General features: G+C 62.1%; 111 protein-coding genes and 2 pseudogenes. 48 read left to right on the top strand and 65 right to left on the bottom strand.

The genetic code is table 11. The annotated features are described in order from the left end of the window. Positions 1-177 precede the first annotated feature (177 nt). Together AC20117_RS23100 and AC20117_RS23095 are read left to right on the top strand one after the other, a co-directional pair. Positions 178-648, top strand: coding sequence for a MarR family winged helix-turn-helix transcriptional regulator (locus AC20117_RS23100; RefSeq protein WP_074703543.1), 471 nt, complete (start codon positions 178-180; stop codon positions 646-648). Between the two features lie 209 nt (positions 649-857). Then, a complete protein-coding gene (locus AC20117_RS23095; protein ID WP_074703542.1) occupies positions 858-1,901 on the top strand; it encodes a LacI family DNA-binding transcriptional regulator in 1,044 nt (347 codons plus the stop codon). A 692-nt stretch (positions 1,902-2,593) separates the two neighbouring features. Here AC20117_RS23095 and AC20117_RS23090 read toward each other — a convergent pair. The 7 genes and pseudogenes from AC20117_RS23090 to AC20117_RS23070 form a co-directional block, all read right to left on the bottom strand. After that, a complete protein-coding gene (locus AC20117_RS23090) occupies positions 2,594-5,506 on the bottom strand; it encodes a DEAD/DEAH box helicase (protein ID WP_074703541.1) in 2,913 nt (970 codons plus the stop codon). A gap of 4 nt (positions 5,507-5,510) precedes the next feature. Then, positions 5,511-6,923, bottom strand: a complete 1,413-nt coding sequence (locus tag AC20117_RS23085; RefSeq protein WP_074703540.1) for an ATP-binding protein — start codon at positions 6,921-6,923, stop codon at positions 5,511-5,513. Continuing rightward, on the bottom strand, positions 6,920-9,991 hold the full coding sequence (locus AC20117_RS23080; RefSeq protein ID WP_236777658.1) for a tellurite resistance TerB family protein: 3,072 nt from the start codon (positions 9,989-9,991) through the stop codon (positions 6,920-6,922). The genes AC20117_RS23085 and AC20117_RS23080 overlap by 4 nt, the downstream gene beginning before the upstream one ends. Positions 9,992-10,156: 165 nt before the next feature. Beyond that, positions 10,157-10,300: pseudogene (locus AC20117_RS24410) on the bottom strand (DUF4236 domain-containing protein); the annotation flags it as partial. Between the two features lie 515 nt (positions 10,301-10,815). Beyond that, a complete protein-coding gene (locus AC20117_RS23500; protein WP_139186848.1) occupies positions 10,816-11,610 on the bottom strand; it encodes a tetratricopeptide repeat protein in 795 nt (264 codons plus the stop codon). A 46-nt stretch (positions 11,611-11,656) separates the two neighbouring features. Beyond that, positions 11,657-12,801 (bottom strand): IS3 family transposase gene (locus AC20117_RS23075; RefSeq protein ID WP_101632781.1). Its coding sequence is split into 2 segments (ribosomal slippage): positions 11,657-12,528 and positions 12,528-12,801, totalling 1,146 coding nucleotides; the frame shifts between segments, so codons are not numbered across the junction. A 177-nt stretch (positions 12,802-12,978) separates the two neighbouring features. Then, complete coding sequence (locus AC20117_RS23070) at positions 12,979-13,551, bottom strand: recombinase family protein (RefSeq protein WP_074703538.1); 573 nt, start codon at positions 13,549-13,551, stop codon at positions 12,979-12,981. A gap of 213 nt (positions 13,552-13,764) precedes the next feature. On the opposite strand from AC20117_RS23070, the gene AC20117_RS23065 reads away from it, so the two are divergent. After that, complete coding sequence (locus AC20117_RS23065; RefSeq protein ID WP_139186847.1) at positions 13,765-14,373, top strand: DUF1345 domain-containing protein; 609 nt, start codon at positions 13,765-13,767, stop codon at positions 14,371-14,373. A gap of 759 nt (positions 14,374-15,132) precedes the next feature. On the opposite strand, the gene AC20117_RS23055 is transcribed toward AC20117_RS23065, so the two are convergent. From AC20117_RS23055 to AC20117_RS23030, 6 genes are all read right to left on the bottom strand, one after another. Further along, on the bottom strand, positions 15,133-15,330 hold the full coding sequence (locus tag AC20117_RS23055; RefSeq protein ID WP_101632780.1) for a hypothetical protein: 198 nt from the start codon (positions 15,328-15,330) through the stop codon (positions 15,133-15,135). A gap of 110 nt (positions 15,331-15,440) precedes the next feature. Next, positions 15,441-17,132, bottom strand: a complete 1,692-nt coding sequence (locus tag AC20117_RS23050; protein ID WP_074703535.1) for an amidohydrolase — start codon at positions 17,130-17,132, stop codon at positions 15,441-15,443. Further along, positions 17,129-17,431, bottom strand: a complete 303-nt coding sequence (locus AC20117_RS23045; RefSeq protein WP_074703534.1) for an EthD family reductase — start codon at positions 17,429-17,431, stop codon at positions 17,129-17,131. Before AC20117_RS23045 ends, AC20117_RS23050 begins: the two co-directional genes overlap by 4 nt. 30 nt (positions 17,432-17,461) lie before the next feature. Continuing rightward, positions 17,462-18,898, bottom strand: a complete 1,437-nt coding sequence (locus tag AC20117_RS23040) for a cytosine permease (protein ID WP_074703533.1) — start codon at positions 18,896-18,898, stop codon at positions 17,462-17,464. Beyond that, the gene (locus tag AC20117_RS23035) at positions 18,895-19,104 is read right to left on the bottom strand and encodes a hypothetical protein (RefSeq protein ID WP_074703532.1); all 210 of its coding nucleotides are present in this window, start codon (positions 19,102-19,104) and stop codon (positions 18,895-18,897) included. Before AC20117_RS23035 ends, AC20117_RS23040 begins: the two co-directional genes overlap by 4 nt. Next, positions 19,101-20,177, bottom strand: coding sequence for an LLM class flavin-dependent oxidoreductase (locus AC20117_RS23030; protein WP_074703531.1), 1,077 nt, complete (start codon positions 20,175-20,177; stop codon positions 19,101-19,103). Before AC20117_RS23030 ends, AC20117_RS23035 begins: the two co-directional genes overlap by 4 nt. A 105-nt stretch (positions 20,178-20,282) precedes the next feature. Here AC20117_RS23030 and AC20117_RS23025 point away from each other — a divergent pair, with 105 nt between their 5' ends. After that, positions 20,283-21,362 carry an Lrp/AsnC family transcriptional regulator gene (locus AC20117_RS23025; RefSeq protein ID WP_083340043.1) on the top strand — a complete coding sequence of 360 codons (1,080 nt, stop codon included), beginning with the start codon at positions 20,283-20,285 and terminating at the stop codon, positions 21,360-21,362. On the opposite strand, the gene AC20117_RS23020 is transcribed toward AC20117_RS23025, so the two are convergent. Continuing rightward, a complete protein-coding gene (locus AC20117_RS23020) occupies positions 21,335-22,819 on the bottom strand; it encodes an aldehyde dehydrogenase family protein (RefSeq protein WP_211482356.1) in 1,485 nt (494 codons plus the stop codon). The genes AC20117_RS23025 and AC20117_RS23020 overlap by 28 nt on opposite strands. 115 nt (positions 22,820-22,934) lie before the next feature. Further along, positions 22,935-23,447, bottom strand: a complete 513-nt coding sequence (locus AC20117_RS23015) for a flavin reductase family protein (RefSeq protein ID WP_083340042.1) — start codon at positions 23,445-23,447, stop codon at positions 22,935-22,937. A gap of 174 nt (positions 23,448-23,621) precedes the next feature. Here AC20117_RS23015 and AC20117_RS23010 point away from each other — a divergent pair, with 174 nt between their 5' ends. Further along, on the top strand, positions 23,622-23,927 hold the full coding sequence (locus tag AC20117_RS23010) for a hypothetical protein (RefSeq protein WP_074703529.1): 306 nt from the start codon (positions 23,622-23,624) through the stop codon (positions 23,925-23,927). 400 nt (positions 23,928-24,327) lie between these two features. Here AC20117_RS23010 and AC20117_RS23005 read toward each other — a convergent pair whose 3' ends face one another. Together AC20117_RS23005 and AC20117_RS23000 are read right to left on the bottom strand one after the other, a co-directional pair. Beyond that, positions 24,328-24,537: a hypothetical protein gene (locus AC20117_RS23005; RefSeq protein WP_074703528.1), complete on the bottom strand. Its 210-nt coding sequence runs from the start codon at positions 24,535-24,537 to the stop codon at positions 24,328-24,330. A gap of 424 nt (positions 24,538-24,961) precedes the next feature. Further along, positions 24,962-26,632, bottom strand: coding sequence for a BCCT family transporter (locus AC20117_RS23000; RefSeq protein ID WP_074703527.1), 1,671 nt, complete (start codon positions 26,630-26,632; stop codon positions 24,962-24,964). 251 nt (positions 26,633-26,883) lie between these two features. Between AC20117_RS23000 and AC20117_RS22995 the strand changes: the two genes are divergently transcribed. The 10 genes and pseudogenes from AC20117_RS22995 to AC20117_RS22950 all read left to right on the top strand — a co-directional run bounded on the left by AC20117_RS22995 (position 26,884) and on the right by AC20117_RS22950 (position 37,725). Beyond that, positions 26,884-28,479: a PucR family transcriptional regulator gene (locus tag AC20117_RS22995; RefSeq protein WP_074703526.1), complete on the top strand. Its 1,596-nt coding sequence runs from the start codon at positions 26,884-26,886 to the stop codon at positions 28,477-28,479. Positions 28,480-28,670: 191 nt separating this feature from the next. After that, on the top strand, positions 28,671-29,717 hold the full coding sequence (locus AC20117_RS22990; protein ID WP_074703525.1) for an LLM class flavin-dependent oxidoreductase: 1,047 nt from the start codon (positions 28,671-28,673) through the stop codon (positions 29,715-29,717). A gap of 56 nt (positions 29,718-29,773) precedes the next feature. Continuing rightward, the gene (locus AC20117_RS22985) at positions 29,774-30,178 is read left to right on the top strand and encodes a carboxymuconolactone decarboxylase family protein (RefSeq protein WP_074703524.1); all 405 of its coding nucleotides are present in this window, start codon (positions 29,774-29,776) and stop codon (positions 30,176-30,178) included. Then, complete coding sequence (locus AC20117_RS22980) at positions 30,175-30,750, top strand: hypothetical protein (protein WP_074703523.1); 576 nt, start codon at positions 30,175-30,177, stop codon at positions 30,748-30,750. Before AC20117_RS22985 ends, AC20117_RS22980 begins: the two co-directional genes overlap by 4 nt. 81 nt (positions 30,751-30,831) lie before the next feature. After that, positions 30,832-31,344, top strand: a complete 513-nt coding sequence (locus tag AC20117_RS22975; RefSeq protein WP_074703522.1) for a flavin reductase family protein — start codon at positions 30,832-30,834, stop codon at positions 31,342-31,344. A 33-nt stretch (positions 31,345-31,377) separates the two neighbouring features. Beyond that, positions 31,378-32,862: an aldehyde dehydrogenase family protein gene (locus tag AC20117_RS22970; RefSeq protein WP_074703521.1), complete on the top strand. Its 1,485-nt coding sequence runs from the start codon at positions 31,378-31,380 to the stop codon at positions 32,860-32,862. Positions 32,863-32,945: 83 nt separating this feature from the next. Further along, complete coding sequence (locus AC20117_RS22965; RefSeq protein ID WP_074703520.1) at positions 32,946-33,248, top strand: EthD family reductase; 303 nt, start codon at positions 32,946-32,948, stop codon at positions 33,246-33,248. Continuing rightward, positions 33,245-34,954 (top strand): amidohydrolase, encoded by a 1,710-nt coding sequence (locus AC20117_RS22960; protein WP_074703519.1) that lies wholly within the window; start codon positions 33,245-33,247, stop codon positions 34,952-34,954. The genes AC20117_RS22965 and AC20117_RS22960 overlap by 4 nt, the downstream gene beginning before the upstream one ends. 920 nt (positions 34,955-35,874) lie before the next feature. Next, positions 35,875-36,387: pseudogene (locus AC20117_RS22955) on the top strand (DDE-type integrase/transposase/recombinase); the annotation flags it as partial. A gap of 87 nt (positions 36,388-36,474) precedes the next feature. Continuing rightward, positions 36,475-37,725 (top strand): IS256 family transposase, encoded by a 1,251-nt coding sequence (locus AC20117_RS22950; RefSeq protein WP_418202253.1) that lies wholly within the window; start codon positions 36,475-36,477, stop codon positions 37,723-37,725. Between the two features lie 97 nt (positions 37,726-37,822). Here AC20117_RS22950 and AC20117_RS22945 read toward each other — a convergent pair whose 3' ends face one another. The 15 genes from AC20117_RS22945 to AC20117_RS22875 form a co-directional block, all read right to left on the bottom strand. Next, complete coding sequence (locus AC20117_RS22945; protein WP_074703518.1) at positions 37,823-39,004, bottom strand: XdhC family protein; 1,182 nt, start codon at positions 39,002-39,004, stop codon at positions 37,823-37,825. Positions 39,005-39,060: 56 nt separating this feature from the next. Beyond that, on the bottom strand, positions 39,061-40,050 hold the full coding sequence (locus AC20117_RS22940; RefSeq protein WP_074703652.1) for an NADPH:quinone oxidoreductase family protein: 990 nt from the start codon (positions 40,048-40,050) through the stop codon (positions 39,061-39,063). An 8-nt stretch (positions 40,051-40,058) separates the two neighbouring features. Beyond that, positions 40,059-41,702 carry a class I adenylate-forming enzyme family protein gene (locus AC20117_RS22935; protein WP_158300516.1) on the bottom strand — a complete coding sequence of 548 codons (1,644 nt, stop codon included), beginning with the start codon at positions 41,700-41,702 and terminating at the stop codon, positions 40,059-40,061. 46 nt (positions 41,703-41,748) lie between these two features. Further along, on the bottom strand, positions 41,749-42,339 hold the full coding sequence (locus tag AC20117_RS22930; protein ID WP_074703516.1) for an SRPBCC family protein: 591 nt from the start codon (positions 42,337-42,339) through the stop codon (positions 41,749-41,751). A gap of 51 nt (positions 42,340-42,390) precedes the next feature. Continuing rightward, positions 42,391-43,386, bottom strand: a complete 996-nt coding sequence (locus AC20117_RS22925) for an asparaginase (protein ID WP_074703515.1) — start codon at positions 43,384-43,386, stop codon at positions 42,391-42,393. Further along, on the bottom strand, positions 43,383-44,312 hold the full coding sequence (locus tag AC20117_RS22920) for a polysaccharide deacetylase family protein (protein ID WP_074703514.1): 930 nt from the start codon (positions 44,310-44,312) through the stop codon (positions 43,383-43,385). The genes AC20117_RS22925 and AC20117_RS22920 overlap by 4 nt, the downstream gene beginning before the upstream one ends. Then, positions 44,309-45,247 (bottom strand): polysaccharide deacetylase family protein, encoded by a 939-nt coding sequence (locus tag AC20117_RS22915; protein WP_074703513.1) that lies wholly within the window; start codon positions 45,245-45,247, stop codon positions 44,309-44,311. The genes AC20117_RS22920 and AC20117_RS22915 overlap by 4 nt, the downstream gene beginning before the upstream one ends. Before the next feature lie 19 nt (positions 45,248-45,266). Beyond that, complete coding sequence (locus AC20117_RS22910; protein ID WP_074703512.1) at positions 45,267-45,785, bottom strand: (2Fe-2S)-binding protein; 519 nt, start codon at positions 45,783-45,785, stop codon at positions 45,267-45,269. Continuing rightward, positions 45,782-48,115, bottom strand: coding sequence for a xanthine dehydrogenase family protein molybdopterin-binding subunit (locus tag AC20117_RS22905; protein WP_074703511.1), 2,334 nt, complete (start codon positions 48,113-48,115; stop codon positions 45,782-45,784). The genes AC20117_RS22910 and AC20117_RS22905 overlap by 4 nt, the downstream gene beginning before the upstream one ends. Next, positions 48,112-48,984: an FAD binding domain-containing protein gene (locus tag AC20117_RS22900; RefSeq protein WP_074703510.1), complete on the bottom strand. Its 873-nt coding sequence runs from the start codon at positions 48,982-48,984 to the stop codon at positions 48,112-48,114. The genes AC20117_RS22905 and AC20117_RS22900 overlap by 4 nt, the downstream gene beginning before the upstream one ends. Positions 48,985-49,024: 40 nt before the next feature. Beyond that, positions 49,025-49,999, bottom strand: coding sequence for an ABC transporter substrate-binding protein (locus tag AC20117_RS22895; protein WP_074703509.1), 975 nt, complete (start codon positions 49,997-49,999; stop codon positions 49,025-49,027). 51 nt (positions 50,000-50,050) lie between these two features. Continuing rightward, entirely contained in the window at positions 50,051-50,854 is an 804-nt protein-coding gene (locus AC20117_RS22890) for an ABC transporter ATP-binding protein (protein WP_074703508.1), read from the bottom strand. After that, positions 50,851-51,630, bottom strand: a complete 780-nt coding sequence (locus AC20117_RS22885) for an ABC transporter permease (RefSeq protein WP_074703507.1) — start codon at positions 51,628-51,630, stop codon at positions 50,851-50,853. The genes AC20117_RS22890 and AC20117_RS22885 overlap by 4 nt, the downstream gene beginning before the upstream one ends. Next, complete coding sequence (locus AC20117_RS22880; RefSeq protein WP_074703506.1) at positions 51,627-52,427, bottom strand: ABC transporter permease; 801 nt, start codon at positions 52,425-52,427, stop codon at positions 51,627-51,629. Before AC20117_RS22880 ends, AC20117_RS22885 begins: the two co-directional genes overlap by 4 nt. 99 nt (positions 52,428-52,526) lie before the next feature. Then, a complete protein-coding gene (locus AC20117_RS22875) occupies positions 52,527-52,934 on the bottom strand; it encodes a PaaI family thioesterase (RefSeq protein WP_074703505.1) in 408 nt (135 codons plus the stop codon). A gap of 147 nt (positions 52,935-53,081) precedes the next feature. On the opposite strand from AC20117_RS22875, the gene AC20117_RS22870 reads away from it, so the two are divergent. Next, positions 53,082-53,771, top strand: coding sequence for a GntR family transcriptional regulator (locus tag AC20117_RS22870; RefSeq protein WP_083340035.1), 690 nt, complete (start codon positions 53,082-53,084; stop codon positions 53,769-53,771). Between the two features lie 231 nt (positions 53,772-54,002). Next, positions 54,003-54,593, top strand: a complete 591-nt coding sequence (locus tag AC20117_RS22865; protein WP_083340034.1) for a nucleotidyltransferase family protein — start codon at positions 54,003-54,005, stop codon at positions 54,591-54,593. Positions 54,594-54,616: 23 nt separating this feature from the next. On the opposite strand, the gene AC20117_RS22860 is transcribed toward AC20117_RS22865, so the two are convergent. Continuing rightward, positions 54,617-54,883, bottom strand: coding sequence for a MoaD/ThiS family protein (locus AC20117_RS22860; RefSeq protein WP_074703649.1), 267 nt, complete (start codon positions 54,881-54,883; stop codon positions 54,617-54,619). Between the two features lie 46 nt (positions 54,884-54,929). Next, positions 54,930-56,051, bottom strand: a complete 1,122-nt coding sequence (moaA, locus tag AC20117_RS22855) for a GTP 3',8-cyclase MoaA (protein ID WP_083340033.1) — start codon at positions 56,049-56,051, stop codon at positions 54,930-54,932. Positions 56,052-56,183: 132 nt separating this feature from the next. Here moaA and AC20117_RS22850 point away from each other — a divergent pair, with 132 nt between their 5' ends. After that, positions 56,184-56,615 (top strand): molybdenum cofactor biosynthesis protein MoaE, encoded by a 432-nt coding sequence (locus AC20117_RS22850; protein WP_074703504.1) that lies wholly within the window; start codon positions 56,184-56,186, stop codon positions 56,613-56,615. Between the two features lie 568 nt (positions 56,616-57,183). Here AC20117_RS22850 and AC20117_RS22845 read toward each other — a convergent pair. Further along, positions 57,184-57,426, bottom strand: a complete 243-nt coding sequence (locus tag AC20117_RS22845; RefSeq protein WP_074703503.1) for a hypothetical protein — start codon at positions 57,424-57,426, stop codon at positions 57,184-57,186. Positions 57,427-57,574: 148 nt separating this feature from the next. Then, positions 57,575-59,053: an FAD-dependent tricarballylate dehydrogenase TcuA gene (gene tcuA, locus AC20117_RS22840; protein WP_074703502.1), complete on the bottom strand. Its 1,479-nt coding sequence runs from the start codon at positions 59,051-59,053 to the stop codon at positions 57,575-57,577. A 51-nt stretch (positions 59,054-59,104) separates the two neighbouring features. On the opposite strand from tcuA, the gene AC20117_RS22835 reads away from it, so the two are divergent. Next, the gene (locus AC20117_RS22835; protein WP_074703501.1) at positions 59,105-59,449 is read left to right on the top strand and encodes a hypothetical protein; all 345 of its coding nucleotides are present in this window, start codon (positions 59,105-59,107) and stop codon (positions 59,447-59,449) included. Between the two features lie 764 nt (positions 59,450-60,213). Here AC20117_RS22835 and AC20117_RS22830 read toward each other — a convergent pair. Further along, entirely contained in the window at positions 60,214-61,455 is a 1,242-nt protein-coding gene (locus tag AC20117_RS22830) for an IS110 family RNA-guided transposase (protein ID WP_472323097.1), read from the bottom strand. A gap of 490 nt (positions 61,456-61,945) precedes the next feature. Here AC20117_RS22830 and AC20117_RS22825 point away from each other — a divergent pair, with 490 nt between their 5' ends. Then, positions 61,946-63,151, top strand: a complete 1,206-nt coding sequence (locus tag AC20117_RS22825; protein WP_139186845.1) for an IS110 family RNA-guided transposase — start codon at positions 61,946-61,948, stop codon at positions 63,149-63,151. Between the two features lie 715 nt (positions 63,152-63,866). Beyond that, a complete protein-coding gene (locus tag AC20117_RS22820) occupies positions 63,867-64,295 on the top strand; it encodes a hypothetical protein (RefSeq protein WP_074703499.1) in 429 nt (142 codons plus the stop codon). 259 nt (positions 64,296-64,554) lie between these two features. Here AC20117_RS22820 and AC20117_RS22815 read toward each other — a convergent pair whose 3' ends face one another. After that, a complete protein-coding gene (locus AC20117_RS22815; RefSeq protein ID WP_019481129.1) occupies positions 64,555-65,430 on the bottom strand; it encodes a DUF6671 family protein in 876 nt (291 codons plus the stop codon). A 259-nt stretch (positions 65,431-65,689) separates the two neighbouring features. Between AC20117_RS22815 and AC20117_RS22810 the strand changes: the two genes are divergently transcribed. Both AC20117_RS22810 and AC20117_RS22805 read left to right on the top strand, forming a co-directional pair. Then, a complete protein-coding gene (locus AC20117_RS22810) occupies positions 65,690-66,634 on the top strand; it encodes a sodium-dependent bicarbonate transport family permease (RefSeq protein ID WP_019481130.1) in 945 nt (314 codons plus the stop codon). Positions 66,635-66,638: 4 nt separating this feature from the next. Further along, complete coding sequence (locus tag AC20117_RS22805) at positions 66,639-66,941, top strand: P-II family nitrogen regulator (RefSeq protein ID WP_019481131.1); 303 nt, start codon at positions 66,639-66,641, stop codon at positions 66,939-66,941. On the opposite strand, the gene AC20117_RS22800 is transcribed toward AC20117_RS22805, so the two are convergent. Both AC20117_RS22800 and AC20117_RS22795 read right to left on the bottom strand, forming a co-directional pair. Beyond that, positions 66,938-67,291, bottom strand: coding sequence for a helix-turn-helix transcriptional regulator (locus AC20117_RS22800; RefSeq protein ID WP_024475961.1), 354 nt, complete (start codon positions 67,289-67,291; stop codon positions 66,938-66,940). The two genes, AC20117_RS22805 and AC20117_RS22800, sit on opposite strands and share 4 nt — an antisense overlap. Positions 67,292-67,424: 133 nt before the next feature. Beyond that, positions 67,425-68,627, bottom strand: a complete 1,203-nt coding sequence (locus AC20117_RS22795; protein ID WP_170838002.1) for an IS110 family RNA-guided transposase — start codon at positions 68,625-68,627, stop codon at positions 67,425-67,427. 373 nt (positions 68,628-69,000) lie between these two features. On the opposite strand from AC20117_RS22795, the gene AC20117_RS22790 reads away from it, so the two are divergent. Continuing rightward, positions 69,001-70,053, top strand: coding sequence for a DUF4192 domain-containing protein (locus AC20117_RS22790; RefSeq protein ID WP_074703498.1), 1,053 nt, complete (start codon positions 69,001-69,003; stop codon positions 70,051-70,053). Between the two features lie 188 nt (positions 70,054-70,241). Further along, the gene (locus AC20117_RS23495; RefSeq protein ID WP_158300515.1) at positions 70,242-70,403 is read left to right on the top strand and encodes a hypothetical protein; all 162 of its coding nucleotides are present in this window, start codon (positions 70,242-70,244) and stop codon (positions 70,401-70,403) included. Positions 70,404-70,655: 252 nt separating this feature from the next. Here AC20117_RS23495 and AC20117_RS22785 read toward each other — a convergent pair whose 3' ends face one another. Both AC20117_RS22785 and AC20117_RS22780 read right to left on the bottom strand, forming a co-directional pair. Then, a complete protein-coding gene (locus AC20117_RS22785; protein ID WP_074703497.1) occupies positions 70,656-70,961 on the bottom strand; it encodes a hypothetical protein in 306 nt (101 codons plus the stop codon). A 10-nt stretch (positions 70,962-70,971) separates the two neighbouring features. After that, positions 70,972-71,223, bottom strand: coding sequence for a helix-turn-helix transcriptional regulator (locus AC20117_RS22780; protein WP_074703496.1), 252 nt, complete (start codon positions 71,221-71,223; stop codon positions 70,972-70,974). A 458-nt stretch (positions 71,224-71,681) separates the two neighbouring features. On the opposite strand from AC20117_RS22780, the gene AC20117_RS22775 reads away from it, so the two are divergent. The 10 genes from AC20117_RS22775 to AC20117_RS24405 all read left to right on the top strand — a co-directional run bounded on the left by AC20117_RS22775 (position 71,682) and on the right by AC20117_RS24405 (position 81,868). Continuing rightward, on the top strand, positions 71,682-72,071 hold the full coding sequence (locus tag AC20117_RS22775) for a plasmid mobilization protein (protein ID WP_236777656.1): 390 nt from the start codon (positions 71,682-71,684) through the stop codon (positions 72,069-72,071). A gap of 4 nt (positions 72,072-72,075) precedes the next feature. Further along, positions 72,076-73,716, top strand: a complete 1,641-nt coding sequence (locus AC20117_RS22770) for a relaxase/mobilization nuclease domain-containing protein (RefSeq protein ID WP_074703495.1) — start codon at positions 72,076-72,078, stop codon at positions 73,714-73,716. 30 nt (positions 73,717-73,746) lie between these two features. Beyond that, complete coding sequence (locus tag AC20117_RS22765) at positions 73,747-74,979, top strand: hypothetical protein (protein WP_101632779.1); 1,233 nt, start codon at positions 73,747-73,749, stop codon at positions 74,977-74,979. A gap of 201 nt (positions 74,980-75,180) precedes the next feature. Beyond that, positions 75,181-75,387, top strand: a complete 207-nt coding sequence (locus AC20117_RS22760; protein ID WP_074703494.1) for a hypothetical protein — start codon at positions 75,181-75,183, stop codon at positions 75,385-75,387. A 163-nt stretch (positions 75,388-75,550) separates the two neighbouring features. Further along, positions 75,551-76,618, top strand: a complete 1,068-nt coding sequence (locus AC20117_RS22755; protein ID WP_074703493.1) for a PDDEXK nuclease domain-containing protein — start codon at positions 75,551-75,553, stop codon at positions 76,616-76,618. 852 nt (positions 76,619-77,470) lie between these two features. Further along, positions 77,471-78,559, top strand: a complete 1,089-nt coding sequence (locus AC20117_RS22750) for a tyrosine-type recombinase/integrase (RefSeq protein WP_074698509.1) — start codon at positions 77,471-77,473, stop codon at positions 78,557-78,559. Beyond that, on the top strand, positions 78,552-78,905 hold the full coding sequence (locus tag AC20117_RS22745) for a helix-turn-helix domain-containing protein (protein ID WP_074698507.1): 354 nt from the start codon (positions 78,552-78,554) through the stop codon (positions 78,903-78,905). Before AC20117_RS22750 ends, AC20117_RS22745 begins: the two co-directional genes overlap by 8 nt. Further along, on the top strand, positions 78,898-80,376 hold the full coding sequence (locus tag AC20117_RS22740) for a site-specific integrase (RefSeq protein ID WP_074698505.1): 1,479 nt from the start codon (positions 78,898-78,900) through the stop codon (positions 80,374-80,376). Before AC20117_RS22745 ends, AC20117_RS22740 begins: the two co-directional genes overlap by 8 nt. A gap of 732 nt (positions 80,377-81,108) precedes the next feature. Beyond that, positions 81,109-81,282, top strand: a complete 174-nt coding sequence (locus AC20117_RS23490; protein ID WP_158300514.1) for a hypothetical protein — start codon at positions 81,109-81,111, stop codon at positions 81,280-81,282. A 385-nt stretch (positions 81,283-81,667) separates the two neighbouring features. Continuing rightward, on the top strand, positions 81,668-81,868 hold the full coding sequence (locus tag AC20117_RS24405; protein ID WP_101632778.1) for an ImmA/IrrE family metallo-endopeptidase: 201 nt from the start codon (positions 81,668-81,670) through the stop codon (positions 81,866-81,868). A gap of 124 nt (positions 81,869-81,992) precedes the next feature. Here AC20117_RS24405 and AC20117_RS22730 read toward each other — a convergent pair whose 3' ends face one another. The 17 genes from AC20117_RS22730 to AC20117_RS22650 all read right to left on the bottom strand — a co-directional run bounded on the left by AC20117_RS22730 (position 81,993) and on the right by AC20117_RS22650 (position 98,572). Then, positions 81,993-82,202, bottom strand: a complete 210-nt coding sequence (locus tag AC20117_RS22730) for a hypothetical protein (protein WP_074703492.1) — start codon at positions 82,200-82,202, stop codon at positions 81,993-81,995. Positions 82,203-82,505: 303 nt separating this feature from the next. Next, positions 82,506-83,297, bottom strand: a complete 792-nt coding sequence (locus AC20117_RS22725) for an IclR family transcriptional regulator (RefSeq protein ID WP_101632777.1) — start codon at positions 83,295-83,297, stop codon at positions 82,506-82,508. Between the two features lie 65 nt (positions 83,298-83,362). Further along, on the bottom strand, positions 83,363-84,103 hold the full coding sequence (phtC, locus tag AC20117_RS22720) for a 3,4-dihydroxyphthalate decarboxylase (protein ID WP_074703491.1): 741 nt from the start codon (positions 84,101-84,103) through the stop codon (positions 83,363-83,365). After that, positions 84,100-85,326, bottom strand: a complete 1,227-nt coding sequence (locus AC20117_RS22715) for an NAD(P)/FAD-dependent oxidoreductase (protein WP_074703490.1) — start codon at positions 85,324-85,326, stop codon at positions 84,100-84,102. The genes phtC and AC20117_RS22715 overlap by 4 nt, the downstream gene beginning before the upstream one ends. After that, the gene (locus AC20117_RS22710; RefSeq protein WP_074703489.1) at positions 85,323-85,520 is read right to left on the bottom strand and encodes a ferredoxin; all 198 of its coding nucleotides are present in this window, start codon (positions 85,518-85,520) and stop codon (positions 85,323-85,325) included. The genes AC20117_RS22715 and AC20117_RS22710 overlap by 4 nt, the downstream gene beginning before the upstream one ends. Next, entirely contained in the window at positions 85,507-85,872 is a 366-nt protein-coding gene (locus tag AC20117_RS22705; RefSeq protein WP_074703488.1) for a hypothetical protein, read from the bottom strand. Before AC20117_RS22705 ends, AC20117_RS22710 begins: the two co-directional genes overlap by 14 nt. Beyond that, positions 85,869-86,474, bottom strand: a complete 606-nt coding sequence (locus AC20117_RS22700; RefSeq protein WP_074703487.1) for a 3-phenylpropionate/cinnamic acid dioxygenase subunit beta — start codon at positions 86,472-86,474, stop codon at positions 85,869-85,871. Before AC20117_RS22700 ends, AC20117_RS22705 begins: the two co-directional genes overlap by 4 nt. Positions 86,475-86,478: 4 nt before the next feature. Next, positions 86,479-87,939, bottom strand: a complete 1,461-nt coding sequence (locus AC20117_RS22695) for an aromatic ring-hydroxylating dioxygenase subunit alpha (RefSeq protein ID WP_074703486.1) — start codon at positions 87,937-87,939, stop codon at positions 86,479-86,481. A 142-nt stretch (positions 87,940-88,081) separates the two neighbouring features. Further along, positions 88,082-88,948 (bottom strand): aldo/keto reductase, encoded by an 867-nt coding sequence (locus tag AC20117_RS22690; RefSeq protein ID WP_074703485.1) that lies wholly within the window; start codon positions 88,946-88,948, stop codon positions 88,082-88,084. 25 nt (positions 88,949-88,973) lie between these two features. Beyond that, positions 88,974-90,185, bottom strand: a complete 1,212-nt coding sequence (locus AC20117_RS22685; protein ID WP_083340032.1) for an MFS transporter — start codon at positions 90,183-90,185, stop codon at positions 88,974-88,976. Between the two features lie 68 nt (positions 90,186-90,253). Beyond that, positions 90,254-90,913 carry an N-carbamoylsarcosine amidohydrolase gene (locus AC20117_RS22680; protein WP_074703483.1) on the bottom strand — a complete coding sequence of 220 codons (660 nt, stop codon included), beginning with the start codon at positions 90,911-90,913 and terminating at the stop codon, positions 90,254-90,256. Between the two features lie 54 nt (positions 90,914-90,967). Continuing rightward, positions 90,968-91,768: an ABC transporter permease gene (locus AC20117_RS22675; protein WP_074703482.1), complete on the bottom strand. Its 801-nt coding sequence runs from the start codon at positions 91,766-91,768 to the stop codon at positions 90,968-90,970. Further along, positions 91,765-92,574, bottom strand: coding sequence for an ABC transporter permease (locus AC20117_RS22670; RefSeq protein ID WP_236777653.1), 810 nt, complete (start codon positions 92,572-92,574; stop codon positions 91,765-91,767). Before AC20117_RS22670 ends, AC20117_RS22675 begins: the two co-directional genes overlap by 4 nt. Further along, complete coding sequence (locus AC20117_RS22665) at positions 92,571-93,398, bottom strand: ABC transporter ATP-binding protein (RefSeq protein ID WP_083340030.1); 828 nt, start codon at positions 93,396-93,398, stop codon at positions 92,571-92,573. Before AC20117_RS22665 ends, AC20117_RS22670 begins: the two co-directional genes overlap by 4 nt. After that, positions 93,395-94,402 carry an ABC transporter substrate-binding protein gene (locus AC20117_RS22660; protein ID WP_139186844.1) on the bottom strand — a complete coding sequence of 336 codons (1,008 nt, stop codon included), beginning with the start codon at positions 94,400-94,402 and terminating at the stop codon, positions 93,395-93,397. The genes AC20117_RS22665 and AC20117_RS22660 overlap by 4 nt, the downstream gene beginning before the upstream one ends. Before the next feature lie 1,170 nt (positions 94,403-95,572). Beyond that, positions 95,573-96,835: an MFS transporter gene (locus AC20117_RS22655; protein ID WP_083340029.1), complete on the bottom strand. Its 1,263-nt coding sequence runs from the start codon at positions 96,833-96,835 to the stop codon at positions 95,573-95,575. Between the two features lie 141 nt (positions 96,836-96,976). After that, entirely contained in the window at positions 96,977-98,572 is a 1,596-nt protein-coding gene (locus AC20117_RS22650) for an IclR family transcriptional regulator domain-containing protein (RefSeq protein ID WP_158300513.1), read from the bottom strand. A 165-nt stretch (positions 98,573-98,737) separates the two neighbouring features. Here AC20117_RS22650 and AC20117_RS22645 point away from each other — a divergent pair, with 165 nt between their 5' ends. The 5 genes from AC20117_RS22645 to AC20117_RS22625 all read left to right on the top strand — a co-directional run bounded on the left by AC20117_RS22645 (position 98,738) and on the right by AC20117_RS22625 (position 103,077). Continuing rightward, positions 98,738-100,021, top strand: coding sequence for a Rieske 2Fe-2S domain-containing protein (locus tag AC20117_RS22645; protein WP_074703480.1), 1,284 nt, complete (start codon positions 98,738-98,740; stop codon positions 100,019-100,021). 24 nt (positions 100,022-100,045) lie between these two features. Then, positions 100,046-101,215, top strand: a complete 1,170-nt coding sequence (locus tag AC20117_RS22640) for a zinc-dependent alcohol dehydrogenase (RefSeq protein ID WP_074703479.1) — start codon at positions 100,046-100,048, stop codon at positions 101,213-101,215. 30 nt (positions 101,216-101,245) lie between these two features. Beyond that, a complete protein-coding gene (locus AC20117_RS22635) occupies positions 101,246-101,758 on the top strand; it encodes a hypothetical protein (RefSeq protein WP_074703478.1) in 513 nt (170 codons plus the stop codon). 2 nt (positions 101,759-101,760) lie between these two features. Next, a complete protein-coding gene (locus AC20117_RS22630) occupies positions 101,761-102,738 on the top strand; it encodes a PDR/VanB family oxidoreductase (protein ID WP_074703477.1) in 978 nt (325 codons plus the stop codon). Between the two features lie 108 nt (positions 102,739-102,846). Beyond that, a complete protein-coding gene (locus AC20117_RS22625; protein ID WP_074703476.1) occupies positions 102,847-103,077 on the top strand; it encodes a hypothetical protein in 231 nt (76 codons plus the stop codon). 339 nt (positions 103,078-103,416) lie between these two features. Here AC20117_RS22625 and AC20117_RS24050 read toward each other — a convergent pair whose 3' ends face one another. The 4 genes from AC20117_RS24050 to AC20117_RS22610 form a co-directional block, all read right to left on the bottom strand. Next, positions 103,417-103,983: a DUF8462 domain-containing protein gene (locus AC20117_RS24050; protein ID WP_236777652.1), complete on the bottom strand. Its 567-nt coding sequence runs from the start codon at positions 103,981-103,983 to the stop codon at positions 103,417-103,419. After that, positions 103,931-104,248 (bottom strand): hypothetical protein, encoded by a 318-nt coding sequence (locus AC20117_RS24045; protein ID WP_236777651.1) that lies wholly within the window; start codon positions 104,246-104,248, stop codon positions 103,931-103,933. The genes AC20117_RS24050 and AC20117_RS24045 overlap by 53 nt, the downstream gene beginning before the upstream one ends. Before the next feature lie 824 nt (positions 104,249-105,072). Beyond that, entirely contained in the window at positions 105,073-105,309 is a 237-nt protein-coding gene (locus AC20117_RS22615) for a hypothetical protein (protein WP_074703475.1), read from the bottom strand. A gap of 522 nt (positions 105,310-105,831) precedes the next feature. Beyond that, entirely contained in the window at positions 105,832-106,590 is a 759-nt protein-coding gene (locus tag AC20117_RS22610) for a GntR family transcriptional regulator (RefSeq protein WP_074703474.1), read from the bottom strand. 273 nt (positions 106,591-106,863) lie between these two features. Here AC20117_RS22610 and AC20117_RS22605 point away from each other — a divergent pair, with 273 nt between their 5' ends. Genes AC20117_RS22605 through AC20117_RS22570 form a run of 8 tightly spaced genes read left to right on the top strand, consistent with a single transcriptional unit; the run spans position 106,864 to position 114,152 of the window. Further along, entirely contained in the window at positions 106,864-107,781 is a 918-nt protein-coding gene (locus AC20117_RS22605; protein WP_158300512.1) for an ABC transporter substrate-binding protein, read from the top strand. Positions 107,782-107,820: 39 nt separating this feature from the next. Beyond that, positions 107,821-108,597, top strand: coding sequence for an ABC transporter ATP-binding protein (locus AC20117_RS22600; protein ID WP_074703471.1), 777 nt, complete (start codon positions 107,821-107,823; stop codon positions 108,595-108,597). Continuing rightward, entirely contained in the window at positions 108,594-109,355 is a 762-nt protein-coding gene (locus AC20117_RS22595; RefSeq protein ID WP_074703470.1) for an ABC transporter permease, read from the top strand. Before AC20117_RS22600 ends, AC20117_RS22595 begins: the two co-directional genes overlap by 4 nt. After that, complete coding sequence (locus AC20117_RS22590; protein ID WP_074703469.1) at positions 109,355-110,176, top strand: ABC transporter permease; 822 nt, start codon at positions 109,355-109,357, stop codon at positions 110,174-110,176. The genes AC20117_RS22595 and AC20117_RS22590 overlap by 1 nt, the downstream gene beginning before the upstream one ends. A gap of 2 nt (positions 110,177-110,178) precedes the next feature. Then, a complete protein-coding gene (gene leuB / locus AC20117_RS22585; RefSeq protein WP_074703468.1) occupies positions 110,179-111,315 on the top strand; it encodes a 3-isopropylmalate dehydrogenase in 1,137 nt (378 codons plus the stop codon). A gap of 18 nt (positions 111,316-111,333) precedes the next feature. Continuing rightward, on the top strand, positions 111,334-112,719 hold the full coding sequence (gene leuC / locus AC20117_RS22580; protein WP_074703467.1) for a 3-isopropylmalate dehydratase large subunit: 1,386 nt from the start codon (positions 111,334-111,336) through the stop codon (positions 112,717-112,719). Then, the gene (leuD, locus tag AC20117_RS22575; RefSeq protein ID WP_074703631.1) at positions 112,720-113,322 is read left to right on the top strand and encodes a 3-isopropylmalate dehydratase small subunit; all 603 of its coding nucleotides are present in this window, start codon (positions 112,720-112,722) and stop codon (positions 113,320-113,322) included. Further along, positions 113,319-114,152, top strand: coding sequence for an isocitrate lyase/PEP mutase family protein (locus AC20117_RS22570; RefSeq protein ID WP_074703630.1), 834 nt, complete (start codon positions 113,319-113,321; stop codon positions 114,150-114,152). Before leuD ends, AC20117_RS22570 begins: the two co-directional genes overlap by 4 nt. Positions 114,153-114,556: 404 nt before the next feature. Here AC20117_RS22570 and AC20117_RS22565 read toward each other — a convergent pair whose 3' ends face one another. Both AC20117_RS22565 and AC20117_RS22560 read right to left on the bottom strand, forming a co-directional pair. Beyond that, positions 114,557-114,766, bottom strand: coding sequence for a hypothetical protein (locus AC20117_RS22565; protein ID WP_074703629.1), 210 nt, complete (start codon positions 114,764-114,766; stop codon positions 114,557-114,559). Between the two features lie 280 nt (positions 114,767-115,046). Beyond that, positions 115,047-115,277, bottom strand: a complete 231-nt coding sequence (locus AC20117_RS22560; protein ID WP_074703628.1) for a hypothetical protein — start codon at positions 115,275-115,277, stop codon at positions 115,047-115,049. Between the last annotated feature and the right edge of the window lie 66 nt (positions 115,278-115,343).

Here is a 115,343-nt window from a genome sequence, read left to right as displayed (position 1 = left end):
GCATAGTGGGTCGGGTGTGGCCGCCTGCCGACGGCAGCCGCAACAGCAGGTTGAGCAACCGCGGGAACACTACACCGCGGAGGCCATGTGCCGGCCGGCGGTACGGTAACCGCATGCCTGCCGCGGGTTCGAAGGCCAGTGCCGCGGCGTACTGCCTGAGTTCTGTGGAACTATATCGTGGCTGACCTCCACAACCAGTCCACCGCGAGACTGTTATCGACCGCGGCGCGCCTGACCGAATACAGATTCAATGAAGAACTCAATGATCTCGGGCTCTCCCATACTGTGCTGACGGTGCTGGCTGAACTGTACCGCTTCGGTCCGGCGAGCCAGAATGACCTGGCCCGGAATCTACGCATTCAGCCCCAGACACTAGGAGCGACCCTGCGGCGGATGGAATCCAACGGTCTACTCCTAAGAAATCCGCGCGCCAACGACCGGCGGGTCATGGATGTTCTCCTCAGCCCTGGCGGTGCCCGGCTGCTGCACAAAGCCAGAGAAGCTGAAAACCGCCTCACAAACGAGATTTTGCCCGATCAGCACAGGCTGAGAATCTCGCTCCTGGAACTGATCGACAGCCTCAGCGTCAAACGCTGGCCCGGACAGAAAGCTCCAGCGGCCGGCCGTGGAACAGCAGCCAACCCATAGCGGAAAAGATGATACCGCTATTCCGTCCACCAGCATCAGAATCATTGCGTCCAGTCATTTCGGGATCACGCGGTCGGCATCAACGCGTTGAACATGATGTCGTATTCGGGGGGAACCGCTGGCGGGGACGCCCGCGGCTGACCATCATCGAGTCCGCGCCCGTCACGCGATCCGGGCCTATTACCTGAAAAAGAGAAAGCAGACTACCCATGGGAAGACTATCGAAGCCGACCATCCGCGACGTCGCGAACATGGCCGGTGTATCGCCGGCGACAGTGTCATATGTGCTGGCCGGGCGCAGCGGCGGTTCGACTACCCGGATCAGCGAACCTACCAAGGAACGAGTTCTCCTCGCAGCCAAAGAGCTCGGCTACGTGGCCAGCATTGCGGCGCGCGGGATGCGGCGCGGCAAGACCGACACGGTAGCGGTGGCCATCGAGAACATGGATGCGCCGTGGGACCGGGCGCTAGCGCAGACCGCGAACCGCATGCTGCCCGCGCACGGCTACCGGGTGGTCATCCTGCTGGGTCAGGAGGCATGGCGGAATTTCATGCTTTCCGGTGGGGCGGACGGCGCCATTTTGGGGTTCAGTACCAAAACCGAGGACGAGAAACGCACCATTCTGGACCTCGCCAAGCGCGGGGTGGCCCAGGTCGTCGTTTCGCAGTTCATGGAACCGGAGGGCTTCGATGTCCTGTCAGTGGATCCCGCGCCGGGCATTGCCGACGCCGCGGCGTATCTGGCGGGCCGGCACAAACGGATCGCGGTGATCCATGACGCAATCTCTTCCCCGGGGAAGCCCGGAACCATGCTTGACCTTTTCCGTGCCGGTCTGGAACAGACCGGCACGACGCTGGACGAGACACTAGTCCGCGCCTCGGCCGGGTCCTGGCGGAGGGCCTGCCACGAGGCGCTGGAGCTGCTCGCACTGCCGGACCCGCCCACAGCATTCTTTGCAACGGCCGATCTGGAGGCACGGTGCGTCTCGGGTGCCGCGATGCTCAAGGGCATCGCCGTGCCGGAGCATTTGGAAATCATCGCGGTGGAGAACCCGCAGCTTGGACAGAACACGGAACTCCCGCTGGCGACCGTCGTCCCGGGCCCCACAGAACATCTGGCGGTGGACCTGCTGCTCGCAAGGCTGAAGGGCGAGGCACCCGAAGCCGGTCTCCGGATCCCGGTACCGTGGACCCTGCATCATCGCCGCGGCGTTCATGAAGCCCTCCAGTCCCCGATATCGGCGGGGGTGTAGCGGATGTTTCGGCAACCTGCAGCCGTTGACGTCCTCCGAACGCTTCGCCTCCGTCCGCGACGCGTCAACCGCCGGCTCACTCATCCCTACGCGGGATAAGATGCCGGTCATCTGATCGAACAGTTCTCCGGCGGCGGCAGCATCGCGACCCACTTCAACGGGTAAGAGCAGCCGGCCGGCAGGGCTTTTGCCAGCTGCTGGGGGTAAATCAGCGCGTTGTTCCGCTGATTCCGCACAGGGAAACCCATTTGCTAAGCATGCTGCCTATTGTGGAAGGAAGCCTGACTTTTACCAATTGGCCGACGCCCCGGTTGCTCTCGACCGCCGCGCGGTTGGCCGATCATGCCTGGGACGAACAGCTGGCATCGCTGCGCTCTGCTTCGTCGACCGTAGTGGCCGTAATCTTCTTTTGCGCTCTCGTCGTACTCATGGAATCCAACCTTTCCCTCTTCCTCGGGCCGGCTCACCCGGCAGGGTATGGCATAAGCCGATTATCTTGACCCCGGTGCCCACCCTAATCTCTTCTCCGGCCGTTCAAACCCAGATAAACGAACCCCACGGCAACCCCCGTCATATGCGCCGTTATCGGCGTTAGGCATCCACTCGACTCGCAGAACGGCGGATGTGCAGAGTCGATGTTGATGACGTCGTTGCACGTTCGGGTTCTGGCGCAGGCGATGTAATACGCGGGCTTAGCGTTGTCCGCTTCGCTGCTTGGTTTTGGGGCGTGTCCGGTCCGAAGCTTCTAAAGGAATCCAGGGCGGGGCAACTGGAAAAGGAAGGGCAGGTAATAGGTCCGGATCTGCCGTTTCGTTGCTTCTCTTCAAGTAGGCCATTAACACCTGTGCCGCTGCTGTCGCATCGGCCAGTGCGGTATGTGCCTCTCCTGCTTCTATGTTGTGTCTCCTGCAGATGTCGGCGAGCGTCGCGGGCTGGCCTGGGTGGAATTGCTGGCTTAGCTGCATGGTGCACAGCGTGGGCCAGGGCGGGGCCTGCACTCCGGCGCGTTCGAATTCGCTGGTTAGGAAGCTGATGTCGAAAGCAGCGTTATGGGCTACGACTACGGCTCCAGCTAACTGGTGTGCGACTTCGTCCAGCACATCGGCAAACCGAGGAGCGGAAACAACATCGTCAGGGCGGATTCCATGGATATGGACTGGTCCGGTCGGCTGATCCGGATTGACCAATGTTGACCAGGTGCTGTCGATGACCCCTGCCGCGTCGAGCCGGACGATCGCGATCTCCACGATCCGATTTTTTTGTGCGGAGAAACCTGTTGTCTCGACATCCACGACGGCGAAAGGCACCGGCCCGTGTTCAGCCCGGGGATCGTAACGAGGGAAGTACATACTCTCCGGGACAGGAACTGCTGAACTCTCAGGGTGGGTGCCGGACGCTTCAGCGAGGCGTCGAAGTACCGGCCAGGTCGTGTCGACGTCGAGGGAACTTGCCGCGTAGGACAGGGTGAGCAGGTCATCGTCCAAATACATGTCATGCTTGTCCCTGCTTTTCACAGCGACGTTTTTTGCCAGTGCGGATGGTTCGGGTGTTTCCGACGCTGCGAGCTGCCTTAGCAGGCTGCCCAATTGTTGAGGTGATGTCTTCCGGAGATTCAAAGCCACGCCATCGAGACTTACGTCGAGATCAGATGCCGTGAGCAGTACATGCAGGGTGTTCATGATCCGGTCACCGGCCCAGGGGAAGAGAATCGTGTCCTCGCCCCATGTAATTAGCGGTTGCTTTGCCAGATTCATTCTCTTGTATGCGGCCCTTCCCTCGGACAGCAGGGTCTGTGCGCTGTGGTCGAGGTAGGCGGGAACATCGTCTTCTTCATATAGACGACGCATCCGCTGGCGTATGCCGTCGGCGATCACAGCGCCACCGCCGGAAAAGGCCGGAGGTCTTCCGCCACGGGCTTGGGCGAGGTCAATTACTTTGTTGGCTGCGTCCACGTGCAGGACGCGCCAGCGCCGCCCGGCGAAAATCAGAAGATTTCCTTCGATAACGGGGTGGTCGATAGGAATGGATCCAAGGGTTCGCCCGGAGGTGATGAGGCGGTACTCCTCAGCGGATTGGAAGGCGCTGTAGAAGCTGTAGTGATTGATGAGCCGCTCGCCAACGCTCCCTGGAAGTAGTGTTCCATCCGAGGCCTGCATGATGAGGTCTTCCTCGCCCAGTCTCCGAAGCAGTCTGACGAACATGGGCCGGTCGACGTGGTTGAAAGGTCCCGCCTCGCAAAGGGCGCTGTAAATTTCAGCCGCAGTTGCGCCTCCGTGCTGGGCTATCACGGACAACACTTGTTGGATCAGCGTTGAGAGGTGTAGCCCACTGGTGTTCGGCGGTTCGTACCATCTTTCAAGCAGCAACTCTACGGTCGCCACGACCTCGAACGTCTGGGCACGGAGCTGGTCCACGGGAGGTGTCCGGTGATCCACGGTATCCTCCGAAATATATAGCCGGAGCGTGGCGGCGCCTCCCCGCCGTCCTGAGCGGCCGAGGCGTTGCCGCAGCGCCGAAACGCTGCCGGGGGCCCCTATCTGGGCGACCGTGTCGGCCGTTCCGATGTCAATGCCCATTTCAAGTGTCGACGTGCAGACCGCGGTGGCGGGCGTTCCCGGCGCGCGGAGCCGGGACTCAACGTCCTCGCGGAATTCCTTGGACAGATTCCCATGGTGGGGGAAGAATTCATTGGCTACGCGGTTGCGTTCGCTGATTTGTTTGAGGAGGTCAGCGTAGGTCTCTACGTTGGCGCGTGAATTTGCGAAGACCAGATTGTCCTGACCTCGAAGATTCCGGAAGAGGTGTTCCGCGATGGCCTTTTTGTCAACACCAGCATCAAATTCTTCCTCAGCGGCGGCATGGGCCGGGTCGGGGCTGGAGCCGATGTAGCCGCGCAGCTGCATGCGCAATTCTGCTTTGTCATCGCTGTCTTCACCGATCAGGTGAACAGAGGCTCCCTGTTTTGGGCGCAGGAACTCCGCCGCGACGGACAGGTCGGCCAACGTGGCTGAGAGTCCGATGCGCGGGATTCTACGCCGGAGGGCGAGTTCAACCCGGTGCAGCAGGGATTGGAGTTGTGCTCCCCGTTCGGTTCCGATGAAGGAGTGCAACTCGTCGATCACAATGTACTGAAGCCCGTTCAGTATCCCCGGAAGGCGGGTTCCTTGGGTGATGAACATGGCTTCGAGGGACTCCGGCGTAATAAGCAGCAGACCGTCTGGTGTTTCCCGCAGGGCCCTGCGGGCGCCCCCGGTAACGTCGCCATGGCGGCGGTGTACCGGGATGTTGATGCTTTCGGCCAGACTTCCAAGCCGCTCGTATTGGTCGTTGATCAAGGCTTTCAGCGGTGAGAGGTAAAGTGCCTTGACGCCGGACGGCAGCGGGCCGTTGTCCTGTTGCTGGGCTAACGCGGACAGGATCGGTAGCCACGCCGCTTCGGTTTTGCCGCTGGCGGTGGCGGCGCTGATGATGACGTCGGTGTCCCCCCGCAGGATGGGATCCACTGCTTCCGCCTGGGTTGAGCGCAGCTGTTGCCACTTCTGGGCCCAGATCCAAGCCTGGATGTGCTTGTGCAGGCGTGCGAACGCAGTTGCAGGAGCGTTCACTTCGTCAGAGTTTGAAAACCGAAAGATCATCGTCGCCGGCATCGTTCGGGGGATTCGGAATCTGGGTCTGGACGCCGGCGGATCCGGTTGCGGGTGGCACTGCGACGTTCCGAGCTGCCGATTCACCGCCGTGGTCAGGGAGCTCCAGCGGTGCGAGATCCGGGTTCGATTCTCGCTCGAGCGTGACGCCGGAAAGCAGGTCCTGCCACCTTTGTTCGGGGTTCTGCTCCAGCACTGCCAGAAGGTCCAGGAAGCCCTTGATCGTGTTGCGGGGCGTCCGGAAATAAGCGTCTCCAATGCGTTCGGCACAGTGGTTCATATACTCGGCGATGCCTTCGTCGCTGATGAGATATGCTGATTCGTCCCCGGCAGCCTGCACATGTCTTAGCTTGGTGAGCAAGACATAGAAGTCTTCCGGCGTCAGGCTGGCCAGGCGCAGCACGGGTCCCGAGTAGTCCACGAGTCCATCGACCGCGTAGCTGTTCTCTTCCAAGCGTGATTGCAGAGCAGCGTATGAATAGAGTCCGCGGCGCGGATCGAGGAGGAAATCGGGGGTCCCGCCAAATATGAACCCCAGCCCCGAAGCTGATCCCTGGGTCGAGTCATTTAGGATCCTCAGGATCTGCTCGTAGTTCGAATTGCGGGCCTGGCTGTTTGCCAGTTTGTAAAGGTTCACCATCTCGTCCAAGCAAATGAGGATCCCGCCGAAGCCGGCAAGACGGACGAACCGTGCCAGGAGCTTGAGCTGGTCGTAGAAATTGGCGTCGTCCACGATGGTTCGCACGCCCAGAGCGATGCGCGCGTCGGTTCGGGTGGTAAATTCTCCGCGCAGCCATCGGACGGCGTCCGACTTGAGCTGTTCGTTACCGCTGTCGTGTCCCTGCCAGTACTTGGTTATGACTTCTGCGAAGTCATAACCGCCGGTGAGTTCGGAGAGCTCGTTCAGGTTCCGGCGGATGATATCTTCTACGGCCTCGCCGGAGGTGCGGGATTCGGTCAGTGCCTGGGTGACGAAGCGCTCGACAACGCTGGACATTGCTCCGCCGTCGGGTTTGGCCCGGGTGGACATGTTCCGCATCAGTTCTGCATACAGGCTCCGGGCCTGCCCGCCGGTGGCGTGCAGACGTCGATCGGGGGACAAATCGGCATGGATCGTGACGAGCTTTTGTTGGAGGGCGATGGAGCGGACAACGTGCAGGAAGAAGGTTTTGCCTGATCCGTAGTCGCCGATGATGAAGCGGCTTCCGGAGCCACCGTCATTGATACGGCTGATATCTGAGAGTAGAGCCTGGACTTCGTTGGCCCGTCCTACCTGGACATGCTGCTGGCCCAGCCGTGGGACCACGCCGGCGCGCAGGGACTGTAGGAGTGAGTCGCGTTCACGGGGCCGGATGGTGGCGAGCGAAGACGTGGTCATGAAAGAAGCTCCTGTAGGGCATAGGCGTTGACTGTCAAGGTTTCCTCGCCTTCGATGAGGGGCTCGTCGGAGGCTTCAAATGCTGCTTCATTCAGGGTGTCCAAGGCGCCCTCAGGAAGGAGGCCGTGCAGGGCGGCCAGATCCTGAAATTCATTCCAGCCGAGTTGTTCCATCCCTACCAAGGCATGGACGACCTTCGAATGTGCCGGGTCGAGACCGGCAACCGCGTTGGCCGGCGAGAACTGCTCTTGCGAAACTTCAGGTTCGGATTCTTCCGGCGCTTCTATGTGAGCTGTGGGCTCTTGCTTTTGTAGGTCTTCGTCGAAGATCTGTATCAGTAGATGAGATACCGCAGCGGTCTCTGCCATTTTTGCCTGGATGACCGTGGGGTCCAGGGCGAACCCCCTCCCGGTCTGGGCCGGGGAGGCGGCGAAACCTGCCGGGCTCTGAGGTATCGGGTAGCCGGCATCCGCCTCTCCTGCCGGGCGAACCGTCACGGGCTGCGTCTCTGGGCTTGATCCAGCAGCCATCACGGCATGTATTTTGCTTGAAACCGTTGAGCTATCCAGGCCGAGCAACTTATAGATCTTCTGCAAAGTGGTGACCTCAGCAGGCGCAATATGTCCGTCGGCAGCAGCCAAGGTGACAAGCATGTCCGCCAGCGATGCCCTTTGTACATCCGTGAGACCGGTGAGGCGCTTGGTCAGGCCCGAGAGTTTCACCTCTGTCGCCCCAAGCCACTGCAGATGTGCTTGCAGACGGGTTCGTTCAGGAACTGTCAGCTGCAGGGATGATTCCAGATGGGCCGTAAGATGATCCAGCTCCGCGGGAGCGACATGTCCGTCCGCGGCGGTTACAGCCGCTGCCAAATGCACCATCGTTAATGCGGTGCTGTAGGCCGGCGTCGGTGAGTGCGGGCTGCCGGGCTGACTGCGGAACAGGACAACAGGAGCCTCGGCCGCAATCGTGGGGCCCCCGAACCGGACATCAGGCTCCATACCTGCACCAAGGCTGGCCAATAGTGTGGCCAGGTTTACCGTGTCCGGTTTGCTGAGCTTGTCGGCACTCCCGGAAGGCCAGTGGTCAAAGAGCTCCGCCCCGGAAAGCAGCGCAGTATCGGATGCCGCAAGTTTTCCCGACACCCAGTCCCGGAAATCACGGACAGCTCCCGTGTCGTCGGCGATCAGGTCCGGCGGTAGTAGTGCAGCGGCTGCCAGGGTTCCACCCCTGTTCGGGTTACGTCCCAGCCACCGGCTGTAAGAGTCCAGTTCTGCCGTAACTTCCTCAAACAGTGCGGAGAGTTTCTTGACCGGTGCCTGCTGCGCAAACACATCCGGTATGTGACTCATGGTCAGGTCCACCGAACCAATTTGGGAGCTCGCCGTCCGGTAGTTGAGTTTCATGCGGGATTTTCCGGGCCTGACGGTAAAACCTTCCGCGTATTTCTGTCTGTATCTGATGTGGAACAAGCGCGTAAATTCCCGCGGGCAGCGGGTGACCGGAGTTTTCACCGATATCTCAGGATGGAACCACGCCCATGCAAGCGCCCACTCTGCCGGGATCGGCGTACCATCGGCGGCCAGGTTGCCCAGCTGGACCTTAAGACCGATGGGAACGAGCCATCGAGACTCCGTCAAGGTCGGAGGTGGGGCCTGAGGTGCAGCCGGCGCCTGCAGCATAAGGAAGTCGATAGCATCAAGGAACTGGGACCCATAGCTGGAGAACGAGCCGCTGCTATCGCCGTATAAGCGGAGCAGGTCAACCATCTCGGCGCGGATCTGTACCAGTTCTCCTGCCAGCTCCGGCTGGGCCGCGATATCGACAAGGACGCGCCGCTCGAGCCCGTACATAAACAAGAAGACATAGCCGATCGGGATGTCCGGGATCCTTCGCCCCTGGGCGAGCCAGCCGAGGTAGGCGGCTCTTCCCGCTGCGGTAATTTCCGCGTAAGACGGCCAATAGCCCAGGCACTGCCCGGACCAGTCGGGGTTTTGCAAGTCGAGCCGAAGCGAAGGATTGATGAGTGAAGGCTCGGTGCCGCCGCGAGGCGACGAGAGCGTTCTGCCGGCATAGACCATCCCAGCCACCTGGAGCCCACGGCCAACCTGAACCGACTCGTTTGGCCCGTACCACCGCGCCTTGTCCAAGGAACCAGCTTTGGGTCGCGGTGCGCCACCTGCAGGTGTGATGCCCTTAACGTCTTCTTGCCTGCCAGACACCGTGGAATCCAGCGGCATCGATTGAGATCCGGGATGCAGAGCAGACGGCGGCGTTACTGGCACGGAGCCCCCGCCGCCACGGCCTCGTTCCGGGAGGGCTGAGCGGCCCCGCAATTGAGCAGCTAAATGCTTGGCCGAATCCGTCTGCGACAGTTGAAGAATCCAGCGGAAACCCGAGGACGTCGTCAGCAGAACGTCCGTATATCTCATGACGGGCAGAACGGGATTGTTCTTGAAACGGCGATCCGGCCCGCCTTTCTTGTTCACGTACTGCCAGGTCGTGCCAACCTGCATGCCATCCGAAGGAACAGCCCCGGGAGACTCAATAAATTCGATGTCCCGCTCAAGAACCTGCAAGGCGTCGTAGCCGAAGTCAGTGAACATTCCCTTTTCGGCGACGAGAATGCGGTCAGGTAGAAAGTAGATCGAGGAGTGGCCTGAGGTTACCCCTGGCACCGCGATGTTAGTGACTAGCTCCTTGGGGCCTTGATCGGAGAACGAGGCGCCAGCCCTCCGAACCAGTGATCCGGCACCCGCGTTAACCTTCTGCTGGTGGCCCTCGTTGAGAGACCCTGATTCATTAACCCGCCAAAGCCCCTTCGACTGTGCCGCATACTGCCCGGCATCAACGAGAGACTGAAAGCGTTGCGCATATTCGTCGTCGACGTCATAAAAAACGACTGCCGAATTCCGTGCCCGGTCTGACAGGACAGCCCACCACACCAGCGGTACTCCTAGAAGGAATACAAAGAAACCGAAGGGCATCGTCGCCAACCCCAGCAGAAGAATTGCAAGTACGACCCAACGGGTCAGCGGCTTCCGCCTCGAGGCGCCATTAAGCTGTGACACGAGGTCATCCGAGGACGTTGGCAGGAGCGTCTGGATGCTGGCCCCTGTCTGATCTTCAAAAATGACGTCGGACGATGTTGAAGCCGGTGGGGCAAGGTGTGCGGAATCGTATCGGTCAGATGGCGGAGACTGCCCTTTGCCGAGACTGGCCTGATAGTAGACGCCGCCGGCACCCATACGAACAAGGTTCCCGCGGGGACCCGATCCGATGCGGAAGCCGGGAACCCCGGCGCTCACGCCTACCCCTGACCCGCTCAAATTGAATCTAAACGGGCCAGCCTTCAGGCTCTTCCGAACATAAAACCCCACTATTGCCCCCCAGTGTAGATAGCACTGGTACGACCTCCCGATCGAACCGAGGTGCCATATTGTCGACGCCAGCTGAGACTCTTCTTCAACTGGGTACGCGATCGGACAGGCGGGCGAAGAAGAGGAAGCAGTCGCAGTTGTAGGCAGACGATGAAACCTTTTCCCAGCATACGATCTTTCCCTTCGAATCGGGCCGACAGCCGACTGCCCATACGGTCGGTGGTCAATGCGCGATGAGGTTCAGGCGTCTCAGCTAGGGGCCACTCTTGAGGCAAGGTGTTCGTCGCAGGAAAGGATCGTTTATCAGGACCGATCGACAGTCCGCTTCCCCCGGCTGCCGGAGGTGGCTGCGGAGCTTGACGATAAATGGCGGCGTTCTCTGTGATCGCTTGGTAGCGCTCAGCCGACGGCAATCGACCATACCGGGAGAAATCCCCGAACCATGCTTAATTGCGAAGAGCCGTTAATCGGCTATCGACAGCCTCGGAAGATGAATGCGACGTAGTTGCGTTCTATTAGAGATCCTCAGTCGTTAGTCCATTGGGTGTATTGCCACAACTTTTCTGAATATGTGCTTCGAGGTCAGTCAGGTAGCTAGTTACATCCTTGACAGAGATCATCTGTAACGGCCTGCCGTCTGCAACATGCCTCCAAAGGAAGCTTGGGTGGTTGGCGGCAATACGTGGATAGGCCAGCCGATAAGCCTGGCTGGTTTCCAATGCCTCAGAGTCACGACCCGTTAGATGTAGAGCAAGAACCTGGTTCGCGACGTTTGGAGGTGTTGGCGGGCGCAGAAGCGCCGCGCCGCGCTTCAGCGAATCAGTCGCCTTGGCCGGGTCGGTAGGCAGTTGACAGAACCCTAAGTTGTTCCAGGCCTCTCCGTCAGTTGGCCGGAGCTCCACAAGCCCGGAAAAAATGTTTTCTGCCGCGCGATGATTCCCTTCGCGGAGACGCTCTACAGCTGTTCTCACGAACTGCATCGGCTGAAGTCCACGCGGTGGAACCACTCTGCCCTTGGTCATGGCGGTTCGTTCCAAGGCAAGCCTTGCCACAGCCTCCGAAGGAATGGATCGTTCAGCAAGGAGTCTGGCTGGGGCAATCCCGAATTGCTCTCCACCAGCGAATCTATATTCGAGAAGGAGGGAGGATGTTGACCAGTCGTTCAAATCGGTTTCAGTAAAGCGATCCCAGATCCACAGTCCTACTTCGTCGCGACTTCTAGGGAAAACGGGGAGGGCGCGGAAAACAGATTCAGGGGGAGCAGAGCCCCTAAGGAAGCCTTCGAGGTCTTCTTCCAGAAGCCGGAACAACCACGGGACTGCCCCGGGTTTTGTTGACTGTCGGGGTTGATGGTTTTCAGGCGGCTTGAAGGTCGGTTTCGATTGTCTCAAACTCGATCGGCGTCAGCCTGCCAAGGGCGCGCTGGCGGCGCCGGCGGTGGTAGGTTTTCTCGATCCAGGTCACGATGGCCAGGCGCAGTTCCTGCCGGGTGGACCAGCGCCGCCGATCCAGGACGTTCTTTTGCAGCAGGGCGAAGAATGATTCCATGGCGGCATTGTCGCCGCACGCGCCGACCCGTCCCATTGAACCGGTCAGGCCGTTGCTCTTGAGTGCCCTTACAAACACGGTGGAGCGGAACTGGGAGCCGCGATCGCTGTGGACCACGGTTCCCCGTGGCGACCTCAAAGCGACTGCGTTGCGCAGCGCAGAAACGGCCAGCGAGGCCTTCATCCGTTCGTCGATGGAGTAGCCGACGATTCGGTTGGAGTAGACGTCCTTGATCGCGCAGAGATACAACTTGCCCTCGTCGGTTCGGTGTTCGGTGATGTCGGTCAGCCACAGCTCGTTCAGTGCCGTGGCCGTGAAGTCCCGGTCCACGAGGTCCTCGTGGACCGGTGGGCCGGCCTTGCGGCTGAGACCGCGCTTCTTGGCGAAGACGGACCAGATCCGCTGGCTGCTGCACAGCCGCTGGACCCGGTTCTCGCCGGCGCTGATGCCCAGGGCCGGCAGTTCGTCGGCGATGAACCGGTACCCGAACGCCGGATCGTCCAGATGGACGTCCAGGGCGGCATTGATCAGGTGCGCGTCCGCCCGGTCCCGGTCGGAGACGGGATTGGCCTTCCATTTGTAGAAGGCCTGCTTGGAGAAGCCCAGCACCCGGCAGGCCACCGCCACGGGGATTCCGTCGGCGGCAAGGTCAAGGACCAGCGGGTACGTCATTTTGGGGGCAGCTCGCGGGCGAAGAACGCCGCGGCCCGGCGCAGGATCTCGTTCTCCTGCTCCAGCAGGCGAATCCGTTTCTTGGCCTCCCGCAGTTCCGCGGCTTCCTTCTCGGTCACGCCGGGGCTGCTGCCGTCCTCGATGTCGGCTTTCTTCAGCCAGTTATGCAGGGTCGCTTCGGAGATCCCGAAGTCCTTGGCGATCTGCGCCAGCGGGGCTTCATGCTTCCGGGCGACGGCAACAACATCGCGGCGGAACTCGGCGGGGTAGGGCTTGGGCACAGGAACATCCTTCCTGCAAGGAATGAATCCTCACAAGTCAGGAGTCAACTGAACCGGGGGCAGTCCCGTTCCACCTCGGAATTTGTGGGGTCGGGGGCCTATCCAGCGCTTCTGAAGGTCGTGCTCATACAGGGGCTGCTTCATCCGGGGGTCCTTCCCTCGCTGCGCAGCATCAGGTCATATCGTCCGCTTCACGATGCGGTACACGGTGCTCCGGGCGACTTTGAAAATATCGGCAATCTCGGTTGTGGTGTGTTGTCCTCCCTTATATAGGGAGACGAGGTGGGCTTCCTGGCTTTTGGAGAGTTTGGGTTGCTTGCCGCGGAGCCGGCCTTTGGCTTTGGCGACCTGCATGCCTTCGCGGGTGCGGGCGCGGATGAGGTCGGATTCGAATTCGGCGACCATGGCCAGGACATTGAAGAGCAGCCGCCCGACGGGATCCGTGGGGTCGTGAACGGACCCGCCGATGCTCAGCTTCACTTTCTTTTTCGTCAGCTCTTCAACAATGTCGCGGGCATCGGGAAGGGAGCGGGCGAGCCGGTCGAGTTTGGTAATGACCAGGGTATCGCCGGCCCGTACTGCGGCGAGGGCTTCACGCAGCCCGGGCCGGTCCCTGTTCCTGCCGGTCAGTCCGTGGTCAACGTAAATCATGTCTTCGGGGACGCCGAGGACGGCGAGCCCGTTCCGTTGCGCGGTGAGGTCCTGCTCATTGGTCGAGACACGGGCGTAACCGACGATGTGTGCTGGCATGGGCTTTACTGTAGCGGATGAGCTACCCCAGCGGGACATTTTTGCGGGCGGGGTATACGCGAATCGAAGAAGCCAGCAATTGCATATGATTTCTCGTGGCGGGGGAGCGGTGATCGAGTGTCGCGATGGAGGACCGGCTAGTGGGACGGCGTGTAAGAGACCCCTATCGCCCAAATCTCTAGTCCTTGAGATGTCTGAGTGCAGTCTGGGACTTTGGCCTCGAAGCGTCAGAAATTGCTGGATTTGAATTCCACCCTGAATCTTTCAGCTATGCGCCCCTGGTCGGATGGTGCACTGCTGGCGTCACCGCTCTGGCATGGGTGTGGCGGATCTGCTGGCGGCAGGACCGCGCAGGGACTGAACGCGTCGCATCGCGAGGAGTCCGCCTCCCGCGTGACCAACAATGCGATCATCACGGCTTGCATCGCGAGCATTGCGGCCGTGGTGGTCGCATTGATCCAGTCCAGCGGCCAGGGCGGAGACCCGACCTCGGTGGCATTGGTCATCCTGGGCGTCCTCGGCACGATCGTAGCCTGGGCGCTCGTCAACACGGTCTATGCCTTGAAGTACGCCCGCATGTACTTCCTCGATCACCCTGGCGACGGGTTCGACGTCAAGCAGGAGCCGCAACCTGCCTACAGCGACTTCGCTTACTTCGCATTCACCGCAGGCATGTCCTACGCTGCGCCTGAAACCGAGCCGGTCAATAGTGACATCCGACGCAAAGCACTTCTTCACGCTCTTCTGTCGTATTTCTTCGGGACAGTCCTGATCGCGGTCGCCATCAATTTGGTCTGGGGCAAGGGTGATGTGCGGGTGTAACCAGCATTTGCGTTGCTGGCCCGAACCCTTCTCCGCCTGGGTGAACCCCGCAAAAGCGCCTAACGCGATGCGAAGGCACGTCAGACAGGTAGTGATTCCAGTCTTGCTCACGGGCCTCCAGCTACCCCACCGCCTGCCGCTGGTCCTCGAACTGGGTGACCGTGGACAATCCAACCATGACCGGCTGTCCGCGGGAGGCTGGGACGACGCTGAAGTGCGGCTCGCCGACATCATCCGGCAGGTACCAAGAGGCGTTGCATTGCGACGTCCAGTTCCCGAAGGTCGCACTGACCTAGTGCAGGAGTACGCCGCCGCTAGCCAGCCGTTGGTCAGCTCTGCCAGTGCGCAGGGGGCGATGGCGGCGAAGAGAGGGATCTTATCCGGGTAGATGAACTCGTTCCTGGCGTGGGCGCCGTCGCCCCCGTCTCCCACTGAGCTCACGCCTCACAGGACGGGGATGCCGAGGGCCGACACGAATTTGGCGTCGCTGCCACCGCTTGGGGCAGTAAGTGGCCCAGCTCGGCGGCTGCCTCTGCGACCAGGTCGAAGGCGGCGGCTGGGGCCGGTCAGGTGCATGAATGGCCCGATTCCAGTAGTGGTCGATCTCGATGCGGACGCGTTCGCCACTGACTGCGATCGCGCCGAGTGAAGCGTCGACACGTTTCTTCTCGGCTTCTGTTTGGAGGCGGATGTCGATGACATTAGTAGAAAGCCGTGTGCCGGGCCGATGTAAGGAGTGAGGGCGACCGCTGGTAGGGCTTAAGCGACAGCCTCCAATGTCAGTCCGTAGGGTACATTTTCGCTGAGTTCGACAATGAACTGTCCTGGGCCCGTCCTAGTGACCAGGATACCGCGGCTGCCTTCCTGACTTGCAAGGTGCTGTAGTTCTTCGACAGCGATGTTGATGAGCTGATGTGCCTCTGCCGTGCTGAGTGCGGTGATATTTTTTGAGGTCATGGCTTGATCTTTCTAGGCGAGGTCGGAACATCCGGCTTCGCCCGCTTTGATGCTGGCTTTATCGAGCTGCTCGGGAAGATCCGTTTGGGGGAGTATCAGTCCGGGCTGGTTTACATTCTGTTGTCGACAGTCCGGGCGGCAGCACCGCCGCGGCTGTAGACGTGTTTGCCGCCGAGAAAGACTTCCTCGACTCTGATGCCAGTCAGATTTTCAGGTGCGGTCGTGAGCGGGTTCCGGTCCAGGACGATGAGGTCTGCGAGCTTGCCGGGTTCCAGCGATCCGCGGGTATGTTCTTCACCGAGTGCGTGGGCGCCGCCGAGGGTGTGCATGCGCAGTGCCTCATATGTGGTGACGGACTGTTCCGGGTTGAGGGCATCGCCATGGAAGGTCCGCCGGGCGACGGCGCTGGCGATGCTGAGGAAAGGGTTGGTCTGCCCGGTCTCCGAGCCGACCCATACGTCGGAGCTACCCGAAATCGGCCAGCCATCATCGATCATGCGGCGGAAGGGGAACTGCCGGTCCCGGGCGTAGGCACCTACGTAGGCCGGGATGAACTCGCCGAAATTGTAGATGAACACAGGCTGCGGAACCGGCACGATCCCGGCGTTGGCCCACGCCGTGCTGAGCCGTTCGTAGTCCGGGACGAAGTTCCCGGCGTGTTCGATCCTGATCCGCGGTCCGTCCGGGTGTTCGTGCGCCACCTGGGCTAGCGCTTCGCAGACTTCCAGCTGGGCGCGGTCGCCGTTGGCGTGCACCGCCAACTGCAGCCCGGCCGCTTGCGTGCGGCGGGCCAGTTCGATGATCTGGTCGGTGGAGAGGGCCAGTTCGCCGCATTCGTGGCCTTCCAAGGCATAAGGCCGGGTCAGGGCGGCCCGGGCAGCTGAATATCCCCCGTCGGAGAACGCCTTGACTCCTTGGATCTTGAGCAGTGAATCGTCCGACCGGAAATTTGTCCAGGACCGGTGTGTACAGGCTTCATCCAGGCTGACCGTGCCCGGAGTCCATAGGTAGACGTGGATCCGGGCTGCCATTCGGCCCTCGGCCAAGGCATCGTCGTAGATCTTCAGGCCCTCGCGGGACTCGGAGATCTCGCCGATGGTAGTGACGCCGTGGGCGGTGAATAGCTCCCGGACGCCTAATTCGATGGCTTCACAGGACTGCGCGGCGGAAAGAGCCGGAAAAGGTAACAGCTTGTCCATCTCGCTGACGATGCCTGTGGCGCGCCCGTCCGCGTCACGTTGCACGGAAGGTTTTCCGGTGATGCTGTAGTCCACGGCCTCGTAGGATTCGTCGATGCCGCTCAGCTCCAGGGCCCGGCTGTTAAGTATGCTCAGGTGCCCGCCAGCCCGGACTGCAATCGCGATGTCTGTGCTGACGCTGTCCAGCTCATCACGGGTAGGAAAGCGCCGGTCGGCCAGTTTTTGGTCGAAGAACAGGTTTGCTTGGGCCACCAACCACCCGTCCCTTGCCTGGGGCACACTGTCCCGAAGCGTCTGCAGGACGGCGGCGATGTTCGAACAGCCCGGGGCCCGGACGTCGACCATCTGGTAGCTGGCCTTAGCTGCGACCTCCGCATGGGCATGCGGGTCCACGAAACCGGGCATCAGCGTGCGCCCGGGCAGGTCGATGATGATGGTCTCCGGCCCGATCCAAGCCCCGGCCTCGGCTGCCGGGACGACTGCCTGGATGAAACCGTCACGGATGCAGACCGCGGCCTGTCCGTCCGGGTCGCCAGGGGCGAGCGTGATGACGTGGCCGGCCCGGATAATGGTATCGGCGGGGCCCTCGATGGCGGGCGTCATTCCTGTCGCTCCCGCGGCACGTTTAACACGGTTGCTCCGGCTTGGGCGAAGTTCTCCAGGTCCTGCACCGAGGCCCTGCCCGCCACCGAGGCCAGGGAGTTATCCGCATCGGCCTTGGAAGCATAGGTCAGCCTCGCCACTAGATAATGGGCATCCGGTGCATCAGCGGCCACCTTGCCCCAGGTGAAATCCTGCAGCAGAGGCAGTTGCCGGACGAGCGGGATGTGCTTGGAGGTGTAGTGCCGGTCGAAGCTCTCCCGGTCCTGGGGTTGGTTGTAGAGGACATACAGGTCATGCATTGAAAGGCTCCTAATGATTTTTTCGCCGAATCATTTCCGGAGGTCGGCGGCGTAGCCACCCTTGCTCAGCGGGCGGAGGATGAAGCGGGCGCCGAGCCAGTAGATCAAGCCGGAGATGATGACGGTGGGAATGGTCGCTGTCGTGAACTGGAACGGTGCACGAGATATATAGGTGACCGGGTCTAGCAGGTAGAGGTACGTGGCGACCCCTGCAGCGAATGCTGCAAAGCCGACAGGGTTGATCCCGCCCCAGTAGTAGTAATGTGAGGACGCCGTGGTGTTGAACAGTGATCCGACGTCGTAGCGTTGGCGGCGCAGGAAAAAATAGTCAGCGATCTGGATACCGCAGATCGGAGCGAAGCCGATGCCAAGGAAGGCCAGGAAAGTGCCGAAGCTGTTGAAAACAGTGTCGGCGAAGAACCCGGCAAGGACCAGGGCAGGAAGTGCGCTCACTCCCGTGGAGAACACCCACGAGCTGTTACGCATGGCAGGCAGCTGCCGTACCGCAATAGTTGCTGCGTAGACTCCGACAACAGCCGTGCCGATGTTGGCCAGCACGATGAATGCCAGTGCAATGATTCCAAAGACCGGTCCGCCGATTTCGACCAGGAACTGGGTGGGATCTCCGCCTGAGTCGGGAACCAGCAGTCCGCCGTACAGGCCCGTCAGCGAGCCGACACCGACGGCCAGGCCAAGACCCAGCACTACCGGCCAGAGGGACTTCCTTGCACTCGGCGAGTTGCGAACAATCGCCCCGGTGTAGGCCCACCAGGACAGGTTGGAGGCGGTCAGTACCTCCATGGCACTGGCCCAGTTGATCTTGGTGTCTTCCGCTGGTGCGATCGCAGGGGCGGTTAGCAGGGTGTCTAGGCCGGCACTGTTGATCAGCAGGAACATGATGACAAACGCCAGAATCAGTACGGCGATGGCAATGAACTGGCTGAAGTTACGCACTGCCGCGGACCCCTTGCGCAGCAGAACCAAGACCACCAGGACGGCAAAGGCGCCGGCAGCACCGACAGACCAGTCTGGCAGCTGCAGGCCGAAGGCACCGCCTATGGACACCGTCGCACGTCCGAGTAGCACGAAGAGGTACACATTCCAGCCCAAGGTGGCCAGGAAGATCAATACGACGGCCAGAAGGGAACCCCTGGTGCCCAGTTGCGGTACCGACCCGCTGACGGCATCGATCCCGTATTTGGCGCTGAGCGGCAGGCAGGCCAAGACGATGAACAGGATGCCGATCAGGGAACCGGCCAGTACTGCCAGCGTGCCTTGGGCCGCGGGCAGGTAGTAGGCCGCGAAGCCGCCGATGATGAAACACCAGGTGGCAATCGCGGTAGACACCGAGGTAGAGAACACAGCAAAGGGGCCCCAGATGCGCTGGGACTTCAGTTGCGGCCAGCCGTTTTCGACTGCGCTGGAATCGTCAGCGGGCGGGAGGCTGGTGACGTTCTTCAGGCTCATAGCAGGCCTCCGATGAGGATTAGGGCGAGGGGCAAGGCAACTGTGGCCAGCAGTAGCAGGACGTAGTCCCGCGTCTTCAGCGGTTCGCCTTGGTTTCCGGGTTGTTCGATGGCATCAATGAGTTCCGCCAACTGAAGTTCGGGAGCTTCATCCGGGTGCCCGGCAACCGGTTGGGCCTGCTTTTGCCCGGGCCAAGCGGCCGTCACCGGATATCCGCCTGCCGGGTACGGTCAACCTGCGGGATGACCTCGCTGCCGATCAGTTCCAAGGACTTCATGATGTTTTCGTGTCCCATGCCATCGATGCGTAGCAGGACCTCGTCCACGCCCATGGATTCGAGGCGTTGGACGCGCTCAATGAAGTCCTGCGGGGTCCCGATCATGACCGACGGAGTGAAGTCGCACAGCCAGTCCAGGTCCTCTTCGTGCGCGATCAGCTGTTCCAGCGTGTCCAAGTACTGGTAGGCCGGGTTTTTGGACAGGGGGATGTAGAGGTCCAGGATGAATTTGAAATACTTCAACGCTATCTCCCGGGCAACGCCGCGTGCTTCCTCACGGGTTTCGGCGCAGTACGCTGTTGCCACATACAGCCCGCGGTAATCGTTGGGAGCCTTGACCGAGGAGTGATCTGCCGTGTCAAAGGCAGTGTTGTAGGCATCCAGACATTCCTGCAGGTAGTCGAACCCAAAGTAGTTCTCGAACGAAATGGCCCCGATGCCCATCCGGCCGGCATTGGTGTGGGTTTGGACGCTGGATGCTGCTACCGACATTGGCGGGTGGGGGCTGGTGACGGGTTTGGGCACGACCTCGACCGGTGGAATCTGCCAGACCGGGCCGTTGTGTTCCAATTTGTCTTCGGTCATGGCCTTGATGAGCACTTCCATGGAATCTTCCCATTGGGCACGGGTGTCCTTCGGATCTACGCCGAATGCGCCGAGTGTGGTGAGGTTGTTAGAGCGTGCTGTGCAGATTTCCGCACGTCCCCGCGAGACGATATCCAAGGTGGCCAGGCGCTCGGCCACCAGGATGGGGTGGTTCCATCTAAGCATCACCGATGCCATGGTGCGCAGCTTGATATTTTTAGTGCGCATTGCGATGGCGGAGTACAGCACTTCCGGTGCCGCCACGGAGAAATTAGGCGGGCTGAAATGCTGTTCGGAAGTGCCCCAGGTTGAAAAGCCGAGACGGTCCGCCAAGGACACCTCCTCGATCAGCTGGTGATACCGCTCCGAGGCGGTTGTGCCGGTGAGGTCACCTTCCTGCAATAGGCCGATGCGCATGATTCCTCCTGTATAGGGATGGGTATTTGGAAAATTTGAACGGAAAGCGGTGACGGTCGGCCGGGTATGGCCGGCTGATTAGGGCTGTCTTGTAATGTGGCTCTTATGCAACCGCCTGCCGACCCTGCCAGTGCCGCGGTGCCTGTTGAATCCGGACATATCGGGCCGGAGTCTGCGGAAGCGCCCCGGATTCTGCGATCGGATCAGGAAGCCGGTGAACTGACAAAACTGGATCTGGACCTGATCGAGCAGCTCCAGCTGGATGGCCGGGTCCCCTATGCCGTGCTGGCCCGCCGCGTTGGTGTCACTGAGAAGACCGTCCGGCGTCGGGTGTCGCATCTGTTGGCCGAGAATTACATCCAGATCTCGGCTGTGACGGATCCTGCCCTGCTCGGTTTCAGTGCCATGGCGATCGTGTTGTTGACAGTGGATGGCACCCGTAGCCCGGCGGAACTGGCCGACGAGCTGGCGCTGCTTCCGGAGGTTGACTATGTCACGGTGACCACCGGTCCGTTTGCCTTGCAGGCGGAAGTCATCTGTGTAGACGGCAAGGAACTGCATGACGTTGTCTCGGGCAAAATCCGCCGGATGTCCGGCGTCCGCGAGGTCGAGATCCTTCCCTACCTGAGGCTTCACTACCAGGAAGCCCGATTTGCCGGGATCCGCGTCGACGACGGCCGGACCGGGGTCCGGCCCCGGGCGCTGGACGACAAGGACCGGATAATCATCGCCCGACTGGCCGCGAACGGCCGCGCCTCCTTCCGGGAGTTGTCCACGGAACTGGATGTTTCGGAAACCATGGTCCGACAGCGTTTCTCCCGGCTGGTGGATTCCGCTGCCGTCCGTGTCATGTGCATCGTCAATCCGCTTCGGCTCGGCTTCCGGTCCACCTGCTGGGTCGGCTTGAAAGTTGGCCAAGGCGCCAAGGCGGCGGAAGTGGCTGAATCGCTCACGCAACTGTCCGTCGTCTCCTATGTGGCGATCACGGCCGGCCGTTTCGACGTTCTCGCTGAAATGGTTACTGTCGACGGGGAGGCCTTGCTCAAGGTCCTGGACGAGCAGGTCCGGTCTCTGCCCGGTGTAAGCGTGGTTGATACGTGGCTGTACCTGGACCTGCACTACAAGGCGTTGCAGCCGCGGCAGGGACCGGTTTTCACTCATGCCAGGGACATCCAAACGGTCTGAGTATCCAGGAACTTGTCCAGTCCCGCGGGACCACAGTCCTTGCCGAAGCCGGAATTTTTGAAGCCGCCGAAGGGTGCCGCGGCGTTGTAGTCCGCGTAGGTGTTGACCCATACCGTGCCGGCCTGTAGCTGCCGGGCCACGGTGTGGGCCTTGCGTACGTCACTGGTCCAGACTCCGGCGGTGAGTCCGTACTGGCCGGAATTAGCCCGCGGGACAAGTTCCTCGATGGAGTCGAAGGGCTGGATGACCAGCACGGGGCCGAAGATTTCCTCGGCTACCACAGGGTCCGTGTCTGCAGGACCGACTATTGCTGTCGGCTCCAGGAAGTATCCGGATTCCTTCGTGCGGGAACCACCGAATGCAACGGTCGCGCCGGTGCCCGATACCGTGTTCAGATAGCGTTCGACTTTCTCCCGGTGCGTAGCCGAGGACAGCGGTCCCATCGTGGAGGACCGGTCGAGCCCGTGACCAAGCACTAAGGCATCAGCGTGTTCCTCGACCGCGGAGAGCACCTCGTCCAGGACAGCGCGTTCAACCATGAGCCGGGAACCGCTGAAACAGACCTGGCCGGAATAGAAGTAGGCCGTGGTGGCTGCATAGGCTGCCGCCTTGGCGATGTCCGCATCGGCAAAGACGATATGCGGGTTCTTTCCGCCCAACTCCAGGGAGATGTGCTTCAAAGAGCGACCTGCTTCGGCACCCAGGTGACGGCCGGTGGCCTCGGAGCCGGTGAAGGAGATCTTGGCGACCTTTGGGTGCGAGACCAACGCCTGTCCCGTTCCGGCGCCAGTGCCCGTGACAACGTTAACGGTTCCGGCCGGCAGGCCGGCTTCGATTGCGAGATGGGCCAGGCGAAGCGAGGACAGGGAGGTGAGTTCGGAGGGTTTGAGCACCACGGTGTTGCCGGCGGCCAACGCGGGGGCGAGTTTAATGGCTGCTTGGCAGAGCGGGAAGTTCCACGGTGTGATAGCGGCAACCACACCCAGTGGGATCCGGCGGGTGTAGACGTGGGTGTCAGAGGTCGACACGGGTACCGTCGCCCCTTGGATCTTGGTGGGCCAGCCTGCATAGTAGCGGAATTGCTCCACGGCCAGCGGCAGGTCCACGCTCTCCACGTGGGAGATGGGCTTGCCGCCCTCAAGTGCGTCATACTGTGCCAGTTCGGCGGCGTTTTCTTCGATTAGGTCGGCAAAACGATGCAACAGTTCCTCGCGGCGGGCAGGCAGTATAGTGCCCCACTCGCCTTCGAACGCCTTGGCCGCGGATTCAACGGCACGGTCGACGGTTTCATTATCGGTTTCGGCGATCGTGGTGATAACCCTGCAGGTGGCCGGATCCAAAGTGTCGATCGTTGACCCACCCGTGGCGGTCTCGGTTCCGTCTATGAACGCGCCGTGCTCAGCGGAAGTGAACTTGAAGGTCTGGGGCAGCATCAGGGATTCGGTTGTAGCAGTCACGAAGCATGGCTCCTTCCGGAAAATTCCGGGATTGGGACGGATAGTCTGTAGCGGCCGGCGCAGGCGGGCACACGGAGGGTGGGGGATAGCAAAGAAATCGGTTGGTAGAACCGGTTCAGGCCGCTGGCGAAGCGAGCATTCGGCGGCGGTGATAAATGATTGGACGACGTTTCTCGAAGTGCTCTATGCCGTTGATGTGACCGATGACAATGGTGTGGTCGCCGCCCGGCAGCAGGTCCGAGACCACGCAGTCCAAGACCATGCTGGAATCTGCGAGCCGGGGCTGGCCCGAGTCGCTAAATGTCCAGTGCGTGTTTTTGAACTTCTCCGGCCCCTTCTTGGCGAAAGCAAGAGCGGTCTCCTGCTGCCCATCGGCGGTGACGTGGATCAGAAAGCTTCGTCCCACGGTGAGTGCAGCAAGCGTGTCCGAGGCGGCATCCAGGCAAACCAAGACCAAGGGCGGGGTCATGGACAGCGAACTGACAGCTGAGACGGTGGCGCCATGCGGGGTCCCGTCCTCGGCAACCGTGGTCACGATTGATACTGCTGCGGGGAGGTCGGCCATCGCCGCACGGAAAGCGCCCGGGTCCAGGTTTCTCTTGTGAGTCGTATCACTAACTAAGGTCATGGCGAGTACAGTATCGGTACTTTTGCCCTTGTGCAAGACCGTATTTAAAACATTTTAGGTGCTTTATGACCGGAAAACGCTTTTCTGATGCTGGTTCCTAACGGTTCCGCAGCCTTATGAAAGCTAGTTCGGCTACTGCTCGCGGCGGGAAGCACTATCTGATGAGGCGGTCGTGTGAAATCAAAAAACCGCGTCACCGGCAACGACAGCAACCGGCTCAAAGACCAAGGTCTCAGGCAATGGAAGCACGTCACGTCGGGCGCCGATTACGGTCCAGCAGAGCCCAAGGAAGCTTTCGCCGCATCCTCGCAACAAAGGGCCAACGAAACCCGGATCCGTGGACGCGCCGCCGCAGAAAGCATCGAAGGCACACATCCCAGCACGGCCGTCACCACAAGCGACGGCGCAACCAAAGCCAAAAAGACCTGCACAGGGGCAGCCATGCGTGCCGAGCGGGCCAAGGGCTGTCCTACGCGATAAATCCATACATACGAATGGGGAAACCGCCTGTAGAACGCGATTCTCAGTCCAACTTTCCGGGGAGCAGTTCAAAATGCAGGCCCTTCACTTCCTAAACAGGGTGAAAACCCGCCTCCGGGCAGATCCGTGATGCTTGTCCGGCTACATAGACTGGAAAGCCTCCGCATGTTCAGGGATCGAGACCTATCCCCGGGCGAAGGCTGACACATGCTGTGGCAGGGGCACCGAACGCATCACTGTGAAGCTTCCGGCGGCTTCAAGCCGTTGAAACACCGGCACATCGAGGGGTAGCGCCGGACACGATCGTCGATTGGAACGCACGCCTGCCACGCCTGGTGTCGTAAACGCGGGCGCGGGCCCCGGGTGGACGGCGCTGGGTTCGGGGCGGTGGGTGGCAGGATTAGGTTTCGCGCCGGAGGATGCGGCATTCGTTGGTGAAGAGCATTTTGCGTTCCCCGGTCCGCTGTTCCCGGACCCATGCGATGTTGAATTGCGGCAAGGTGTCCTCCACGTATGCGTTGTAGTGGAGATGTTCGTTTCCCAGGATCTCGACGTGGTCGCCGGGCCGAAGGGCGTCGGAGTCGAGGTCGGTGTTGGTGTTGTCCGTCATGGTGCCATGGCCTTTCTCGGGGTTGCCGGGTGGGCTCGGGTGAAGGGTGCATGATGGGATCTGCAGAGAGGGCCTGCCAGAAAACAAAGTGTCCGGGGAGGCTCCGGTTCCGGATCCGGCGCGGTTCCCGGTCGTTACCCGAACGGATGCCCGGGCAGCGCCGGCAGGGGGGCCGGTGCTGCCCGTGGCGGGAGGCATCCGTCTCCGGTGGCGCCGTGGGGTCGCCGCCGGGTCTCAGGAAGGTACGGGGGGTGAGGCGCGGTGGGTGTTCCTTACGGGGTTCCCGGGTCGTCCCGCTCATGCTGCAAGCTCACTGCCGGGCTGGTGGAACTACGTAGGGGAAGACCGATCCTGTCGTGTCTGTCTTCCCCTACGATTGACGAGTCCCTTATGAAGGGTGATTCGCCCGGGCGTGGCTTGTCTCCTATTTTTCCGGCCGGCTGGAAACGAGACGGAGGGGGTCATCGTGGGCGGACGAGTTGTTGCCGAAATCTGCATCTCGGTGAGTTGGCTGCTTGTCGTCAGGTGCTTGTAGCTGGCGTACTTGGTTGAGTTGCTTGGGAACACTCCACATCGCTCCTGCCAGCAGGAATGCGATCGGTGGTGCCGTAACGATTGCCGCTGCTTGGAAGGTCGACACTCCTCCGACTTGCAGCAGAACTGCTGCAGTGCCACCAATTACCAGACCCCATATGATCCGGATGGAGTTCGGTGGATTCTCGACGCCGGTCGAAACGATCGCAGCCGAAAGCGTGATGGAATCTGCAGTTGTGATCAGGAAGAGCAGCAGCACTACGAGGAAGCCGGGGATCAGGATTTCGGAGAGCGGAAGCTCGTTGAGGATCGAAAGGAGTGCGGATTCCATGCCGTCTGCATCCAAGGTCTTCGTAATGGCACCGCCGCTGGAGATGTCAACGCTCATCCCGGTTCCACCTAGAATCCCGAACCAAAGTGCCAGGGCAATACTTGAGGTAGACACAGCACCGAGGAGGATCTGCCGTACCGTGCGCCCCCTCGAGATGCGTGCCAGGAACAGGCCGACGACCGGACCCCACCCCAGCCACCAGGCCCAGTAGTACTCCGTCCAGAACGAAAGCCATCCCGACTGGTCGACGGAATCCGTAAAAAGGCTCATTTTGGTGAAGTCCTGGATGTACCCGCCGAAGCCCTCGACGGTGATGTTCAGGATAAACATCGTCGGGCCCACGATCAGCAATGCGATACCGAGTACCAGTGCAAGTCCTACGTTTATGCGGCTCAACCGCGCGATTCCACGTTCGACGCCGAGCACGACGGACAACATGAATACGCCAACACAGGAGGCCAGGATCGAGAACTGCACAACCATGTTATTCGGAACACCGTACTGCACGTTCAGCATGTAGCTCAGCTGGATGACTAACAGACCGATGGATGACATGACTCCACCGACGACGGCGAGCACGCTGATGATGTCGATTACCTTGCCCCACCATCCCCGTACACGCTTTTCTCCCAGCAGGAGATAGAAGCCGGAGCTGGGGCGGAGGGGCAGTCCGCGGTGATAAGCGGCCACCATGATGGCAATGGCAAAGGTGCCGTAAATGGCCCAGGCACTGATGCCCCAGTGCAGGAAGGAATACTGCATCGCGACAACGGCCGCCCCACCGCTACGGGCCTCCACGGACTGGCTGTACAGAGGAGGTACGTCACTGAAATGTGTGAGGGGTTCCCCAGGGCCGAAGAAGACGGCACCCGCAGCAATCGCCGAGCAGAACATCACCGATACCCAAGTGGCAAATCCCATCTCCGGCTTGTCGCCGCCCAGCCGGACTGATCCGTAGCGGGAAATGACCAAGTAGCCAATGAGCAATACGTTGGCGAACACAAGCAAGGAGAAAAATGGGCCAAAGACCATCGAAACCCATTGCAGGGCCGCATTCAAACCTGCACCAACACTATCGATATCTATTAAGGCAGCGATGATGAAGGCGAGAAAGAAGGCGATGCATATCCAAAAGGGGCCACGATCTATGTGTGCACGGCTCCCGGGATTGAGGACCGGTTCCTTTTCTCCTTTCCTTCCACGACCCGAAAAAGCCTGGAGTTTCTTCATATTTATCCTTCGAGGTGCTTGGGGTGGAACCGGGCGGGCAAAATGCCGTCGCGCCCCATTCGCTTGTCAGTACGAGGAAATGATGCCAGTGACCGTCATCACGGTCTTTGGCCTGTTGGCTAAAGACCATGAGGAAAGCTTGGCCAAAACCAGAAGAGCGTCCGTTTTTGGCAGGATGCCAGGGAAGACGGAGGCGACGCAACGCCAGAGTACACGCCGGGCGCCCAGGGAATTTGGGGAATCTCCTGCCGGTGTATAACGAGATCAGACAATTTGCCAAACACAATGAAATGAAGGCGGTTCTCTTGGCACTCTGGCTTGACACCCTGATGGCAGAATCATCTTTAGGCCTTACCTGGATCGTTGCGAGGGATAAATCCCGGGTCAGGGGACCGATTCAGTGGGTCCACATCAGCGATCTGCCCGATCCCACGCCTTGGCTGGCAGGTGGAGAATTACTGTTGACCACTGGCCTCGGTGTCCGCGGCGATGAAGCGCTTCAAGAGGATTTCATTCGACGTGTTGCAGAATACGGATGTGTTGGGGTCGGCTATAGCCTGGGCGAGGATGGGTTGGTACCACCTGCCCTGATCAGCGCGGCTGAAAATATTGACCTGCCACTCTTTACTATTCCCCATCAGGTGCCCTTGATCGCTATCACTAAGGCGGTCTCCCTTGGCATCCTTGAGGAACAGCACGGCGTTTTGAACCAAGCCGTAAAAATGCACAGGGGCGTGCTGCGAGTGATACTCCAAAACGGAGGACTGGACGGGCTGCTTCGAGTCGCCGCCAACTTCACTCCCGGCTATGACTACCGGCTCTACGATTGTTTTGGAAGCCTTCTTGCCAATTCGTCCGGATTGGAAGGCCCGGAGACGCACATCCCGTTCGCCGAAGTCACCGAGCTGATGGGTGAGTCGGAGCGGTGCCGGGCACGGATACGCGACGTGCATATCGAGGCGTCCGCTGTACGCCTCGCCGGCGATGTCCAGGCTTTGCTAGTGGCAGCCGGCGCCCGTCCCATGCGGGAGACCGAACTGCTCTACTTTGAGCAGGCCCTGACGGGCATCACCTTGGAACTGGCGCGGCGATTGTCATTCCGGGAGCAAAGGCGCGTCCGGGTAAAAGAACTCCTCGAAGACTTGTGGTCGCAGTCGGTACCAGCGGCAACCATATCGAGGCGGATGCAGCGCCTGGGCATCGATCCCGATGCCAAGGTGCGGGTCCTCTGTATCCGCTTTGCCGCCGACCTGCCCGAGCCGCTGCTCGCTTCGTTTTTGGAAGACATCGTAGGAGCAGTACCGGGCCTAGTAGGCCTGCACGATGGCCGTTTTTATTGCCTCCTCCAGGATCCACAGGAGGCTGTTGCCCACGAGATCGTCTCCGGCGCCAAGGCCCGCGGCTGGCTGCTTCAGGTAGGGCAGAGCACGACCCGCGTCGGCTCCACGGACATGCTTGTCATGCTGCAGGAAGCCCGGCTTGTCGCCGGCACCGCCGACCAAGGCTACCTGTCAGTCCAGAATGTCTCAGATTTCGGCATGGCTGGCCTTGTCGCAACCTTGTATGAAAGTCCCGGCGCCAGTACGTTCATCGAGAGGACCTTGGGCCAGCTGATTGAGCATGACGAACGGGAAAGCGCGTTCCTCGTTGACACGCTACGGAAGTACCTGCAAAACGGAAGCCGTCCGGGTCCCGCCGCGCGGGAACTTTACATACACCGCCACACCCTGACTTACAGGCTCGAGCGGATCCACCAAATAACCGGCCGGGATCCCCGCAGCGGTGAGGACCTGCTGGCCTTCGGCCTTGCGTTAAAACTGCTCGAGCAGCGTGAGGATAAGGGCTAGGCACTGGGTCGCACCTGCGCCAAAAACCCTGGCTGCCTACTTTGGTGGACACATGGCCAAGAGCCTGTTCGTGAACGCGCCGTTTGGCTAGGGACACAAGACGGAGCTGCCGCCTAAGTTGGACACGAATTCTTTGAACACCGGATACGGCTCGTTCAGACGCGTGGATAATGAAAGGCTGCTGCCAGACAATGAAATTCGATGTTTTCCTGTCCTACCACCGCATTCATGAGCCGGAAAGGTATACCCGCTCCGTTGTCGAGGAGCGCTTGGCTGAGGCCAAACTGGCGGATTCCTTGGGGTTCGACTGCATTTGGGTACCCGAACACCATCTAATCCATTTCATGCAGGCCCCCAGCAGTTCTCTGCTTTCCGTTCAAGTGGGGCTCAACGTCTCCTGCCAGGTCGGCCAGATGGTCAACCTTCTGAATTACCGGCATCCTTTGATCGCCGCCGGTGAGATCGCCCTTGCCGATCACATCCTGGGCGGGCGCCTCCAGGTCGGGGTGGGCAAGGGAGCATACGCGTATGAATTTGAGCGCTTGGGCTTGTCCTTTGCGGATGCACAAAGCCGTTTCCTCGAAGCGCTCACTATTCTTGAACAAGTCTGGGAAAGCGACCAGAAAGGCATCTCGTTCAACGGCCAGCACTTTGACATCGATGACGCCTATGTTTGGCCCCGTCCCCTTCAGCAACCACACCCGCCGCTGTGGTATGCAGCAATGTCTACGGGATCAATCCAGACTGCTGCCGGGCGTGGTTACAATGTCGCAAATTGGCCGTTCCTTCGCCCAATGTCAGCCGTAAAAGCTACTGCCGAAGCCTTCCATGAAGGGCGGGAACGGCATGGAGGTGAACGGGGCGTACAGCAGCTGGCTATTATGCGCGGGGCCTTCGCGGCAGAGACCCAGGCTGAGGCCCGCAAGCATGTGGCCGAGGCCGCCATGAACAACCGCATCAGCCAGCGGCTCCATCATTTCTCCCAGAACAGCGACGCAAGAGGCGTTGTCAGGGCCGAACCCCTTGAAAACGAGCCCAGCGAACGGGAAATCTACGACAACATGATCATGGGGACTCCCGAGGAATGCCTGGCCAAGGTTGAAGAGTACGAGGAATTGGGCGTAGACCGCCTCCTCCTTCACTTCGACTTCGGCCCAGATCACGAGCGCGTGATGGAGTCAATGAGGATCTTCGCCGAGGGCGTCATCGCCCCGTTCCGCGAAACCAGGAACCTCTAACCCCTCCGAGATGCGCTTTGCACGGAATCCAACAACCTGATCCAAGGAGAAATCCCATGACCGCTACCCCTGCCCTCACCGGACCGGAAATGAGGCGGCAACTATTCGGGCCGAACAGCGACGCAAGTTTGGCCAAAGGCGCAGCTGCGGAACTGGTCCCCGACTTCAATGAATTCGTCGATGAGCATGTCTTCGGAGGTGTCTGGACAGACCAGCGCCTGGAGCTGCGGTACAGGAGCCTGGTGACCATCTCCGCTCTGGTCGTCCTAGGCCGCGAGGCCCAGCTGCGCGGGCACATCGCAGCAGGACTAAGGGCAGGCTTGACCCGCGAGGAAATTCTCGGTGCCGTGACGCACCTGGCCTTCTACGCCGGCCTCCCCGCGACATACAGCGCCCTCGAAACGGTTCGCCAGGCATTCGGGGATATCGACGCATTTGGAGGAGACGGCGGCCTACAGTGACGGCTTTGGCACTCATAGAGTCGATTGGTGCTTTGGCGATCGAAAATGCAACAGCCACAGCTTTGAAAGTCCAGAGGTGGAGGTCGGAAGAAACCAGGATCATGACCCTTCAAGGACCTTGGACCGACCTTCAACACGCTGTCCGCGAACTGGACTTCACCGAGAAGCCCGCCCGTGACGGCACTGGGCGGGACCTCAGTTGGCAAATCGGCGACCTGTCATCGGAAGCCGGGGCCGCGGGATGGCCGTTGGACAAGTGGCTTTTCACTGTGATCTCGACCATTCCTGCTGATGATCAAGAAGAGTTCGAGGAATGGTTCGACACCGAACACATCCCCCTCCTCCTATCAATCCCCGGCTGGCGTATAAGCCGCCGATATCAGGTCATGGCGTCCTCGGACGGCTCCACGCATCTGACCCTCCACCTGCTTGATGGACCACATGTGCTGCACGCCCCGGAGCGCGCTGCGGCGGCAAATACCGGCTGGGCCTCATCGCTCGCAAACCGTTCCTGGTTCGCGCTGAACCGTCGCACGGTTTATGCGCCGCTTTCCGGAACGCGACCTGCATAAGAGTTACAAGCGAGCTGCCGCAAACAGCCCAGCCGCCCCATTTTGAATTTCAAAACTGCCAAACCAATGGAGGACGTTGCCATGACACAACTCTTCGAAACTCGACCGCCGGAAACAGTAAATCCGCACGCCTTCCGGGCCGCTATGGCCGATTTGCCGGCCGCGGTCTCGATCGTGACGACGATGGCCGCGGACGGGACGCCGCGCGGGGCGACGGTCTCAGCCGTCAGCTCGCTGTCAATGACCCCGCCACTGGTCCTGGTCTGTCTGGACGCGGCCTCGGAAACCCTGGCAGCGATGGCCCCGGGGCGCGGGTTCGTGATCCACATCACCGCCGATGGCCAGCAACAGACAGTGTTGGCCTTCGCCCAGAAGGGCCCGGAGAAGTTCGAACAGGTGGCGTGGAGGCTCAGCACCTCGGGCCAGCCCCGACTGCCCGGTGCCGCCTTGGCGCTGGACTGCATGGTCTCGGACCTGCTGCCGGGCGGGGACCACACCATCGTCGTAGGCCGCGTCGTCGAAATCGACCACGACCAGGACCGCCAGCCGATCGTCTACCACCGCCGCCAGATGCTCGCCTCCCCGGCGCGCTGACCAGGTCCTCCCGGACCGGAAGGAGCCGTCACAATGACCGCCGCACTTGAATCCCTGATGCTTCCCAAAGCCCACACCTTCGCCGTCGCCGAACACGGCGCTTTTATTGACGGGGCCGAAACCGGCGTCAATGAACACGCCATCGATACCTTGGACCCGGCCACCGGGCAGGTAATCACCCGGGTCGCCGACACGGATGCCACCGCCGTCGACCGGGCCGTGCAATCCGCCGGCAAGGCTTTCGAGGGCGAATGGGGCAGCATGCTGCCGGCCCGGCGCGAGGCCCTGCTGCACCGTCTGGCCGACCTGATAGAGGAAAACGCCGCCGAATTGGCCCAGTACGACGCGCTTGAGGGCGGCAAGCCGCTCTCCTACGTTGAGAGCGTGGACCTGCCCCTGGCCGTGGAACAGTTCCGCTACTACGCCGGCTGGCCCACCAAGATCCAGGGCGCGACGGTGCCGGTCTCGACCCCAGACACGCACGTCTATACGCGCAAGGTGCCCCTCGGCGTGGTCGCGGCCATCACGCCGTGGAACTTCCCGCTGTGCCAGGCGGCGATCAAGCTCGCACCCGCCTTAGCCGCCGGCAATACCGTGGTGCTCAAGCCGTCCGAACTGACCTCCCTGTCCTCGCTGCGCTTGGCCCAGCTCGCGATCGAGGCAGGCTTGCCGGCCGGGACCGTTAACGTTGTCACCGGCGCCGGCGCCGGTACCGGTCAGGCTCTGGTCTCCCACCCGCAGGTCGCCAAGATCTCCTTCACCGGCTCCGAGGCCACCGGCCGTCACCTGGGCGCCTCGGCGGGCCGGTCCTTGAAGCACATCTCCCTGGAACTGGGCGGGAAGAACCCGCACGTGATCTTCGCCGACGCGGACATCGCAAAGGCCGCCGCCTATGCCGCCACCACCGCCTATTTCTACTCCGGGCAGGTCTGCTTCAGTGGTTCCCGGCTCATGGTCGAGCGCTCCGCCGTGGATGAGGTGCTCGCCGCCGTCAGGGAACACGCCGACGCCCTGGTGCTCGGCCACGGCCTGGACCGCGCCACGACCATGGGCCCGCTCTCCTCGGCCGCACACCGGGACAAGGTCGAACGCTACCTGGAAACCGTGGCCGGCACCGGGGGCACGGTGGCCTTTGGCGGCAACCGCACCGGCGAGTCGGGCTACTTCCTGGAGCCTACCGCCGTTCTGAACCCGTCTGATGCGGACCCGGTGGTCGCCGAAGAAATCTTCGGTCCTGTGCTGGTCATCCAACCCTTCGACTCGGCCGAGGAACTCGTTCCGAGGGCCAACTCCGGCAAGTATGGATTGACCGCTGGCGTCTGGACCAATGATGTGCGCAAAGCCCACACCGTGGCCCGGCAGCTGCAGGCCGGCACCGTCTGGGTCAACACCTACGCCGACTACAACGCCGCGGCCCCCTTTGGCGGATTCAAGGCCTCCGGCTTCGGCAAAGACTGCGGTCCCGAAGGACTGGAGAAGTACTTGGAGACTCAGACCGTGTGGATGTCGCTGGCATGAGCGGGCACCGGCCGAGGAGTAGGGCGGCCACGCCGCCTACTACCAAGTAATGCTGCGAGAACATTTAGAAAGGAACGCCTTCAATGCATGATATTTTCGTTCTTTACAACCGGCCAAAGGACCCGGAGGCCTTTGATCGCCACTATATTTCCACGCATGTGCCGCTGGTGCGGGAGCTGCCTCTGCTGCAGGATTTCACCTGGGGCAAGGTGGCCGCTGATGCACCGGATGCCCATTATCTAGTGGCGAGGCTGAGCTATGCTTCCAAGGCCGATGCGGATAACTCCCTGGCCTCGGTGGCGGGCAGGGCCTCGGTGCAGGACCTGGAGAACTTCGCCCAAGCCGGAGCCATGGTGTTAAACGTGCCACGGGAGCGACAGGAATGACGCCCGCCATCGAGGGCCCCGCCGAGACCATTATCCGGGCCGGGCGCGTGATCACGCTCGCCACCAGGGAGCCTGACGGTCCCGCCGTGGTCTGCATCAGCGGCGGCATGATCCAGGCAGTCGTCCCGGCAGCCGACGCCGGGGCTTGGATCGGGCCGGAGACCATCATCATCGACCTGCCCGGGCGCACGCTGATGCCCGGTTTCGTGGATCCACATGCCCATGCGGAGGTCGCAGCTAAGGCCAGCTACCAGATGGTCGATGTCCGGGCTCCAGGCTGTGCGGACATCGCCGCGGTGTTGCAGCGGCTGCAGTCGAACCTGTCCAACGCCCGCAACGGCTGGCTGGTAGGGCAGGCAAACTTGTTCTTCGACCAGAAACTGGCAGACAAGCGCTTTCCCACCCGCGCCGAGCTGGATAGCGTGAGTACGGAGACCGCCATCGCCATCCGGGCTGGCGGACACCTGAGCATCCTGAACAGCCGGGCCCTGGAATTGGCCGGGATCGACGGTTCGTACGAGGCCGTGGAGTACTCCGTCACCGGAAAGCCCTCGGTCCAGCGGGACGCGGCCGGCCAGCCCACCGGGGTGGTCTCAGAAATGGACAAGCTGCTGCCCTTACCTGCCCTCTCCGCCGCCGAGTCCCGCGAGGCCCTCGAGGCAGGCATCTTCGAGCTGTTCACCGCCCATGGTGTGACCACGATCGGGGAAATTTCCGAGTCCCGCGAGGGATTGCGGGCTTTTGACGACGCCCTCGCCGAAGGCCGGATGGCCGCTCGCCTGCACGTTTACCTGTGGACCCCGGGCACGGTCAGCCTGGACGAGGCGTGCGCGCACCGGGACTGGACCGGCTTCCGTTCCCCGGAGACGCTGTTGAGGATCCAAGGCGTCAAAGCGTTTTCCGACGGCGGTTATTCGGCCGCCCGGGCCGCCCTGTCCCGGCCCTATGCCCTGGGCGACAGCCACAACTGCGGGGAACTGGCACTGTCCGCGGACCAGATTGTGGAGCTGGCCCGAAGGACCCAGGCCGCCGGGCTGCAGCTGGCCGTACACGCCAATGGGGACCGCGCCCAGTTGGAAGTCTGCGAAGCGCTGGCCCAGGTGGTGCACGAACACCCGGACGGACCGCGGATCAGGATCGAACACGCCGGGAACTTCGTCCCGGACTACGAACGGCTCAGTGCGGCGTGGGCCGACGCCGGGATCGTGCCGGTTCCGCAGCCCGTTTTCATCTACAATTTCGGCGAGTTCATCCCGGCCTACGTAGGCGCCTACGCCCGGGATCGGCAGTTCCCCTTCCGCCGCATGATCGACGATGGCTGGACGATCTCGGGCAGCTCCGATGTCTGGGTCGGATCGGAGGCCGGGCAGACAAACCCGTTTCTAAGCATCGCCAGCACAGTCGCCCGGCGCACCTTCCACGACCAGGTCCTGACCCCGGATCAAGGTGTGACCACTTACGAGGCCCTGCGCATGCACACCCTCGGCGGCGCCTACGCTCTCGGGGAGGAACACACCCGCGGATCGCTGGAACCGGGTAAGTATGCGGACCTGATCGCCCTGGACCAGGACCCGCTGGGCACCGCACCCGAAAACCTGACCGGGATCAGCGTCGAAGAGGTCTTTCTAGGCGGCACCCACATTTACAGCCGCGGTGGCGAAGCCGCCCCGTCCAACCGCCCAGCAGCAGGACCCCGCCCGGCTTGACTCGGCATCACAGCAGCCGTGGTGCCCTCGGCACCCGTTCACCAACGGGGAAGCACACGCCGTACCTCACCGCCCCGCCTGCACCCTCGCACCCGGGAACGGAAAGGACCAACACATCAATGGGAAGAGTCTTGCCGAAACGGGATCCCCTGTCCGGCAGCAACGCCGAGCCGCTGTGGATTAACCAGATCCTGGCGCAGGGGAACTCGCCGGCGCGTCCTGCTAGTAGCCCGCGGCCGTGCCGGCCCGATTCTGGCGAGTTCACTATTGTCCGCAGATTACTTCACCGTCCGGACTTCGCCGGCGACTAGGAGCCGTGACTCTGAGAGGAACGGGCTGCTGACGGTTTTCTTTTCCTGATCGGTCTGGAACTCAAGCGTGAATTCGTAACCTGGATCTCTGTGATCCACATAAAGCTATCGTCTCGGGAATCGCAGTCGCGGGCGCGGATGCCGGAGGTTCATCGCTCGGCGGCGCTCCCTCATCGTGCCCGCTGGCAAGCGCTCCTTGCTGCAGCACGCTTTTGATTAGGCGTTTGTTTCGCCGACAAGGTACCTTCCGTCAAGCTAGGAGGCAAAGTGCGGGAGAGCGGTCTATTCGCTTTTCCAGGTGAGGCCTAGAATTTGAAAGGCGTGAGTGACTGCATCACTGTGGTGGTTGAGGTCTTCTGACTTGTTGTGCTGAAGCTTTGGGCCGTCCGTAAAGGAGTCCAACGGGACTGCCCCCGGTTCAGTTGGCTCCTGACTTGTGAGGATTCATTCTTGCAGGAAGGATGTTCCTGTGCCCAAGCCCTATCCCGCCGAGTTCCGCCGCGATGTTGTTGCCGTCGCCCGGAAGCATGAAGCGCCGTTGGCGCAGATCGCCAAGGACTTCGGGATCTTCGAAGCGACCCTGCATAACTGGCTGAAGAAAGCCGCCTGGGCATCAGCGCCGGCGAGAACCGGGTCCAGCGGCTGTGCAGCAGCCAGCGGATCTGGTCCGTCTTCGCCAAGAAGCGCGGTCTCAGCCGCAAGGCCGGCCCACCGGTCCACGAGGACCTCGTGGACCGGGACTTCACGGCCACGGTACCGAACGAGCTGTGGCTGACCGACATCACCGAACACCGAACCGACGAGGGCAAATTGTATCTCTTCGCGATCAAGGACGTCTACCAACCGAATCGTCGGCTACTCCATCGGCGAACGGATGAAGGCCTCGCTGGCCGTCTCCGCGCTGCGCAACGCAGTCGCTTTGAGATCACCATGGGGAACTGTGGTGCATTCCGACCGCGGGTCTGACGACCGGTTGAATCCGTCCAGTTCCGCTCCACAGCGTTCGTCAGGGCACTCAATAGCAGCGGGCTGACCGGATCGATGGGACGGGCCGGTGCGTGCGGCGACAATGCCGTCGTGGAATCATTCTTCGCCCTGCTGCAAAAGAACGTCCTGGATCGGGACTGTAAGAAGAACGGTGTGTGATGGCCCGGCCTAATCCGAAAGGAGACGGGCGTGTCAGAGTTCACGACCGAGATGACAGAGGCGATGATCGATCCCGTGACGGGAGAGATCATCGATCAGAAGGAGCTCGCCGAGCAGTTGCTCGCGCAGGCCAAGGAACAGGGCGTGAGCCTGGTGGGCCCCGGCGGTCTGCTGAACCAGCTCACGAAAAACGTGCTCGAGACTGCGCTGGAAGCGGAACTGACCGAGCACCTCGGCCACGAGCACGGCGAGACTCCGATCGCGGCCAACATGCGCAATGGCACCCGATCCAAGACCGTATTGACCGAGATCGGGCCGGTGGAGATCGAGGTGCCGCGGGACCGTGAGGGATCCTTCGAGCCGGTGATCGTGCCCAAGCGGAAACGGCGCTTGGACGGAATCGATCAGATCGTGCTCTCCCTGAGCGCCCGGGGTTTGACGACCGGGGAGATCGCTGCGCACTTCGAGGAGGTTTACGGGGCCAAGGTCTCCAAGGACACCATCAGCCGGATTACGGAGAAGGTCGCCGGTGAGCTGGCTGAGTGGTCCGCCCGCCCGCTGGATCCGATCTACCCGGTGATCTTCGTCGATGCGATCGTGGTCAAGGTCCGCGACGGCCAGGTACGCAACACCCCGTTCTACGTCGTCATGGGCGTGACCACCAATGGGGAGCGGGAAATCCTGGGCATCTGGGCCGGCGACGGCGCCGAAGGCGCCCGGTTCTGGCTGCAGGTCTTCTCCGAGCTGAAGAACCGGGGTGTGGAAGACGTGCTCATCGCCGTCTGCGACGGGCTCAAAGGGCTGCCGGAGGCGATCACGACCACCTGGGAGCGAACGGTGGTGCAGCAGTGCATTGTGCACCTGATCCGCAACAGCTTCCGCTACGCCGGCCGGCAGCACCGCGACGGGATCGTCAAGGCGCTCAAGCCGGTCTACACCGCACCCAGTGAGCAGGCCGCGAAGGACAGGTTCGACGAATTCAAAGCCGAGTGGGGCCAACGGTATCCAGCCATCGTGCAGCTCTGGGAATCCGCATGGGCGGAGTTTGTGCCGTTCCTGGAGTACGACGTGGAGATCCGGCGGGTGATCTGCACGACGAACGCGATCGAGTCGATCAATGCCCGCTACCGGCGGGCGGTGAGGGCGCGCGGGCACTTCCCCAACGAGGCCGCTGCTCTGAAATGCCTCTACCTGGTCACCAGGTCTCTTGACCCTACCGGCGGAGGCCGGGCACGCTGGGTGATGAGGTGGAAGCCTGCGCTCAACGCGTTCGCGATCACCTTCGCGGGTCGGTTCGAGAGAACCTCCAACTAATGAATACCGCCGGACCCCACACACCGTCTATCGGACAGTCCCCTGACGGCCGTATGAAACTTGCGGTACCGGAGTGTACCGCCGCATTTTTTATTGACTATAGAGGGCAGGAATTTAGCTCCTGTGTATTGAAGTCCCGGGTGGGCGGCCCGCTGCTGGGAGCGACGGGCGGCTTGGGGTGTGACGCCAATGGTTTGTGGTGGATCGGTGCCGTTGTGTTCGCCAGTGGAAGGCCGCTGCCGCCTTGGAAAGTGGATATGATCTCAGCCGCGATTGATATGGCCGTCTCCTCGGGGGTTCTGGCGCCCAGGTCGAGTCCAATCGGGGAACGGAGTCGGCTGAGCTCTTCTTCCGTCGTTCCGCTATCACGCAGTTGGGCGAGCCGGATGTCATGGGTGCGTCGGCTTCCCATGGCGCCGATGTAGCCTGCAGGCGTGCGCAAGGCCAACTGAAGGAGCGGTACATCGAATTTCGCATCATGGGTCAGGACGCACAGGACTGTCCTTTCATCCACTTCGACCTCCGCAAGATATTTGTGGGGCCAAGCGACGACCACCTCGTCGGCTTCCCGGAATCGTTCCTTTGTGGCGAAGACCCGCCGGGCGTCGCAGACGGTTACGTGATAGCCCAGGAACTTGCCGATGCGGGCCACAGCCGCTGCAAAATCAATAGCGCCGAATACAATCATGCGCGGCGGAGGAGCCATGGATTCGACAAAGACAGCTACCTCGCCCCCTTGCCGGTCATTGTGTGGCAGTACGCCATCGGTTCCGTGCCGAAGCATCCGGCGCGCTTTTTCGGCCAACGATTGCTCGGACTGGTCGAGATCGGGATTGCCGTACGTGCCCGAGGGCGTGAGCAGAAACCGTCGGCTGAGGGGCAGAGGCCCCTCAATCACGGTGCAGATGGCGATCGCCTGGCGCCGGGCGACGGATTCGACAACGTGTTCGAACTCAGGGAATGTATCCGCGTCGATCAGCTGTACAAACAATTCCAGCGTGCCTCCGCAGGTGAGGCCTATGGCAAAGGCACTGTCATCCGAGACGCCGTACCTGACCAGTTGGGGGGCGCCGGTCTTGAGGACATCTTGGGCAACCTCGTACACGGCGCCCTCCACGCACCCGCCCGAGACACTGCCAATGACTTCACCCGTGTCCGAGACGGCCATGGACGCGCCGACGGGACGTGGGGAGGAGCGCCACGTGCGGACCACTGTTGCTAGGGCGAAGGGTTTTCCTGCCTGGTACCACGGAAGGATGTCTTGGAGAATGTCGCGCACGCTGCGCCTCCTACTGATCTTCTCGATCTAACTAATGGCAAAAATCCCGACGGGGTTCAGGGCGTCAGAATGAGGCGGGAGCGCGTGGATCGGCTGTTCAGCAGTTCGAGCGCTTCCCGCCAGTCCTCAAGGGCGAAGAGCTTGGCGCCGGGCGCTGTCAGGCGTCCCTGCGAGTACAGATCGAAAATGCTTTGGAAACACTTTGCCATCATGTCCGGCGCGCGTTTGCGGTAGTCGCTGATCTGGATCCCCGACACTTCGATGTTCTTGAGCATCGGGTAGTTCATTTTCAGCGTCGGGATGCGTCCCGCGGCGAAACCCACAATGACGAGGCGGCCGCGCCAGGCCACCGCCCGGACTGCCCCGTCGAAGGCGTCGCCACCGATGGCGTCAATGACAACGTCGACACCGCGTCCGGAAGTCAGCTCAAGTACACGGTCCCGGAGGCTGTTGCGCAGGTCCGGTCCCGACTGTACGACGAAATCGTCGGCACCGAGCGGTGTCAGCTCCGCAAACTGGGAGGGTTTTGAAATTCCGGCCAGTACAGTGCTGGCTCCGAGTGCCTTGGCGAGCTGCAGCGCTGCTCCTCCTACCGCGCCGGTGGCGCCGAGCACGAGCACCGAATCGCCCGGTGCTAGTCGGCCGCGGTCCACCAGGCTCATCCACGCCGTGTCGAACGCGAGCGACATTGTGGCCGCCTCGTGGAAACCGACAGCGTCCGGCAGCAGGTAGGCCTGGTCGCCGCGGACCACGCATTTCTCGGCGTAGCCGCCGTATTCAGCCATGCCGAGTACTCTGTCGCCGACTTTGAGGTGGTGGACATCGGCCCCGACGGCGCTGACATGTCCGGCCGGGCCCTTGCCGGGGGTGTAGGGCAGGGTCGGACGGAACTGGTAGGCACCGCGCATGGTGACGAGGTCAACGTAGTTGACCGGCGCGGCGGCTACGTCTATCACGACCTCGTTCTCAGCAGGGAGCGGCACGTCCACCGATTCGAGACCGGCCGTGTCGAGGTCGCCGAATGAGTGGATCTGGACTGCGCGCATGCGGGCGCTCACCGGGCTGCCGCCGTGAACCGGATCGGGTTGGGTGTTATTTCGCCGGCTTCGAGTTGCGCGCTCAGCCGGCGCTTGTCGAGCTTGCCGGAGGGCAGGAGCGGAATGGACTCGACGATCTGCAGGTATTCGGGCATGTCGTATTTGGATAATCCCTGCTGGTCGAGAAACTCCAACAGGGCGTCGGGGGCGGGATCGGACTGCCCGGCGCGGGTGACCACGAGGCAGACACGTTCGCCGAGCCGCTTGTCGGGTATCGGGATGGCCGCGGCCCTGCCGACCGCCTCAAACCGTGAGGCCAGGTTTTCAATCTTGGCCGGGAAGATATTGTGTCCTCCCCGGATGATGACGTCTTTCTTGCGTCCGGTGATATGAATGTTGCCCTGCTCGTCGGCCCAACCCAAATCGCCGGTCAGGAACCAGCCGTCGGATGTGAACGCGGACTCGGTCGAGAGCTGATCGTCAAAGTAGCCGAGCATGACGCTCGGTCCCCGCCCGGCGATCTGTCCGACTGTGCCCGCGGGGAGTTCGACCGAGGCGTCGTCGCCGGAGATTATCCGGGCTTCGTGCCCGCGATAGGGCCGTCCTGAGCTGGCGACGATGAGGGCGGGGTCGTCCTCGGGGAGGGTGTAGTGGTGGGAGCCGGCTTCGGTCATGCCGTAGCCGCTTTGCGGGACGACTCCGACGGCGATGAGGCGTTCGGCGACATCGGTTGGGATAGCGGCGCCGGAAATCCGGAATCCCTTGAGCTTTGGCAGTGAGACGACATCGCCGCGTTCCAGCTCGGTCAGCAGATCGATGGCATGGGTCGGCACGCCGAAGACAAACGTGGCGCCGGTCTCGGCGATGCGCCGGGCCACGCTTTGCCCGCGCGCCAGATCGTGAGCCACCAATGTGCCTCCCCCGGTCAGGGCCAGCAGCATAGCGCCGAACCCCAGGTTGTGGCTCAGGGGTGAGAGGGAGTAGATCACCATGTCGTCGTCGAGGTTCCAGTCACGGGCCAGGGCGCGCACCGGTGCCAGCAGCGTGTTGCTGGAGTGCATGACGCCCTTGGGCCGGCCTGTGGTGCCGGAGGTGAAAGCCAGATAGACGATTGCTTCGGGATCGTGGTGGGGCGCGCCGTCGGGTGCGTCCGCTGGAATATCAGGGAAAAGGGTGCCGTTTGAGCCGGCGGGTTCAAGGCGAATGTGCATCCGGAGGGTTTCGACCTCGTTCAGGCGGGAGAAGATGTCGGCGCGGTCGCTGTCGGCGCCGTAGTTGGGCTGACCGATGAAGGCCTTGGCACCCATCCGCTGGGCCAGCGCAACAATGTCTCCCACAGTGTGGTCGCGGTGCAGTGACGGGCAGGCAATGTATCCGTTGCGTGAGCAGGCCAGCAGTGCTGCGGCCACTTCGGCCCGGCTGGGCAGCCAGATGGCGACGCGGTCGCCGCTTTGCAGGCCGGCGTCGGCGAGATGACCGGCGAGCCGGTCTGCAGCGTCCAGCAGGCAACGGTAGCTGGTGGTGCGCGAGCGTTCCAGCACCGCCACCTTGTCGGGGTTGCAGGATGCCGCAACCCGCGCGCGGGCATAAATTGTCTGGTCCTGCCAGTAGCCGGCGTCGTAATATTCACGCGCCTGAGGCATGTCAAGGCGTGTCAGCATTCGATTGATCATCGTCGTCCTGTCCTTTGGTCCCCTGAAGTCGCGGTCAGCTTTTGTCACGGCCGAATACGCTGCGGCCGGCAGAGCGGGTGAGCGCCCCGACCATCAAACCAATGCCGCCGATGGCTTGGGCGGGGGCGGCAGCTGTTGCCGGTGCATCGCCGCCTGGTTGGCCGCCGGGTGCGGATTCAGCGGATATGCGTGCCTCAAGGTTGCGGGCGAATTCCTCGGCAAGGCGTTGCGACACATCCTTCATCACGCCGCGCCCGAACTGGGCGATCTTGCCGCTGACGCGCAGGTCGGACACGATGGAAACCCGGGTGGAGCCTTCGGAGGCCGGATGGACCCGGGCCGTGACGGAGGCATCCGTAGCGCCGCGGCCCCGACGGTCCTTGGCCTTGCCCGAGATGACGAGCACTTTCTGCTCGTGGTCGCGCTCGTTGATCGTGGCAATGCCTTCCAAGCTCAGTGCGAGAGGTCCCAGCTTGATGGTGACATGGCCCCGGTACTCGTCGTCCGAGATCTTCTCATCGATTTGGGCGCCCGGGATGCACTCCACGACTTCCTCGGTGCGCAGCAGGTAGCCCCATACCAGGTCGTGGGATGCGGCAATGGTGAATTCTGTTTCGATTTGCATAGCGCTCCTGACAATTTGTATACAACGGTATTAACCAGCATATCTATGTATTCAGAGGGCGTCCAGAGTGATTTGGATCGCCTCGCTGTCCGTGGTGTGTTGGACCGCTAGGGCCAGGGCTATCCGCGCCTGCCAGGGAGCCATGGCGGGGGCAACCACCCGGCCTGCGGCTTTCATGGCAGGAGAGCGCGAGACGCGTCCGGACGCCACGCGGGTGCCCTGGCATACTACGACGCCTCCGGCCGCTGCTTCGTTCAATGCGGCACTCTCGGCAGGCGTGGGACGTCCCGCGCCCGTGCCGGCGCTGACGATGGCGCGCGCCCCGGCGGCAACCGCAGCCTTGATCAGGACTCCGTCGGCGCCGACGTATGAGACAACGACGTCAACCCTGGGCATCCGGGCGATGTCCTCGATGGCGAAGGCCGGGACGGCGTTGGTGGCATGCCGGCGGGTGAGCCGGATTTCGCCGTCGGCATCCACATGGCCCAGCGGTCCGAGCCCGGGTGCCGCGAACGCGTTAACCCGGAAGGTCGCGGACTTGGTGACGTCGCGGGCCGCGAAGACTGTGTCGTTGATCAGCACCAGGACCCCTTGCCCCCGGGCAGGTTTCGAAGCGGCAAGACGCACTGCTTGTAACAGGTTGATCATGCCGTCGCTGCCCAGGCCGTTCGCCGGGCGCATGGCTCCGACCAGTACGATCGGGATGGTGGTGCTGAGCGTTAGGCTCAGCAGAAAGGCGGTTTCCTCGAGGGTGTTCGTTCCGTGGGTGACTACAATGCCGTCGAACGTGCCGCTGGCTGCGAGTTGCTGGACCGTTGTCGCGAGCAGCGACCAGTCCTCCGTGGACAATGCGTAGCTTGGCATGCGCGCAAAGGGTACCTGGATGACATCGGCAACCGTTTTAAGTTCTGGCAGCGCGGCCACGAGGGCTCCGTCTGGCAGCCTGTTCTTCGTTTCCGTGTACCAGGCCAGGTCGAGGCGGGATGCCCCGAGCGCGTCTATCGTCCCGCCGGTGGAGAGCAGCGCGACGCGGGGTAGCTTGCTCATTGCGCCCCGCTCCGGCCGTGCTCGACGATGGCCGAGGGGGTTGTCCACCAGATGTCGTCCCGGGCCGCAAGCTGCACCAGGAGTCCGCGGACGGCGCGTGCCCGGAAGGGCTCTCCGCTCAGCCAGGGGTGCAGGTGCAGGCACAGCATCCGGGGCAAGCTTTGGCTTTCTGCGGCTAGGACGTCGACGGCTTCGAGGACGGCGCCGGTGTAGGATCCTGGTCCGAGGCCCCGCATGAACATCGCGGACAGGTCGCTGAGCTCCCAGGACACCGGCAGGCTCCACAGGTCACCTGCACCCGTAACGGCGTACGGCTGTTCGTCATTGGCCCAGTCGGCGACGTAGGCGACACCGTTGCGCCCCAGCAGCCCGGGCGTGCGGAAGGACTGTGATCCCTGCGGGCTCATCCAGCCGCGCGGCCTTGAGCCGGTTACACGCTCGAGCCGGTTGAGGGTCTGGGCGATATAGTCGTTCTCCTCTGCCTCTGACATCAGGCTGCTGATAGCCCTGCTGGAACTCAAACCGCCTGACAGAATCTCGGCAGCCTGTTCCTGTAGCAGCGAGAGCACCCGCGGATAGCGCTCGGCGGTGAGGACGTCGAGGGCAGCAGCCCACGGAATCCCGGCCTCTCCGCAGATGGACGCCAGCCGGAACAGCCCGACACGATGCCCGAACTCAAGGTGGGACATGCGGGGAAAATCCGGGTAGGGCGCGGGTCCGCGGCCGCCTGGCACTCCGACGGCTGGTGCAGGGTCCTCCCACTCCGCCGCACGTACATCCAAGATGATGCTCAACGCCAGCCCTGAACCGTTCGGCCAATGGTTCAGGCGCCTGGTTGGGAGCGGAGTGTAGGGGAACCAGCCATGGTCGTAGCCAGGCTCGGCTGCCAGCGGCGGCCGGACAACGTTGAGTCCGTGCGCGTTCATGCACATACCGCCTCGGTCGCACGTTGCAGGTCGTGTGCGTAGGAGGTCCGGAGGTAGTGGTCGACGATGTCCGACGCCGTTGCGATCCATACGCCGTCATGTGCGCGCAGATGGGCCAGGACACGGTCGAAGTGGCCGGCGCGGTGCGGTTGACCGATCGTAAAGGGGTGCAATGACAGACACATCATCCGTCCGCAGTTCTCGTCCCGTTCGTAGAGCTCGTCGAACTGGGCTGTCAGGTATCCGGCATAGTCGGGCCCTTCGACGTGCGACCGCATCAGCAGAGGCGCGTCGTTGAGCGCGTAAGTATACGGCAGCGCGACCAGCGGGCCGCCGGACCGGGTGAGGAGCGGGGCTGGCCGCTCGTCATGCACCCAATCGGCATGAAAGGTCATGCCGAGCTCGGCCATCAGGTCGGGCGTCCACGCATTGCCGGTAATGTTCGGTCCCAGCATGCCGGAAAAGCTGCGGCCCGTGTGCCGGCGCAGCACGGCATTGCAGTCCTCCAGGAAGGACCGCTCGGCGGTCTCGCCCATTCCTGTCAGATAACGGGTGTTGTAGAGTCCGTGGCTCATGTGGTCCCAACCCCGCTCGGACATGGCCTCGGCGATCGCCGGGTAGTGATCGAGGACCGCAACGTTGAGGGATGTCGTGCAGGGGATCTCATACCGGTCGAGAACCTCCAGCATTCGCCAGAACCCGACCCGGTTGCCGTAGTCGTGATACGTGTACTTTCGAACATCCGGATGCGGCGTGCGCGGGTAGGGGTCCACCGCGCCGGCCGGGGGCAGGTACTCGTAATGCTCGATGTTCGGCACGACCCAGACCGCCAGTCGGGCACCGCCCGGCCACCGCGGGGCCGGGCGGTCGACGATGGCGTCGTACGGCAGGCGGTCATGGATCGGGGCAAACGGCCGTTCATGGGCCCAGGTCATCGCGCTTCCCTTCGCCGGTTCAGGACGCCGGGCACCCGGTCGATGCGTCCGCGGCGCAGCCGCGGTTGCGGCTGCAGATGCGGACTGCCTCACTGATGGCTTCGTAGGAGCCGCAACGGCACAGGTGGCCCTGCAACCCGCTCTCGACCTGCTCGCGTGTCAGTTCGCCCTCGGTCTGGTCGAGCAGGGCCTGGGCGCTGGCCAGGAATCCCGGCGTGCAGAACGAACACTGGAAGGCCTGGGACTCGATGAACTGCTGCTGGAGTGCGCTGAGCGTGTCTCCGGATGCGGCACCCTCCACCGTCCGGATCGTACCGCCATCCAGGGCATACATCGGCAGGATGCAGCTGCTCACCGGTTCGCCATTGAGCAGCACGGTGCAGGTGCCGCAGACACCCAAACCGCAGGTTTCCCTCACTCCGAACAGCCCGCGTGCCCTCAGCACCGATACTGTCGAACCGGCGGGGTCGCCGTGCAACGCTACGTCCTCCCCGTTTATCCGACAAGTTACCGAGATCTCCTCATTCATTTCATTCATCGTGCCTCCATGGCTTCAATAACTCGTTCGGGCGTGATGGGGAGCCGCCGTACGCGGTGGCCGGTGGCGTTGGCGACCGCGTTGCCTATTGCTGCGATCACCGGCGGCAGCACCGTCTCGCCAAGGCCGTGAATGGTTGAGGCGCCTTCGTCCTCGAGCAGGTCGATCTCAAGGGTGTGCGGCATGTCTCCCATGGTCGTAATCGCGTAGTCGGACAAGTTGGGGTTTGTGAGCATGCCGTCCTCGAAGATTAACTCCTCATACAGCGCATGACCGATGCCGAAGACGACGCTGCCATGCATCTGCAGCCGTGCCAGCTTGGGATTGATCACCGTCCCGGCGTGCGCCGCGGCATACACATGGTTGAGGTACACCTTTCCGGTGCCCAGATCGACCTCGAGCTCCACGGCGGCGCTTCCTTGGTGCCAGTGGTCGCTGGCCAGCCCCTGTCCTGTCTCGGGATCCAGGCCACCCGAAGTGATCACCTCGCCCTCACCGAGAATGCTGCCTACTCGCGTTTCCTGGAAGACCTCCTCGATGCTGAGGCTGGTTTCCGGCACGTCAATGACCTCGACCCTTCCTTGGTGCAGCCGCAGCTTGTCTCCGGTCACGCCCAGCAGCGGCGCCGCGCGTTCGAAGAGCTTGTCGCGGACTTCGTGGGCCGCCTTGGTGACGGCGCCACCCATGGCACGGGTCGTCCGGCTGGAGCTGGTTGTTTGGTCGTACGGGGTATAGGCCGTGTCAGGGGTGGTCACATTGACGTGGCTGATGTCCACCTCCAGGGCCTGAGCCGCGAACTGGGCCAGCACGGTGTGTGCTCCCTGGCCCATCTCAATGGACGAGGTGAGTACTTGGACGGACCCATCCGCGTCCAGCCGTACAGCTGCATGCGTCGTCGATGGGGTGATGGTCGATTTCAGGATCACCGCCAGCCCTTTTGCCCGGACCCGGTCGGAGGAGCCGGTTTCCCGGATCCCGTCGGACCAGGAGACGGCGTCGGCGGCCATGTCGAGCAGCTCGCCGTAGGTCGCCTCGGTCATGACCTCGCCGGTGGCAAATTCGTCGCCGGCCCGCAGTAGGTTTTTGTGCCGCAGTTCGACGGGGTCCATGCCAAGGGCGGCCGCAATCTGGTCCATTTGGCTCTCGTAGGCCCAGGCGGCTTGGGACACACCGTATCCGCGGTAGGCGCCTGCCGGGACCTGGTTGGTGTAGAGCGCGTAGGAGTCTATCCGGACGTTGGGGATCCTGTACGGCCCCGCCGTGCTGTAACCGCCGTTCTTGATCAGCCGGGGGCTGATGTCGGCATAGGCTCCGCCGTTGAAGTATACGACGACGTCACGGCCGATGATGGTCCCGTCGTTCATCACGGCCGAGCGCATGTGGATTCGCGCGGCGTGCTTGGTCGTAGTGGAAAATTCTTCCTCCCGCGTCAGCACGAGTTTCACCGGCCTGCGGCACTTCCAGGCCAGGGCCGCGGTGATCGGTTCGAACTTGGCATAGGTTTTGCCTCCGTAACCGCCCCCGATGGGAGGTACGGTAACCCGGACTTTCGAGGCGGGCAGGCTAAACATTTCACACAGCGTGTCGCGGACGGCGAACGGCGCCTGGCTGCTGGTCAGGACATCCAGTTTCCCATGATCGAAGGTGGCCAGGACCACGTGGGGTTCCATGGTGACGTGTTCGACGGCGGGGCTGTGATAGATGTCTTCGACGACCACGTCCGCCTCTGCGAACGCTCGGTCGACGTCGCCCTTGCGCACCTGGAACTTCGTGCACACGTTGCCCTCCCGGCCCAGGAGCTTGATGTCGGAATAGCTGCGTTCCCGTGGCCGCGGCGGCCGGTCGTGCACATGCACGGCATCGGTGTCGAGCGCGTCGTCGATGGAGGCAACGACGGGCAGTTCGTTGTATTCCACCTCGATCAGTGCGACGGCTTCCCGCGCGATCTCCACCGTCTCGGCGACCACTGCGGCCACCGGGTCACCGGTGAAGCGCACCTTACGGCCGCAGATCACCGGCTGGTCGTTGATGACGGGTCCGAAGTGGCGTCTGGGGGCGCCGGGCGCATCGAAGTCTGCCGCAGTGAGGACGGCGACAACGCCTTTGAGTTGCTCGGCCGCGGCAACGTCGATGGAGATTATTTCGGCATGAGGCACGGTGCTGTGCAGGATTGCGGCGTGAACCATGCCCGGAACTTCGGCATTGAGCGCGTAATTGATGCTTCCGTCCACTCGGGAACGGGCTTCATACATGTCGGTCGGGGTGCCGATGCTGGAGCCCGGGGCAACTCTGATGGCCCCGGACTCGTTGATCACAGCGTGGTCAGTCACAGCTTCGTCGCTCCGTTCACGTAGTCGTCATTCATCTGCCGCAGCGCCCGGCCGACCAGTATTCCGGTCACACGTTTTCGGTACGCTGCAGAGCCGCGGGCGTCGTCAATGGGTTCGATGCTCTCCGCGTAGGAGTGGGCGATATGGTCCCAGGCCGCATCGCCGGAATCGGCGCCGACGCACTCCCGGAGGACGGACGGGACGCTGAAAGGAGTCGCCGTCGCGCCGGCGACCTGCACATCCACGCCCAGGCACCGGCCGGTGCCATCGAGTGAGAGCGAAGCTGCGACCCCGACGCAGGGTCTGTCCTCGGAGGACCGGCTGACGTACTTGAGGTAGTTGGTCCGGGTACGGGCGTCCGGCCGGGGGATGATCACTTCCACAACAAGCTCGTTATGATCCAGGCTCGTTTGGTAATAGTCCACCAGCAGGTCCGTCAGCGCGATAACCCGCTCGCCCCGGGGACCCAGGACGCGTACCTGGCAGCCAATCGTGGACAGAATGGCAGGAGGGTCGGAAGCATAATCGGCCTCGCACACGTTGCCGGCGATGGTTGCCCGGTTGCGCACGCGGTGGTTGGCGACCATGTCGAGCGCCTGGGTGAGCGTCGGTAGCAGGGACTGCAGTTCCTCCGACCGCTCGATGGTGCGCAGCGTCGTGAGGGCGCCGATGCGGATCGTGGTGTCGTCGGTCTCAATATAGTCCAGGCCCTCGATGCGCTCGAGTGCAATGAGGTCAGTGGGAAAGATCAGGCCATTGCGCAGCATAAGCATGAGCGCGGTGCCGCCGGCGACTATTTTTGTCCCGTCATCCGATTCGTTGAGCAGCGTCAAGGTTTCGGTAACGCTCGTAGGTCTTAGCACTTGCATGGGAAGTTCCTTTCGCAGGAATTTCGGTCGGCGATCAGGATTAGTCGGCCAGGATCTCGGTCGGATCCGGGAGCTTATCCGCCGAGAACACTCCGTATTTGACGCATGCCTCATGCCATGCTTTGAGGGATTCCTCGTCAGGCATGCCCGCTGGCCAGTTGCCCAGCGTGATCTCCTGGGCAACCGTGGTCTCCATTCCCAAAAACTCCGGGATATAGTCGCGGACCTCGTCAGGATTCTCGGACGCGTAGGCCCGCGATTTCTCAAGTGCCCGCTGGAAGGCGGCGACCGTATCGGGATCCTGGGCAAGGAACTGGTCGCTGGTGAACCACGATGACATGAAGACGTCGGGCAGGACCTCCCGGTAGGGGGCCGAGAGAATGCGAGCACCATCCTTGACGGCCTGGCTGAGGAACGGTTCTGCAACGTGGGCGACGTCGATGCGTCCGCTCCTGAGCGCTGCAGGCATGTCCGGGAATCCCACTTCGATGAAGTCGACGGTTTTCAGGTCGACCCCGGCCTTTTCCAGGGCCACCCGGTCGGCTACTTCGACCATGTTCTTGAGGCCGTTGACTGCAACGGTGCTGCCGTCGAGGTCTGCAAGCGATTCGGCGTCATTACCGGGGCCGACCACAATTGCTTCGTCCGGGGGAGCGGGATTCTCACCGGCACTGCTGGCCGCAGCCACAATTTTGACCGGAAGTCCCTGGGCCCGCGCTGTCATCAACGACACGTTATTGGAGAAGGCGAAGTCATACTGCCCGCTGACCACCGCCGGCACCAAGGCGGCGCCACCTTGGGCGCTTGCCAGTTCCACATCGAGGCCTTCTTCCGTGAAAAATCCCTTTTCAACGCCCAGAGCCAGGACCGTGTTGGTGACGATCGGGAGCGTACCGACGGTAATCTCGGTCGCAGCAGAGCCGTCGGCGTTGTCGGAAGACGCCGATCCGCCGCACCCGGTGACGAGCAATGCAGCCGCTGCCAAGGTGGCGGTTATGGCGAGTCGGTGATTCATTGTGTGTTACCTTTCTGGCCGTGTGAGGTTGGGCGGTCGCGGGCGGCGATGCTAGTGGGTGCCGACGATCTGGTTATAGACGTGGTTGCGCAACTCGCTGTAGGCCGGGAGCGCCTTCGTTTCTGTCTGGCTTCGTGGCCGTGGCAGCGGGACGTTGAGCTGCTCGCGGACGACGCACGGCGGCGAGCTGAGGACTACAATCCGGTCGGCCAGATACACGGCTTCGTCGATGTCATGGGTCACGAAGACGATCGTGATCCCGTACTTGGCCTTGAGGTCGAGCAGCAGGTCTTCCAGTTCGATCCGGGTCTGTGCATCGACGGAAGCGAACGGCTCGTCCATGAGCAGGATTTCGGGTCGGTAGGCGATGGCACGGGCGATTGCCACGCGCTGCTGCATTCCGCCCGAGAGCTGCCACGGGTACTTGTCCTCGTGGCCCTGCAGCCCGACGGCAGCCAGCGCCTCCTGGACAGCAACGGTGCGTTCCGCCTTGCCGAGCAGTTTGCGCACAGGCAGTTCGACGTTCCGGCGTACCGAGGTCCAAGGGAACAGAGACCGGTTGTATTCCTGGAATACCAGGCCCATCTGCCGCGGCGGACCCGAGATGGCCTGGCCGTGGAGCTTGACTACGCCCCCCGTAGGCGGCATCAGGCCCGAGAGGCAACGCAGCAGAGTGGTCTTGCCGCAGCCGGATGGCCCAACGATGCAGACAAACTCTCCCTCTGCCGCGTTGAAGCTGACATCGCTTACTGCAAGGTGGGAACCTGGTCCCTGTCCGTAACGCTTCTGCAAGTTCTTGACATCGATGATCATGGTGGAGGTATTCTGCGGGGTCGTTTCGTGAATGAGTGTCATGCGTCCCGTGTGCTCGCTTTCAGGCCGTGGTGCCATTGCAGCGCAAAGCGCTCGACACCGAGGAAGATCAGGTTGACGGTGTAGCCGACGATGCCGAGCATTAGCAGCCCGGCCCACATGTCGGCCATCACAAACATCCGTTGTGACTCCAGGATCGAGTAGCCGATCCCGTTGGTGCTTCCCACCATTTCAGCCACCACCATGAGGATGAGCGCCAGCGCGAGGCTGGCGCGCAGGCCTGCGAAGATGCTGGGGCCGGCCGCAGGAAGCACGACCCGGAAGAGCCGCTCAGCTGTCGAGAAGCGGAAGCTGCGCGTCACGTCGTGCAGGAGTGGCTCTACCGACGCGGCACCTGCGGCGGCGTTGAGAATGATGGGGAAAGAACAGCCAAGGGCGATGACGAAGATCTGCATTGGTGCCCCGACCCCGAAAACGATGAGGCCGAACGGCACCAGGACCACTGCGGGCAGTGCGCGCAGGAAGTCGATGCCTGGTCCCAGAAGCCGGCGGACCCAGGACGACATCCCGATCGCTAGTCCGACGCTTATGCCGACCACGGCTGCTATCGCATATCCGGCGAACATCCGGCCGAGGCTTGGCAGAACGTGATCGGTAAAGCCCGGTCCGATCCACACTTCACCGAACCTCTCCAGGATGGCTGTAAGGGGAGGGAAAAACAGAGAGGTCGAGCCGGCCGACAGCACGAACCATGCGATGACTACGGCGACGGTGGTTGCTATTTCTAGACCGACCAGGCCGAATTTGCGTCCGTTCATGCGACTGCCTTTCTGTGGCTCGGATGCCAGCGCAGGAGCCGGCGCTCGATGACGACGATCAGTGTGCCTACGATGTAGCTGAGCAGGCCGGCCGCGAAGATGAGTGCGTACATACGCACATTCGAGCCTGCGCTCTGTGCGGCAAGGATCGCCGTACCCAGCCCCGGGCCACCCGAGATCAGTTCTGCGGTGACGGCAATCACAATTGCCAGTGCGGAGGCAAGCCGTATCCCGGTAGCAATCGAGGGTGCCGCGCTTGGGAGGGTGACATGCCAGAAAATTTCCGCGCGGCTGAAGCCGAATGACCGGGCAGTATCGCGGGCGACCGCATCGGTCTCGCGGACGCCGTATACGGCTTGGAACAAAATGGGCCAGAAGGTCGCGAATACGACCAGAAACACTTTCATCTCGGTCGTGATGCCAAAGATCAGCACCGCCAACGGGATCAGGGCCACGGCAGGTATGGGACGTAGGAACTCGATCAGGAACCGGGTGGCCCGATAGGCATACTTATTGCTGCCGATGAGCATGCCGGCTGCTACAGCGGCGATCACCGCGATCCACATACCTACAGCCCAGGCCAGCATCGTTGATCCGACGTCGTCCCAAAAGGCATTGGTCTTCAGAATCGAGGCAAAATCCGCCAGGACGCTCGAGGCCGGCGGAACGTAGCCGGAGGGCACCAGGTTTAACCGCGGAGCGAACTCCCAGATCGCCAGTGCCATGACGATGCCCGGCCAACTGAACGCGCGACCGGCTGCACCGAGTCGAAGCAATTTGGTCTGAGGGATTCTCATTCCGCTACTGTATACGGATGCACACAGGGGGATGCAAGGGTTTTTGGGAAATTAATGTGTCGTGCGGGAATTTTAACGTTCCGGAAACAAAGTCGGGACCTATTCCGGTTCGGCCTCGAGGACCAGCTGGGTGCACGTAAACCAGGCGATTCGGCGCGGTTCGGACGCTGTCCGGATCCGGTCAACTTCGACGTTCTGCACCACCGTTCGTCGACCTTGATGTACAAGTGAGGCCCGCCCCCGCAGCAGGTCCCCTGCGCGCGCAGTGCCTGTCAGGTTGCAGGAGAAGTCCACGGTTACGTAGCGGGGCGCACCCAGAGCCGATTCGGTTGCCCAACCGGCGACGGCATCGGCAAACACTGCGTATATGCCGCCCTGGACGCTTCCCTGCTGGTTGAGGCTCTCGGGCCTCACCGTCATTTCGGCATCCGCGGATCCGTTGCTTGCCCTGATCAACGTGATGCCTTGGGCTTCAAGCGCGTTGAGTGCGGAGGTTTCCGGCATCATGGATGCAGTTCCTTGGAATGCATAATCATGCATACTAGGGTACACTGAAATGTGCGCAGCTATTGTGCATGGGGGTAGGCCGTGATTCTGTAAAAGTCACTGTCAGAAAGTAATTCGACGCTAGCCGCGCAGGTGGAGGTCTCACTCATGGCAAACAGGAAGCAGGCGGCTGCAGAACGCGTCGGCCGCTCTTTTAGTGCCGATCGTCGCCGTGGTGCGTACGAACGTATCAAGCAGGCCATTGTTGTGGGCGAATTCAAGCCGGGGGACTCGCTGGTCGAGTCTGCCCTGGCGGAGTGGTGTGAGGTCAGTCGTACGCCGATCCGGGAGGCGTTGACGCGCTTGGAGCAGGACGGGATCGTGGTTCGCACAGACCGTGGCTTGGTCGTGCGTGATGACAGTCCGGAGGACGTGCTCGACCTGTACGAGACCCGCATTGTTCTTGAAGCAAGCGCGGCACGGGTGGCATCAGAACGGCGCAGCTTCCACGATCTGCTGCAAATGCACGAACTGGCAGATCGTATGAAGACGATGGAGACCGGAGACCTGGAAGCCATGGCGGCGGCAAACGACAGTTTCCACCGTGCCATCTGGCGCGCGAGCCATAACCGTTCACTGGTGGATCTGCTTGACCGGCTCAGCCTGCATCTGGGCAGGTATCCTGCGACCACCCTGTCCTTCCCCGGGCGTTGGGGACGCGCCAACGAGCAGCATACGGCTCTTGTAGAGGCGATCGAGTCGCGCAACGGTGATCTGGCTGCGAGCCTCGCTACCGAGCATTTCACCGAGTCCCGGGACATCCGCCTCAAGCTCTGGACCCGGGGCACGCCGAGTTAGGCGCGGCCCGTCCGCAGAGGCGTGCGGCGCGGGCCGCGCCTGCCTTTACTGCCGTCGTGTACGGCCCATGCCCCGCGTGGTGGTGGGGCAGTAGCGTACTTATTGTGGGCGGAGGCCGGAGACGTGCGGATAGGCTGGCAAAGCATGGATAAAGGAACACACCTGATGAACGGCTGCAGGCCTACGGAACGTTTCCGGAGCCCCCGCAGGTTCTAACTGGCGGGAGGACTTATGGGACTGGCCGGGCTAATACTTGCCGCGGGTGCTGGCCGCCGCATGGCGGCGGGACCCAAGGCCCTGCTGCGCTATCGGAATGAGTATTTTATTGACCGGCTCGGCCGCACGCTGCAGGAAGCTGGCTGTTCGCCCGTTTCCGTGGTTCTGGGGTGCGAGGCCGATGAGGTGCAGCGCACTGCGCACCTGGCGGACATGCGGGTTGTCGTCAATCCGCAGTGGGCCAGCGGCATGGCGAGTTCATTTCGCGTCGGCATCGCGGCCTCCATCCTCGGGGAGGCTGACATCCTTGTCTCTGTCGTGGATCAGCCGGACGTCTCGAAGGAAATTATTGCCCGTCTCCGCGGCGACCACGGGCCGGGGCGAATCACGGTGCCCCTCTATGCAGGAAACCCCGGACACCCTGTGCTGTTAGACGCCGCCTTGGCGCGTAAAGCAGCAGCCACCGCAGCAGGCGATTCAGGAGCGAGAGCATTCATGCTTCGGCACCCTTCCGTGGTCGACTATGTCGACTGCAGCGACCTTGGATCGGGGTTGGACGTCGATACACCGGAGGACCTGCGCGGACTCAAGGACCTCCTCCCTTAGCAGAGCCCGGGGCCTATCTCCCGCTATCCACCTGCGAAGGGCGGGAGGATATCGATGACGTCCGTGGGGTGCAAGGGCATGTGGAAGTCACGCAAGGCTACTTCATTACGCAGGAAACTGCTCCTGGCGACGATGTTAGCCAGGGATGGTCGGCCGCCCGCTTTGGCCGCAGGGTACAACTCCGTAAGACGGTTAATTACATCGGTGAGGGTGGACCCGTCCGGAAACTCCAGCGTTTCCTGCCCGACGCCGACTGCTGCCTGCGCGGCTGCGAAATATCGGATCAGCATTGGCATCCCATCTGTTCAGTGTTTGTTGTTGCCTGGTCGGGGGTTCTCAGCCCCCGATGGCGCTCATTGTGCGTTGCGGCTGTACATACTCCGGGGCGTCCAGCCCCGTGTGATCCATTCCATGGGCTTTTGGCTTGCCCCACATCGCTTCCTGCCAGCGCCACGCTACTGCCGCGTCATCTGCGCCTGAACGAAGGAGCTGCAACAAGTCCGATTCCTCGTGGGAGAAGAGACAGCTGCGCACCCTGCCTTCGGCGGTAACGCGAGTCCGACGGCAGTCGGCACAAAATGGTTCCGTGACGGATGCGATAATTCCGACGCTGCCGGCTATCCGGCCATCCGCTGTTCCATCTGATTGGCGCCTGCGCACTTTCCAACGCTCGGCCGGCGCGCCGTCGCGCCGTCCCGGATCCGGCGTAAGGACGAAATCACGTTCCAGCAGTCCCCGGATCTCAGCCGCGGTTATCATATCCTCTCTGGTCCAGCTGTGATCAGCGTCCAAAGGCATCTGCTCGATAAAGCGCAGCTCAAACCCGTTGGTCAATGCCCAGTCCAGCAAGCGGGAAGCCTCCCCGTCATTGATTCCACGCATCAGGACGGAGTTGACCTTAACCGGCTCCAGTCCTACTCGACCAGCCTCTTCGATGCCCGCCAGCACCCGGTCCAGGAGCGGGCGGCGGGTCAGCTGGGCAAAGGTGTCCCGGTGGAGTGAATCAAGCGAGACGTTGATACGGGTCAGGCCGGCGTCCTTTAGCGCCCGTGCCTTCTTGTCCAAACCCAACCCGTTGGTAGTGAGCGATATCGGAAGCTTCGGATGATTGGTGCGGATTGTTCCAACAATCTCGACCAAATCCGGGCGCACCAGAGGCTCCCCTCCAGTCAACCGCAGTTCCCGGATTCCTAGCTGTTCCACCCCTATGCGTACAAGACGGGCAATTTCACTGGCGGACATCAGTTGCTGCCTGCTGAGCCATTCGAGTCCCCCGGCCGGCATGCAGTAGGTGCAGCGCAGATTGCATTTGTCGGTCAGCGACAGGCGCAAGTCGGTTGCTCGCCTACCGTAACGGTCCGCGAGGCCCAGGGCGCCGGAGAGGGCATCTGTCGTTGAAGCGCCGGCCCCGCCCAGACGAAGGGATTGCAGCGCGGGCAGGCCGAGAAACGTTTTCATATATACACTCTAAGACATTCGAATACATTAGTATACGAATAGGGGTTGGACCCGTTGCAGAAATCAGGCTGCACTTCCCGCATTCGGTGATGCCCGTATGCTCCGGCAATGTCCGAGATTGAAAGGAACCCAATGATCACCAGCGTTGTCTTGAATGCAGCCGTCACCAGTGCGCCGCTGAGCCTGGAACCGGCTTTGGCCGCAGTGCGGTCGATCGACTGTGGTGCGGTCGTTTCCTTCAGCGGGGTTGTTCGGAATCACGACGGCGGCAAGGACGTCCAGGAACTGGAATACAGCGCCCATCCTGTCGCCCAGCAAACCATGGAAGAGGTCGCTGCAGAGATAGCGGCCCGTCATAGCGGCGTCCGGCTGTGGGCGGGCCACCGCATCGGTCTGCTCGGAATCGGCGATATGGCCCTGGTCGTCTCGGCCGCGGCAGCACACCGCAATGAGGCATTCACCGCCTGCTCCGAGCTGGTCGACACCATTAAGGAGCGTGTGCCCATTTGGAAGGTGCAGTTTTTCAAAGACGGCAGCGTCGAATGGGCCGGTGCCGAGTCATAGAACACCAGCGAACACCGGCAGCAGGTGCACAGCTCCTGGCAGCCCCGCCCCTTCCCTCATGTTGGTGAGAGGATATGGTGCCGCTGCCCCGTGTCACCCACCGGGTGCTGCCACCGGATTTTACGGCGCCGGTGATCCTGCCGCCATTCTCAATTTCCCAATGGGCGGCTATGTCGTCAGCGGCAGTACCAACACCCGGTCGCACAGGGGTCGAGATTGAACTTCCGTTGCCGTGCTGCCAGCTGTGGCGGATTCGGACTCCCGTTGCCCTGGCAGTCGCCGTCACAAAAGGCGGTCCACTCTTCCAGCGCCGGTGAATTCCCGCTCGGCAGGATCGACGGCCGCCTTAGTGGCAGCCGAGGGGCCTGTGCGAGACGACACGGCCGTGAACAAACATCCGGTGATCAGCGAAGCAAAGCTTTGGGTAAGTCCGGCGGCAGGAGCGGGGGACTGACATGTCCGGCCACTGCGTACGTCAGGAACCGCCGCTAGCTGGACCGTGGTGAAGAGCAGTGCTCTCCCATTTCCTGCAGCTCGCGATCCACGACCACAAGCGCGCTTCTAGTATCTAGGACGGCAGCGGACTAACACTGTATTCGCCCAGGTCCAGCATTCTGCGAGTTCCGAGGGGGTCTTCAAAGATCCAGATCACCCCGGATTCAGGAGCAATGTCATCGACCAGGCCACGGAAGCTAAGTCCGCTTCTGCTTTTGGCTTCAACAAATTCTCCGGGGAGCAGCCCGAATCCATGGTTGGGTCCGTCATCCATACACTCGCCCCCCACAGCTTCGACCGTATCGGAGGATGTCATGGAGCCTCTTCTCGCGTGAGATTGTTTTCTGCACGCCGTCCGGTATGGAAGCGTGCACCCAGAAGCAGGTCAGGATCTGGTCTAACAGAAAGGGGGACAAGAGCATTGTCCGTCGGTTTCCCGGCAACCACCAATGGCTCCGCGTGGTTCAGGCCAAGCTGCCGGCCCGGCGCCCGAACACACAGCCGGCGGCCAACCCTGTTCCCCCCGGATAGTTGTCGCTGAAGAGCCCTCCGAGCATTTCTCCGGCGGCGAAGAGCCCTTGGATGTGCCCGCCTTCTGCGTTGAGTACACGTCCGTAAGTGTCCGTTTTGACCCCACCAAATGTAAACGTTATGCCGCAGGTTACGCCATATGCATAGAACGGCCCCGTTTCAATCGGCGCAGACCAATTGCTTTTGACGGGTTCGGTGTTCGCGACCCGGCCGTCCTTGATGGTCGGGTCAAAGGGATTGCTACGATCGATCGACGTATTGAAATCGGTGACAGTCTTCTCCAGGTTCTCAGGGTCGACTCCGATCTTCACCGCCAGTTCTTCCAGAGTGTCCGCAATCTCCACAGAGATGCCGGGCATGTCATATTCTTCGGTACGCAGCAGCAGGCGCAGCGCCGAATCGAAAATCTGATAGGCAATGGAGCCGGGCTGTTTGAGGATTTCCTTGCCGTACTTGGCATAGGTGTAATTACGGAAGTCCGCCCCTTCGTCCAGGAAACGCCGGCCCTCGGTGTTGACTATAATTCCCAGCGGGTAACTCTGTCGGGTGAGGCGGTTGGTCAGTTCACGGTTGCTTTCGTTCTGGTCAGTGAATGCGTCCCATTGGACACTGTGGCAGGTGCTCCAGTCCCCGCCGGGGGTCGCGCCGATCTCTAGGGCAGCCGCAATCATGTCACCGGTGTTGTAGGGGGTGCCGCGGACTTTGGCGTTTTCCCAACCCTCGCCGAGGTGCTTCTGCCGCCATTCGGGGTTCGCCTCGAATCCACCGGCGGTGAGCACAACGGACTCCGCTAAAATCGTCTTTTCGCCCTCGGGCGTGTCGACGATGATGCCGCTAACGCGGCCTTCCTGGACGAGCAACCGCTTGGCGCTATGGCCGTATCGAACGTCAATGCCGAGTTCACCGGCTACGCGGACGTGGTCTTCAATCAGGCCTTCACCACCGCCGACGTTGCCTACGTGAAGCCCGCCCCAGAAGAGGTAGCTGCCGTCTGGGCGCTCATAGGCCTGGCGTTCGTACATTAGGCGGTATTTCAGACCCAAACTGTTCAGCCATCGCAACGTGGACTGGCTTTCGGCTATGAGGACCTCGGTCAGTTCAGGGTCATTGCGCCCCTGAGTAACTTTCTCCAGGTCGGCGGCGTACTCCTCGGCACTATAGGCGGGCACGACGGTGCGCAGGTGCCGCTCGTCGGGCTCAATGAGCCCCTGCAGATCCTTCAGGCCGCCGTGGACAATCCGGGTGGCCCCCGCGGTGTAGAAGCTGTTGCCTCCAGCCATGTCCTTTTCCGCTTTTTCGAGCAATATCACCTCACGGCCGCGCACGGCTGCCGCATGTGCCGCAGTGAAGCCAGCGTTGCCTCCTCCCACTACCACAACCTGAGCTGTGTCCTTAGACTCCTGCGTCCTCATAGCATCCTCCTGTGTTTTTCTGAATACGAGAGTATACAAGAGGATATCGATGTGCAAGACCCGGTGCACAACGTGGCTGCGCCTAGACTGCACACCGCTCGGTCAACGGATGATTTCGGCGCTTCAATATCCATCGATGAATACACCTGCACAGCGCTGGTCATCCTGCCGTGGCGCTGGTTCAAAGGCCCCTGCGTGGTCCCTGAGTACGCCCTCCAAGGCCAACGGGGGCATCGCCGGGAAACCGGTATGAAACGCCTCCAGCAAATGGAAGACCAACTGGTCGCCGGCGGCCTCCAAGCCGACCAGATCTGTTTTGTCCAAGACACGGCCAAGCACGAACAAAAAGCGAATCACTTTCTTGGGCTGGAACGTCGCGAAGAAAGACAGTTCTGAAGCTTATGCGTTTCCTTGGACTGGGATGCAAGGTTCGGCGGAAGAAGCGCTACAACTCCTATCAGGGCGACCAAGGGTCGTGGCGTCCAATCTGCTGGAACCGGGAGTTCGACGCACTGGCGCAGAACCGAATTGGGTGACGGACGTGACCGAGTTCAGCGTCAATGAGCGGAAACTCTACCTCTCACCGCGTCTCGTTTCGGGCCGGTCACCGCGGGCGGTCCGCCGCAACGGGACGGCTTGTCCTGGTGGTTGCCGGTGGCGGACCGCCATCCCGCCCAGGATCATTAGCGGGGGAGCCGTGGGGAGCGCGCCCACCTAAGCCGTGACAGGAACCCTGGGTGAACGCCGGGGTGCTGGTGATGAGGCTCGCGGGGCTCGCCGGGAAGCGGATCGTCCGCTGGTGCGGCCGGCTGTTGAGGTCCGGGCCCGTTGTCGCAGCGCTCCGCCGGGCCCGAACCAGTTGTGTCTACGACGATGCTCCTATAGAGGTCAAATTGAACATTGCAGTTTGATTCATGCTTGGACCTCGTCTTTTAGACGGTCCTCTACCAGTGGCGCAATCGATAGTGTGAGTCATAAATTTTCCGGAGCGGTACACGGTATGGTTCGTGCGGATGCAGCGGGACGACTACTGGCGGGAACGAGGCAAAGACCGTTAGGATCGCGAGCTGTTCGTGATTGTTTCTGTTAAAAAGTGACTGACACTGCCTAGTTGGGGTTGGCCCGAGCGATGGCTGGCGAGGATCAGCCTCGAAGATTAGCTACGCGGTTACTCGACTGGGGATTTCTGCAGTTTGTTCGGCCAACCATTGACGGTAGCGCGTGGCCAGGGTGTCGTTCCGGACGAGGCCTCGTTCAAGGCGGGAAATGATCGAGGGCCATTGGCCGAGCTGGCTGGCTGCCGTTGTGATGGTGATTCCGAGTTTGGTGCGCAGGGGGCGCAGGTCGGTGTTGTTCGGTGCTGGCTGGGGGTTCGTGATCTGGAGGTAGATTTCCCGGGCCGCATAGCGTTTGAGGCAGCGCATGATCTCTCGTTTGCTCTTGCCTTCGTTGGTGCGTTTGTTGACGTAGTCCTTGGTTCGCGGGCACGAGGCCATGCGGACTAGGACGACTTGGTACAGGGCGTGGTTGGCGTTGCGGTCGCCGCCTCTGCTGAGCCGGTGACGGGTGGTTTTGCCTGATGATGCCGGTACGGGGGCAACCCCTACGAGGGAGGCAAATTGTGCCTCCGTCGCCAGACGTTCGGGGTTGTCTCCTACTGTGACCAGCAGCTGGCTGGCCACTTCCGTTCCGACCCCTGGCAGGTCGCAGAGCATCGGCGCGTAGGTGTCAACGATTTCCTGGAGCGCGGCATCTGCGGCGGCGATTTCCGCTGCCAGAGACTGGCAGCGGGCGGCCAACGCTTTCAGCGTCAGCAGGGTCACGTACTCTGGATCAGCTGTGTGGCCTGAAGGCCTGGTGCGCTGTAGCGCTGTGATCATCGCAGGGGTTCCGAGCGACCGGTATTTCGCACGGAGTTTGTCCGGGGCTGAAACGAGGAGGCCCTTGATCTGATTGATGGCCGCGGTGCGGGCTTTCAGGGCAGATGCACGCCCGGCGCGCAGGATCCGCAGGCATTCAACGGGACCATCCTTGGCCTTGGGGATCGACTGGCTCCGGCCGTCCAACACCGATTGAGCGGCTTGGTAGGCGTCCAAAGGATCGGACTTGCCCTTCAGCCGGCGCGCGGCCCGGTTCGGACGGTTCACCTCCAGCACGGTCAACCCTTCACCACGCAAGGTCCTGGTGAGTTCCGCACCATAAGTACCTGTCCCTTCGACGCCTACGGCCGAGACAGTGCCATAGCCGGTGATGAATTCCAGGATCTTGCGGTATCCGGAACCCACGGCCAGGAATTCCCTGTCTGCGAGGGGCTTGCCGTATTCGTTGATGATGGCGACATGGTGTGTGTCAGCGTGGGTGTCGATACCCGCGATGACTTTCGTTGTTTCGCTGGCCAAGATGGAAGTTGCCCCTCAGTTGAGATCAATGGCTGATTGAACAGGGCGCGGGCCAGGTGGGCAGACAAAACGGTAATGGGACTGGTCGAATCAGGCTCCTATGAAGTCATGTCCGCCTGGCTCAACACCCCTTGACGGACCTTGAGCCGGCGGACAAATCGTCGATAAGACAGTGCCCGAAAGCGCGTCAGTTTTTTGCTGAGTCACGCCGGCTCAAGACCTTTTCCAGTATTACCGTTTTTTGCTGCTGTCCTTATGTTGTTGAGCAGGTAGTTCGCAGGGCAGTTGTAGTGTCTTGACTACCCAGGAGCGGCGGGTATGGCTGTTGCTGCTGTGCCGGACAGATGTTACGGCTTCGAAGGATTGGCCGCCCGTCACTCCCAATGATGGCCCGACCGCTGATTGAGAGACGCGACACGAACGATCGCTGGATAAGGACACGACGGCGAGGTTATCTGCTGGGCTTCACATCCGCCGACGAAGGGACACCGATTTGCCACAACTGTGGGCCGGGATTGACGCCGGCAAAACCCACCACCACTGCGTTGTTATCGACGACGAGGGTACCCGACTGTTCTCCCAGCGGGTTGCCAACGACGAGACAGACCTGCTGGAACTGATCGGAAGTGTAGCCGCGCTCGGCGGCGGGGGAGAGGTCGTCTGGGCCGTGGACCTGAACCACGGCGGGGCCGCGCTGCTGATTGCCCTGCTGGCAGCCCACGACCAGCACCTTCTCTACATTCCGGGCCGCACGGTCCACCACGTCTCCCGGACCTACCGCGGCGACGGTAAGACCGATGCGAAAGACGCCGCGGTAATCGCCGACCAGGCCCGTATGCGCCGGGACCTGCAGCCGGTCCGTGGCGGAGACGACATCAGTATCGACCTGCGGATTCTTACCGCCCGCCGCACTGACAAGGCCTGCGACTGCACCCGCCCGATCAATCGGCTGCGGGCTCAGTTGCTGGAATACTTTCCGGCGCTGGAACAGGCCTTTGACTACAGCAAATCCAAAGCCGAACTGCTTCTGCTCACTAGGTACAACACTCCCGATGGCCTGCGCCGGCTCGGACAGAAGCGGCTACACACCTGGCTCAGGGGCCAGGGCGCCCGCAGCAGCGCAGACGTGGCCGAAAAGGCCATTGCGGCAGCGAAATCCCAGCACACCACGGTTCCGGCCCAACGGATCGGTGCTCCCGTGGTCGCCGAGCTCGCGCAGGAAGTGCTTGACCTTCGGAACCAGATCCAGGCTCTGGACAAGCGCATCACTGAACGCTTCCGCGAACACCACCACGCCGGAATCATGCTGAGCATGCCCGGTTTCGGGCCCGTCCTCGGGGCAGAATTCATCGGCGCCACCGGCGGTGACCTGGCCGTCTTTGAAAACGCCGACCGTCTCGCCGGCGTCGCAGGGCTGGCACCGGCGCCCAAGGATTCGGGCAGAATCAGAGGAAACCACCACCGGCCACGACGTTACGACCGAAGGCTCCTGCGGGCCTGCTATATGGCCGCCATGTCCAGCCTCCGAAGCTCGACCGCGTCCCGGACCTACTACGACCGAAAACGTACGGAAGGAAAAACGCACGTCCAAGCCTTGCTCTCGCTGGCCAGACGTCGGCTCAACGTCCTTTGGGCAATGCTGCGGGATGGCACTACGTATGGGCCCCGTCCTGCAGTTCCCGCTCACATGGCGGCCTGATCCTTCACTGCCGTGCCTTAGGTTCTCATATCAGGATTCCGGGTGCCGTCGTATCCGTTGTCGGATCGGCTCCTGGCGCGCCACCACATCACGACATAGCCTACGGCCACTCCTAGGTAAAGAATTCCGAAGACCAGACGGATATAGTCCCGGTCTCCCTGGAAGAATGTCCAGCAGTGAAGCTGAGCCATGTGATGGCAAGAACGCACCACGTCACGGTCAGGATGCTTACAAGCCGCGAATTCGTGCGTTCCCGGGCTTTCATCGGCACACCCTGCTTTGCTCCGGAATTACCTGCGTCTGGTTCAATGTCGCCCACAGGGCAACCGTAACGGCATGGGATTTTCCGATGCCTTCAGCCTGGTACTCAAGGTTCACGCAGTACCAACCGGGCAATAAGTGAATCGGGCCTCGCTGGCGCTCGGACGGTAAAAGCATTCTCTGTCTTTTGCTGCTGTCCGTTGGATTCTACGTGCCCGCTCCGGCGGTTCAACCGGCCTGCGGCCGGCTGCGCGGCCAGGACTTTGGCTCGGCGCTCCTGCGTCGCTTATTTCCTCACCAAACTCCCGCCCGCTTTGCCCTGAAGGGTTGCACCGTCTCCGTCGGGCACAGCTCCGCAAGCTCCGCCAGCAGGCAAAACAACGGGGGAGAGGGAACCGGATCTGCTGGTCACCGAGGGTTTCCCACCCCGCCTGTGAACCGAAGGAGCCAATACATGAGCGTTGCAACACTGAACAGCACGAGAACCGCCGATACCGGCGAGACCGTCACCGTCCCCGGACTGCCTGCCGATGACCGGACAGGCGACGGGTACGACTGGATGGAAACCCTCGCCGGTACCGGCTGGGCAGCACTGCCGAGCTGGGGATCCGACGGTTGGGACGCCGGAGCATGGCCGCTGATCATTCTCGCCGTGGCCCGCACCCGCGACGGGAACGGGGAACTCTTCGGCTACGGAACCTACGTCGAGGGCGACACGTCCGCGCACTGGTTCCGCACCCAGGCCGCGTGCTTCGAAGCCATCACGGCCGAAGTGTTCTTCCACTGGCAGATGGGCCAGTCTGATGGCCCTGCCGACTTGCCCGCAACGGCAGCCGAACTGCCGGCCGCCGACCGCAAGCCCTACCCGGGCTGGACACACTAACAATCCACATCGGCTGTCCCGGCAGAACAACGGGCGGGACAGCCGAACCCAGGCCCGAAGCAGTTGACAACATCATTGAGACTCTCAATGATGTTGTCAACGGATTCCTGCGGGTCGGTTAGGGCCCCGGTCACAATGAGGTGATCCACCAATGGGGCTTTGGAATCACGGGTGGGGATCCCCCCCTCTGGATCAAGCGATCTCCTGTAGGGTTTCCGACCTGACACGTAGGGCGGCGGCGCAGAAGGAGGGGCAAACGTCAGGGGTTGCAGTAGTCACAAATACTTGGGGGTGCGGACGTTGTATCGGCTATGTCGCGGGTGTCGTGGTAAGGGCATTTGAGGCATCCAAACGTCTCAGCACGCGTCTCGCTGGTCGGCGTACCGCATGCACTGCACTGGAGCCCCGGTACCCGGCCGACTCGCCAGAACCCTGGAGTGCCGCAGGCTGGGCACAAGGAGCGAAGCTTATGGGCAAGGTCTTCGGCCGCGAGGCCGATTACTTCCATGCGTGTTGGGTTTGCGCTGGCACGCATGTCGGTCTCGATTAAGACCAAGCCGTTTGAAGATCGAGTCAACGCTCTCGAAAAGGCGCGCTCCAGGTCCTGCCAGCTCGCGATTCCCTTGCAGATGTACGTTCCGTCCTTGCCGTCAGGGCGAACGACCAGATGGTGTCCAGGAAACTGCACTTCACGGGCGAACGCCTGGGCTGCCGCCCACTCGCCGGTGAGCAGGTGATTGAAGTTTGTTTTCCCTTCGCCTATTCCCACCACCTCGAGATTGCGCTCGTTGTCCATCCAAACGATTAGTTCGATGTTCCACGGGAACATGCCGATGTAGGGATCCGGCCCAAAGGAACCCTCGCTGGCGATACCCAGCAACAGGCCCGATAATTCCATGCCCACCGATGCCTTCTTACGGGCAGTTTCCGATTGTGTTCCTGCGCGGGAAATGTCACGTGTGAAAGTACCGAGCAAGTCCGTGTCGTAACCCGTGACATGTTCAACCCGGCACCCAAGTGCATGCTCCAGCGCGGGTCCTAGCACCCGCTCCTTCCCATGTTGGGTCAGCAGAGCGACGCGTTCACCGGCATAGATTGCATGCGGGATTGGATCATCAGATTCGGCCTTGGTCACAACTCACCTTTCATGGAGCAGCAGAGGCTGAAGTGGCCGGCACCTCATCCCAGGTGCCGAGGCCGGGACAGTCCCCCAAACCTTCGAAGACATCCTAATAGACGAATTACGTTTCATGAATAGCAATGCGTATGTATGCGGCGATTTGTGAAATGCTGGCAGCACGAGCTTGCATCTGCGGCCAGTGAGTCCAGGGGACCCGGCAGGGTTCATTACTGCTCTTGTTCACTCCGTCGGGAAATAATCAGAGAGTCCTAATGTGGTAGACCCCATCATCCTTTTCTTCATTCTTGGGGCGCTGGCCGGGCTGCTCCGGTCGGAGCTGCGCCTTCCGGCGGCAATCTATGAGTTCGTCACCATCGTGCTGCTGCTGGCCATTGGCCTTAAGGGCGGTGTGGAACTCGCCAAGCAGCCCTTTGGCGAACTGCTACCCCAGATCCTGGCCGTAGTGGCGATGGGATTCTTCCTTTCCCTTCTGGCCTTCCCGGTGCTGCGCTACCTCGGACGCTTCAAACGTGCCGACGCAGCCTCCATTGCCGCCCACTATGGCTCCGTCAGTGTAGGTACCTTCGCCGTAGCCATCGCCTACCTGGGCACTCGACAGGTCGTCTTCGAAGAGCACATGCCGCTGCTTCTGGTGATGCTGGAAGTACCAGCCATCATCGTGGGCATAGTTTTGGCGCGGGGAGTCTCCAAGGAGACCAGGTGGAAAACGGTCGCTCACGAGGTCTTCCTCGGAAAAGGCATTGTCCTGCTCCTGGGTGGCCTGTTCATCGGCTGGATCGCCGGACCCGACGGCCTGTCCTCCATCGAACCCCTGTTTGTGGACATGTTCAAAGGGATCCTTGCCTTATTCCTGCTGGAAATGGGGCTGCTGACAGCAACGCAGCTCGGAGGCCTGCGCAAATACGGCGTGTTCCTAGCGGCTTTTGCCATCATCATGCCGCTGTTCTCAGCCGTCATAGGTGCAGGGCTGGGCTGGGCATTAGGACTGTCGGTGGGCGGAACAGCTATTCTGGCAACACTGGCGGCAAGTGCCTCCTACATCGCGGCGCCGGCGGCCATGCGCATTTCCGTACCGGAAGCCAACCCCACGTTGTCGCTGGCGGCATCCCTAGGGATCACCTTCCCGTTCAACGTGGTGGTGGGGATCCCGCTCTACCACGCCCTGTCCATCTGGATCCATACCTTCGCGAGGGGATAAAGCCATGGAAAGCCACCGACGCAAGCTCCTGACCATCGTCACCGAGGCCGTCCTCGAATCAACCCTCGTCCGCGACATCGAGCAACACCACGCCCACGGATACACCATCACCGACGCGCGCGGGAAAGGCAGCCGGGGCGTCCGCGGAGCAGGCTGGGAAGCGAACAGCAATATCCGTATCGAGGTGGTCTGCGACGCCGTGATAGCGGAAGGCCTTGCTGCACACCTTCGCGAGCACTACTACGAGGACTACGCCATGATCCTGTTTCTGAGCGACGTCGAGGTCCTGCGGCCGGCCAAGTTCTAGGCCTTCGTGCCCTCCGCGGGCTGCCCCTTTTCAGGCACGAGCACAGCAAGGAGTTCGTCAAGCTGATGGCCGGCATCAACAGGGTGCCGGAACGGGCGGCCGAACACCACAGAATAGATGTTCCGCCTGCCTGCCCGTGTCCTGGTGATGTAGCCGGCCTCGACAAGGTCAGCAGCAATCTTCTGGGCGGCACGCTCCGTGACCCCCACCGTGGCAGCCAGGTCACGTAGCCGTATCTGCGGATCACGGGCAATGGTCAACAGTACGTGGGCGTGGTTAGTCAGGAACGTCCACCCGATGCCGCTGCCTGACACTTCGCTTTCCTTTGCTTCAAAATCTTCAGTCGCCACCCCTTGGACAATAGCGGATCTGGGCACGACGAAAGCGCCGCCGGTCCCAATCCACAGCAAGCACCCACAACGCTTATGATCGCCAGGCGCAGGAATCGTCTCGTTACCAAGCCGCCGGTCGTAGACGGCTAGATCAGGCTGTAAGTGGTGGTGCCAGCGATACCAAGGTGTAAGTAGTGCCGTCGCGGAGCATGGCCCAGAGGACATTGAGCCGCCGTCGGGCGAGCGAGAGCATGGCCTGGATGTGAGATTTCCCTTCCACCCGTTTTCGGTCGTAATAGGCACGTGAGGCCGGGCAGGATTTAAGCGCCGAGAGCCCGGAGAGGAAGAAGACGCGGAGCAGCCGGCGATCGTATCGTCTTGGCCGATGGTGGTTGCCGCTGATCCTTCCGGAGTCCCTCGGCGCCGGCGCCAATCCAACAACACCGGCGAACCGGTCCGCAGACTGAAAAACCGTCATATCTCCGCCGGTGGCACCAAGGAATTCGGCGGCAAGGACAGGGCCAAAGCCGGGCATGCTCAACAGCACCTCGGTATGCCGGTGTTCAGTAACCTTCTCGCTGATCAGCGCATCCAGTTCTTCCAGTTCCTCGTTCAAACTTGCCACTTCGCGGGCGAGGGCTGCGACAATCACCTCCCCGATGCGTTGGGCAGGAACGACGGTCTGCTGGGACTTCGCGGCTTCTACCGCAGCCGCAGCAACCGCTGCCGAGGAACGAGCACCGTGTTTCTTCAACCACGCCTGGATTCGCGCCTGGCCGGCACGGCGGATCCCATCCGGAGTCCGGTACTTGGTCAGCAACATCAGCGCGGCTTTGGACCGGCTGTAATCGAAGGTCCGCTCCAGCGCGGGGAAATACTCCAGGAGCTGAGCTTTGAGTCGATTAATCGACCTCACCCGATCCGCCGACTTGTCAGCCCGCCGGGCCGTTAGGAGTCGCAACCCGACGCTGATCTCGTCACCGGCGCGCAAAGGCTGCAGGTCAGTCCGCATCCGGGCCTGGTCGGCGATCACAGCGGCATCCTTGGCATCTGTCTTGCCGTCACCCCTATAAATCTTCGAGGCGTGGTGCACCGTCCGCCCAGGAATATAGAGAAGGTTCTGACCATGACCGACAAGCAACGCGATGAGCAGCGCCGGTCCGCCATGATTCAAGTCCATCGCCCACACCAAAGGACCACCGTCCGACAAGTCCAGGACCGTGCCCAAAAGTTGGATGAGCGCCGCTTCGTCGTTGGGAACCTTCTGCGAGAGCAGCCTGTTTCCCTCGCCATCGATCACAACGCAGTGGTGATGGGCTTTGCCGGCATCGATACCGGCCCATAATTGCACCAAGAACAGCCTCCAGTCTGTTGGATGAGAAGAGCCAGCAGATAACCGCGCCGTCGTGTCCTTATCCGGCGATCATGTCGCGTCTCTCAATCAGCGGTCGGGTCATCGCGGGGTGGCGGGCGGCCAATCCTACGGAGCCGTCACGTGCAAGCGTGCGGTCCACAGCAGCCAAGCCATACCCGCCTCCCCTGGGTAGCCACGACCCTACAATGACCGCGGAACTGAGCCCGGTAACAACATAAGGACTCCTTCGGATTCTACGTGCCCGCTCCGCAAGCTTCGCCAGCAGGTAAAAGCGTCGGGGGAGAGGGGAAAGCTGGCCGGTCCAGTACCGCACTCCGCCCGCCGATTTCCTCAGCAAAGGACAAGAGAAATCATGAACAACAAGATCACCGCCACCAGCCCCGCCGACCTCCTGGGCTACGTCCCGCACACACTGGGCTTCCAGCCGAAGGAATCCATCGTGCTGGTCACGATGTCCGGGGTACTGCTCGGCGCGACCCTGCGCGTTGATGCACCGGAACCGGGCAGCGATATCTGTTCTTTCGCGGAAACGTTGACGTCGTATGTGTGCCGGGACGAGACGGCCGACGCCACCCTGTTCATCGTCTACAGCGACGAAACCGCCCCGTCCGGGCAGCGACCGCACGCCGCCCACATCGACGCCCTGCGGGAAGAGCTGGACACGGCGGGAATGCCGGTCCGCGACGGCTGGATCGTCACCGGGCGCCGGTGGGCTAGGTACGCGTGTGAACCCGGCTGCGAGATCCCGGACTGCACCCGTTGGCAGGACACCGCGTTGATCGAGAACAGCATCGTGAGCGCGGAAATGATCTACCGCGGATCCAATCCCGGCACCACGGAGCAAGCACCGGCACCGGAGTTCAGCGGCTCCACCTCCACCGCGGACACCATCGACATCCTGACCGGACACTACGAGGTGACCGACGCGTCGGACTTCACCGCCGAACCCATGGCCGCCGCGCGCCGCGCCCTCGAGACAGCCATCAACGGTGGCGGGGAACCTGACGAGGAGGAAGCGCTCGAGCTGTGCGCGGCGTTCCAGATCCCGGCGGTGCGGGACCGGCTGCTGGCTGACATCATCGACAGAAGCAACGATGACATCGAGTTCCAGAAAGTCCTGCTCGGCCGGACCGAGACGGCGCCGGACTGGGCGCGGGTCGACACCGCCGAAAGGCTGCTGGTGCACCTGCTCCGCTTCACTCCGGGACTGTACCGGGCTCCGTTGCTGACCGGGCTGGGCTGGATCAACTGGTACAAGGGCAAAGGCACCCCCGCCAGCCTCTACACGGACAAGGCCCTTGAGGCGGCGCCGGGGTACCGGCTGGCGGAACTGCTGCGCAGGTTCTACAACACCGGAATCCTGCCCCTCCCCGCCCTGAGCAAGGACACCTCCTACAAGCGCTAACCCGGTGAGGACGGCCCGCCCCGACCACGGGGCGGGCTGTTCGCGTCCCCCAAAATGTCGGCCGGCTGCCTCCCCCGCTGCGCTCCGCCGGCAGCCGGCCGACACGCTGGCGGCGCAGCACCTTCCGCACCGGAGAGAAACTAGAGTGGCTTGAAAGCGAGAAACCCAATGGAAAAGGAGCGCGTTCTATGGGATCCGACTACCAACATCCTGCCGCCGCCATCGACTACCGCCAGGACACCAGTGCGTTGAGTGCAGCGGAGGAACAGCTTCGAACATTCGGTAGCCTTGGCGACGCGCATCTTGGCCCGGTCGATGCGGCCTGGATTAACCAGATCGACGGACACTAGCGCGCCCTCATGAGCCCGTGCTTCCGGGATGTAGCCCGGGAAGCACGGTAGAGTTTTGCGGGTGAAAAACCCCCCCGGTCCGACGGGCCGGAACCCACGCAGCGGTGACGCTGCCCCAGTGATTTCCTTTTGCTGAGGGAAACGACAGCAGGACCAGAACATCATGTTCTGGTCCTGCTTTCACGTTAAGCCCCCGTAAGGCAGCCGTGCACCCTGCAGGAGCGGAGGTGAGGGACGCTGAGCGTGTGCCGGTCAGGCCGGCAGGGATCCGTCGAAGGCCTGCTGCGCCACCGGGGTCTCGGTCTGGTTGCGGCGGGCGGTGTTTCGTTTGGCGGCGGCCTGGTTTTCGAGTCCGAGTTTCTTGAGTTCTTCCGGTGTCCAGCCGTCTTTGGTGGCGCGGACGTAGGCTTTCTTGCTGTCGCGTTCGGCCTCGGCGAGCTGGTCCTTCAGATCCGCGACGCGTTGTTTGGCGGTGACGAGGCCGGTGACGGATGCGATGCGGGAATCGAGCAGGCGGCGGGCCTGCTCCTGGGTTTTTTCGATGCTGAGGTTTGCCATGTCTTCGAGCTTAAACGTTCCATCCTGAGGTTGTAGTGCTGCCACGGCTGGTGCCGGCCGGAGTGCCCGGGTCCGCGTGCCCGTCCTGGTGGTGGTGGGTTTGGTCGTTGAGCCAGTCGTCGATGTCGGCTGGGTAGTAGCGGATGCTGCGTGGCCCGAGGGTGAAGTATTCGGGCCCGATGCCCTGGCTGCGCCAGCCGGCGAGCTGGCGGACGGGGATGCCGTATTGCTGGTGCACTGCGTGGGGCGGGATGAGTGCCATGGTGAGTTGCTCCTGACTGGTTTTGTTTGGATGCCCGTTCCTTTCGGCACGTTTGTGTCGACTTGCCCGTCGAAGTGAATTGGCAGGTCGGAGTCCGGGGGTCCGTGGAATACCGCAGGGAGCGCCAGCGAGTGAGGATATGCCGCGAAAGCCGCCAGCGCAGACTTGCCAAGAGAAGGACGGGCAGTACACTCAACCGCCGAAACGGAACGGCTTCAGCCGTTCAAAGCATCCCGGTCCGCGCAGCGGATCCGCATGGGTACAACCCAACCTAGCCACCATTCCGTTTGTGCTCCGTCCACGGAAGTCGACGGAGCAAGCTATACACTTACGTACCCGTAAGTGGTGAAACCTTTCGACAAATTGTCTCGGGTCGGGCACACTGGGGGTGTGGTCCCCGAAGATACGGGGTCGCTGCGCTGGGCATTGAAGGGCGTCGGAAGGGCGGTGGAAGCGCGTTGGTTGAGGAACCGGTCGCAAGGAACCGTTTAGGCAAGCGGCGGCGGGAGAACGCGCCGGCGGGTTCGAAGAAGCGCCGCACCGTGTGGGTGACGGCCGAGGAGGAAGCCCGGCTCGTGGCCCGGGCGGCGCGGGAGCGGGTGACGGTACCGAACCTGCTGATGTCCGCGGCCCTGTCCGAATCCGCGGAGACGCCGACGCAGCGCAAGGCCGCGATGGCCGAGCTGATGGCCCTGCACACCCTGCTGGCGCGGGTGTCGAACAACGTGAACCAGATCGCGAGGCACGCCAACGCGGGGGAGGACTTCCCCCAGGACGCCGCCGCCGTGTTGGGCTATGTGCGGCAGGTGGCGGGGCGGATCGACCGGACCATTGAGGGGCTGATGTAGACGGATGATTCCGAACATTACCCGCGGCTCCCGGATGGCCGGGCTCATGGTGTATCTGGCGTCGACGGATGCGGATAAGACGAAGAACGCGCACACCGATCCACACCTGGTCGCCGGTGACGCTGCCATCATGGCGTGGTACGACGACGGGGTCCTGGACCACGCCGACGCGCTGGCGATCGCGAAGCATCTGGACCAACCGCGCAAGGCCTACGGGGTCGAGATCCGGCAGAAAGACTTCCGCTGGGACCAGGCCACTAAGCGGCGGGTGGAAAACGGGTACAAGCAGGCCGACGTGTGGCACTGCTCCCTGAGTCTCCGGGCGGAAGAAGGTTCCCTGACGGACCAGCAGTGGGGCGACATCGCCAACGATTTCGTGGACGCGATGGGCTTCACCGAGACCAGCGGCAAGACCCAGTGCCGGTGGGCCGCGATCAACCACGGCACCAGCGAAAACGGGAATCACCACATTCATATCGCGGTGTCCCTGGTCCGCGAGGACGGCACCAAGGCCTCCACACATGGCGATTACAAACGCGCCCAGAAAACCTGCCGCGAACTCGAGGTCAAGTACGGCCTCGAGCAGCTTTCTTCGGTGCACGCCACGAGGGGTTACGAGCGCGCCGAGAAGGCCACGGCGATCAGGGAGGAGCGCGAGATGCACCGTGCGTCGCTGGCCCGTAAGGTCCGCGCCTCCGCCGGTGCTTCCGTGACGGAGGCGGAGTTCGTCCGCCGTGCCCGTGACACCGGTCTGTTGGTCCGCCCGCGGTTCGCGAAGAACACGACGGATGTCATTGTCGGGTACTCCGTGGCCGAGCGGCCGACACCGGGGGAGCGGCCGATTTGGTTCGGCGGCGGCAGCCTTGCCTCCGACCTGAAGCTCGGTGCCCTGCGTGAAGGATGGCCGGACTCCCCGCACCTGGCTACTGAGGCCGCGGCGGAATGGACCGCCGCGGCCCGCAACAAGCGCAAGGTCTCCAGGGCCGGCCCCGAGAAGGCGACACCGCCGGCACAGGCATGGGTGGACTACACCCGCAACGCCAAGACTTTGGCGGACCGGCTCCGTACTATCCCGCGTGATGATCACGCCACCTGGGCGAAAGCCGCCCGGGAAGTATCCGGCGCCTTCGCAGCATGGTCCCACAGGCTCGAACCGGTCCCCGGGCCGCTGGCGGCCACCGCCGCGGAACTCTCCCGCACAGCACAGCTGCGTGTGCCACGACAGCACGGCAAGCCCGTTGCCCTGCCGTCTATCGCAGGCACCGCCATGTTGTTCATGGCAGCGTCCAGCAAGAACAAGACGGCAGCGCAGACGGCACTGATGGTGCAGCTGATCAACACCGCCTTCGCCGTGTACGAAATGCACGCCCAATCCGGACGAACCCGGGAAGCCCAGCGCATCCGTTCAGTAGTCGAAAACCAGCTGGCACCCTTCACCGCCACGATGCCTGAGGCCGTCCCCTTAGGAGCAGAACGGCCGCCAGCCGAAGAGGCTACGGTGCCGCCGAGGGCTGTTGATATCGCGCGCCGCGGCATGGCACCGATCCGTCCCGGTTCGGTGGTGCCTGCGACGCCCGCACCGGCGACACCAGCGAAGACCTACCAACCCACCCGGCGCGACACCGCGCCGGGCCTCGACCGATGAAATTCACACCACTAGTGCAAGGGGAACACCTTGAGTGAAGCAGACGGCATCGACGACTTTCTGGACAACGGCATGCGGCAATCCTTGCTGATCGCCTCACGCATTGCCGAGACGCTGGCCCGCCACCGGCAAGAGGCCCAGCGACAGCAGGAACACCAGGACTCCCAAGCGGCGCACGAAACCCGGGCACGGCTCGCGGCCGAGCGCAGCGCAGCACACGCGGCCCTCGCCGCCGTCCACAAGGACCAGTGGTGGGACAAGGCGCAGCCGGCCGACATCGCCGCCGCCCACGCCGTCGCCGAGGGGTGGAAAGACCACGACCCCACCGCTCTGGAAGCGGCGGAGAAAATCCGTCACGAGGTCCTCGCCCGGTACGGCATCGACACCCACGACGTCGGTCCGGACACCGCCTACCTCGAATCCGGGATCGAAACCATCGCGACCGAAAAGGCCCGGCAGGATGAGCTGACGCGCAGCCAGGAACAGACCCGCAAGGCCGCCGCTGAACACGAAAAAGCCATGCAGCTGCTCGCAGCGGCCCGTACCGAAGAACTCCGCGCACAGGCCGAGAAACTCGCCCCCGAAATGGAGCGCCATGACGTGCCCGTTGAATACCTGGCCAACCCCGAGCTGGCACAGGCATTACAGCGGGCCCACAACGCGAAAACCCCCACAGCGGTGGCAGCTGCCGACACAGAAGTGAAGGAACGCATGTTCCTTATTGGCAAGGACGGGATCCAAGGCCCCGACATCGACCAGCTGCGCAAAGAAACCACCGCGAACGTCAACGGTGCTGGAGATGAGCACTTCAAGGATCCCGCATTCGTGAAAGCCGCCAAGCAAATGCACGAAGCCAAACTCCTGGCCGAAGCCGGGTTCACAGGCTCACAAAGGGAGCCAATGGAACAGCGGTACGAACGGGCCGAAAAGGAACTCTTCAACCGCCTCGAAGGCATCGGCCGCGAAATCGAAAACCGCGTCACCGGCAACGACAGCAGCCGGCTTCAAAATCAGGAACTGAAAGCAGAAACTGCGTCGGCCGCCGGCTACGGCTCACCCGCCCACCACGAGAAGTTTGCTGAGTCACTGGAAAGCAGCGGGGCGAACGACACCCAGATCCGGGGCCGCCTGGCCGCCGCCCGCAGCGACGGCACGCATCCGAGCGCAGCCCTCACCCTAGGTAAAGGCGCAGCCAAAGCCAAAAAGACCCGCACAGGGGCAGCCATGGGTGCGGAGCGGACCAAGAGCGGCCCCTCCCGATAGGGCGGCCCGGCCAACGAATGGCGAGACTTCCCATGGCGGGGTCCCCATTCTCAGGAGTGTGTGGAGGCGTAGAGAACGGCCCTCTATCCGGTTTCTGCCGGTTCCCTTCGGGGATTTCTCCGGACGCCATACGGCCGCAGCAGTTCATCGGTAAGCAGACGTTAGGTCTCTGTCCGAAGCGCCCGCAAAGGAATACTCACGATGAAGGACTTCACGGACAACGAATCTTTGCCTGGTGCCGGCGAGGACGACGCGGAGATTATCGCTCAGACGTTGCAGATGTTGAAAGAGCTCGACAACACGCCCCTCACCGAGATGAGTCCGCTGTTCTACCAGCATTGGTTCGAGCAGTTGAATATGGCCACCCGTGATCTGCTCCGTATCCTGGGCCACGATCCTGATGCTTAGCACCGGATAACGCGACGGGTGAGCTCGGCTGGAGAGTCCAAAGTTCTTTGGACTCTCCAAAGACCAACGTCTGGGCCGGGCAGCAATTGTCCAAAGAACTTTGGACAATTGACGGCGCCTTCGGCTTCACGGCCCTGTCAGAGTGAGCGACTAGGGTAGGGGAGTGTCCAGAATCGAGCCAGAACTACCCAGCAGCTATGCCGGCACCCTCGCTTCCCTGAAGGAACTTGTCGCCTCCGCCCAGTCGCGGGCTCAACAGGCAGCGAGCAGTGCAATGATCGAAATGTACTGGGGAATTGGTGCGACCCTCCTGCAGCGTCAGGCACAGGAACCGTGGGGGAGTAAAGTGCTGCAGCGTCTGGCAACAGACCTCAAGGCAACCTTTCCGCATATGCGCGGCTTTTCCCGCTCCAACTTGTTCTATATGCGCTCCTTCGCAGCCGCCTGGGACCTGTCGGAGCCGGCCGTTCGCGGTCGCGTTGGCGCCCTGCCATGGGGACACATCATTGAATTGCTGAAGCTGAAGGACCCTGAGGTCCGCGACTGGTATGCGGAAAAAGCGCTTGAACATAATTGGAAGCTTGAGGTCCTGGAGCACCAGATAGCCACTGCACTCCACCGACGGATCGGGGCCGCTCCAAACAACCTGGAGGCACGCCTTCCGTCCGAAGGTGCTGAACTTGCCCGCAATGTCGCCAAAGATCCCCTGGTTCTCGATTTCCTCGGCCTGACCACGGAGGCAGAGGAACTCGCCATCGAGGAGGCCATGACGCAGCGCATGTCGCAAACGCTGGCAGAGTTCGGGCGGGGTTTCGCCTTTTACGGACGACAGTTTCACCTCGATGTGGAAGGAGACGACTTCTATATCGACCTGCTCCTGGTGCACGTTCCGACCAACCGGTTCGTGGTCGTGGAACTTAAGTCCGGGAAGTTTAGGCCCGAACACCTGGGGCAGCTCAATTTCTACGTGGCCGCCGTCAACGACATGGTTAGGTTCCCGGGGATGGCGCCGACTGTAGGGATCCTCGTCTGCGGCTCCAAGCATGACCCCACTGTTCGATATGCACTCGACGGCTCATCCCAGCCCATCGCCGTGACCTCCTACACCTACGACACCCTTCCGGCTGAGGAACGTGCCGCCCTCCCTTCTCCGGCAGCCATCACCGCGGCCCTCGAACAGGGAACTGTCGGACAACCCGGGGAGCCAGACGGACAGGGGACCGGGTCCTAGAGGAAGTTGCGTCAGGCGATTTACTGCTAGCGGCATGCATAGCCGAGGGCGGTTCCGCAGGCTGCAGCGATGCGCCGGAAGGCGATTGCCGTGGTGGTCCGGATTAAAAGCAGCGCAGCCAAAGAAGCGAGTGCGCGTCCGCCTCGTCGTTCCGCGCGGTACGACTGCAGCTATCTATGCAGCAGGAAAGCTACTCAAGGCGAACCTCTGGAGCGGTGCTTCACCTGACATAACTGTGAGAGTCGCCGAAAAGGTCCCCACAGGCCCGCCCACAGGATTTTCAGCTCGCAGCCGCTTGTATGTGGAGAGTTCCAGCCTCAATCACCTCGATCCACCAGTGGCCGTTGACTGGCGCCGCCTCGGAATCGACAAAGATCAAACCCCAAATTGTGTAGACAGCGCTGAGCATCCACGTCGGCAACGGTTCAGGCGACGCGCGCCAGGACGGCCGCTTTTTCAGCCCATCCGCAGCCGAAGCGAAAGCATTGCACTCGCCAAACTCACTGATACCACCGGCTGGTCGGGGATGAAGTTCGCCTAACTAGCAGCCAGAACGACGACGAAGTATAATACCTTAAGGGCATCAATGTACCCGTGTTGATGCTAGGTTGACATAATCTCCATTATCGGCGAAAAAAGTACGGGAGTAGAAGTAGCTGCGAAAACTCCCGTTCCACGGCTATTTCGGTGTTTCCGCAGGTCAGACGAGCCTTTGCTGCAACGACCGCATCTGGACGCTAGGCCTGAATTTGCTCCTGGATCCCTTGCCACTGTAGGTTTCCTGCATCTAATGCATGTTTCCATGGTTTAGGGGTTGCAGTGAATGGTGCCGTTCCGGGTTTTGTCCCGCGGATGCTGGTGGATCCGGCTGTCGGGCTGTTCAGGGCCGACGAGCGTGTTTTCACCGCCATGCTGGATGGCTGGCGGGCGCAGATGCTGGCCCGTGGGCTCACGACGCAGACCATCAAGCAGCGCTGCCAGCTGCTGGCGCGGTTCCAGGAATTCACCGGTGAGTTTCCGTGGCAATGGCGTGCGGTGGACATAGATGAGTTCCTGGCCGGACTGCGTTCCGGTGAGCAGCCGATCAGCCTCAAGACGCTGCGCTCGTACAGCAATGCCGTGGGGATGTTCTGCGCCTACCTGACGCATCCTGGCTATGGATGGGGTGAGTTCTGCGAACGCACTTTTGGTGATATCCCGAGCCAGATCTGCTTTGAATGGAACACGCCCAGGCACACGACCGATGACGCCGTGCCGGCGCAGCGGCGGGCATTCACCAAGGTTGAGCTGCAACGGCTTTTCGATCACGTTGACGATCTCGTCGACCGTGAGTACGCGGCCGGCAGCAAGCGTTGGCTGCCGCTGTTCCGTGATTCGGTGGCGTTCAAAGTCTGTTATGCCTATGGGCTTCGCCGGCGTGAGATGACGATGCTGGATCTGGAGGACTTCGGCCCCAATCCCCACGTGAATGAGTATGGCCGCTTCGGTGCCGTCCAGGTGAGGTTTGCCAAAGGCACGGCAGGTTCCGGGCCCAGGCGGCGGACTGTTCTGACCGTGCCGGAGTTCGACTGGGTCGTGGATCAGCTGCGTACCTGGACCGGCGGGATGCGGGCGCGGTTCCCAACAGCTGACCGGTCCTCGGCGCTCTGGCCAAGCGAGCGGGGCGCCCGGATGTCACTTGGCAGCTTCGGCGATGCCTTCGCAGCAGCTCGCGACGCCGTTGGGTTGCCCAAGGAACTGGGGCTGCACTGCCTCAGACACTCCTACGTGACCCACCTGATCGAAGCCGGCTACGACCCGGCCTTCGTGCAGACGCAGGTCGGCCACTCGTACGCCTCGACCACCGGCCTCTACACATCGGTATCGTCGGACTTCAAGCAGAAAACCGTGCAACAGATGATCGCACGCCGCATCACCACCTTGGAGGACCCAGATGCCTGAACAGCGCCGGATCGGCTACCGCTGGAACTTACGTGCCCTCATGGCCAAGCACAACCTCTGGAAGACCACCGAACTGATGCCGCTGCTGAAATCCCGCGGAATCAACCTTTCCGAGAGCCAGGTTTACCGGCTGGTCACGGCCACGCCGGAACGCATTCCGGCCAGGACGTTCGCGGCCCTTTGCGACATCCTGGACTGCACCCCCAACGACCTGTTCGAACCCTTCGTCGAGATGCGCGCCGCGGCGACAGCCGACGCACCTCGGCGCAGCGAAGACCTGGGAATCCAACCCGGTAACCCGATCGCCAAACGCATCCGCCTCGTCACCCCCGAGGACGGTGAGTAGGCCCCGCAAGCCGGAGGACCCGACCCGCTGGCCGGTCCCCTGCTCCCGCTGCGGCCAACACCACCAAACCGTTGCACGGTGGCCCGACGGCGGCGTCTGCGGCTACTGCTACCAGCAAGCCAAACGCACCCGCGGCATCTGCGCCTGCGGACACGAAGGCGTCCTGCCCGGCCTCATCGACACCCAACCCGCGTGCCGTCGATGCTCGGGCATCCGACTCAACGTCGACTGCCGGACCTGCGGAGCCGAGGACGAACTTCACAGCGGCGGCCGCTGCTGGACCTGCGTCCTCGGCAATGTCGTAGATGGCCTGCTCACCGACCCGGCCACGGGATCCATCGCCAACGATCTGATCCCGCTGGCGGCGGCGCTGAAGTCGATGAAACGGGCCAACAGCGGCCTGACCTGGATCCGCCAAAAGCACGTAACAGCGTTCCTGCGAAACCTCGCAGTCGCACCCGCGATCACGCACGAAACCTTCGACGGACTGCCCGACTCACGCACCCGCGAATACGTCCGAGGACTCCTCATCGAGCACGGGGTGCTCCCCCGCCGCGACGAACTCCGGATGCGCTACGACAACTGGGCAACGCAAGCCCTCGAGCGCGTGAGTGACCTGCAGAACCGTGAAGTGATCCGCCGCTACATCCGCTGGCACCACCAACGACGGATGAACCACATGGACGAAGTCAGCCGCGGAACCTTCCTGCGCGCCAAACAAGAAGTCACCGTGGCCATCGACCTCCTCAACTGGCTCACCGGCCACGGCATCAAACTGCCCGAGCTGCAACAATCCCACCTCGACGTATGGCAAGCAGAAGGGCCAACAACCCGGCGCATCGCCGAGCGCTTCCTCAAATGGGCCATCAAAACCAAAGCCGCTCCGGCAGGTCTCGCCATCCTCCCGCACCGCCGCGGAACCAGTCCCAAACTCGACAAGACAGGACAGGACGAAGCGCTGAACAAGGTACTTCAACTGGACGGACTCGACGTACGGGACAGGGCCGCCGCCATCCTCATCCTCGTCTTCGGACAACAGGCCGAAAACATCGCTCGGCTGACTTGGGACGACGTGACCATCACCGAAGACCTGGTCACCATCCGGCTCGGGACAATCCAGATCGCACTGCCTGATCCGCTGGACCTGCCGTGGCGGGAACTCGCTGAGAATCCCGGCCACAACCTCACCGCCTCACACCCGAGCACTAATTGGGTATTCCGCGGAATCGCGCCCGGGCGCCACATCGACCCAGGTCACCTGACAGTGCGGCTCAGCAGACTATTCAGCACTCGGGCGGCACGGCTCGGAACTCTCCACGAACTCACCAAACTCGCGCCCGTGGCCATCATTGCCGATGCACTGGGCTACTCCCCGGTTACCATCGAACGCCATGCCACTGACTCGGCCGCCGCCTACGCCCAATACATCGCAGCAGCAAGAACCTCCCGGCGAAACGCGCCACATGTCTAACAGGCGTTCGGCCGACACGGTCCGAACTTTCGAGAGGGCAATCTGTTAAGAGGGCTAATGGCAACGGCGGAAATCGCCTACTCCCGGCCCATGAATACCCGCGCATGCCAGTTACAAAACTCCTTGTCAGAAGGGGTTCCAACCAGATTGTCCGTTCTCATTCCTGATGTCAGTTTTCGCATTCAACGTGTCAGGGTACGGATTCTGGATAATTTTCAGTTAAGTTGTCAGCGTCCCGTCACGGCATCGAATGGCACGCTTATGGCCTTTCAGCCGCGCCACGAGCCGTCAACGATTTACGGAACTGACAACATCAATGAGAAAGAGTCCGCCAGATTCATCTCATCCAATCTGTCAGTTCCCAGGTTGCTACTGACAACTACATTGAGAACGGACACAGATTGTCCTGTGTAGTTTCATTTCACAGGCGACATATCCATGACAGTTTCCAACTAAGTTGACGCACTCACTCTTCTCGACACATTCTGATGCCGGCGTCATTACAGTTGACGCAGATTCTTATCCGTGACGTGAATATACGCAGATTAACCATATCCGCAGGCTGCCAGGCCGTCCTGGTCACGGAAATCGACGGCACGATTCGCGGCTGTGCGACAACTGAAACGAACAAATGCCATGAAATCTCGTTCCACTTCAGTTGTCGCACCGCAGGTCAGAGGCCCATGACTCCGTCAAGTTAGATGGAAAAGGACAACCCAAATCACAACTGAGTTGTCCAAAAGTCTCAGCGGCCTGTCCAACGGCGTCATGCGCGCTGTCCTCTGGAAGTTCACCGGCGAACTCGTTGAGATTGCAATCGACATCATCACCAGCAGAACTGCCGAGTTCGGAGTCCGCCTCGACGATCTGCGGCCCGCTGCGTTCACGGCCACCGACGACCACTGAAAAAATCGGTCTGCTCACCCTCTAGCCAAGGTTTGGACAGATCGGCCGTCACCGCACTCGGCTGAGTGCCCCTGAATCCACGCTCGTCTGTTGGACAAGTAGCCCGGCACTCACGACAGCTCGGTTGTTATCCGACATCCTGTCTCATCTAAAGTGACCCAACCTCATTACACTTGGACCATTAGCCGAATCTGTCTCACTACAGTTGGACCACCGGCCCATAACCCGCGTATTTCCGGGCCCTAGGGTCATTGGGACTTTGTACGATTCTGCGTTTTGGACCAACTGTAGTGAGACAAACGCGTGTAATTTTTCTCACTACAGTTGGCCCAACCCGCGAGATTCCGGGGTTTTCGTGGGTCAAGTTAGATGAGACGGGACACAGATTCTCTCTCCACAAAAGGGTGACAAAGCACGAAGCCGCTTCGATGCAGCGCACGAACTTGGCCACCTCGTCATGCACGAAGGAATCGCCCCTGGTTCCAAGCTTGTAGAGAATCAGGCCCATGCCTTTGCAACTGACTTCCTAATGTCCGAAGAAGAAATCATCCCGGACCTCCCCAAACGTCTGGATTGGGACAGGTAGCGCCAGACGCTACCCGTGAACGAACCGCCCGCTTGCCACGCCTGGTGCCGTAACCCCGGGTGCGCCGCCGGCCGCCGGCCGCCGGCTGCGGGCCGCGCTGGAGTCGGGGCGGCGGCTGGCAGGATTAGCTTTCGCACCGGAGGATGCGGCACTCGTTAGTGAAGAGCATTTTGCGTTCCCCGGTCCGCTGTTCCCGGACCCACGCGATGTTGAATTGCGGCAAGGTGTCCTCCACGTATGCCTTGTAGTGGAGATGCTCGTTTCCCCGGACCTCGACGTGGTCGCCGGGCCGGAGGGCGGCGGAGTCGAGGCCAGCGTCGGCGTTGTCCGTCATGGCGCCATGGCCTTTCTATAGGTTGCCGGGTGGCTCGGGCGAAGGGTGCATGATGACATCTGCAGACAGGGCCCGCCCGAAGCCAAAATGTCCGAGGTAGGCTCCGGTTCCGGATCCGGAGCGCGCAACCCGGCAGAACGGATGCCCGGGCAGCGCTGGCATGGGGTGGAGCCCGGTGCTGCCCGTGGCGGGAGGCATCCGTCTCCGGTGCTACAGTGGGGGCGCCGCCGGGGCTCAGGAAGGTGCAGGGGTCGTTCCGGAGCAATCCGTGGACTGCTCACGGGGCAGGAGGCCTGGGAGTAGCTAAACCAGCAGGCCTTCGATCTCCTTGGCGGCTTCCTGCAGTTTGGCGCCGAGCTCGGCGCGGAGTTGCCGGGTCATACGGTGGGCAGGAACCGATACGTTGATGCCGTAGCAAGCGCCGCCGGGGCTAAGCACGGCGACAGCTGCCGAGGTCACTCCGTCTTCGCTTTCTTCCTGGCTGGTTGCGTACCCGGTTTTCCGGATGACCTCCAGGGCCCGTTCCAGTTCGGTCATGGAGGTGATGGAGCCTTTGGTGAGGCCCGGTAGTTCTTCCGCCGGGTACAGCTTTCGAAGCTGCTCTAGGGGTAGGCGGCTCAAAATGGCTTTGCCGGTGGCAGTGCAATTCGCAGGCAGGGTCATGCCTTGCCGGGAGGCAACACGCACTGCGCGCGCGCTTTCGATGGCGTCAATAAAGTGCGTATTAGTGCCCTCCAGCTTCCCGAAGTGGACCGTCTCTCCTGTTGACTGGAACAGCCGCTCTAAAACAGGATGGACAAGTGTCCTGATATCGACTTGCCGTCGTATCGAGACCGCGATGGAGCTGAGGGCCTGCCCGGGCTCGTAGGCCTTGGTCGACGGGTTCTGGCGGACAAAGCCGCGGTACTGGAGCATCCCCAGCAGGCGGTGCGCGGTGGAGGACGCTACTCCGAGGTAGTTGCTGGCATCGGTGAGCCTGATGTTCGGTTGCGTTTCGAACAACAGCAGGAGACGTAGCGCATTATCGACGGACTCGATTCGGTACTGCGGCGGAGGCCCGTATCTCGCCGTGTCCTCCACGTCTGTTGGTTGCATGGACCTAATCCTACCCAGCCGTAGTCCGGCATTTGGGTCAGCAGGGCTGGCTGTCTTCATCGCCGCTAACCCAGCCTTGCCAGTTCGTGCCGCCAGGCTGTCAGGGTGTTGAACGAGCCGCCAAGATCGGGAAGTTCGGCCATGTCGGCTTCGGGCAGGTCCAGGGTTTCTCCGCCGGCGGCAGCTATTTGCAGCGCCAACCCGGCCAGGCTGTCGACGCTTATGGCTTGCAGGACTGCCTGTTCCACTGTGTCGGCGGCACTTGTGATGCCGTGCCCGCGCAGGATGACCACCGGCCTGCTGCCCATGGATTCGGCCATTTCCGCTGCCAGCTGCCTGTTCCTGACCAGCACTCCGCGCGGGTAAACGGGAACGCCGCCGGCTGCGAGCCGGGTGCCGGGGATGTCGTAGGCTCCGACGATGGGACGCACGGACAGTCCTGCCAGGTCGGCGGCGACGACCTTGGGAGGGTGGGCATGCACCACTGCCCGGATCTGGGGGTGGCGTCGGAGCAGTTCGGTGTGGAGGGGAAGTTCGTTGGGGACGGTGTAGCCGCCGTCGAGCTCTCCCTCCCTGGCAGGGTTGCCGTCGAGGTCAACGAAACGGATGTCGCTGGCCTCGGTGTAGGCGAGGCCGCGTTCCTGTGGGCCGCGGCAGCGGACGAGGAGTTCGGTATCCGTGATCCTGAGGCTGATGTGGCCGAGAATGCCCTCTGCTAGGCCTCGGTGGGCGAGGACACGGCAGGCCATCGCGACGGCTTCCCGTTGTTTGTGGCCTGCACTCGGCGCAGCGCTGACAGCGGTCATGAGGCCGCCACCGGGTTGAGCTGGGGTTCAAGCTTGGCACGGAGCTCCTGTACGGTCGTGCCTGCCGTCATGCCGCGGCGGCAGGCTACGAGCGCCTTGGGCCAGTTCACGATGGCAGCCCCGCGGAGGCTGGAGCCGTCCCCTGTATAGAGTGCGGCGAACTTTCCGTGAATCTCGGGGTGGCCGATGACAATGTGTTCGCAGTCCCCTCCTACTCGTCCGACGACCTGGATTTTCCAGTCGTGCTGGTCGCTCCAGACATATTCGGTAGGTGTGTACGCGCGTGGCTCCTGCGGATGGGTGATGTTGTGCGCGACGCAGGACGCCTGCTCGACCGCATTCGTCCAGTGTTCGATCCGGATCTCTTCACCATGGCCCAGGTGACGCCAGCGGGCCACGTCGCCGACGGCGTAGATGTTGGGGGCATCGACGGCCCTGCAGTATTCGTCGAGGACCACACCGTTATCCACCAGTAATCCTGAGGAAGCCAGCCATGAGTCGTTGGGGACGGCACCGATGCCGACCAGCACAGCGGACGCCTCGATCCTTGTTCCGTTGGTCAGCCGGAGGACGAAGGATCCCCGGTCGCCGTCGACGGACTCTACCCCGGTGCCGAAAATGGTGTTGATGCCGTTGCTCCGGTGCAGGTCCCCGAACCAGTGCCCGATTTCGGGATTGAAGATGCGGCTCATCGGAACTGGCACCGGGTCGATGACGGTTACGTCAAGTCCCAGCGACCGGGCGGTGGCTGCGGCCTCGGCACCGATGAAGCCGGCGCCGATCACCGCGAGGTGACCGCCAGCCAGCAGGTCCTCCCGCAGTTTTCGCGCGTCCTCAAGGGTGCGCAGGACGTGGATCCCGGGCCGCTGGCCCCAGGGCGAGGGCCGGGCGGAGGCGCCGGTGGCGATGATGAGGTTGTCGAACCGGACCGGCTCGTGGCCCTCCAGCTGGAGCAGGCTCGTCGCGATGTCGACGCCGGTGGCCCGCTGCCCGAGTAGGAGCTGGATCCGGGCCTCGTCGGCTTCATCCCGTGTAAGCAGCCCGATGGAGGATTCCTCGGCTGTGCCTGCCAGCACAGACTTGGACAGCGGCGGCTTGTCATAGGGGAGTTCCGTTTCCTCGCCGACGAGGATGATCTCCGCCGTGTATCCTTCCAGTCGCAGCGCCTGGGCGGCACGGACACCGCCGATGGAGGATCCGACGATGACGGTGGCCGGGCTCATTCGTCCTCCACGACAAGGGCGGATACGGGGCAGCTGCGGGCGGCTTCAATCACGCGGGCGCGGTCCTCTTGCGGCACTTCGGTGCGGAGGACTACGACGATCCCGTCGTCGTCCAGATCGAAATAGTCGGTCGCTCCAACGACGCAGTTGGCGTAGCCTTGGCAGGCTTGGAGATCGGCTTTAACGACGGGCATGGTGGGCTCCTTCGCTTTGGTTGGCGTTTTCGTGGGGTTCCGGATACTCGTCTTCTTCGGTTACTAGCGGCCCGAAGGGGTGTCCGATCATGGCGGAGAAAGTGGCCGGGGCCTGCCAGGTCAGGGCTTCGAGTTCCAGCGGGCACAGTGTGACCCACTGGCCGGAGCGCGGGGATTTGATCATCAGGCGGGATCCGTTCCGCGTTTCTACCCGGGTGACCTGAACTTCGGAGAATTCGTTGGCGATAACGATTGGCTCCCCGGTCGCGCGGGCTTCGAGCCGGACGCGCTCCTCGGCCGCCCGGATCGCTGCGAGCCGGTCATCTTCCTCGCCTTCCCATTCGAGTTTCATAGGAAAATGGCCAGGTTCTGCATCCGGATCACGGCCTCGTCCAGCATGATGGTGCGGCGGGCAAGATGCCAGCCCGTTCCGGTGCGGCGGAGGAGGTCTTCGCGTCCGGCCGACACGGTGGCGGCCTCGCCGACGTCGCCGCGGCTGCGGAAGAGCAGGACTGCCGATTCCACGATGATTTCATCGGCCTTCTCCGTGCGGAAGGTGCGTACATTCGTAACGTAGTGGCGCAGCCGCGACGGCGGATCTTCGGTCCAGGCGTGCTCGGTGGCGAAGCGGGCCACCCGGCGGCTGAGTGAGTATTTGTTTTCGTCCATGTGCGCCATGCCGGGGGATGTCGAGTAGCCGGCACCGAGGGCGGTGGTGACGCGCACCGGCATCAGGTAGTGCATGTCGTCGGCAATGCGGGACAGCCACTCATCGTAGTTCTGCTCGTCGAGCAGGTAGGCCTCGTCCACAAGCCAGCGGTGGGCCTCCAGATGGAGTTCGTCATTGAAGGGCAGGCTCCGCCCGGTCCGCTGGGTCCGCGGCGCATGCGCTCCTAGTGCCGACTGTTCCGATAGTGTGGTGCCGCTGGCTTCGTGTGCAGTGGTGATTGTCATTTTTCTAGGCCTCCTGGGACATCATCGCTGCGGGCACGGTTGCTGCACTGCCTGCGGCCGGGGCAGCATCTCCGCCGCCCACAGCGCCGGCTTGGACCGGATCGATTCCGACGTGCAGCTGGGCCGCGGCCTGGACCGGGCGTTCGAGGTGGTCTGCCCAACGGAACAGCAGCTCGCGCTGGTTGTATTCGCTGTAGCCAATGCGGGTGGAGCCGGGGCCGGAATACTCTTCGGCGGTCAGCGGTTCCACCACGTTCTGGCCGTCCTCCAACAGGCCCATGCGGCCGTTGAGCAGCAGCCGCCGCGCCATGGAGCCGGCGGCGGTATTGGTCAGGGACACCCAGTTTTCAACGTCGTCCTGCTCGAACATGCCGCCGCTGCCGAAGCACATCAGGTAGGCCTTGTAGGAAAGAGCCTTGTACTCTTCGGAGGCATTCTTGTCCACGGCGAACCAGGACAGCACTTCGGTTTCGTTTTCACTAATGGGCTGCCACATGCGGATGGAGATGAACGGAAGGACCTCGTCGGAGCCTTCCTCCACGCGCGGCCAGTTATGCACGAAACTCATGTTGGGAAACAGCGAGGCAGCGGAGACCATGAACCCGTCCTTGCCCACCACGTCAAGCTGCTGCTGGGTCCACTGCTCCTTCATCCGCCCGATCATCTCGTCCGGATAGCCCACATAGCGCAGCCGGTCCTCCAGGCTGCCTTCCGGGAGCTTGTACGTGGTGCCGCCGCCGTTGCCCGCCCAGTAAGTGGTGCCGTCCTTGCGCTTTTCCGCCTTCGGCTCGCGGAACAGGCCGATCTCCACCACCGAGGTGTGCGTCTGGGGCGTGTGATACATGTCCCCGGCGAAATTCTCGGCCCCGATCTTCCAGTTCGCCTTGACCCGCCAACGCTGCGGACCGCGGAGCTCGATCCCGTCGGCGCTCTGCTTGGTGTAGTAGTCCAGGTAGAACTTGAAGTCTCCGAGGAAGTCTTCCAGCGGCTCGGCGTCGGGATCCATGCTGATAAAGATCAGTCCGTTGTAAGTAGCCAGCGACGGCGCGGGCAGCAGAGTCTGGCCCTTCTTCCGGAAGCCCTCTTCGCCGCCGAACGCCTCCTTGTGGAACGGCAGGCCGACAATGCGGCCGTCGTTGCGATACGACCAGCCGTGGTACGGGCAACGGAAGTGCGACGCGTTGCCCATCTCCGCCCGGCAGACCTGCATCCCGCGGTGCAGGCACATGTTGAACAGGGCCCGGATTTCGCCTTTTTCATCCCGCGAAATGATGAAGGAATCCTCCAGCACCCGACGGACGACATAATCTCCGGCGTCCGGCACTTCGGACTCATGCGCCACGAACAGCCAGCTCCGGCTGAAGAGCCGCTCCTTTTCCAGTTCGAAGATCTCCTTGTCGTTGTAGATGTGGGCGGGGATCATTCCCTGCCGTACGTCCTGAAGGACCGAGCTGTGGTCTGTCATTGGGATGGATCTCCTTGGTCGGTGGATCTTGTATATCTCTGCAAGACAGAGAGTAGTTCTTTAGAGAAGAGAATGTCGTAAATAGTGACTCTCGTCAACCCCTCGGGCGGTTCCCGACCTTGGAGAGGGCGCCCTGCACGAATTAGTGGCCGTTTTCGGGCGAGTCCGAGTCGCGTGCGGCCGCTTCTCCCCTGTCTAGGACGGCCAGCGCTTCCATGTCGGCAGGGGTCAGCTCGAAGTCGAACACCGAAATGTTTTCCTCCAGCCAGACCGGTTTCGCGGCCTGGGGAATGGGGACCAGGTCCTGCTGCACGTGCCAGCGCAGCAAGACTTGGGATGGGGTCTTCCCCAGCCGTTCCGCGATCGCGAGCACCACCGGGTTCTCGCGCAGACCCGACGCACGCCCGATAGGGCTCCATGCCTCGGTCAGGATGCCCAGCTCCCGATGAACGTCCCGGGGGTGTAGCCGGGCCAGATCCGGACTCAGCTGGATCTGGTTGACATCCGGAACCACGCCGGTGGCCTCGATGATCGCGGCCAGATGGCCGGGTTTGAAATTGGAGACACCAATCGCTTTGACGCGGCCTTCCTCCAGCAGTTTGACTAGGCCTTTCCACGCTTCGACGTATTTACCCTGGGCCGGTACAGGCCAGTGGCACATGAACATGTCAAGGTAGTCAAGGCCCATGCGGCCCAGGCTCTCGTCGTACGCGCGTTGCACGCCGTCGACACTGTGCGATTCCTTGTTGAATTTGCTGGCAATGAACAAATCTTCTCGGGGAACGCCGGCTGTCCGAACGCCCCGTCCGACGGCTTTCTCGTTGCGGTACTGGAAGGCGGTGTCAAAAAGCCTGTAGCCGGCACGGACGGCGTAACGGACGGCCGTTTCGCACTCGTCATCCAGGAGCGGCCAGGTGCCGAGTCCGAGCCGCGGAACGCTGTGTCCGTGCAGGAGCTCCAATCTGGGGACTGCCACCGCCTGGGTGATCGGCAGGTTTTCAAAGGTCATTACAGGGTCCTTCCGTGGTGTGCGTTCAGTGGGGAACGGGAGCCGCATCCGCCGCCCCGTCCTCGGTGCCGCGTGTGCCCTGCCGCCATACTGCAGCGGCCGGGGCGGCAAGGAGCAGGCCCGCCGCGAGTAAGGCTGGGGTCGCGGGAACAACCGTGACCAGTCCGGCCATGCCAACCGGCACGAGGAACAGTGCCGAGGCCCGGAAGGTGCCCGTGACCGCAAGAGCGTCCCCGCGTTCTTCCGGATGGACAGTTTCCGCAGCAATGGCTGGACCAACGGTCTGCAGGATCCCGGCGCCGATGCCGGAGAGGGCAAGGGCGGCAGCCGCGGCTACTGCCCAGCCGGCAAAGAACCCCGCTGCCGCCAAGCCCAGTCCTGCCGCGAGCACTCCCATGCTCAAGGAGGCCCTGATCCCCTTCGCGCGCACCCAGCCACTGGCGGCACTGCCCGCCAGTACGGTGGCGTTGGCTACCGATATGAGGATTCCGATGACTGCGGCGGGTTGACCGGCGAGGGAAAGCACGAGGGGCACGTAGGAGTCCAGCAGACTCTTCCAGCCTCCTGCGGCGGCGTTCATCCAGCAGGCCGTCTCGACGCCCGGTTGCCGCCACAGCCGTTTCCCCTTCCCGCGCACCGCAGAGTTTTTGGCGGCGAATGGAGGAAATCTGATGATCAGCAGCAGCGGAATGACAGCCAGCGAACCCGTGGCAGCACCCACGAGCAACGGCAGCTCAGTGGAGGTCTCCCAGAAGTACCCTGCTGCCGCCGGGCCGATCAATGCGCCGACACCAGCGGCCAAATTGACGTTCCGCAATCCTTGAACCGGCGATAAGGAAGTCCGCACGGCGTGAGTTTGGCTGCTGGTCCAGAACAGGGCCCGCGCCATGCCCTGCACCAGTTGCGCCAAGGTAAAGATCAGTAGGGCGTCCGACAACGTGATCAGTGCACAGGATCCAGCAATCATGACTGCCGCCATGAGGAGGAACCACTTGTCCGCGCAGGCACGCACGAGCGCCCCCATGCAAAGGCGGGTCGCTATCTGCGCGACGGCAGCCACAGCCACCAGCAGCCCGATCTGGCTGGCGCTGTAGCCTATCCGCACCGCCAGCAGCGGGACGACAACCGATAGGGTGCCGAGGGAGTAGGAGAACAAGACGTTCGCTACAGCGCTGAGTGCCCTGTCGGAACCGGCAGACGGGTCCCCTTTCCACCTGGCGGGAGCACTTGGAGTCATGGTCTAGACCCCGCGTGACTGGACGCCGGTTCCCGGCTCTGGTCTCCCCCAGATCAACGGGCACGCTGTCATTGGTTACCGATACGGTCCAGATAGGCGGCGGCCTCCCTCAGTCCCACGACGTCGCCGTATTTGTTGTCGATGTCGAAGAGGCTGGCGAGGTGGGGCAGTTCCGCCCGGTCCCCGACGCCTTCCTCAACGACGACGGTGTGGAAGCCGTAGGAGCAGGAATCGACTGCGGTGGCGCGGATGCAGCCGCTGGTGGTGCACCCGACGATGATCAGGGTGTCCACTCCCTTGGAGATGAGGCGTGCGGCCAGATCGGTTCCGAAGAAGCAGGAGGCGTACTTCTTGACGAGCAGCATTTCGTCGTCCCGGCGGCCCAGCCGTTCGTCCAGTTCGACCCATTCGCTCCCTTCCACCAGCCAGCTGTTGGAGGGAATCTTGCGAATCCATTTGCCGGCTTCCTGTAGATCGGCATCGTAGGCGACCGTGGAGAAGATCACTGGCGCGTTGGCGTTCCGGGCCGAGGCCAGCAGCTGCCGGGTGGCCTCCAACTGGCCGTCCAGTTCTCCGGCCAGCGGGGAGCGTGTATCTGTGAAGCCCCGGATCAGGTCAACAACCAGCAGGGCCGGCCTCTCGCCGAAGCCCGTGCGGCCGCCGAGGCCTTTGTTTTTGAATTCGGTTCGCAGTCGCTCATATTCGTCGACCGCAGCGTTGGTAGACATGGGTGGGGTGTCCTCACTGTGGCAATGTCATGGAAGGTTTCAGGTGTTAAGGGTTCAGGCGTTGCGGCTTAGCCTGCGCTCGGCGGCCCAGAGAACCAGGTTGCCGACCAACGCAATCAGTGCGAGCAGCACGATGATGCCGTACATTGCCGGGAGATCCAGTTGGCCGTAGGCACGCAGGGTCAGCAACCCCAGGCCCGCGCGCGCGGCGAAGAACTCGGCGATGATGACGTTGATGAAGGCGATGCTGAAGCCGATTCGGATGCCGACCATCAGCGACGGCGCCATGGCCGGCACGTAGATTTTGGCCACCGTCTGCAGGGGTGACAGGCTCAGCGACCGTGCGAGTTTTGGCAGGAGGGGGTTGATGGCCCGCACCCCTGCAGTGGTCGAGACCATGATCGGGAACACTGCTGCCAGGGCTGCCATGGCCGACTGGGCGCCTACCCCCACCCCGAAGATCTGCAGCAGGATCGGGAAGAAGATGACGCGGGGTATCGCGAATGCACCCGCAACGATTGGATCGAAGACTGCGCCCAGGAACTTGCTTCGTCCGATCGCATATCCCAGCGGGAATCCGACGGCCGCGGCGATAAGGAACCCGATGGCCACTGCCTGCAGCGTGGCATTCAGGTGCCGGTAGATGGATCCGTCGGCGAAGAGGTCCACCAAGGCGGTGAAGGACGCCGCCGGCGAGGCGACCAGGTCCGACATTGCGGACAGCGCTGCCCAGACGGCGAGCAGCGCCACCATGACCGCCGCACGCCAGAGGTTGTCCGTGACAGCGGCGGAACTTTTGGTCCGCGACGCGCCCGTGGTACGGGGAAATGAGGGAAGTGTAACGGTGGTTCTCAAAGCATGTCCCTTCTGATCCGCTTCTCCAGCCGGGTAAGGATGCTGTTCACAAGCACACTGAGCACGACGACGACGGCAATGTACGCCCACATATCGGCGGTGTTCAGCTCGCGGTAGTAGAAGCCTGCGCGGAAGCCGATGCCCTGCGCTGCGAGGATGAATTCCATGGCGATGGTGCCGATCACGGCATAGATGAAGCCGAGTTTGACGCCGGGGAAGACAAGCGGGGTCGCGGCGGGCAACAGGACCTTCAGGTAGTACTGCGTTGGTGACGCGTTCACCGAGTTCGCCAGTTTATGCAGGATCGGCTTGATCGAGTTCAGCGCGACCATGGTCGTCAATGCTATCGGCACCAACGACATGCTGGCGGCGATGAGGATGATGGGTCCGGCGTTCAGTCCCATAACCGCCAGCAGCACCGGGTAGAACAGCAGGGTCGGCATCGCATAACCGGTGACGATGAAGGGTTCCAAGATGCGCCCGGCAGCAGGAACCCTCCACAGGAAGACACCCAGCGGGATACCCAGCACCATGCCGATACTGAATGCGGTCAGGATCGTGGTGATGGTGCGGGCGGCGTCCACACCGAACTGTTCGGTCAGGACGATCGATGCGAGCCGGATCAGTATCTCGGACGGCGGCACCATCAGGGTGCGGTCAATCATGCCCGTTCTGGTGGTCGCCTCGAGGACGACGACCAGGCCGATGACGATCGCCCAGCGGACGGCCGCGGCGCGGCGTCGTAACGGATCAGGCTGGCGTCTTTGCAGTGGCCGGTTTCGTGGCAGAGTCTTTGCAACGCTCACGCCAACTGCGCTCCTGGCCCAAGGGTTTTTTCTGCTTCCACCTTGACCAGCGCCCACAGGTGGTCCTCCAGTTCCCGGAACCGGGGCAGCGCGTGGGTGCCCTCCGGCCGCGGACGGGGCAGGTCGATCTTGACCACCTCTTTGACTACCGAGGGTCTGGCAGACATGACCCATACTTCATCGGAAAGGTAGACGGCTTCCTGGATGTCATGGGTGATAAACAGGACCCGGTTGCGGGTCTTCTCCCAGATGCGCAGCAGTTCGCGGCCGATGAACTGGCGGGTCTGCTGGTCCAAGGCGCCGAAGGGTTCGTCCATGAGCAGCACCCGCGGTTCCATGGCCAGCGCCCGGGCAATGGCCACGCGCTGCTTCATGCCGCCGGAGAGCTGCCCGGGCCGGTGATCCTCGAACTGGCGCAGGCCTACGAGCTCGATCATTTTGCGGGCCCGTTCGTGACGCTCGGCCTTGGAGACGCCCTTGACTTCCAGGCCGAAGGCGACGTTATCCAGCACGCTGCGCCAGTGCAGCGTCGAATCCTCCTGGAAGACCATCGCTGTATCACGTCGTGGGCCGGTGACCGCCTCACCGTCGATGCTGACCGAACCTTGGGTGGGCTGGAGAAGACCGCCGACCATGTCCAGCAGCGTGCTCTTGCCGCAGCCGCTGGGGCCGATCACCGAAACGAACTTGTGTTCCGGGATGGCGCCGGTGACATTGGCAACCGCCTGGGTGGCGCCGGTTGCGGTCTGGAAGGTCATGCCGATGTTCTCGAAAATGACATCGTGCTCTTGGGTCGCCGAAGGCATGGCAGGAATGTGGCTCATGCGAGGAACTCCCGCATCACGATGGCGTCCATATCAGGCTCCTTGGTTATCTGGCCCTGTTCCTTGCCGGCATCCACGACGGCGGCAAGCTGGGCGTCTGTCAGCTCAAGGCTGAAGTAGTTCTGGGAGTTCTTCAGCGCCGCGAGTCCGACTTCGGGTTTGTAGCCGATGGCTTTGGCATACACCTCGGCCGCCTTGTCCAAGTCATTCGCGATGAGGTCCATGGCCTTCTTCAGTGAGCGGCCCCAACCCACAAGCGCCTCGGTGTTCTCATCGGTAAAGGCGCCGGTGGCTACCAGACAGGTGTCGGACCAGTCACTGACGTAGTCCCGGGAGCGCCAGATAACCTTCCCGCCGTTCTCGTCGGCGATCTTTTCCGACAACGGCGAGGCGGTCCACGCGACGTCGACGACGCCCTGGGAGACCACTGTCCATGAATCACTGGCCGATCCGACACTGACGAGTTCGACATCCTTGCCCGGTTCCAACCCGGCTTCGCGCAGGGTCCGCTCGGCGAAGTAGGAGGAATTCGAGCCGGGAGTGCTGACCGCGATCTTTTTGCCCCGCACATCCTCGATGGAGTTCACCTCGGAGTCCGGCAGGGCGATGAAATCCACGGAGGCCGCGGTGTAGACGTTTCCGAAAATCCTGACGTCCATGCCCTTTTCGGCGGCGATGAACACCGGGATGGTCGAGGATGTACCCAGGCCGATTCCGGACTCGATGCCGCGCACGGTGTCCAGGCCGCCCGGGAACTGAATGTGTTCAAGCGCCAGCCCCTCTTCCTCGTAGTAGCCCTCGGCCTGGGCGATGAAGAAGGGAGCGGAATGGATTAGGCTCGCCAGGCCAGTAATGGCGGCATCGCCGGAATAGCCACCGGTGCCGCCGGCCTCGCTTTGCCCGCAGGCTGTCAAAGACGAGCCCAACCAGACCACGCCTCCCGCCGCAGCCGATAGTTTCAGGAATCCTCGGCGACCCAGCGGGCGGCCAATTGTTGTTGACATGCGTTCTCCTCATTCACGTGAGTGGCGTGTTCGTGTAAGTGAAACACATCACTTCACTGCTGTCCAGATATAGTCTCTGCTAGACAGAGAACAACGGAAAATGTCCCTTTTTGGTCGAGCCAGTTGCGCTCCGCACGGGTGACCCTCAAGGCAAGGATCAGTCAACAGGGGACTCACGGGGCGATCTGCACCAACCAGATCGGGCTTTCGGGGTCTGTTGGTGGCATGCAGAACTGCCAAGCTGCGGCCGTCACGGTGCGCAGGGCCAGTCAGTAGCGGCCCCGAGTGGGGCATAGGCGACACACCGGAGGGCGCCCTTGAGACTCCGGAGCTGACTCTTGGAAGGTGCTCCGCCCAAATGGCTGCCCATGAGACGAAACCGCCAGCGGCCTGTCTAACACCAGCAGGCTTCGGCCGACTGTGACCATCCCCGGCACTGAGCCCGGCATCATCGGACGAGGAGCCAGCTTCCATGGCCCAGCAAGCGTCACACTGTGCTGCTCAAGTCCAGCGAGCCCTCGCACCGGGATTTTTCGGCACGGCCACCAGCGGACAGTTCACATGGCCATGTGCGGCGAAAGCCATAATTCCAGATGGCCGCCAGTGGGCAAATTTCGGTGGCGCCAACACGTGTCACCGGCATCTGGAGCTGGATTCACTTCGGCCACCGCGTTGATCCGCTCCCGATTGTGCCCGCGCTAGGGCGGCAACGCCTCCGGCTTGGGCGGGATGAAACGGTCGATGGGCGGGCTTTTCTCCTACCCCGAGGAAGGAGTTGGCAATGCGATGATTCGAAGGTAAAAATGGTCGTCGGATCAGATTGACAACCCCTTAATGGTTCCACGGTCTCCGAGCGATGCGTGGTGCTGGATCATCTGGTTAACATCGCCGAATCAACCCCGTCGACCGGCCGCCTTACGATTCCGGTCCCGCCACACGAGGGCCTTCGGGGTTGGCTTCGCCCTTCCCCAAAAATCCGGAAGGCGGGGACATCCACCTCAGTTCGCCCCTAGGCCCGCACATCAGCCACCGTCCTTGCCCCTGCCGATCGTCGAGGCGCAGGGGCAAGGACGGCATCTCAAAACCAATGCGCGCGGTGGCCCTCCGCGAGGCTGTGGCTCATGGCCGAGCTGGTCGAGTGGATAAGGGGTGCGCCAGCCTTTGTGTGTTCTAGGCTTTTCCTTCCGCTTTCACAGCGATTTCAACATCGTCGGGGCGCTCGTTCACGAAGTACATGATGATCATGCCCAGGAAAGGACCGGCGGCAAGTGTGATCAGGGCGGCCATGAAGGAATTGTCGGTGGCGGCGAAGACCGCTCCTACCGCCAAGGGAACCAGAACGCTGCCGATTTGCCACATCGCGTTGGTCATTCCGGCGGCGCTTCCGACGACATTGCTGCTGACGAGCCGGGGCACGAGGGCAACGATGAGCGGCAGATAACAGTAGGCTCCCAGCCCCAGCAACGGGGCGGCAATGAAAAAGGCCAGGGCGTTGTCCAGCAAGCCGAAGACGACGAGCATGATGGAGAAGCAGCCCAGGACGACCATTGCAGGGATCCTGCGTGCGCCGTTGAACTTATCGGCAATCCAGCCGATGAGGGGCTTGCCCAGCACGCCGAGGGCTGCGTAGATCGCCACAATGCCTCCGGCAACCGCCGGGTCTATGCCGTGCCCTTTGATCATGAGGGCGTTGGACCAGGTGATGAAGCCATAGGTTCCCCAGAAGCCGCCAAATCCGGCCAGGGCCAGGAGAAGGAGGTTCTTGTTGCTTGTCAGCTCCCGAAGGGCGGACCGGCCCCCCGCAGTGCGGGTCTTTCTGGTCACGATCGGGCCGGGCCTGAGGATGGCGTAGCAAACCACGCCCGCCACGATGGAAATGCCTCCGAAAAGCAAGTAGGAAGCGTGCCAGGAGTAATGCTCGATCAGGTAGGGAACGGCCGTGTTGGCCACGACGACGCCGAGTGATGTCGCTGAAGTGTAGATACCCATGGCCTTGCCGAGTTCCTCGGGACGGAACCAGCTGGAAATCAACTTGATGCCAGCGGCATATTCAGCTCCGGCGAAGAGTCCGATGAGCGCCTGGACGCCCATCCCGATGGCAGCCGAGGTCGTCGACCCGAAGAACATCATCGAGGCGCCGGCACCCACGAGGGAGACCGCAATGAGAAGACGACCGCCGACCTTGTCCGTGAGGAATCCGCTGCCGGCATTCGAAACAACGTACCCAATGTAGTAGAAGGTGGCGAAAAGACCCAGACTTGCCAAAGGCACGCCCAGGTCTTCTCCGATAAAGATTGACGCCGGACCCCAAGTCGAACGATCGACGGAGGTCATGGTGAAGGCAAGCCAGCAAAGCACGAGAACAAGCCAACGATAGGGCCGCTTGGACAGATCAACCTCGCTGGCAATTTGTGCAGGAACAAGTGTAGTCATGTGAATTCCTTGAGGGGGGCGTGGTCGCCACGGGACATCGCGAAAACCGCTGGGAAGTAGGTGATGAATATAACAACCCACAGTGGCAATCGCAACATTTTCGTCCGCAGAGTGTATTTGTGCGCGCTAAGCGGACGTCACCTAGAGGTTGAGGCCATCCCTGAGATCCATGACGAACTCGTCGGCGGCGGTACGCAGGGCAGGGAGGAACGTGCTGACCATGTCGTTGCCGGAGGTTGAAGCCTCATGCAGGGAGGCGCTCAAAGCCGCCACCACCTCACCCCGGCGGTTGCGCAGAGGGACCGCGACGGCGCGGATTCCCACTTCGAGCAGCTGATCAACATAGCTCCAGCCCTGCTCCCGTACCGCTTCCAGAGTGTCGCCCAGTTCGGTCAGACCTTCACCGGCGCTGTCAGCGGCGGTCGAGCTCGCCCCATCCTGAAGCGCCTCAGGCGGCAGAAGGGAAAGCAGAACCTGCCCCATGGCCGTCCGGTGTGCGGGGACCCGGCTGCCCGCGCGGATGTTCACGGTCAAGGGGCTGGGTGCACTCACCCTGGCTACATATCGCAGGTCCAGGCCCTCGAGAACACCGATAGACACGGATGCTCCAAGTTTTCGCGCCAGAACTTCGAGGCGCGGTTTGGCTACGTCCGCGAGAGAAAGCCGGGGAAGCAGCGAGTATCCCAGTTCCAGGATCTGGGGAGTCGGCACGAAGCTGCGCCCTTGCGGCGCAAGGTAGCCGAGCGAGGCTAAAGTCCGGACGAAGCGGCGCGCGGCCGAGCGAGGGAGGCGGCACCGCTCGGATATCTGCGCCAAATTCATGGCCGGGTGGGTCTCGTCAAAGGCAGTGAGTATGCACAACCCGCGCTCTACCGACTGGATTGCATCAGTCGGGCGCGCAATCGGACGGACGGCATATGCGGAAGCCGCGGCCGGCCTGCGGGGAGCTGGACCGGGACCGGGCCAGAGGGTGGTGGCGGTGCGTTGCCCGGCAGCCTGGAGCAACGGAACGAAGTCGGTCTCCAGCATTGACGTGGACACACGCGTGGCGTGGGCGGAAATGTTCAGGGCGGCGATGATCCGTTGCTCGGGATCATGTAGAGGGACCGCCACGGACCGGATTCCAGTTGTCATCTCCTGGTCGGCCGCGGCCCAGCCTTGTTCGCGGGCTTCGACGATCCTCGCCCGCACGTAGTCCGGATCGAAGCCGGACGCGGGTTCGATGGTGGATAGGTACTCCTCCAGTTCGTCCGGATCAAGGCCGCCCAGCAGAACCCGACCGGTGGCCGTGCTGTAGGCGGGAACGCTGGTGCCGAGCGTGATGTTCGCCGTGATGATCCTGTCGGCGGCCACGCGGGCAGTGTAGTAGACGCGCCGCTTGTGCAGGACGGTCAAGGAAGCTGTCTCCCCAACCGCCCTGACGATTTCTTCGAGCTGGGGGTGCGCGGCGTCCGGAAGCGGATTGCTGCGCAGATATGCGTCACCAATCGCGAGCACCCCTGGCGCCAGCGCATATCCTGCCGCCGACTGGAAGGTGTAGCCCAAATGCTCCAGGGTGAGTGCAAATCTGCGCGCCGCCGTGCGCGTGATGCCAACGACAGCGGCCAGGTCGGCGACCGAGAATGCCCCCTCCCGCATGCTGAACGCCCTGAGGACGCTAAGTCCCCGTTCAAGAGAGTCCACGTAGTCAGGGTCTTTCACTGCGGGCTCTGCGGCAGAGGGCATTGATGCATTCACAATCTCGAATCTAGACCATCGCCCCCGTTCACCACCTGCCCCGCCCGAGCGACATTCTGCTTGACGGTTCGTGAGACCCATGCAACACTACTTAGACCGCAAAGCGCGCCGTTGCGCGGAAAGCGGACACTAAACACTTTTGGCTTATATCGGAAGGCCCGCACAGTGCTCACTTCAGAACAGAACGTTTTGCTGACCCAGACCGGACCGGAAACGCCCATGGGGCGGTTGTTCCGGCGGTACTGGTTCCCTGCGCTCCTTGCCGAGGAGCTGCCCGAAGCGGATTGCCCCCCGGTGCGCGTCCAGCTTCTGGGCGAGAAGCTCATAGCGTTCCGTGATACCTCCGGCCGGCTGGGCCTTCTGGACGAGTTCTGCGCTCACAGGACGGCTTCCCTCTACTTTGGACGCAACGAGGAGAACGGCCTGCGGTGCGCCTACCACGGGTGGAAGTACGACGTAGAGGGCAACCTGACGGACATGCCCTCGGAGCCGGAAGACTCCAAGTTCAAGTGCCGGATCAAGCAGAAGTCGTACCCCTTGGTGGAACGGGGCGGCGTGCTGTGGGCATACATGGGACCTGCCGGGCACATGCCCGAGCTCCCGGAACTCGAGTGGGCCCTGCTCGGCGAGGGGCAGCGGTTCATTTCCAAGCGCCTCCAGGAAACCAACTACCTCCAGGCCATGGAGGGAGGCATCGACTCCAGCCACGTTTCATTCGCCCACCGTTTCAACCTGGACGATGACCCCATGCACTCCGGCACCGCCGGCAACGACTACATCAAGGCCGACACCCGCCCGAAATTCGAGGTCGCCGAAAGCAACGGCGGGCTGCTGATCGGCGCCCGCCGCAACGCGAACGAGGAAGAGTTCTACTGGCGCATCACGCAGTGGATTATGCCCTTCTACACGATCATTCCCCCCTTCGGCACACACAACCCCATGGGCGGCCACGCCTGGGTCCCGATCGATGACACCACATGCTGGGCCTGGTCGTGGAACTACCACCCGACCCGGGACCTGAGGGAGGACGAACTCGAGCAGATGCGCAACGGCGACGGCATCCACGCCAAGTACATCCCGGGAACGTACCGGACCCTGGCCAACAAGAGCAACGACTACCTCATGGACCGGGAGGCCCAGAAGCAAAACAAAACGTTCTCCGGCATTGAGGGCATCGCCGCGCAGGACTTCTCCCTTCAGGAGAGCATGGGCGACATCGCGGACCGCACCAAGGAGCGGCTGGGCACGTCGGACGCTGCCATCATCCTGGCCCGGCGACGCCTGCTCGCAGCAGTGGACAGCATGGAAGACGAGGCCCTCCCGGGTATCGATACCACGGACCAGCGTGTCCGCTCAACGTCGATGCTGCTGCCCAAAGACATCCCGTTCTACGAAGGTGCCAACCAGGCCATCCAAGTGGTCCCCGGCACCGACTTCGTTTCCATCTAGACCCGCACCCAACAGGAGTTCCACATGCAGGACCAGGCCTCCCCCGTCGCCTCTACCAAAAGGGCCCGGACCTTGGGCGCACCCCTCCCCGACACTGTCAGGGCCGCCGTCTCGTTGCCGGATTCAACAACGGTGCTCGAGACGATCGATCCGGCCCTGGCAACCACCGCGGCCGGCTGGCTGAAAGTGGAATCCTCGGCCCTGTGCGGGACGGACCTGGACCTGTACCAGCAGGGCCTGGGCCATCCCACGGTCATGGGCCACCACGTTGTCGGCGAAATCGTCTCTCTCAGTCCTGCCATGCAGTGGTCGTGGGATGTCGAAGTCGGCGACAGAGTAGCGCTGGAGGAATACCTGCCCTGCGGACTGGCCAGCTGCAAAGCTTGTTCACAGCCCGACGTGTACCGGTTTTGCCCGGACGCGGATCTTTGGGGCGGACAGCGCCGGGTCGGGATGCTCGGCCTCCACGAGGGCTCCGGCCTTCACGGCGGCAACGCGGAATACATGGAGCTATCGACCCGGACAGTGCTGCACAAACTGCCCCGGGATTTGGACTCAAACCTCGCTGCCTGGACCCAGCCCTTTGCAAACGCAGTCGACTGGGTCATCAACATTGGTGGCGCCAAGAGCGGATCGCGGGTGGCCGTCATCGGGCCCGGCTACCACGGTGTCGCCGCGGTAGCCGCAGCCACCGCGGTCGGCGCCGAGGAGATCGTGGTGCTGGGCCGCAACTCCCGCACCAGCCGGGACCGCCTGGAGATTGCCGAGGCCATGGGCGCCTCCATCCTCATCAACGACAACGCCGAGACAACTTCGGCCGCGCTGGGCAGCCATGGCAAAGGCAACGGATTCGACGTCATCGTCGATACTGTCGGCCTAGGAGGACCAGCGCTCGGAACCACGGAACATCTCCGGAAGCTGGGACGTCTGGTCCTGGCCGGCCTCGGAGATACTCCCGTCGCCGAAGTGAACCTGAAAACCCTCGTACGGGGCGCGTCCGGAGTCGTCGGCGTGCGGGGCCGTTCGCCGGAAGCCGTCACCAGGAGCATCGAACTTCTTGCCGCCGGAAACACCGGCCTGGAGCACGTACCCAGCATCGACGTCGGTCTGGACGGCGTCGACGACCTGTTCCGCACCCTGCTGGACCGGTCAGGGCCCAGCAGCCCGCACGTCGTCATCCGGCCTGCGCTCTAACCTGCGACAACCCCAATCTAAGGAAAGACCATGACTTATCTGACGTCGCGCGCCTACTACAAGGCCCGCATCCTTCTCGTCCCCTTGGGACCTTCCGGCGCCTCACTCGTCTCGACCATGTCCGACGCCGGCCTGAGGGAAATCCTGGTCGCGGCACCGGCCAGCCATCCCGACGGAGTCCTGCTCCACGAAATCGACTCACCGGCGGATCCCTCCATCGAAACCGTCAGCGACCTCGCCGCCGCCACGGACATGATGGTCTTCCTCGGATCCAGGCTCGAGGAAATCGCCGATGATTTCGTGGAAGTCATGGCTACCGCAGGACGGAACCAGGGAACACTCCTCGCAGGAGTACTGGTCGGCATCGGCGGCTGGGATTCCGAACCGGGCTCGACTTCCATGAAGGTACTCCGCCGCGAGCTCGACATGCTCGTCACCGTCAGGAAAGCCGACCTCGCCCGCGACTTCATCGAAGTCCTCAAGGGCGGAACCAAGGACGCCGTTCCCGGCAAACTCTTCCAACTTCCCACTCCCGGAGCATAATCATGTCCAACGAGTCGTTTGACCTTGTCGTCCGGGGCCTGCGCCAGGAATCCAGCAGCGTCATGTCCCTCGAACTGGCCCTGCCCGACGGCCGCGCACTTCCCCAATGGCAACCCGGCGCCCACCTGGACATCGTCCTGCCTTCAGGCTTGGTGCGGCAGTACAGCCTGTGCTCCGACCCGGGCGATCTCCGGCGGTACCGCCTAGCTGTCCTGCGCGAAACCAACGGGCGGGGAGGCTCCGAGGAAATCCACTCACAGACCCGGCTCGGCACAAAACTGACGGCACGCGGACCACGCAACCATTTCAAAATCGAGGACGGCGCAGCGCACTACCTCCTGGTCGCAGGCGGCATCGGCGTCACCCCCATCCTGGCCATGGCACGCCAACTCGTGGCCGCAGGCAAGAGCACCAAGCTCGTCTACTGCGGATCCAGCCGCCAGACAATGGCGTTCATCGACGAGGTCCAGGAGATCATGGGAGACTCCCTCGCGGTCTACCCGAAGGACGAGCGCGGCAGAGCCGACCTACTCACCGAAATCAAGGATGCACCCGCCGGAACAGCGGTCTACGCGTGCGGACCGGAGCGGCTCCTCGCCGACCTTCAACAAATCACCATGGATACCTTGGGTGCAGGGGCCTTCCACGCCGAACACTTTGCCGCCGCAACACCGCCCGCCAGCACCACGGGCACAACGGACACGGCTACAGACGCGCCATTTGAAATTGAGTTAAGGCAGTCCGGCTGCACGCTGACGGTTCCATCCGAAAAGTCTGTGCTGGACGTCGTGCTCGAGGTGAACCCCTCCTTTATGTCCTCCTGCGAAGAAGGATTCTGCGGTACCTGCGAAACAAAGGTCCTCGAGGGCGAAGTCGAACACCGCGACACCATCCTCTCCGAAAAGGAACGGGCGAAGAACGACACCATGTTCATATGCGTCAGCCGCTCCAAGTGCCCGAAGCTGGTCCTAGACGCCTAGCCACCAGCAGGACGATCAGCCATCCCCCAACGAACCTGCTCAGCACGTCAAGGGCTGACCGAACACTAACGCTGATCAACTATCCTTCCGAACCAGAAACCACGATCCATGACCTTTCAGAATCAAAACGTCATTGTCGAAGCAGCTGCAGGCAGCGACTGGGATGACCTCCAGGAACAACTGAACGCAGCTCATGAAGAAGTCCGGTCCTGGGCCGTGTCAGGCGGACGAAACGGAGTGCTCATCACCCGGCGCCGTCACGACACCTTTACCGTCGCCGTAAGTCCCGACGTTCCATACGGCTTGACCTACGAACGAGACCACTTAGAAGCTCTTTAGCAGCAGGTCATTCCACACCCGCACATGCATTGCGACTCTCGGTGCTGAAACTGCACCGGCAGAGACGGAAACCGCCGCCGTCGGCAGTGCATCGCCTCCCCTGTGGGCCTAGGCCTCCTTTTTCGCTGTTACTGCAGGATCCGGCCCCTTCATCGGCTTTACAATATCCGGATTCGGCACTGGCGATGACGGCCAACGTCATTCGCTCCATGGGAACGTTTCCGCAGTCCCTAAGAGGGGGTGCCGCTATGCGTCAGTTACTCCGAAACTCATTCGAGGGTCTACGCGAGAGCGAGGTCGGGGATCTTATGCAAGGAGGCTTCATGGGGTAGGAATACGTCAGGCCCGCAGATGCTCACGTAGTCCTGGGATGGCGAAGTCCACCAGGCCGTGTCCTGCTGATTCGATCAGGCCGGTGTCGATGAGTCTTGCGCGGTAGTTGCCCACGGTGTTGCGGGCATCCCCGAGCCGTTGGCCGATGTCCGCAGTCTTTGCGGGGCCGTCATCCTCGGCCATGGCTTTGAGGAACTCCAGGTCCTTGGGCGAGGCCGAGGCCAGGGCTGCCTCGATGACCATGCGGGTGTTGCGCCGGCGGGCGGCTGCCACGGCTACACGGACATCCTCGGCTTCCAGAGGCCGGTTTGTGGACTCGGCTACCTGCCACAGGTGGTAGCCGACCAGCTGAATCAGGAACGGATAGCCGCCGGTGGCCTCGGCCGCCTTAAGCAGCAGCACGTGGTTAATCGGGTGGTCCAACACGGCGAAGACCTCGCGGTAGTACGCCTCGACCTCTTCTATTGCCGCAGCGTGCAGGTCGATCCGGTCCGCTCGTCGCAGGAAGGTGGCTACTCCCTCATCCAGCAGGTCCGAGATGGCCGCCGGCAGTGCGGCGAATACCAGGGCCACCGGCAGTCCGGCCCCGAATGAAATGCTGGACAGAGGCTGCCAGCTGCGCCAGTTCGTCGCGGTTGGCGCCGTGGATCTCGTCCAAAGTGATCAGCAGTCCCGTTTGCTGGTCATTCAGGAGTCCCAGGAGCTGCTCCCCCAGCTGGCGCCAGCCGGGCTGCTGCTCCGGAGGCAGTTCGGTTTGCACGGTGAAACCGGCGATCACGATGCCGGTGACCCGCCGTGAGGGCGGGCCGGCGCCGAGTTCATCGGCTAGCTGGCGCATTACCTCACCGATGCGGCCCAGGGAGCCGCGTGTGGCTGTCTCGGAAATAACAGGCAGCCGGCCCGGCGGGCGGCGTCCTCGGCTTCTCCAAGCATCACGGTCTTGCCTACTCCCCGGGCTCCCGTAAAGATGGTCAGCAGGCCCGGGGCGCCGGAGCGGATCCGCAGCCCGTACTCGAACTCATCTAGCAGTCCGGCCCTGCCTACCAGCCGTGGCGGTTCCGCCCTGGCAGTAGGCCGAAATGGGCTTAGATGCGGGGCCAATCCGACTCCTAGTGAACATCGATGAACTTTGTGAACATCGGTGTACAAGGTGTCAGCGAGTGTTCATTAGAGTTCGGCAAGGATGGGATAACGGGTCAGCGCCGGGGGTGTTGATATGGGATGAGGTAGAAGGAGAACTTCCCAAATGCGCCCCTGTGGATGTGGCGCCTCTCATCTGCGGGTTCATGCTCTACTCCCGAGCTGACAGCCCCCCGTTTTCAAGGTCTTCGGGATCGCCCCTCCGAACACCTTCAGGACTTCCGGCTCAAGGACAAGATTTTCGGTGCCGCCATCGCCGAGCTCTCCGAAATTCTCTTCGCGAACGTGATCCAGCTTGAACTGGATGGCTCACATCTGGGCGCCGGAAACTCTCCCAAGGTATTTGACTATGCTCACTGGAACGATCAAGTGGGCAGCAGATGCTTCGCAACCATCCCCGGCCAAAGGCGCCCTACTAGCCCAGGTCGCCGCCTGTTTCTACGGCAAGCCTGGCCTGCCGTTGGTCATCGGTTTCCGGGGCTCTCTGCTCCGTCGGTCCTGCGCAGTCCGGGGAGGGATGTCTCAGCCGCAGACGATCCGGACGCTGTAGTCGATGGTGTCCAGCATCTTGCGGGTGCCGAGGGGTTCCTCCATGATCCAAAGGGCTCCCACTTCGGGAGCAATCTCTTCCACCCGGCCGTTGTACCGGACCCGATCGGGTCCCACGGCTTCGATCCGGTCCCCGCGGCGGAGGCCCGAGACGTCCTCAAGCCGGGCAGAAGCGGATGGGCGTTCAACAGGGGAAGTTTCCGATGACATGGGTTCCTTACTCTTCGACATTGGGGGTAGCTCTTTGCATGAATGCGCGGAAAGGTGGCTGGGAGGTTTCGCGGGTGTGCCACGTGTTCAAACGGGACGTCCGGTGTCTGGGGAAGTAGCGTGAAATTACCGCAGACGCCGCCAGCCCAGTGGCGGCGTTGCTATAAGACTCCTTGAAGGCAAGCCGCAGCTGTCGAGGGAACCCTTCAAAAGCCTCCCAGAAGTAGACTACGGCCATAACCACAGAGGTCAGCGGCAGATCGGGTGAAGATCCGACAACTGTCGGACGACTGCGGTGGGACTTCCGCACTAGACTCCCGTAGGATCCTCCTCTCACACGGCCGGGACACATGCGCTTGGATAACCGATAAAACGAGGCCTCTTCGACCCTTGCCGTTCCGTCTACCTTGCTGCAGGGGGAAGCGGTCAGAATCGCCGGAACACTGGAACGCGAAGCGACGGCGCACCGGGTCAGGTCCTTCGCGGGCTCGTCGCTTTTGGCCGATGTTGACCCACTCTCGGTCAGGACGCTGGCGATCGTCGGCGCGCATTGACAGCGAGCAGTGCTGGACGTGGTTGTCCAAATTCTTGCATGGAGGCGATGATTCCTGCGCCGTTGTCAAGGATGTGGTTTCGCATGCTTGTCTCAGCGCCGGTCGCGTCGCCGACAAGGATCCGCTCGAGGATTTCATGATGCTGCGCGCATGCGTGGCTGATAGAAACGGGGCGGCTTGAACCGCTCTGGGTGGCGGCTTGCAGGTGATAGTGATAGGTCAGCGTCCGGGCCTGTTCCGCCATCCGACGAAGCATATCGTTGCCGGAGTACTCCATGACGACACGGTGCAGCGTCTCATTGTAGTTCCAGTAGTCCGCGAAGCTACTGCCTCCCTGACTAAATTCGTCATTGAGCTTTCCGAGTCTTTCCAACTCGACGCGGCATCCGGGCTCATCGATGCGCTCGGCAGTCAACCCCGCGGCACGCCCCTCAAGAACGGCGCGCAGCTCGTACAGCTGGCGGACGCCCTCGATATCGAGGACCCGGACGTGCGCACCACGATTGCGCTCGATCGTGATGATCCCCTCGCTGGCCAATTGGCTGAATGCGGCACGAACTGTGCCGCGGCTGACGTGCAGTTGCTCAATGAGGTCGGCCTCGATGAGCCGTTGGCCGGGTGCCAGTCGACCGTATTTGATGCGCTCACGCAGCTCGTCGGCTACGTGCTCAGTGATGGAGCGGGGGTCAGGGATTGTACCCTGCTCGTCAATCGACGATCCAGACATTGGGTTCTCCTCCAAGCTTCACCTGCGTCCTTGTCTGAGAACGTAGTCCACACGCGGACAATGTGACGTGCTTGACACAGACTACCCCCCGTCATAGATTGTACGACAATCGTGATGGACAATCGGTCGTCGCGGGTAAATTATTCGCTTCAACGGAGAGGCCGCAGCATGTTACATAGCCAAACGCGTTTAGCGCTTGCGCTCGGAGTCACATTGGTCGCAGCAGGATGCGCTAACGGCGATACGGGCTCGGTACAGGAAAATGACGAGGGGATGAAAACGATCAGCATCGCTGTCTCGCAGTGGCCCTCGCTGGCTTTCGCGGTCCCCTACCACGTCGCCATGGAAAAGGGTTACTTCGAGGACGAAGGCATCAACATCGAAGAGGTCATCGCGGGTTCGGGCGGAGGTACAACTGTACGTAGTGTCCTTGCAGGGGACTTGGCTTTTGGCGAGGTTGCGACGTCGGCGCTTGTTGAATCTCAAGATGCTGGTTCCACGCTGGTGGCAGTGGGCGGCGGCTCACAGCAGGTCGGTGAGGTCGTGTGGGTAGCTCCCCAGAATTCCTCCCTGGAATCGATCGAGGACCTCGCTGGCAAAAACGTGGGTTACACCAACCCCGGCTCGGTCACTGAGTCAGCACTCGCTATCGCCCTAGATCGCGCGGGCGTCGACGCGAGCACGCTCGAACAACGGGCGACCGGAGGTGTGTCGGAGGGACTGACGGCGATGGAAGGCGGTGCCGTTGACGCCACGATCCACTCGGATCCTCTCTACGCCGCACAGGATGATAAGTACAAGTTGCTGTGGCGCTCCACTGACTACATCACCAACTACCAGCAGACCATTATTGTGACCAGCCCGACTCTCGTGGAAGAAGACCCCGAGCTCGTCACTAGCTTCCTCACAGCCCGTGCCCGGGCGCTCGAGTTCATGGAGACCAACCCTGAGGAGTCAGCCAAGATCTGGTCCGAAAAAGGTGAGGTCCCTCTCGATGCGGCTCAGCAAACAATGAAGAGTTTGCTCGAGGTGGAGCAGTGGAATGTCGGCTTCAACCCAGACGGCCTGGCGACAGCGCAGGAAGGTATGCGGGCCGCTGGACTGCTCGAGGGGAATGAGGCGATTGATTGGTCAACGTACATCAATCAGGACTTCCTACCTGAAGGCATCGAAAGGGTAGAGCTTCCCTGAAGGCCCACCATCTTTATCCATTCAGAAGAGGACTAAGCAATGCTTCAAATCTCGAAACTCTGCAAGACGTTTTCCGGGGAAAGACCTGGCCAGGAAGTCAACGCCCTGACTGATGTGGACTTATACATCGAAGAGGGCGAGTTTGTTTCGGTGATCGGTCCGAGCGGTTGTGGGAAGAGTACTCTCATGGACGTTGTCGCCGGACTCGAGCGGCCAACCAGTGGAACGGTGAGCATTCGCGAGGAGGTAATTGACCGACCGCACCCTGATGTGGGGGTCGTTTTCCAGCAGGATGCTACGTTTCCGTGGCTGACCAACCTGCAGAATGTCATGTTTGGCTTATGTCGGTCCGGTCTTTCCAAGAAGGATCGGACACGTCGAGCAATGGAGGCGCTGGAACTGGTGGGCGTTGAATCGTTTGCCAATCACCACCCTTCTCAGTTGTCCGGAGGAATGCGGCAACGCGTGAATATCGCCCGCGTGATCGCCGCCCGGCCAAAAATTCTTCTTATGGACGAGCCGTTCGCAGCCCTTGATGAGCAGACCCGACTGCGTCTTGGTGATGAACTCCTGCGTATCTGGCGGGAAACCGGCGCAACTATTGTCTTCATCACCCACGGTCTCAGTGAGGCGGCGATGTTATCTGACCGGATCGTCGTTATGTCCGCCCGTCCCGGCCGAGTCAGGGAAATTGTGACCAGTCCCTTGCCACGTTCGCGGACGTCGGACGACATTGGGAGTCCATCTTTTGCTGAGCTCACCGGGCGCTTGTGGGAGAACCTCTCCCACGCTGAAGAGCGGAAGGCAGCCGTATGACCTACGAGAAGCGGGTCGTAGGGACTCGCGTTCTTCTGCTTGCAGCCGGCGCGGCCTTTCTGGAGATCGCCCCGCGCATTGGGCTCGTCGACTCCTTAACACTTGTCCCGTTGTCAAAGATGATCACAACCCTCGGTGTTCAGTTGGCATCCGGAGAGCTGTGGTCGCACCTGGGCTACACCGGTAGCTCGATCCTGATCAGCTTCGTCCTGGCCACGGTCTCGGGGGTGTTTCTGGGATATCTGCTGTGGCGCAATAGTCGAGTTCGACGGGCTCTCGAACCCTACCTGACCAGTTACTATGCACTACCGGTTTTTGCGTTCTACCCCGTTTTGGTGGCGATGTTCGGGCTTAACCGCACCCCGGTTATTCTGCTCGCCTGGATCTATGCCTTGGTCGCCGTCATCACCAACACCGCGATCGGGTTCGACTCAGTCCGACAAGTCCATCTTAAGGCAGCGCGTGTCTACCAGCTCAGCCGCTGGCAAACGCTGTTCCGCATCCAGATTCCAGCTGCGGCACCGTACGTCTTCACCGGCCTGAAGCTGGCAGTCACCTACGCTGTAATCGGCGTCATCGCATCTGAGTTCATTCTCGCCACGCAAGGGCTCGGATGGCTGGTGTCGTTCACCTACAACAGCTTCGCGCTGTCCGAAATGTATGCAGCAATCGTGCTCATTATGTCGCTTGCTGTCGTGATCACGGCGGGCCTCTCGCTGATCGAGCGCCGGCTGTGGCGTAGAGGGCGAGGAGCCTGATGACCGCCGTCATGACACCACAAACCGCCACCACGCCTGCCACGAAAAGTCGTCGCTTGAAGGGCCTCCCGCCCGGCCTTCTGCCGGTAACCGTTCCTGTTGTTCTCGTCCTTATCTGGCAACTCGCCACCTTCTTCATCAGTGAATCTTCCCTCCCTACCCCCTGGCAAACTTTGCAAGCCTTCAGCGGCGGAATCACTAATGGTTGGCTGATTGAAAACCTATGGGTCACACTTCAGGTGGTCTTTGTCGCTTTTGCCCTTGCGTCCATATCGGGGCTCGCTGTCGGATTGCTGCTCGGTATGTCGGGCTTTTGGGGTGACGTTCTGGGCGCTCCGCTCCTGTGGACGTACTCACTGCCAAAAATCACCATCTTCCCGGTATTTCTCCTCCTATTCGGACTTGGTGACACCTCCCGGATGATGTTCGGGGCATTCCATGGGGGGTTCCCGTTGGCGATCCTCGTCCTCAGCGGAGTCCGGGCGATCCCGCCCGTTTACCTACGCGCTGCGAAGTCCCTGAACCTGTCCAAGTGGCAGGTGGTCAGTCGCGTCGTTGTCCCGGCGGCGTTGCCCTCAATCTTTTCCGGCCTTCGCTTTTGCTTCAGCCTCACCTTTCTTGGTGTAGTGCTGGCGGAAATGTTCGGGTCTTCAAAGGGAGCAGGCTACGAGCTTGTTCGTCGAATAACGCTGCAGCAAATGCCCGAGATCTTCGCACTGGCACTCTCCCTGATGTCCGTCGCCCTATTACTCAACCTGCTCATGATTGCTGCGGAAAGAAGGATCCTTCCGCCCTCCACGTCAACGAACGGAACGACTTAACGATGACCTTGACTTCCCCTGCCCCTCTCCACTCGCGAATCGGCGTGCTCCCAGGCGACGGTATCGGACCGGAAGTGACCCGCGAAGCCGTACGCGTTCTTGAAAGGGTTGCCAAACACGCTGATCTACAACTGACTTTCACAGAAGGGATGCTAGGTGGGTGTGCCATAGAGCAGACGGGCACACCACTGCCTGCAGAGACGTGGGAACTGTGTAAAAACAGCGACGCACTTCTGGTTGGTGCTGTCGGCGGCGAGAAGTGGGATTCACTTCCTGCCGAAAAGAACCCCGGGCTGGGAGGCCTGCTCCGATTGCGTCGTGAACTCGATCTGTTCGCGAATCTACGCCCGGGTCTGTCCTACCTTCCAGAGCTATCGCCCCTGCGCGATGTCAACATAGACATACTCTTGGTCCGTGAGGCAGTCGGAGGCTTGTACTTCTCCCCGGAACGCGGGCGCGGCGTTCAGGACGGAGTTGAAACAGCGTGGGATACCATGCACTACACAGCTGAGCAGGTGCGCCGAATCGGAATCGTTGCCTGCCGCCTCGCCTCTGAAAGAGGCGGACGGCTCGCCTCCGTCGACAAGGCGAACGTGCTCGAGTCCTCGAAACTCTGGCGGGAAGTCATGCGGGAGGTCGTCGCTGACTTCCCGCATCTGGAGGTGGAACACCTCTACGTGGACAACTGCGCCATGCAGCTCGTGCATCGCCCGAACGATTTCGATGTCATAGTCACCGAGAATCTCTTTGGAGATGTCCTCAGCGATGAAATCGCGGGCATCGTGGGGTCTCTTGGGCTGCTGCCGTCGGGCAGCCTCCGGACCGACAAGTTTGGACTGTACGAGCCTGTGCACGGTGCCGCACCAGATATTGCAGGTTTGGGCAAAGCCAACCCCTCGGCGGCTATTCTCTCTGCCGCCATGCTGTTGCGACACAGCCTCGACCGCCCGGAGGACGCGGCCGTCATCGAACAGGCCGTGACCACGGTCCTGCAACGCGGCATCCGCACCGCCGATCTGGCGAATGGGGACATCGCCCCGGTGAGCACGTCTGCGTTCGGCGACGCCGTCTTAGCGGAACTGGACGATCAATATCATGCCGCAGCAGTCAGCGCGACTGGCCACATTCTGAGTACATAGACGAAGCGAAAGAAGAACATGGGCACAACACTTGCTCAAAAGATCTGGGACCGGCACCTTATCGATCGAGTACAAGGACGCGACCTCCTTTACATGGACCTGCACTTGGTCCACGAACTGAGCCCCCAGGCGTTCGGTGGCCTAGACCTGCGGGGACTGCGCGTACGACAACCGAGCCAGACGGTGGCCACGATGGACCACAACGTGCCCACAGGGAACCGCAACTTGCCGGTCCGGGATCCTTTGGCAGCCACACAGTTACGGGCCCTACGCGAAAATTGTGCCCGCAATGGTGTGCCGCTGTTCGGCCTGGGGTCGAGGCGCCAGGGCATCGTCCACGTCCTTGGACCCGAAACAGGCCTCACGCTCCCTGGGCTCACCATGGCTTGCGGGGACAGTCACACGGCCACACACGGAGCCTTCGGAGCTCTCGCATTCGGGATCGGCACCACCCAAGTCGAGCAGGTCCTCGCAACACAGTGCCTGCTGATGCCGCCGCTGCAACATATGGCTGTGGAAGTAGAAGGTGGCCTCTCAGCAGGTGTTACAGCTAAGGACCTCGCCCTCGCCGTCGTCAATACCGTCGGATTTGGCGGAGCCTCTGGCCACATCATTGAGTACCGCGGTTCCACGATCCGTTCGTTGTCCATGGAGGGCCGCCTTACTCTGTGCAACATGTCGGCCGAGGCTGGCGCAAGGGCCGGTCTCATCGCGCCGGACGAGACCACGATTGAGTTCGTCCGCGGCCGCCGATACGCCCCTGAGGGCGAAGCCTGGGATCAGGCTCTGTGCGACTGGGCTGACCTACACACCGATGATGATGCCCAGTTCGTCCGCACGATCCGCATCGATGCCACTCAGCTGGAACCAACTATCACCTGGGGAACGACCCCGGCGATGAGCGTGCCGGTCAGCGGCCGCGTGCCTACAGCACAAGAGTCGCCGAACCGTGCACAGACCGAGCGCGCGCTTGAGTACATGGGATTATCAGGTGGCGAACGCATAACAGACTTGCCAATTGACCGGGTGTTCATCGGCTCCTGTACGAATTCACGAATCGAGGACTTGCGCGCGGCCGCGAGCGTAGTGGCAGGTCACAAGGTAGCTGACGGGGTGCGGGCGATGGTCGTGCCAGGTTCCATGCCGGTCAAGAAACAGGCAGAGGAGGAAGGACTCCACACGCTCTTCCAGGATGCTGGCTTCGAGTGGCGCGAACCCGGATGCTCGATGTGTCTGGGAATGAACGAGGACGTAGCAGCAGCTGGCGAGAGAATCGCGTCTACCTCCAACCGCAATTTCGAAGGCCGGCAGGGCGCCGGCGCACGAACACACCTGCTTTCACCGGAAATGGCGGCCGCGGCAGCGGTCGCTGGCCATTTTGTTGATGTAAGAGAGGTTCTCTGAATGGAACCCATTACGACCGTCTCCGGACGTGTTATGCCCCTGGACCGTGACGACGTGGACACCGATCAGATCATGCCCAAACAGTTTCTCACCCGCGTCGAGCGCACGGGCTACGGCGAGTTCGTGTTCCACGAATGGAGGCGGGAGCAGGACTTCGTATTCAACGATCCCAGGTTCTCAGGAGCGACAATCTTGGTCGCTGGCCGGAACTTCGGCTCGGGGTCCTCACGTGAGCACGCCGTTTGGGGGCTGCAACAGCACGGGTTCAAGGCCGTGATCGCACCCTCGTTCTCCGACATCTTCGTCGGCAACTGCATCCAAACAGGCCTGGTGCCCGTGCAGACGGATCCTGAAACGTGTCGGACGCTACGACAGATCGCGGAGGACGCACCGGAAACCGAAGTCATCGTCGACTTGCAAGCGACCGAAGTCCGCTGGCCTCGCGGAGCTGCGTCCTTTGAAATCGACCTGCAATCTCGCGAAGCATTGATGCTCGGCCTCGATGACGTCACCCTCATTCTCCACGAGCTCGACCGCATCCGTGACCATGAGGCCGGCCGGCCGGCCTGGATGCCTCACGTCGACAGAGCCACCGCACAATGACCGCCGCGGGCGAACTTCGCCAACTCCTTGCTCGCAAGCAGCTGCTCCGCGCGCCTGGGGTCTTCGATGGCGTCAGTGCCCATGTAGCACGTCGGGCGGGATTCCACGCCGTCTACTTAACAGGCGCAGGTACTGCCGCCTTCGGCTTCGGGCTACCCGACATCGGCCTAGTCACCCAGAGTGAGATGGCCGAGCGCGCCCGCCACATCGTGGAGGCCGCAGGAGTCCCGGTCATCGCGGACGCCGACACAGGATTTGGCTCCCCACGCAATGCCATACGGACCGTGCATGAGTACGAACAGTCCGGCGTCGCCGCGATCCAGTTAGAAGATCAGGTCTTCCCCAAGCGCTGTGGCCACCTAGCTGGTAAAGAAGTTGTTACGGTGGACACCTTCCTCCGCACGCTCGACGCCGCATTGAATGCGCGCCGCGGCGACACAGTCATAATCGCCCGCACAGATGCTTTGGGACCGGAAGGCTTGAATGAGGGACTCAACCGCGCGCACCGTTACGCAGCCGCGGGGGCTGACCTGATCTTCGTCGAGGCACCCCAAACCGTAGAGCAAATTGAACGGATTGCCACGGAGGTAAATGCTCCATTGCTGTTCAACGTCGTACCAGGCGGAACAACCCCTCCTATCGACGACACACGACTTGAAGAACTCGGATTCGCGGTCGCGATCTATCCCGGTGCTCTAATGATGCCAGCAACCACTGCCATGCTCCAGGCAGCCGCCGATCTCACCGGTGCTGCCTATGAAGCGATAAATTCCCCCGCCGACTTATTCCAAGTGGTCGACATTGATTCATGGAAAGATGCCGACGCCTGACGAGTAATCATTACCGGATAGACGTCCTATCTCGCCCTAGTTCTACTCGCAAGCGTTAGGGCGACGTTGGCCAGGAAAGGCGCCCGCAGCAGAATCTGCAAAGGGAAGATGCGGACCCATATCCCCGGCCCTCGAGGACTGAATAAATGTAACGGGCATCTCGGGCGCTGGCAATTAGGGCCTCAGGCGTGGGCCGGCCTTCCTCGAAGTAACCGCCCCCTGATTGAGGACAATGTCGAGCAGGACGCAAACGAGGTCGTTCGTCACTAGTTTGGAGGGCCCAATCGACGGGTAGCGCCAGACGCTATCCGTGAGCGAACCGCCCGCCTGACACGCCTGGTCCCGTAAACGCGGGCGCGGCCCCCGGGTGGACGGCGCCGGGCTCGGGGCGGTGGCTGGCAGGATTAGGTTTCGCGCCGGAGGATGCGGCATTCGTTGGTGAAGAGCATTTTGCGTTCCCCGGTCCGCTGTTCCCGGACCCATGCGATGTTGAATTGCGGCAAGGTGTCCTCCACGTATGCGTTGTAGTGGAGATGTTCGTTTCCCAGGACTTCGACGTGGTCGCCGGGCCGGAGGGCGTCGGAGTCTCGGTCGGTGTCGGTGTTGTCCGTCATGGTGCCATGGCCTTTCTCGGGGTTGCCGGGTGGGCTCGGGGTGAAGGGTGCATGATGAGATCTGCCGACAGGGCCCGCCCGGAGCCAAAATGTCCGGGGAGGCTCCGGTTCCGGATCCGGCGCGGTTCCCGGTCGTACCCCGGCGGAACGGATGCCCGGGCAGCGCCGGCAGGGGGTGATGCCCGGTGCTGCCCGTGGCGGGAGGCATCCGTCTCCGGTGGCGCCGTGGGGGTCGCCCCCGGGTCTCAGGTAGGTGCAGGGTGAGGCAGTCCGGTGTTCCTTACGGGGTTCCCGTGTCGTGCCGCTCGTAAGTCATGCCGTAGGGAACCTCGGGGCTCACGGCGAGGGTATACGCATCGTGGCGGTGCCGGGTGACGAGTACTCCGTATCGTCCGTCCGACACGGCAAAGGAACGCACTTCGTCATGGGTGCCCTCCAGCTGTTCCTGGAGGGCTTCCCAGCCGGTCCCGGCAACTGCCTGGAGGGTGACTTCGTGAATGGAGTCTGTCATGGAGGATCGCTGTTTCTAGGTCAGAAGAATTGAGGCCGGATCAGATGGGTGGTGGTTGATGGCGGC

The sequence above is a fragment of the Arthrobacter crystallopoietes genome (genome assembly GCF_002849715.1).
GTDB lineage: Bacteria > Actinomycetota > Actinomycetes > Actinomycetales > Micrococcaceae > Crystallibacter > Crystallibacter crystallopoietes.
Note: the sequence above shows the minus strand (reverse complement) of the source record. Positions and strands in the feature narration are given on the sequence as shown.

Bases quoted from the DNA above. Each gene is read 5' to 3' on its own strand.
- AC20117_RS23095 (WP_074703542.1), top strand. From the start codon at position 858: ATGGGAAGACTATCGAAGCCGACCATCCGCGACGTCGCGAACATGGCC.
- AC20117_RS23085 (WP_074703540.1), bottom strand. From the start codon at position 6,923: ATGACCACGTCTTCGCTCGCCACCATCCGGCCCCGTGAACGCGACTCA.
- AC20117_RS23070 (WP_074703538.1), bottom strand. From the start codon at position 13,551: ATGCCAGCACACATCGTCGGTTACGCCCGTGTCTCGACCAATGAGCAG.
- AC20117_RS23055 (WP_101632780.1), bottom strand. From the start codon at position 15,330: ATGACCTCAAAAAATATCACCGCACTCAGCACGGCAGAGGCACATCAG.
- AC20117_RS23050 (WP_074703535.1), bottom strand. From the start codon at position 17,132: ATGACGCCCGCCATCGAGGGCCCCGCCGATACCATTATCCGGGCCGGC.
- AC20117_RS23045 (WP_074703534.1), bottom strand. From the start codon at position 17,431: ATGCATGACCTGTATGTCCTCTACAACCAACCCCAGGACCGGGAGAGC.
- AC20117_RS23040 (WP_074703533.1), bottom strand. From the start codon at position 18,898: ATGAGCCTGAAGAACGTCACCAGCCTCCCGCCCGCTGACGATTCCAGC.
- AC20117_RS23030 (WP_074703531.1), bottom strand. From the start codon at position 20,177: ATGCGCATCGGCCTATTGCAGGAAGGTGACCTCACCGGCACAACCGCC.
- AC20117_RS23025 (WP_083340043.1), top strand. From the start codon at position 20,283: ATGCAACCGCCTGCCGACCCTGCCAGTGCCGCGGTGCCTGTTGAATCC.
- AC20117_RS23015 (WP_083340042.1), bottom strand. From the start codon at position 23,447: ATGACCTTAGTTAGTGATACGACTCACAAGAGAAACCTGGACCCGGGC.
- AC20117_RS23005 (WP_074703528.1), bottom strand. From the start codon at position 24,537: ATGACGGACAACACCAACACCGACCTCGACTCCGACGCCCTTCGGCCC.
- AC20117_RS23000 (WP_074703527.1), bottom strand. From the start codon at position 26,632: ATGAAGAAACTCCAGGCTTTTTCGGGTCGTGGAAGGAAAGGAGAAAAG.
- AC20117_RS22990 (WP_074703525.1), top strand. From the start codon at position 28,671: ATGAAATTCGATGTTTTCCTGTCCTACCACCGCATTCATGAGCCGGAA.
- AC20117_RS22985 (WP_074703524.1), top strand. From the start codon at position 29,774: ATGACCGCTACCCCTGCCCTCACCGGACCGGAAATGAGGCGGCAACTA.
- AC20117_RS22975 (WP_074703522.1), top strand. From the start codon at position 30,832: ATGACACAACTCTTCGAAACTCGACCGCCGGAAACAGTAAATCCGCAC.
- AC20117_RS22970 (WP_074703521.1), top strand. From the start codon at position 31,378: ATGACCGCCGCACTTGAATCCCTGATGCTTCCCAAAGCCCACACCTTC.
- AC20117_RS22965 (WP_074703520.1), top strand. From the start codon at position 32,946: ATGCATGATATTTTCGTTCTTTACAACCGGCCAAAGGACCCGGAGGCC.
- AC20117_RS22960 (WP_074703519.1), top strand. From the start codon at position 33,245: ATGACGCCCGCCATCGAGGGCCCCGCCGAGACCATTATCCGGGCCGGG.
- AC20117_RS22950 (WP_418202253.1), top strand. From the start codon at position 36,475: ATGATCGATCCCGTGACGGGAGAGATCATCGATCAGAAGGAGCTCGCC.
- AC20117_RS22940 (WP_074703652.1), bottom strand. From the start codon at position 40,050: ATGCGCGCAGTCCAGATCCACTCATTCGGCGACCTCGACACGGCCGGT.
- AC20117_RS22935 (WP_158300516.1), bottom strand. From the start codon at position 41,702: ATGCTGACACGCCTTGACATGCCTCAGGCGCGTGAATATTACGACGCC.
- AC20117_RS22930 (WP_074703516.1), bottom strand. From the start codon at position 42,339: ATGCAAATCGAAACAGAATTCACCATTGCCGCATCCCACGACCTGGTA.
- AC20117_RS22925 (WP_074703515.1), bottom strand. From the start codon at position 43,386: ATGAGCAAGCTACCCCGCGTCGCGCTGCTCTCCACCGGCGGGACGATA.
- AC20117_RS22920 (WP_074703514.1), bottom strand. From the start codon at position 44,312: ATGAACGCGCACGGACTCAACGTTGTCCGGCCGCCGCTGGCAGCCGAG.
- AC20117_RS22915 (WP_074703513.1), bottom strand. From the start codon at position 45,247: ATGACCTGGGCCCATGAACGGCCGTTTGCCCCGATCCATGACCGCCTG.
- AC20117_RS22910 (WP_074703512.1), bottom strand. From the start codon at position 45,785: ATGAATGAAATGAATGAGGAGATCTCGGTAACTTGTCGGATAAACGGG.
- AC20117_RS22900 (WP_074703510.1), bottom strand. From the start codon at position 48,984: ATGCAAGTGCTAAGACCTACGAGCGTTACCGAAACCTTGACGCTGCTC.
- AC20117_RS22895 (WP_074703509.1), bottom strand. From the start codon at position 49,999: ATGAATCACCGACTCGCCATAACCGCCACCTTGGCAGCGGCTGCATTG.
- AC20117_RS22890 (WP_074703508.1), bottom strand. From the start codon at position 50,854: ATGACACTCATTCACGAAACGACCCCGCAGAATACCTCCACCATGATC.
- AC20117_RS22885 (WP_074703507.1), bottom strand. From the start codon at position 51,630: ATGAACGGACGCAAATTCGGCCTGGTCGGTCTAGAAATAGCAACCACC.
- AC20117_RS22880 (WP_074703506.1), bottom strand. From the start codon at position 52,427: ATGAGAATCCCTCAGACCAAATTGCTTCGACTCGGTGCAGCCGGTCGC.
- AC20117_RS22875 (WP_074703505.1), bottom strand. From the start codon at position 52,934: ATGATGCCGGAAACCTCCGCACTCAACGCGCTTGAAGCCCAAGGCATC.
- AC20117_RS22870 (WP_083340035.1), top strand. From the start codon at position 53,082: ATGGCAAACAGGAAGCAGGCGGCTGCAGAACGCGTCGGCCGCTCTTTT.
- AC20117_RS22865 (WP_083340034.1), top strand. From the start codon at position 54,003: ATGGGACTGGCCGGGCTAATACTTGCCGCGGGTGCTGGCCGCCGCATG.
- AC20117_RS22860 (WP_074703649.1), bottom strand. From the start codon at position 54,883: ATGCTGATCCGATATTTCGCAGCCGCGCAGGCAGCAGTCGGCGTCGGG.
- moaA (WP_083340033.1), bottom strand. From the start codon at position 56,051: ATGAAAACGTTTCTCGGCCTGCCCGCGCTGCAATCCCTTCGTCTGGGC.
- AC20117_RS22850 (WP_074703504.1), top strand. From the start codon at position 56,184: ATGATCACCAGCGTTGTCTTGAATGCAGCCGTCACCAGTGCGCCGCTG.
- AC20117_RS22845 (WP_074703503.1), bottom strand. From the start codon at position 57,426: ATGACATCCTCCGATACGGTCGAAGCTGTGGGGGGCGAGTGTATGGAT.
- tcuA (WP_074703502.1), bottom strand. From the start codon at position 59,053: ATGAGGACGCAGGAGTCTAAGGACACAGCTCAGGTTGTGGTAGTGGGA.
- AC20117_RS22820 (WP_074703499.1), top strand. From the start codon at position 63,867: ATGAGCGTTGCAACACTGAACAGCACGAGAACCGCCGATACCGGCGAG.
- AC20117_RS22805 (WP_019481131.1), top strand. From the start codon at position 66,639: ATGGAAAGCCACCGACGCAAGCTCCTGACCATCGTCACCGAGGCCGTC.
- AC20117_RS22790 (WP_074703498.1), top strand. From the start codon at position 69,001: ATGAACAACAAGATCACCGCCACCAGCCCCGCCGACCTCCTGGGCTAC.
- AC20117_RS23495 (WP_158300515.1), top strand. From the start codon at position 70,242: ATGGGATCCGACTACCAACATCCTGCCGCCGCCATCGACTACCGCCAG.
- AC20117_RS22785 (WP_074703497.1), bottom strand. From the start codon at position 70,961: ATGGCAAACCTCAGCATCGAAAAAACCCAGGAGCAGGCCCGCCGCCTG.
- AC20117_RS22780 (WP_074703496.1), bottom strand. From the start codon at position 71,223: ATGGCACTCATCCCGCCCCACGCAGTGCACCAGCAATACGGCATCCCC.
- AC20117_RS22770 (WP_074703495.1), top strand. From the start codon at position 72,076: ATGATTCCGAACATTACCCGCGGCTCCCGGATGGCCGGGCTCATGGTG.
- AC20117_RS22760 (WP_074703494.1), top strand. From the start codon at position 75,181: ATGAAGGACTTCACGGACAACGAATCTTTGCCTGGTGCCGGCGAGGAC.
- AC20117_RS22750 (WP_074698509.1), top strand. From the start codon at position 77,471: ATGCTGGTGGATCCGGCTGTCGGGCTGTTCAGGGCCGACGAGCGTGTT.
- AC20117_RS22745 (WP_074698507.1), top strand. From the start codon at position 78,552: ATGCCTGAACAGCGCCGGATCGGCTACCGCTGGAACTTACGTGCCCTC.
- AC20117_RS22730 (WP_074703492.1), bottom strand. From the start codon at position 82,202: ATGACGGACAACGCCGACGCTGGCCTCGACTCCGCCGCCCTCCGGCCC.
- AC20117_RS22725 (WP_101632777.1), bottom strand. From the start codon at position 83,297: ATGCAACCAACAGACGTGGAGGACACGGCGAGATACGGGCCTCCGCCG.
- phtC (WP_074703491.1), bottom strand. From the start codon at position 84,103: ATGACCGCTGTCAGCGCTGCGCCGAGTGCAGGCCACAAACAACGGGAA.
- AC20117_RS22715 (WP_074703490.1), bottom strand. From the start codon at position 85,326: ATGAGCCCGGCCACCGTCATCGTCGGATCCTCCATCGGCGGTGTCCGT.
- AC20117_RS22710 (WP_074703489.1), bottom strand. From the start codon at position 85,520: ATGCCCGTCGTTAAAGCCGATCTCCAAGCCTGCCAAGGCTACGCCAAC.
- AC20117_RS22705 (WP_074703488.1), bottom strand. From the start codon at position 85,872: ATGAAACTCGAATGGGAAGGCGAGGAAGATGACCGGCTCGCAGCGATC.
- AC20117_RS22700 (WP_074703487.1), bottom strand. From the start codon at position 86,474: ATGACAATCACCACTGCACACGAAGCCAGCGGCACCACACTATCGGAA.
- AC20117_RS22695 (WP_074703486.1), bottom strand. From the start codon at position 87,939: ATGACAGACCACAGCTCGGTCCTTCAGGACGTACGGCAGGGAATGATC.
- AC20117_RS22690 (WP_074703485.1), bottom strand. From the start codon at position 88,948: ATGACCTTTGAAAACCTGCCGATCACCCAGGCGGTGGCAGTCCCCAGA.
- AC20117_RS22685 (WP_083340032.1), bottom strand. From the start codon at position 90,185: ATGACTCCAAGTGCTCCCGCCAGGTGGAAAGGGGACCCGTCTGCCGGT.
- AC20117_RS22680 (WP_074703483.1), bottom strand. From the start codon at position 90,913: ATGTCTACCAACGCTGCGGTCGACGAATATGAGCGACTGCGAACCGAA.
- AC20117_RS22665 (WP_083340030.1), bottom strand. From the start codon at position 93,398: ATGAGCCACATTCCTGCCATGCCTTCGGCGACCCAAGAGCACGATGTC.
- AC20117_RS22660 (WP_139186844.1), bottom strand. From the start codon at position 94,402: ATGTCAACAACAATTGGCCGCCCGCTGGGTCGCCGAGGATTCCTGAAA.
- AC20117_RS22655 (WP_083340029.1), bottom strand. From the start codon at position 96,835: ATGACTACACTTGTTCCTGCACAAATTGCCAGCGAGGTTGATCTGTCC.
- AC20117_RS22640 (WP_074703479.1), top strand. From the start codon at position 100,046: ATGCAGGACCAGGCCTCCCCCGTCGCCTCTACCAAAAGGGCCCGGACC.
- AC20117_RS22635 (WP_074703478.1), top strand. From the start codon at position 101,246: ATGACTTATCTGACGTCGCGCGCCTACTACAAGGCCCGCATCCTTCTC.
- AC20117_RS22630 (WP_074703477.1), top strand. From the start codon at position 101,761: ATGTCCAACGAGTCGTTTGACCTTGTCGTCCGGGGCCTGCGCCAGGAA.
- AC20117_RS22625 (WP_074703476.1), top strand. From the start codon at position 102,847: ATGACCTTTCAGAATCAAAACGTCATTGTCGAAGCAGCTGCAGGCAGC.
- AC20117_RS24045 (WP_236777651.1), bottom strand. From the start codon at position 104,248: ATGCGCCAGCTAGCCGATGAACTCGGCGCCGGCCCGCCCTCACGGCGG.
- AC20117_RS22615 (WP_074703475.1), bottom strand. From the start codon at position 105,309: ATGTCATCGGAAACTTCCCCTGTTGAACGCCCATCCGCTTCTGCCCGG.
- AC20117_RS22610 (WP_074703474.1), bottom strand. From the start codon at position 106,590: ATGTCTGGATCGTCGATTGACGAGCAGGGTACAATCCCTGACCCCCGC.
- AC20117_RS22605 (WP_158300512.1), top strand. From the start codon at position 106,864: ATGAAAACGATCAGCATCGCTGTCTCGCAGTGGCCCTCGCTGGCTTTC.
- AC20117_RS22600 (WP_074703471.1), top strand. From the start codon at position 107,821: ATGCTTCAAATCTCGAAACTCTGCAAGACGTTTTCCGGGGAAAGACCT.
- AC20117_RS22595 (WP_074703470.1), top strand. From the start codon at position 108,594: ATGACCTACGAGAAGCGGGTCGTAGGGACTCGCGTTCTTCTGCTTGCA.
- AC20117_RS22590 (WP_074703469.1), top strand. From the start codon at position 109,355: ATGACCGCCGTCATGACACCACAAACCGCCACCACGCCTGCCACGAAA.
- leuB (WP_074703468.1), top strand. From the start codon at position 110,179: ATGACCTTGACTTCCCCTGCCCCTCTCCACTCGCGAATCGGCGTGCTC.
- leuC (WP_074703467.1), top strand. From the start codon at position 111,334: ATGGGCACAACACTTGCTCAAAAGATCTGGGACCGGCACCTTATCGAT.
- leuD (WP_074703631.1), top strand. From the start codon at position 112,720: ATGGAACCCATTACGACCGTCTCCGGACGTGTTATGCCCCTGGACCGT.
- AC20117_RS22570 (WP_074703630.1), top strand. From the start codon at position 113,319: ATGACCGCCGCGGGCGAACTTCGCCAACTCCTTGCTCGCAAGCAGCTG.
- AC20117_RS22565 (WP_074703629.1), bottom strand. From the start codon at position 114,766: ATGACGGACAACACCGACACCGACCGAGACTCCGACGCCCTCCGGCCC.
- AC20117_RS22560 (WP_074703628.1), bottom strand. From the start codon at position 115,277: ATGACAGACTCCATTCACGAAGTCACCCTCCAGGCAGTTGCCGGGACC.